A 94,024-nucleotide genomic window follows, 5' to 3' on the forward strand; every position below is an offset into this window, starting at 1 on the left:
GCGTCCCCTAGGGGACTCGAACCCCTGTTACCGCCGTGAAAGGGCGGTGTCCTAGGCCACTAGACGAAGGGGACACACGTACAACATTCACTCCCTACCGCGTTTCGCTGTGTGCTTTACGCTGTAAGTGGCGCGCATTCTATGGATGGATTGAAAGGTCGTCAACCCCCAAGGATAAATTTATTTAAATCAATGACTTCGCCCCCGTTTACCGGCCTGCTCAGGCATTCTGCCCGTCCGCCCCTTGACGCCTATATTCTGACGCCCTACAAGACGCTATAGTTCGCTCCAGCAAATGATGGCAATGTGCATCCATGCAGGGAGCGCTGACCTATATAGAAGAAACTACCTGGGCAACTGGTCGAAGAGTCCTATCCGTCGGTTGTTCCAGTCACTACACTCAACAGCAAACCCTATAAAGAGGTCACACCGGTGACACCACTCATGATCACCCTGCTGGTAATAGCCGGGATCGTAATACTGATCGCCATTGGCTACATGAACCACGTGGTGGAAAACAACAAACTGGAAAAGAAGCGCACCGAGATCGAACTCAATGATCGGCTGCGTCGCTGCGGTGAAATCACCGAGACTTTCCCTGGCCAGTTGATGACCCCGGCGCTCAAGTTGTTGCTGACCCGCCTGGAACTCAACGTCAACCAACGCCTGTTGCACCTCAATAGGACCAACGCCGCGGTCAAGGCACGGATCGCCGAGCTCAATGCCCTGGTGGCCCAGGGTGAGTCGATTCCAGTCAACAACCCGCCCGCCCCGATCCAGACCGAAACCAAGGCCAAGGACGTGCGTTTCCTGCTGGAAGCCCTGCACGGCCAGGTCACCCGCGCCGCCCAGGATGGTTTCCTGCCGACCAACGAGGCCAAGCACTGGATAAAGGAAATTCGGCATATCCTGGTGCTGCTGCATATCGAGTTCTTCAATAACCTCGGCCAGCATGCCTTGCAGCAAGGCCAGCCGGGCCAGGCACGCCTGGCCTTCGAACGTGGCGTACAGTACCTGCGCAAACAGCCCGAACCGGTGCTGTACAGTGCGCAGCTGCAATTGCTGGAGTCGCAGCTGGCTCGCGCCAACTCCACGGTGCTGACCAACAGCAAGCCTGCCGAAGACGAAGTCAACGAACTGACGGAAGGCCTGAAAGTCGTCGACGCCGACGCCGAGTGGAAGAAGAAAGTCATCTACGACTGATCCCCACCGCCATGTGGCGACCGCCGTCGCCACATGCCATCACTTTGTACCTATCCCCCCGCTCTCGACTAGCGTAAAAAAGTGCCCCTCACTCCGTGAAGTTAGAGGCCTGCTATGCCTGTCGCCGTGATTGATGGACAACCGCTGCACTATCTCGACCTGGGTACCGGCCCAGCGGTGCTCCTGGGTTCAAGCTACCTGTGGGATCGCGATATGTGGGCGCCGCAGATTGAAGCCCTGTCGCAACAGTACCGCGTGCTCGTCCCCGAACTGTGGGGGCACGGCGAGTCGGGCCCGCTGCCCGCGTCAACCCGCTCCCTCGACGACCTGGCGCGCCAGGCCCTGGCCCTGCTCGATCAGTTGGAAATTGCCCAGGTCAACCTGGTCGGCCTGTCGGTCGGCGGTATGTGGGGCGCACGCCTGGCGTTGCAGGCACCTGGGCGCGTCAACAGCCTGGTGCTGATGGACACCTACCTCGGCGCCGAGCCCGAAGCCACGCGCCAGTACTATTTCTCGCTGTTCAAGATGATCGAAGACACCGGCGCGATCCCCGAGCCCTTGCTGGATGTCATCGCGCCGATCTTCTTCCGCCCCGGCATCGACCGCGAATCCGCGCTGTACCAGGACTATCGCAGGGCCCTGCAGTCATTCTCCCGGGAACGCCTGCTGCACAGCATCGTGCCCCTGGGCCGGCTGATCTTCAGCCGCTCGGATGTGCTGGAGCAATTGCCACGCCTGGATGCCGACACCACCCTGGTGATGTGCGGCGAGCAGGACAAACCGCGCCCACCCGCCGAGTCCGACGCCATGGCCAAGTTGATTGGCTGCAGCCTGACCCTGATCCCAGACGCCGGGCATATCTCCAGCCGGGAGAATCCGGACTTCGTCAATGAAGCCCTGCTGACCTTCCTCGCCAACCACGCCTGATCGCCCTGCCTTTTGATCGCCGCCAGCACGCGGCGATCAAAGGCGGAAGTGCCCCACCATCCCCTTCAGCTCCGCCCCCAACTGCGCCAGCTGGATGCTCGACGCGGCGTTGCCTTGCATACTCAATGCCGATTGATCGGCACTCGCGCGGATGCTGGTGACGCTACGATTGATCTCTTCGGCCACCGAGCTCTGCTGCTCGGCGGCGGCGGCGATCTGTTGGTTCATCTGCTGGATCAATGACACCGCGACGGCAATGCTGCCCAAGGCGCTTTCGGTTTCCAGCGCATCGCTCACCGCCAGTTTCACCAGCTCGCCACTCTGCTGGATCTGCTGCACCGACGACTGCGCCGCAGCACGCAGGGTGCTGACCAGACGCTCGATTTCCTCGGTCGACTGCTGGGTGCGCTTGGCCAGCGCGCGCACTTCATCGGCCACCACCGCAAAACCACGGCCTTGCTCGCCGGCCCGGGCCGCTTCGATTGCCGCATTCAAGGCGAGCAAGTTGGTCTGTTCGGCCACGCTTTTGATCACGCTCAACACCGTGCCGATGTTCTGGATTTCCGTACTCAGGCTGTCGATGCTGGCACTGGCGTGGGCGCTGGAGGTGGCCAGCAACTCTATGCGCTGCAAACTCTGGCGTACCACCTGCTGGCCACTGTCGACCTTGTCATCCGCCGTCTGCGCCGCTTGTGCAGCCTCCTCGGCGTTGCGCGCCACATCGTGCACCGTGGCGGTCATCTGGTTCATCGCGGTCGCCACTTGCTCGGTTTCTTCCTTCTGGCTGCTGACCTCGACGTTGGTCTGCTCAGTCACGCTGGATAACGTATGCGCCGAACTGGCCAGTTGCTCAATACCCGCCTGCAACCCGCTGACCATATGGCTAAGGCCATTGCCCATCTGCTGCATGGCCTGCATCAGTTGGCCGATCTCATCGCGGCGATCAACCTCCATGCGCCCACTCAGGTCTCCGGCGGCAATCTGCTGGGCCACCGCAATCACACTGCGCAGCGGCGCCACGATCAACCGGGTGATCACCCAGGCAGCGATCAGCCCCACCAACAATGCCAAGGCTGACGAGCCAACGATCAACATCGCGCTTTCCTTCAGTTGCGCCTGCATCGATTGGTCTTCGGTGGCGTAGGCCTGGTTGACTCGGCTGACCACTTGATCGGCGCGGTCATGCAACTGCTTGTAGACCACCTTTTCCTGGGCCAGCAGGCCGGTGTATTCACCGAGCTTTTCACTGAACGAGGCAATATGCCCGGACACTTCGTTAAGCACCGTCTGGTAACCCGGGTCCTTGACCGAAGTTTTCAGTTGTTCGACCTGGGCCAGGGCCTGGTCGGCCTGCTCGATCTTGCCCTGCTGAGAGTCATCGGCGTCGGCCTTGCGGCTCTGGTCGAGGCGCACATGGGCTTCGTTCATGGCTTGCAACATCAGGCGCGAGACCTGGCTGACCTGCCCCGCCTGCTCGATAAACTCGGCACCTTCCTTGCCCTGGCTCTCCTTGAGACCATACGCGCCATCGTCCGCCAGGCCGGCCTGCAACACGTCGAGGTTATTGGCCACGCTGGACACCGACCAGGTGGCCATTTCCAGGGCCAGGTCCTTGGTTTGGGTCAGCTCGACAAACTCATCGAATGCCTTGCGATAAGCCGCCAGGGCCTGCTCCACATCGGTCATCACTGGCACATTGGCGGCGGACTCTGCCTTGAGCCTGGCCGCCAGCGCCGCCAACGCGTCGACGCTCTCATGCAGGGCATCGACAGCCTTGGGGTCGGCGTGCAGCGCGTAGTCCTGCTCGATCAAGCGCACCTTGAACAGGCCGTTGTTGAGCGAAGACATTGCCTTGAGGCCTTCGAAACGCTGGCCAACGGTTTGCAGGGACCACACACCGATGGCCGCCACCAAAGCTGTCAGCAGCAGGACAAGAAGGAAGCCCAAGCCCAGTTTTTTCGCCATACCGAGGTTGGCGAAACGTCGTTGCACGGCCGAAATCATTGCACTTGAATCCTCTTGCAATGGCAGATGCCATAAGCCCGGTTTACAAGAAGCGAGATTCGCAACCCCAAGGCATTGAGCACAAGCTGTTGGCGCCGGAATAATGGCAAAAAGCTACACGCTCGTCGTTTTCAGAATGGTCGAGGTCGATCTGGTAGGGCCCAAGGCGCGGAATAACGCAAGTGCCCGTTGATCATCAGCATAGGCCACATTGATGCGCAGCCACTCACTGGATTCACCCGTCGGGTTGAACAGCGCCCCCGGTGACAACAAGACGCCGAACTTGCGCGCATATGCCTGCAGCCGCGAACGATCCGCCACGGCAGGCCGCACCCACAGGAACATCCCGCCGGCCGGCACGGCAAACACCTGCCATTCCTCATCCTCCAGTACCTGCAAGGTGGCGGTCATCTGCGTGCCCAGGCGTTTGCGCAGGCGCTGCACCCACTTGCGGTAGGTACCATTGGCCAGCAACGTGGCCACCACCGCCTCGGCAAAGCGCGAAGTACCGATGCCGGTCAGGGTCTTGAGGTGAGCCAAGCGGGCAATGAGCGCGGTGCTGGCGCTGAGGTAGCCCACCCGCAAGGCGCTACTGAGGGTCTTGGAAAAACTCGAGACATAGATGACCCGGTCATCATGGGGCAGCGCCGACAGTCGCGTGCAGCTGGCGTGTTGCAGGTCGCCGTAGACATCCTCTTCGATGATCAGGAAATCCTCGCGGCGTGCCAGTTCGAGCAAACGCTCGGCGACCGCGCGGCACAGGCTGGTGCCGGTGGGGTTGTGATAGAGGCTGTTGATGAACAGGCACGTGGGGTGATGCCGTTGCAGCAGCGCCTCCAGCGCCGGGATGTCCGGGCCGCCACGGGTCCGAGGCACTTCCAGCAACGTGACGCCATGATGCGCCAATTGGCGATAGAGGTTGCCATAGCCTGGGGTCTCGACCACGACGGTGTCGCCCGCCTTGAGCAAGGTGCGTATCAACAGGTCCTGGGCATGGCTGGCGCCCTGGGTGGTGAGAATGCGATCGAGGCTGGTGGCCACGCGGATCTGGGTCAGGCGCTTGAGCAACTGCTCGCGCAACGCCGGCAACCCCAGCGGCGTACTGTAGTTGAACAAACCGCCGGTATCGGTGCGACAGATTTCGCGAATCGCATAGCTGATGTCATCACTTTCGCGCCAGGCGTCCGGCAACCAGCCACACCCCAGTTTCAGTTCACCCAATGGGCTATCGGTAAAGTCCCCCCATTCCCGTTCCGCGCCTTCATACCAGTGGTATTCGTGGACGGTGGGAGGACGCGCGACCACGAACCCCGCCCCCTGTTTCGAGGCCAGCACCCCTTGGGCCACCATGCGTTCGAATGCCTCGATGACACTGGACTGGCTGAGCAAGTTGTCGAGGGCCAACTGGCGGATGGACGGCAAGCGGGTACCGGGGCTGACCCCGCTCTTGCGAATCCATTCCGCCACCGCATTGACGATTTGCTGCACCACCGGTACAAGGGCTTGTCGATCGATCCCTAAATCCATGAGCCACTCACTTCAACTGTCTGTTATTCAACCTCAAACAGTTAAGCACAGAAGCCCAGCCAAACCGGCCGACAACTTTTATTAAAGTATTGATTTTATTAGCTTATTTACCTGGTGATACACATTCACACGCGGCGCTTTGCCAGCTCTGGAAACGCCCCACAGCGCCTCATGCCTTTTCGAATGGCGCGCTGCACGGAGTCCTAGATTGCCGTCGCGCCACCGTCCACCGCGAGCGCATGGCCAGTTGTGAAGGCAGCCCCATCACTGCACAGGTACAACACGGCGCTGGCGATTTCCTCGACCTTGCCGATGCGCCCTACCGGATGCATGGCCGCTGCAAATTCGGCTTTGCGCGGCTCGGCTTCATAGGCACGGCGGAACATATCGGTATCAATCACCGCCGGGCATACCGCGTTGACACGAATTTTCTTTTTCGCATATTCGATGGCCGCCGACTTCGTCAGGCCGATCACCGCATGCTTGGAGGCAGCGTAGATGCTCATCTTCGGCGCCGCGCCCAACCCCGCCACCGATGCGGTATTGACGATCGCACCGCCGCCCTGGGCCAGCAGCAACGGCAGTTGGTACTTCATGCACAGCCAAACCCCTTTCACGTTGACGCCCATGATGGCGTCGAACTCATCCAGGCTGCCGTCGGCCAGCTTGCCCTTCTCGATCTCGATGCCCGCATTGTTGAAGGCATAGTCCAGGCGGCCATACACGGCGACGGTCTGCGCCATCAGTTGCTGCACATCCGCTTCAAGCGTGACGTTGCAACGCACAAACAGCGCTTCACCACCGGCCTGCCGGATCAGCTCGACGGTGCCCTCGCCCCCTGCCACATCCAAGTCGGCTACCACGACCTTCAAGCCTTCACCTGCGAATGCCAGGGCGGTCGCGCGGCCGATACCGGCGGCGGCGCCAGTGACCAGGGCGACCTGGCCGGAAAACGTCATGCTCATGGAGGATGTCCTTTGGGAAAAGTTACCGTGGGACGAGTCTAGCCAACAGCCGGATAGGCGCGTCAGCACTATCAGAAGGCCGGTTGAGGCTGTATGCGTCGCAGTGATAAGGCGTCGCGGTGCACTATCATCACGGCCTATCGACGGGCATTCGCCCGCCTCGGACAACCTTGCTTCCAGGCCATCTTGGGTCTATCACTCAGGTTCATTTCTAAAGAGCCCTTGCCATGACCGCCCAGACCAACCGCCAGTTCCTGCTTGCCAAACGCCCGGTCGGCGCAGCCACGCGGGAAACCTTCACCTACCAGGAAGTGCCCGTGGGCACGCCCCAGGAGGGGCAGGTGCTGGTGCACAACGAATACCTGTCCCTCGACCCGGCCATGCGCGGCTGGATGAATGAGGGCAAATCCTACATTCCCCCCGTCGGTATCGGCGAAGTCATGCGTGCGCTGGGCGTGGGCAAGGTGATTGCCTCGAACAACCCGAACTTTGCAGTGGGGGACTACGTAAACGGTGCCCTGGGCGTGCAGGATTACTTTCTGGGCGAGCCGCGTGGTTTCTATAAGGTCGACCCGCAACTCGCGCCCCTGCCCCGCTACCTCTCGGCACTGGGCATGACCGGCATGACCGCCTACTTTGCCCTGCTGGACACCGGCGCGCCCAAGGCTGGCGAAACGGTGGTGATCTCCGGCGCGGCCGGTGCGGTCGGCAGCATTGCCGGGCAGATTGCCAAGATCAAAGGCTGTCGCGTGGTAGGCATTGCCGGCGGTGCCGACAAGTGCAAGTTCCTGGTGGATGAGCTGGGCTTCGACGCCGCCATCGACTACAAGAACGAAGACGTGCCCGCCGCTCTCAAGCGCGAGTGCCCCAAAGGCGTGGATGTGTATTTCGATAACGTCGGCGGCGATATTCTCGACGCCGTGCTCAGCCGCCTGGCACTCAAAGCCCGCGTGGTGATTTGCGGTGCCATCAGCCAGTACAACAATAAGGAGGCCGTGAAAGGCCCGGCCAATTATCTGTCATTGCTGGTCAATCGCGCGCGTATGGAAGGCTTCGTGGTGATGGACCATGCGGCGAACTTTGCGGCGGCCGGGCAGGAAATGGCCAGCTGGATGGCCCAGGGCAAGCTCAAGAGCAAGGAAGATATCGTGGAGGGGCTGGAGACATTCCCGGAGACGCTGATGAAGCTGTTCAACGGGGAAAACTTTGGCAAGTTGGTGCTCAAGGTCGACTGATCGACAACCGCTGTAAATATGGGAAGGGCTTGCCCCCTCCCATATTTTTGATCGGTGACTGATCAGGCGATCTCGGCCACTACCGCCGCCAACGCTTTGGCCGGATCGGCTGCCTGGCTGATCGGACGGCCGATCACCAGGTAATCAGAGCCTGCATCCAGTGCCTGACGCGGCGTCAGGATACGACGCTGGTCATCCTGGGCACTGCCCGCCGGGCGAATGCCCGGGGTCACCAGTTGCAGCGACGGGTGAGCGGTCTTCAGGGCCTGGGCTTCCAGCGCCGAGCAAACCAGGCCATCCAGGCCGGCTTTGTCGGCCAGGGCGGCCAGGCGCAGCACTTGTTCCTGAGGCTCGATGTCCAGGCCGATGCCGGCCAGGTCTTCACGCTCCATGCTGGTCAGCACGGTGACACCGATCAGCAACGGTTTGGGGCCGCTGCGCTGTTCCAGCACTTCGCGGCAGGCTGTCATCATGCGCAGGCCGCCGGAGCAGTGCACGTTGACCATCCACACGCCCATTTCAGCCGCAGCCTTGACCGCCATCGCAGTGGTGTTGGGGATGTCGTGGAATTTCAGGTCGAGGAACACTTCGAAGCCTTTGTCACGCAGGGTGCCGACAATTTCCGCGGCGCAACTGGTGAAGAGTTCCTTGCCGACTTTGACCCGGCAAAGCTTCGGGTCCAACTGATCAGCCAGCTTCAGTGCGGCGTCACGGGTGGGGTAATCCAGGGCGACGATGATAGGAGTCTGGCAGACGGACATTGGAATAGGCTCTCAGGCAAGTCGAAATCGGCGCGGATTGTAGCGCAAGCGGCGCCGTTGCGGGATCCGATGATCGGTAAATACTGACCAGGCGCCGTCGGACAGGCCTTTTCGGCGAATTATTTCAAAGCCGATACATTCACGACATGCCCTCAACACGCCCCAAGGCTAGGCTCGCCCGCACGACCCACCGTGCAGCACTTCCAGCCATGGGGCTGGGCGCCTATGCTGACCGCTACAACCAGGCAGATGATCGCACTATGCATACCCCTTCGGCTTCTGTGAACGACGAGCAAAAAAGCGCGGTGATCGCCGATGAAAAGCGCTGGAATACCCGAGCGCTGATCGTAGACGACGATGTGCCGATCCGAGAACTGCTGATCGACTATCTGGCGCGTTTCAATATTCTCGCCAGCGGCGTGACCGACGGCGCCGCGATGCGCGTGGCCATGCAAGCGGAAACGTTCGACGTGGTGGTGCTCGACCTGATGCTGCCGGGCGAAGACGGCCTGTCGCTGTGCCGCTGGCTGCGCGCCGAATCGGATATCCCGATCCTGATGCTCACCGCCCGCTGCGAACCCACTGACCGCATCATCGGCCTGGAGCTGGGCGCCGACGACTATATGTCCAAGCCGTTCGAACCCCGTGAGCTGGTCGCGCGTATCCAGACCATCCTGCGCCGGGTACGCGATGACCGCACTGAGCAGCGCGCCAACATCCGCTTCGACAGTTGGCGCCTGAACAGTGTGCTGCGCCAACTGGTGGCCGACGATGGCCTGGTGGTACCGCTGTCCAACGCCGAATTCCGCCTGCTGTGGGTATTTATCGAGCGGCCGCGTCGGGTGCTCAGCCGCGAACAATTGCTGGATGCCGCCCGTGGGCGCTCTATCGAGGCGTTTGATCGCAGCATCGACTTGCTGGTTTCACGCCTGCGCCAGAAGCTGGGCGATGACCCGAAGGCACCGCAATTGATCAAGACCGTGCGTGGTGAAGGCTACCTGTTCGACGCGCGGGATATCGGCTGATGCGCAACACCTTCAACACGCTGTTCGGCAGGCTGTTCGGCGTGTTGCTGATTGCGATTGTGCTGGCCCATGGCCTGGCGTTCTTTTGGTTTCACCACTACGGCCCGCCGCCGCCACCGCCTGCAGAAACCTTCGTGCAGCAGCCCGATGGCACGATGAAGCCCCTGCACAAGCATCGTCGCCCGTGGTTTGGTGGCCCGGTGGTACCGCTGACGTTTCAGTTCATCTCGTTGATCATCGCGGCCTGGTACGGCGCCAAACTGTTGAGCCGACCGATCCAGCGCCTGAGTGCGGCGGCCGAACGCTTGAGCCTCGACCTCGACAGCCCGCCCCTCGACGAATCCGGCCCCAGGGAAGCCCGACAGGCGGCATCGACCTTCAACCTGATGCAAAAGCGCATTCGCGAGCAGGTCAGCCAGCGTGCACGCATGCTCGGCGCGGTCTCCCATGACCTGCGCACCCCGCTGTCACGCCTCAAGCTGCGCCTGGAGCAGATCGAAGACACCAAGCTGCAAGGCCAGATGCGCCAGGACCTGGACGACATGATCGGCATGCTCGACGCTACCCTGAGCTACCTGCATGAACAGCGCACCAGCGAAACCCGACATTGGCTCGACGTCCAGGCACTGGTGGAGTCCCTCAGCGAGAACGCCCAGGACCAAGGTTCCGATGTGCAGTTTGCCGGCACCTGCGCGCCTTTGCAGGTGCAGCCCATGGCGCTGCGCTCCTGCCTGAACAACCTGATCGACAACGCCCTGCGCTACGCTGGCACGGCGCGTGTGGAACTGCAGGATAGCCGCGAGGCCCTGATTATCCGCGTGATCGACCACGGGCCGGGGATTGCGGCGGATAAACGCGAAGCGGTGTTCGAACCGTTCTATCGGCTGGAAGGCTCACGCAACCGCAACTCCGGCGGCGTCGGCCTGGGGATGACAATCGCCAAGGACGCGGTGGAGCGTCTCGGCGGCCGCCTGAGCCTGGAAGACACTCCGGGCGGCGGCCTCACCGCCGTCATGTGGCTCCCCCGCCGCTAGGGGGAGTTGAAGCCGTAGCGACTGCCTCTACAGCGTTTTGTCATCACGCCGCCCCTGGGCCTGGGTCGCGCTCCAATCCATCAAGAGGCTGTACGCCACCGCCAACAGGGTCGGGCCGATAAACAGGCCGATAAAGCCAAAAGCGATCAACCCGCCGAACACCCCAAGCAGCACGATAACCAGCGGCAGGTTGCCGCCACGGCTAATCAGGTACGGCTTGAGCACGTTGTCCACGCCGCTGATGATGAACGTGCCCCACACGCCGAGGAACACCGCATACGTGTAATCGCCCTTCCACGCCAGCCAGGCCGTGGCCGGAATCCACACCAGCGGTGGCCCCATGGGGATCAGGCTGAGCAGGAAGGTGACAATACCCAATACCAGTGCGCCCGGCACACCGGCGATCAGGAAGCCGATCAGCGCCAGCAACGCCTGGGCGGCGGCGGTACCGATTACGCCGTTGACCACGCGCTGCACGGTGCCAGCCACCAACTCGATGTAATAACCGGCACGGTCACCAATCAGGCGCTCCAGCAAGCGGTGCACGAACATCGCCAGGCGCGGCCCGTCACGATAGAAAAAGAACACGAACACCAGGCTCAGGGTCAGCTCCAGAATGCCGCCGCCGATCTGCGCACTGCGCGCCAGCAGCCAATTCCCGACCTGCCCCAGGTACGGCTTGAGGCTGACCATCAGCGCCGCGCCCTGCTGGTCAATGCTGTCCCACATCGCCACCAACCGCTCGCCGACAAACGGGATCGAACCCAGCCAGGTCGGCGCCGCGGGCAAACCGTCGACCTGAATATCCTTGATCAGCGCCACCGCATCACGCACATGGTCCGCCAGGTTGAACCCGAGCCACACCAATGGCACCGCCACCAGCAGCATCCAGCCCAGGGTCAGGATGCCGGCGGCCAGGGATTCACGACCGCCGAGCCAACGGGTGAGCAGACGCATCAGCGGCCAACTGGCAAACGCCAGCACCGCGCCCCAGAACAGCGCCGACCAGAACGGCGCCATCACCCAGAAGCTGGCACCGAACAGCACCAGCAGCAGGATTTGCACCAGCAGGCGATCGTTATTGAGCATGGGGTATCTCTAGCAAAAGGCTGTAGGAGGAGAGCTTAGGCGAACGGCACGGGTCCGTTCGCCCTGTTACGGTCAGCGTATCAGATGCAGGTGCAGACCCTTGGCTTGATCCGTGCCGGTCTCCAGCCGCGTAGCCCGCACACCGCTGTCAACCAGGGCCTGGCGCCACGCTTCGGCAGTAGGGCCGGTCAAACTGACACGCAAGGTGGTGTCGAGGTTCAACCCGCGGGATATCAAGGTCAACCAGGTGGCGTCAGGGTCTGTGCCCAAGGTCGGGAAGTCCAGTTCGCCGGTGCTTTTCAGCTCTCGCAACAGCGTGGCGGAGGTTGGCAGCAGCTCGCCGAGCGGTGCGCCAGCGTCTATTTGCTCGACATGCAGATAAGCCCGGCGATTGCCCCGGGTGATGCCGTACAGCGCCACGAGGGAGTTTTCCTGCGGGGCGGCCAGGCGCAAGAGCAGGTACTCCTGCTGGCCGTCGGCGCCGACCAGCTTGGCATTGCCGAACACTTCATTGGCCCACAGGCTGCTTTCGCCGCAATCGCGGGCCTGGCACCAGAACAGCAGTTGCGCGCCCTTGGCCTGCAAGGCTTCGCGCGTGGCAGTGAAAGCGGCGCTGGAGGTGTGTTCGGCGGGCAGTTCATAGGTGATCGCCGTGGTTCGCCCGCGGGCAGTGGCCTGGCCTTCGTAGCGCAGTTGGCCGCTGATCTTGCGGATCGCGCCCATGGGGTAGATGCGTTCCTTTTCTTCAGCGGGGCGGTAATCGACGATTTGCGCATCAACCTGGCGGGACACGGCAGGTAAATCCTGGCTTCCCGGCACATCGGCGGCGAACACCAAGGGGCTGAAACAGCACAGGCCGAGGGCACGGATACATCCTTTACGCAGGCTCATCGGATCGGCAAGCCCTGGCCATCGGAGGTCACAGCAGTTTCAAGATCGGTGTTGAGATCGTACATGGTTGACTCCCTTTCAATCCGCCCAGCCTCGGCAGTTGCCCGCGCCAAGTCAAGGCGCGTGGAAGAACCGATTGAAACAGTCTGCAACAAGGACCGCGCCCGGCTCATCATTCAGGTGTAAATGATGGCCTCCCGGCAGCGTTGTGACCGTAAAGGGTAGTTGAGAAAGCAATTCGGAATGTTTCGCCAGCATGCCGTCAGCCGCGACCACCAATTGCGTAGGGCAACTCACTCTGCGCACGAACGCCATCGCCTGCTCATCAGTCAGACGCATCGGCGACGCCAGGGTCAGGCGGCTGTCGGTACGCCACGTGTAACCGCCCGGCACCGGCATCAAACCGCGCTGGGCCAGCAGTTCCGCGGCTTCGCGGCTGACAGCCACCACCCCTTTCATGCGCGCCTCGACCGCACGCTCCAGGGTGCTGTAGACCGGTTTGCGCTTGTCCCGCAGGTTCAGTTGCGCCTGCAACGCCATGCCCAGGCGCTCAGCGGCATTCTCGCCACTGGCGGTCGGCGGGATCACGCCGTCGATCAACCCCAGGTGCGTCACGCGCTCCGGCAAGGCGCCGGCCAGTACCAACGAGACGATGGCGCCTAGAGAGTGGCCAAGTAATGCAAAACGTTTCCAGCCCAGTTGCTCGGCGACTTGCAGCACGTCAAAGACATAATCCCACAAGGCATAACCGGCTCCGACAGGGCGATGCGCCGAATGCCCGTGCCCGGCCATGTCCAGTGCGACGATGCGCAAGCCCTGCAGCTTCGGCGCCAACCGCGCAAAGCTGTTGGCATTATCCAGCCAGCCATGCAGGGCGATCACCGGCACGCCATCCTCGGGGCCGAACAGGTGCGCCGCCAATTCGATATGCGGCAAGCTCAGGCGAACCTCTTCGACCGGCGTACTCATGCGCAACTGCGCTCGCGGGTCTGCCAACGAGTGAACAGGTTCTTGATCAAGGTTGCAGTGTCCTGGGGGCGTTCAAGGGGAAACATGTGGCCGCCCGGCATGGTGAGCATTTCGCCCATGGGCAAGCGGTCGACGCCGCTGGCATGATGACGCATCACCACCCGGCTCTGGCGACCTCGCACCACTGCCAAGGGCACTTTCAACTGGCGCACCTGACCTGGGCTGGTGTGGGGCACGCCTCGGTAGATGCTGATTTCGGTAGCGGGGTCAAAGCGCAGGCGCAGGCGATCACCCACCTGGTGCAGGCCGTGTTGCAGATAGGCGTCGAAGCATTCCGGGTCGAAGCCGCGAAACAGGGTCTTGCCCGCGAAATAACTGCGCGCGGCCTCCAGGTCTGTGAACTCTTCGCGACGCCCCAGGGTACGCCCGGCCGGCGTGAGGCGATCGATAAAGCCAAAGCGCTTGGCGGCACGGATCACCCAACGGTCCGCGCGGGTCAGCACTGGCGAATCGAGCATCACCACGCCGCGATACAGCTGCGGGCAGCGCATGGCCGCATGCAAATGCAGTACACCGCCCAGGGAATGGCCTACCCCCCACACCGGTTCTGGCTGTTGCTCCAGATGGTGGATCAGTTCGTCCACCAGGTTCTGCCAGTTATCGTCCACTGGGAACCTGGGGTCGTGGCCGTGCTGCGGCAGATGGGCCACGGCATATTCCGGCGCCAGGGCGGCAAACAGCTTGCCGTAGGTAGCGGAAGGAAAGCCATTGGCGTGGGCAAAAAACACAGGCTGCGACATACCGGTTCCATCGACAAAAAACAGACACTGATTGTCCCACGCCTGGCTCGGACAGCAATGACCGTAACCGCCAGGAATGATGACACTCACGCCACGCCTATCGCGCCGGCGGGGTCTCGCCCAGGGGCACCACGGCCATGGTCAGGCGCGAGACACAACTGGTCTTGCCTTCATCGTTGGTCAGGCGGATGTCCCACACCTGCGTGGTGCGGCCGATATGAATCGCCTTGGCCACCGCCGTCACCCGCCCGCTGCGCACCCCGCGCAGGTGGTTGGCGTTGACCTCCAGGCCCACGCAATAGAACTTGCTGGCATCGATGCACAGGTAGGCGGCCATGGAGCCGACACTTTCGGCCAGCACCACCGACGCCCCGCCGTGCAGCAGGCCGTAGGGCTGGTGGGTGCGATGGTCAACCACCATGCTGGCGGTCAGGGACTCGTCGTCGAAACTTTCGAAACGAATATCCAGCAACTCACCAATGGTGTTTTTCTGGCTCGCGTTGAGTTGCTCGATATTGGGTTGGGTGCGCCACAGGCTCATACCGTTGTCCTTGTTGGTTTTATGATGGCCCTAATCCTGCCACAGAATCACTTCGGTGCGCTCGCTCCACACCTGAAACTGTGGACCGTAAGTCGATTCAATCACGTTGCGCTTGATCTTCAGGGTCGGCGTCAGAAAGCCGTTTTCTACCGCCCAGGTGTCTTTTACCACCACCAGTTGCCGCAAACGCTCATGTTTGTCCAAGGCCGCGTTGACCTGTTCCAGCCAACGCTCGAGGCTGTCCTGCAAGGCATGGCGCGCCTCGGGCTGGCCCACCGTTGACAGCACGCACAGGCCCATGGGCGCGGTAAGGCCGTCACCGACCACACATACCTGTTCGATGCGCGCATGTTCGGCCAGGCGGTTTTCAATCGGTGCCGGGGCCACGTATTTGCCTTTGCTGGTCTTGAAGATTTCCTTGAGCCGTCCGGTCAGGCGCAGGCGGCCGTCGGCGTCCTGCTCCCCCTTGTCGCCAGTGCGCAGGAAGCCATCTTCGGTCAGCACTTCAGCCGTTCTTTGCGCGTCCTTGAAGTAGCCCAGCATGGTCGCGCCACTACGCACCTGCACTTCACCGGCCTGGTCAATGCGCACTTCAACGCCGGGGCACGGCAGGCCGATCCAGCCGATCTTCTGCTGGCCAGGGCGGCACACATGGGAGTAGCCACAGTTCTCGGTCATGCCATACACCTCCAGCACATCCAGACCCAGGCGCTGATACCAGCGCAGCAAGGCCTCAGGCACCGGCGCCGCGCCGGAGAGTGCAATGCGCAGCGCGTCGAGCCCCAGGCCGGCGAGGACTTTATGGCCCACGCGCTTACCGATAAATGGCAGGCGCAACAACCTGTCCAGGCGCTTTCCCGGGATCCTGGCATAGACGCCCATCTGGAATTTGGTCCAGATACGCGGTACGCCAAACAACGCCGTGGGCCGCGCCCGACGCAGATCCGTCAGAAAAGTATCGAGGCTTTCAGCGAAATAAACGGTTTGCCCGGTATAGATAGAAGCCATTTCCACAAACATCCGCTCCGCCACATGGCACAGCGGCAGGTAGGACAACAGCCGGTCGCCCTCCCCCAGGCCAAACAACTCAGTGCCGTGCGTAGCGGCAAAGCCCAGGGCGCCAAAGCTGTGCATCACGCCTTTGGGCAGGCCGGTGGTGCCGGAGGTATAAATGATGGTGGCGAGGGCCGAGGCCGGCGGTAGCGGATCATCCTGGATCGGTGAACAGGCTTGCAGGTCGGCCCAGCGGTAATCAAAGTCGCCGGCCGGGCAAAGCGGCAGGCTGATGGTGGGCACGCCGGCAGGCACGCCGGGGGCCATGGTCGGCCAGTCATCGAGCTTGCCGATGAATGCCAGAACGGCCTCGGAATGCTGCAGCACATGGGTAACGGAATCGGCGGTGAGGTTGGGATAGAGCGGCACCGAGACATGCCCGGCCATCCATATCGCGAGGTCAGCGATGATCCAGTGCGCGCAGTTTTTCGAGATCAGAGCGATATGCGAGCCCTGGGGCAGCTCCCTGGCGCGCAGCCAATGCGCAGCGCAGCGTGCCTGGTGGCCGACATCACCCCAGGTGAGGGTCTGTACCGCGCCACCCCCGATGGGCTGGACAAGAAAAGGTTGGCGCGGGTGCCGCGCTTCACGTTCGTAGAAGACCTGCAACGGCAAACGAAAAGCGACAGGCATGGGACGCGCTCCTTTGTGATCCGGCGATAGCCAACCAAGCACTTGCTTGGTTGGCTATATAGCACACACAAAGCCGCGAGAAAGCCTACGGATTCTTCACACTGACCAGGCTCATCAGCCCCGCCAACGGGAAGTCGCCCTCTAGCTCCGCCAGGCTGGCGGTGTGCATGGGCTGCGGCTGACGCTGATGACCATGCTGCAGAAAGCTGATCAAGCTGCCGACCAGGGGCTGATGGCTGACCAGCAGCACATTGTCATCGCTGTCGAGCTTGTTCAGAACCTCCAGCGGATTGCCCTCCGGCGTGAGCCAAGGCACCGTGCGGATGTCCGCTTCAAAACCCAACGCCTGCCGCACCAACTGTGCAGTTTGCTGCGCCCGCACGTACGGGCTGGCAATGATCGCGTCCACAGGCTGGCCGATCAGGTGCGCCGCACTGCGCAACACCTCGGCACGGCCATGCTCGGTGAGTTCGCGCTCGGCATCGGTACGGGCATGGCCCTCGGCCTCACCGTGACGCAACACCCACAACTTCATAGCTTCGGCTCCTCGTCGCGCACCGGGTGCGGTGCCGGCGGCACGCTGTGGGCGGCTTCACCTTCCGGCGCGCGCGGGGTTGGCCAATCGGCGAACGGCCATGGCTTTTGTTCGGTGTGGAAACTGCCAAAGCGGCCGATCTGCGCGAGAAACTGGCTGAGGCTATCGCCAAAGTTCATCAGGCCCAGGTTCGGTGCGCCGTAGACCAGGCGGTAAACCAACTGCACCACCACCAGCGCGCCGAGCAGGAACTGCGCCACTTGCCACACCAGGGCAAACACCAGCATCCACAGGATGCGCAAGGCAATGGATTCGTACTTGGGAGCTGCTTTCGGATCGTTCATGACGCGTTCCTCAGTTGAAACCACTGGTGGAAATAAAGTCGACATCGGTTTTCGGCTCGGCGCGCATCAGCAACTCGATGACCTGGTTCAAGGTGCGCCCTTCAAACAGGATCGCATGCAAGCCGGCCACCAGCGGCATATACACCCCGACTTCCTGGGCCTTGGCCTTCAGCACCTTGAGGGTATTGACCCCTTCGGCCACTTCACCCAGGCGTGTGACGGCGTCTTCCAGGCTCAAACCCTGGCCGAGCGCAAAGCCAACCTGGTAGTTACGGCTCTTGGGCGACGAACAGGTGACGATCAAGTCGCCCACGCCCGCCAGGCCCAGGAAGGTCATCGGATTGGCCCCCTGGTTCACCGCAAAACGGGTCATTTCCGCCAAGGCGCGAGTGATCAGCATGCTCTTGGTGTTCTCCCCCATGCCCAGGGCCACCGCCATCCCGGCGATGATGGCGTAGACGTTTTTCAGCGCACCGCCCAGTTCGACACCGAAGCGGTCGCCACTGGCATAGACCCGGAAGGTCCGGCCATGCAGTACCGCCTGGACACGCTCGCAGAGCGCTTCGTCTTCACTGGCGATCACGGTGGCGGTCAGCGCGTGCTCCGCCACTTCCCGCGCCAGGTTCGGCCCGGACAACACGCCAATGCGCGCCTGCGGAGCGATCTCCTCGAGAATTTCGCTCATCAGCTTGAAGGTGTGCGCTTCGATGCCCTTGGTCAGGCTGACCAGCAACTTGCCCGCCAGGCGCTCGGCATGCGGCGCCAGCACCGAACGCAAGGCGCTGGAAGGCAGCGCGACGAAGCACAGCTCGCACGCCTCCAGCGTGGCCTGCAAGTCGGTAACCGGCTCGACCGCCGGATGAATCTTGATGCCTTTGAGGTAACGGGGGTTTTCCCGATGCACGCGAATGGCCTCGGCCTGCTCGGGATCACGCATCCACTGACGCACCGGGTGACCGTTCTCAGCCAGCAGGTTAGCCACGGCGGTACCAAAACTTCCGCCTCCCAGGACCGCAATAGGGCGCTGTTCAGTCATATGCAATCCGTTAATCCATACCAGTGGCGATGGCGGCATTATACGGGCCGACCCGCTTGCGGCCAGCCCCCGTGTCAATTCGCACGCCTGTCGGAAAATGCCATGCCTGTGTGAAGTAATTGCAAGGGTGGCGACTGGCAAATGGCCCCGCCTCAGTTAACATGGGCGGCTATCCGTAATTATCAAGGCCGTGCCGTGTATTTGGGCCCTCCTCCCCGTTCATCCCTGTGGTGGTTGCTGCTGTTCAGCGGCGCTGTGTGTGCCGACGACCTGTTCCTCGACAGCCAGCCGCTGCCCCAGGTCCTCACCGCCACGCGCCTCAAGCAATCGGCCGCCGCCGTGCCCGGCAGCATGACCGTGATCGACAGCGAGCTGATCAAAGCCAGTGGTGCGCGAGACATCGCCGAGCTGCTGCGGCTGGTGCCGGGGATGATGGTGGGCTACACCACCGGTAACCAGGCGGCAGTGAACTACCACGGCACCAGCGCCAGCGATGCGCGACGCATGCAAGTGCTGATCGACGGACGCTCGGTGTACCGCGCAGGCCTGGCAACCGTGGACTGGAGCGATATCCCGGTGGCCATGGAGGATATCGAGCGCATCGAAGTGTTCCGTGGGCCCAATACGGTCAGTTACGGCGCCAACGCGTTGATGGCCGTGGTCAATATCCTCACGCGCGCGCCGGCCAATAGCCATGGCACGCGGGTGAAAGTGGTTCGTGGCGAACGGGGGATCAACGATTTCTATGCCAGCCAGGGCGTGGGCTGGGAAACCGGTGACTTGCGCCTGTCCATGTCCGGGCAGCAGGACGATGGCTTCGACAGCGATGCCGTGGGCGCCGACCGCCGTGACGGTCGGCGTCTTAACCGCTTCAGCCTGGCGGTCAGCCAGACATTGAACGCGCAACAAAGTATCGACTGGCAACTGAACGCCAAGGAAGGGACCAACCAGCGTCCCTATACCTACACACCTGTATTTGCCGGGATTACCGAAGGCGGTGACAACTCCGACGTCACTGCCAAGGACTATGCCGGCTCGCTGCGCTGGAACTTCGATTTCAACCCCGAGCACAGCCTGTACATCCAGGGCTCAGCGCAACAATGGGACCGCCGGCAGGTCTGGAAAGCCTGTGACGCCAAGGTGTCGTTCAGCCCGGAGCTGACCCGCCTGTGGCAACTGAACCCCAACTACGCCGAACAGTTGGCCCGGCACATGGACACCTACAGCCAGGGCACCGCCCCGCCCGGTGGCGCCGCCGAGCAAGCCTTGGCCAACGAAGTGCTGGACCAGTGGCGCAACGGCGCTAACCAGAGCGTATGCGGCAATATCGACCAGAGCACTCGCGAAAGCCGCTACGACCTGGAGGTCCAGGACACCCTGAGCCTCTCCGACAGCCTGCGCCTGGTCAGCGGCATGAACTATCGCTACGACCGCGCCGACTCCGACACCTATTTCAATGGCACCCTGGACGACACCACCTGGCGCCTGTTCGGCCAACTGGAATGGCGCGTCAGCGAACACTGGTTGCTGCAAGGCGGTGCCATGTATGAAGACACCCACCTGAGCGGCAACTCGCTGACGCCGCGGGTGGCGGTCAACTACCTGATCAACCCGCGCCACGGCCTGCGCGCGGTGTACTCCGAAGCCATCCGTTCCCCGGACATGTTCGAGAACAACGTCAACTGGAGCTACCGCGTCACCAACCTCAGCTCCCCGACCTACGGGCAGAATTCCGGGCAATACTTTGTAGTGACACGCGGCCCCGGAAACCTCGATAAAGAGCTGATGAAATCACGGGAACTGGGCTATAACGGCTTTTTTGCCGACCTCGGACTGAACATGGACGTGAAACTGTTCTACGACGAAATCACCGACATGATCAGCTCGCCGTTGCGCAATAACCAATACATTGCCAGCAACGCCAACAGTTCGCGGTTTACCGGCGCCGAATCACAGTTCGACTGGCGCATGAGCAACGCCGACCGCCTGCGGCTCACCTATGCTTATGTCGACGCCACCACCAGCAACCCGCGGGACAAGGCACAGACCGCGCGCAACAGCGGCTCGGCCGGCTGGCTGCGCGAATGGGGGCAAGGCTGGTCCAGCGCGCTGTTCTACTATGGCGACGACGCACTCAACCAATATCGCTTCGAACGGGTCGACCTGCGGGTGGCCAAGCGCCTTGCCCTGGGCAAAGCCAACGTGGAGCTGGCCGGCATGTTGCAAACACGCCTCGACAACCAGCCCACCACCTGGGCTGATAACAATTATGACCATCGCCACGTACTCTACTTCAGCGCGGAGTTAGAGTTCTGACATGGGCGATCAGTCAAGGATGACCCTCTTTTTTATCTCAAGGTTTTGCCAGCGCTGTGTGCTGCTGGCATGCCTGCTGCTGACCGGGTCGGCCTGGGGTGCCGACATCCTGCTGACCGCCGCCGAAGACGGCACGGGCGTCCAGGCCTTCGCCCAGGCACTGGCCCGCCAGCGTCCCGAAGACCACGTGACCTTTACTCCCCTCAAGGACCTGCCGGCGCCAAACCGTTTGCCCGCCGGCACCCGCCTGATCCTGCTGGACCTGCCCGGCCTCGACTGGCGCCTGCAGGACACCCAGGGCCCGCCGACCCTGGTCTTGCGTATCAGCCGCCTGCAAGCCCGGCAACGCCTGGGCAGCAACCTGCCCGCCAGGATCAGCCTGCTCTGGAGCGACCCGCCCCTGGATCGTCAGTTACGCCTGATCACCGGCATCCTGCCCCAGGCGCGGCGCATCGGCGTGCTCTACGGCACCGACAGCGAATTCCTGCTCCCTGAGCTGACCCAGTACGCAGCGCCCCTGGGCCTGGAGATCGTGCCGCAGCGGTGGGACAACATTAATGACAGCCGACCGTTGTTGAACCTGTTCAAGAACAGTGACGTGCTGCTCGGCCTCGACGACCCGCAGCTGTATAACCCGAAAACCGCGAAGAACCTGCTGCTGAGCAGCTACGCCCGGCAATTGCCGCTGGTGGGCCCCAACGCCGGGTTCGTCAAGGCTGGCAGCCTGGCCAGCACCTACAGTGACCAGGCCGACTGGCTCGCCGTGCTCGACCGCCTGCTTGACCATTCGCCGGCCAATTGGCCGCGCGCGCTGTACCCGGAACACTTCAAAGTGGTGGGCAACCCGCAAGTCGCACGCTCACTGGGCATCGAACAGGTCGACGAAGCCAACGTCGCCGCCCGCCTGGCCGAAGGAGAAAAACGCCCATGACTCTGCGTCGTCGTTGGGACATCAACACCCGCACCCAGCTCATCACCCTGGGCCCGGCGCTGTTGCTGACATTGCTGCTGATCAGTTTCTTCACCTTCGTGCGTATCCAGGACCTGCGCCAGGAACTGGACCACACCGGCCAATTGATCGCCAACCAACTGGCCCCCGCCACCGAATACGGGGTGATCTCCGGCAACAACGACGTACTCGACAGCCTGCTGCGCGCGACGCTGGCCACCCCCCATGTGCGCTTCCTGGAGATCCAGGACAGCGCTGAGAACATCCTGGTGTACGTCGAACAACCCTCGGAAAAACACGACCGCTCGCTGTCGGTAAAAGTGTTCCAGGCACCGATTCGCCTGCAACATATCCAGCTGGGCAATGACTTTTTCCAGGACAACCTCAACGAACCCAAGGCTCCCCGCGCCGACTACCTGGGTCGGGTGATCGTCGGCATGTCCAATGACGCCTTCAGCCAGCGCCAGCAGGAGATCCTGTTCAAGGCCGGCATCCTGGCCCTCTTCGCCCTGCTGTTTACCTTCCTGCTCGCCAGGCGCCTGGCGGCGAGCCTGTCGCAACCGATCAGCGCGATGGGCAACGCGGTAAAAGCCATCCAGCAAGGCGACTACAAGACGCCGCTGCCGATTGTGGATGATTCGGAGCTGGGCGACCTGTCGCGGCATATCAACAACCTGGCCGCAGGCCTCAACCAGGCCAGTCGCGAACAGCAGCAGGCCATGGCCCAGTTGATCCAGACCCGGGAGGAAGCTGAACGGGCAAACAACGCCAAGTCGGAATTCCTGGCAATGATGAGCCATGAGCTGCGCACGCCCATGAACGGGGTGCTGGGCATGCTGCAACTGCTGGAAACCACCGAAATGACCGAGGAGCAGACCGAATACGCGGCGCTGGCGTCCGAGTCCACCGAGCATTTGCTCAAGGTCATCAATGACATCCTCGACTTCTCGCGCATCGAACGCGCCGCCCTGGAGCTGGAACATATTCCATTCAACCTGGCGGACCTGATCAATAGCTGTGCCCAGGCCTTCCAGCACAGCGCCCAACAGCGCGGGCTGGCCCTGACCCTGCCGATTCCGCCTGGCATGGGGGCGTTGCGGGTGCTGGGCGACCCCACGCGTATCCGCCAGATCCTGGTGAACCTGATCGGCAATGCCCTGAAGTTCACCGAGCACGGCACGGTCAGCGTCGAACCCCAATGGCAAACCCTCGACCATGAACTGCTGTGGTTTACCTGCACCGTGCGCGACAGCGGCATCGGCATTTCTGCCGAGCGCCTGGAGTTGATGTTCGACGCGTTCCAGCAGGCTGACAGTTCCATTTCAAGACGTTACGGCGGCACCGGCCTGGGCCTGCCTATCGCCCGGACCCTGGCCGAACGCATGGGGGGCACCCTGCGGGCCCAGAGCGAAGAAGGCCGTGGCTCGGTGTTTACCCTGGAAATCCCCCTGGCCATCGACCAGCACAGCCTGCCGGCCATTGCCCAGGATGCCGAAGGCAAAGCCGGCGCCGGCGAAGGCCGGCACGTGCTGCTGGTAGAGGACAACCCGGTCAACCGCACGGTGGTCGAAGCTATGCTGCGCAGCCTCGGATTTGAGGTGAGCCTGGCCACCGACGGCGCCGAAGCGATCCGCAGCGCCGAGAGCCTCATATTCACCGCGATCCTGATGGATTGCCGACTGCCGCTGATCGACGGCTACGAGGCCACCCGGCAGATTCGCCAACTGCCGGGCTGCGCCGATCTGCCGATAATCGCCCTCACCGCCAATGCCTTGCAGGGCGACCGTGAAGCCTGCCTCGCTGCCGGAATGAACGATTACCTGGCCAAGCCGTTCAAACGCACGGATTTGCAGCAAATCCTGCAGCGCTGGGTGCAATAGCCCAGCGCCATCAGCCAAGTCCGACTGGCGTGAAACACGAAAGTGCGGCAGTCTTAGGCACCCGAACGGGCCTATAAACGGGTCCGGTTTAAAATTTCAGTGAACAAGTGTACATTCAGTGCCTTGACGCTGTGACTTTCACTACAACGCAATAGTCTATGTGTAGGCTGCCGAGATGAGGCATGAACGCTTCAGTCGGTTCGGGAAGATTTGCCCTACCCTGCCGCATGGGATTATTGAGGAGCTCGCATGACCAAACAAAACGCCTTTACTCGGGAAGACCTGCTGCGCTGCAGTCGCGGTGAGCTGTTCGGCCCAGGTAACGCGCAACTGCCCGCCCCGAACATGCTGATGGTGGATCGCATCACCCATATCAGCGAAGAGGGTGGCAAGTACGGCAAAGGTGAATTGGTCGCCGAGCTGGATATCACCCCGGACCTGTGGTTCTTCGCCTGCCATTTCGAAGGCGATCCTGTCATGCCGGGCTGCCTGGGCCTTGACGCCATGTGGCAGCTGGTCGGTTTCTTCCTCGGCTGGCAAGGTCTGCCGGGCCGCGGTCGCGCCCTGGGTTCGGGCGAAGTGAAGTTCTTTGGCCAGGTCCTGCCGACCGCCAAGAAAGTCACCTACAACATTCAGATCAAGCGCGTCCTCAGGGGCAAGCTGAACCTGGCCATCGCCGATGGTTCGGTGAGCGTCGACGGTCGCGAGATCTATACTGCCGAAGGCCTTCGGGTCGGCGTATTCACTTCCACTGACAACTTTTAAGGGTTATCCGCATGCGCCGCGTCGTTATCACTGGTCTGGGCATCGTTTCTTGCCTGGGCAATGACAAAGAGACCGTCACCGCTAACCTGCGTGCAAGTCGCCCTGGCATCCGATTCAACCCGGAATATGCCGAAATGGGTCTGCGTAGCCAGGTTTCCGGCTCCATCGACCTGCCCCTCGAAGAATTGATTGATCGCAAGATCTACCGCTTCGTCGGCCACGCTGCCGCCTACGCCTACCTGGCCATGAAAGATGCGATCGCCGACTCCGGCCTGAGCCCTGACCAGGTCTCGAACGTGCGCACCGGCCTGATCGCCGGCTCCGGCGGCGCGTCCACCCTGAATCAGATGGAAGCGCTGGACATCCTGCGCGAAAAAGGCGTGAAGCGCGTTGGCCCGTACCGCGTTACGCGGACCATGGGCAGCACCGTTTCCGCCTGCCTGGCCACGCCGTTCCAGATCAAGGGCGTGAACTATTCGATCTCCTCCGCATGCGCGACCAGTGCTCACTGCATCGGTACTGCCGTTGAGCAGATCCAACTGGGCAAGCAGGACATCGTGTTCGCCGGTGGCGGTGAAGAAGAACATTGGAGCCAGTCGTTCCTGTTCGACGCCATGGGCGCCCTGTCCACCCAGTACAACGACACCCCGGAAAAAGCCTCCCGCGCCTACGACGCCAAGCGTGACGGTTTCGTCATCGCCGGCGGCGGCGGCATGGTCGTAGTCGAGGAGCTGGAACACGCCCTGGCCCGTGGTGCGAAGATCTACGCGGAAATCGTCGGCTACGGCGCCACTTCCGATGGTTACGACATGGTTGCGCCAAGCGGCGAAGGCGCCATCCGCTGCATGCAGATGGCAATGGCAACCGTGGATACCCCGATCGACTACCTGAACACCCACGGCACCTCGACTCCGGTCGGCGATGCCAAGGAAATGGAAGGCGTACGTGCGGTATTCGGTGACAAGGCCCCGGCCATCAGCTCGACCAAGAGCCTGTCCGGTCACTCCCTGGGTGCCGCCGGCGTTCACGAAGCGATCTACTGCCTGCTGATGATGGAAGGCAACTTCATGGCCGGTTCGGCCAATATCGAAGAGATCGACCCGGTCGTGGCCGATATGCCGATCCTGACCAAGACCGTGGAAAACGTAAAAGTCGACACCGTGATGAGCAACAGCTTCGGCTTCGGTGGCACTAACGCCACTCTGGTGCTGAAACGCTGGCAGGGCAAGTAAGCCCCGCAGGTTGATCACATGAAAAAGCCCCGACTGGTTCGGGGCTTTTTTTTGGCTGATGAAATCTCAGACGGTGTCGACTGCATCGCGAGCACGCCCGCCTCAATCTAACCGCCGCGACGGGGCTTGGGCAGGATGGCCAGAAAGTTATCCCGCGCCACCTTGTGCGCAACCTCCTCAGGCAACGCATTCAGGAAGGGATCAAAGCCCCGCATTTCCTTACCCAGCTTGTTGAAACGCCCTACCACATCCGACCCCAGCATAAAGCGCTCCGGGAAGCGCTCTACCAGCGCAACCCATTCCGGCCGGGGCTTACCCGCCTCATCGAGCAAATACGGCGTGAGCATGCTCCAGGACAGGTCGATATACAGATTGGGGTACGCCTCCAGCAGGCGGCTCAGCGTGGGCAGCAAAAAATCCATCTGCACCTGATGGCGATGGATTTCCTTGCTGGTGCCGGCATGGGCCCAGATAAACCGAGTGTGCGGATGATTACGCAGCGGTTGTTCGACTTCAGCGAGGTACAGCGGGTTGCGCTCGCGCTTGGAGGTGATGTTGGAATGCAACATCACCGGCAGGTCATTTTCGGCGGCCAGGTGATAGATGCGCGTCATGGCTTCGTTATTGGCCCGCGGTGTATCACCGGAAGTCAGCGCGGTCAGGTCATCATGCCGGGTAAACACTTCGCCAATGCCTTGCCACAGCCCCGGGTTGAGGTCGAGCATGCGCTGGATATGGGCGGCGGAATTCTTGTCGTTGGGGTTGAAGCCGGAAAGAAACGGATGAAAGCGCGAGCGTTGCTCCGGCGTCAGTGCATTGATCGCTGCCGCGACGATGACATCGGTGGCGCTGTACCAGTAGGCATCCGCGTCATCGCCGGCGTAGTAGCGCGGGCGCTTGGGTTCGTCTTCGTGCCATTTCTTCGCCACAGGGATGCCGGAAATCATCACATGCTCAATGCGATTATCCGCCATCGCCTTGAGCAGCTTGTCCATGCCCGCCGTTTCCTGGAAGAAGTCCACGTAATGCAGGTGCGCATCGCTGTAGGCATAATCGCGAGCCTGTACGGCAAGGCTGCTGGCAGCGAGCAACAGGGCTAGACTCAGGCGGGTCCAGGGCACGGTAACACCTCGATAGGGGCTGATACGGGTAGACCTTGGGTGATACATCCGGGTTCATCATGAAAAACACGGAACACCTAAGTGCCAGCATGCTCTATAACTGCAAGACCTTCATCCTGCCCCCTTAGTGAGGTTTGCCATGCCTGTTACCGTCAACACGCTGAACCACGATAACTTTCGTCACAGCGTCAATATCAATAACCATGAGCTGTTCACCGACCTGCCCAAAAGCCTTGGGGGCGACGATTCAGCGCCCTCTCCCCACGATTATTTCGATGCCGCACTGGCGTCCTGCAAGGCCTTGACCGTCAAGCTCTATGCACAGAAAAAGGACATCCCGCTGACGGGCGTCACCGTGGAAGTCACCCACGATGCGACCGAGGAGCAAAAGGGCAAGTACAAGCTCAACGTCAAGCTGACCCTCAAGGGCGTGCTCACCGACGAGCAGCGCAACGAATTGCACCGTGTTGCCGACCGTTGCCCGGTACACAAGCTGATGACTACCGCCGAAGTCACCATTGAGACTCAATTGTCCGAAGGCGCCTTCAGCCAATAGCAGCAACCTCCCGTCGAGCGGGTTATGCTCTGCATCATCTAACCCGCTCAGACTGGGACGCACCATGACCACCCTCACCGTGATCCGCCCTCGCGCCGAAGATGTCGAAGGCCAACCCATCCTGCGCCCGCTGCCGTCGCGCGAATGCCGCAGTGTCGGGCCCTTTGTGTTCTTCGACCATATGCTGCCCACCCACTATGCACCGGGCAGCGGCATGAATGTCCGCCAGCACCCGCATATCGGGCTGTCCACCCTCACCTACCTGTTCGACGGCGCATTGCAGCATAAGGACAGCCTAGGGTCGGACCAGGTGGTGCAAGCTGGCGATGTCAGCTGGATGACCGCCGGCAGCGCGATTGCCCACATCGAACGCACGCCGGAGCCGCTCAAGACCAAGGGATCCAACCTGCACGGCCTGCAAGTGTGGCTGGCCTCGCCCAAGGATCATGAGAGCGGACCTGGCCATTACAGCCATCACCCCGCGGCAAGCCTGCCAGTGAGTGACAATCTGGGCGTACAGATCCGCTTGATCGCCGGCAGTGGCTTCTGCCTCACATCGCCGGTACCGGTGCTATCGCCCACGTTGTATGCCGAGGTGCAGATGCAGCCGGCCACTACCTTGCTGATCCCGGATGAACACGAGGAACGCGCGGTGTACGTACTGGAGGGTGAAGCTCAGTTGGACGGTGAGCCACTTGAGGTGCACAGCCTGGTGGTATTGCCAGCCGGCCAGGAAATGACGCTGTCTGTCGAAAGCGACTGCCACTTGGTGGTGTTTGGCGGTGCGCCGCTGGATGGGCCGCGAAGGATCAACTGGAATTTTGTCGCGAGTGACCCGGCCAGGATTGAGCAGGCCAGGCAGCGCTGGGCCGCAGGGGATTGGCCGACGGTGCCGGGGGAGTCAGAAAGAATTGAGTTGCCTGTGAGATAGCTATCGGGGGCAAGTCGAATCGTCGCACCGCCCCTCCCACATTTTGACCGTGTGAATCCAATCAAGTGTGGGAAGGCGCGTGCCCCCGATCAGGCCGGAACAGACGCTGAAGATTTAGCCCTTGAACACTTCATCCAGCAAGTTGTGCATCGACTGGAAAGCCCGCGCAGCGGTCTTCGCGTCGTACATCATCATGCCCGGCACATTGGCGTGCGGATCGGTGAACGAATGCACCGCGCCGCCATAGCTCAGCAGTTGCCAATCCACACCGGCCGCGTTCATTTCATCTTCGAAGGCCGGCAACTGCTCCTTGGGCACCAACGGGTCGCTAGCGCCATGCAACACCAGCACCGAGCCCTTGATGTTCTTGGCATCCGCCGGGTTCGGCGTATCGAGGGTGCCGTGGAACGACACGGCAGCCTTCAACGGCGCACCGGTACGCGCCAGTTCCAACGAGCAGCAACCACCAAAGCAGAAACCGAAGGTCGCCAGCTTCGAGGTATCCACGGCGGCTTCGGCCTGGCCCTGCAACTGCTCCAAGGCTGCCTGCATACGCTTATTCAGCAACGGGCGGTCGTTTTTCAATGGCATCATCGCCGCGCCGGCTTCATCACCATTCGATGGGCGAACCTTTTGCCCATACAGGTCGGCGATCAGCACCACGTAGCCCTTGGCGGCAACGCGCTTGGCGATCTCCTCGGCACCCGCACTCACACCCATCCAGTTCGGCGCCATCAGCAGGCCTGGCAACGGACCTTTGTGGCTGGCATCAAACGCCAGGCGGCTTTCATAAGACTGGCCATCAATCTGATAGACCACGGAACGCACGGTGACTTGGCTCATCATTTTCTCCAGTTGAAGATCACTAGAACGGAAATGGGCTGTAGGAACGAGCTTGCTCGCGCCTCCAAACGAAAAAACCCGCCGAAGCGGGTTTTTCTACAACGGTGTTAAACCGACAGTTCAACCAACAGCTTGTTCAGTCGGCGCACATAGGCGGCCGGGTCTTTCAGGCTGTCGCCAGCGGCCAGGGCCGCCTGGTCGAAGAGGATGTGCGACAGGTCGCCAAACCGCTCTTCGCTCTGCTCGCCGTCGAGTTTCTCGATCAGCGGGTGAGCCGGGTTGAATTCGAAGATCGGCTTGGAATCCGACACCTTCTGGCCGCTGGCCTCGAGGATCTGGCGCATCTGCATGCCCAGGTCCTGCTCACCAATAGCCAGGATCGCCGGGGAGTCGGTCAGACGGTGGGAGACCCGCACTTCACTGACCGCATCCCCCAAGGACGCCTTGATCCGCTCAACCAGGCCTTCTTTGGCCTTGGCGACTTCTTCGGCTTCTTTCTTCTCTTCTTCAGAGTCCAGGTTACCCAGGTCCAGGTCGCCACGCGCCACATCGACGAAAGATTTGCCGTCGAATTCGTTGAGGTAGCTCATCAGCCACTCATCGATGCGGTCGGTCAGCAGCAGCACTTCGATGCCTTTCTTGCGGAAGACTTCCAGGTGCGGGCTGTTCTTGACCTGAGCGTAGGTTTCGCCGGTCAGGTAGTAGATCTTGTCCTGGCCTTCCTTGGCGCGCGCCAGGTACTCGGCCAGGGACACCACTTGCTCGCCGTCGTCACCCTGGGTGGATGCGAAGCGCAGCAGGCCGGCGATTTTTTCCTTGTTAGCGAAGTCTTCTGCCGGGCCTTCTTTCATGACCTGGCCGAAGTTTTTCCAGAAGCCCTTGTATTGCTCAGGCTCGTTCTTCGCCAGTTTTTCCAGCATGTCGAGCACGCGCTTGGTCAGCGCCGACTTCATGGAGTCGATAATCGGATCTTTCTGCAGGATTTCCCGCGACACGTTCAACGACAGGTCATTGGAGTCGACCACGCCCTTGATAAAGCGCAGGTACAGCGGCAGGAACGACTCTGCCTGGTCCATCACGAACACCCGCTGCACGTAGAGCTTCAGGCCCTTCGGCGCTTCACGCTGGTACAGGTCGAACGGCGCACGGGCCGGCACGTACAGCAGCGAGCTGTATTCCAGCTTGCCTTCAACCTTGTTGTGGCTCCAGCTCAGCGGGTTTTCGTAGTCGTGACCGATGTGCTTGTAGAACTCCTGGTATTCCTCGTCCTTGATCTCGGTACGCGGACGGGTCCACAGCGCGCTGGCGCGGTTGACGGTTTCCCACTCAACCGCTGGCGCTTCTTCGCCTTCGGCAGCAGCCTGCTCTTTCGGCAATTCGATCGGCAGAGCGATGTGGTCGGAGTACTTCTTGATAATGTTGCGCAGGCGCCAGCCATCGGCGAACTCGTCTTCACCGGGCTTGAGGTGCAGCACGATGCGGGTACCGCGGTCAGCCTTGTCGATCGTGGCGATTTCAAACTCGCCCTCGCCTTTCGAAGCCCAATGCACGCCTTCGCTGGCGTCAAGGCCGGCGCGACGGCTGAACACTTCGACCTTGTCGGCGACGATGAAGGCGGAGTAGAAGCCCACGCCGAACTGGCCGATCAGGTGCGAATCTTTCTTCTGGTCGCCCGAGAGGTTTTTCATGAAGTCAGCGGTACCGGATTTGGCGATGGTCCCCAGGTGGGTAATCGCTTCTTCGCGGCTCATGCCGATACCGTTGTCTTCGAGGGTGACGGTCTTGGCGTCCTTGTCGAAGCTCACACGGATTTTCAGTTCCGCGCCGCCTTCCAGCAACTCAGGCTTGGACAGGGCTTCGAAACGTAATTTGTCGACAGCGTCAGAGGCGTTCGAGATCAATTCGCGAAGGAAGATTTCCTTGTTGGAATACAGCGAATGGATCATGAGGTGCAGCAGTTGCTTCACCTCGGTCTGGAAGCCCAGGGTTTCCTTTTGAGTTTCCACACTCATGGTCATCAAACTCCAATTGGATGGCAGTGGCCGCGCCCTAGAGGGTTGGCGGCGGGTTGTCATCAAAGTTGGGGGCTAAGACCAGGATTTCAAGGGCGGGCCACTTCCTCAATCTTGAAATGCGCACGCGCAGTGGCAATCGGTTCCGCTGGGGTGCTTTGCCAGGCGGTGATCGCCACATTGGCCACGCGACGGCCCTGGCGCCATACCTGGCATTTGGCATAGGTGTCGCGAAACTGCCCGGCGCGCAGGTAATCCAGGGAGAAATCGATAATCTTCGGCAGCCCCGGCGCACCGGTAAACACCAGCAGGTGCAACGCCGCCGACAGTTCCATAAAGCCGGCAATCACGCCACCGTGCAGTGCCGGCAATATGGGGTTACCAATGTTGTCCTGGTTGGCCGGCATGCGGAACAACAATTCATCGCCCAGGCGGGTGCACTCGATGCCGATCAGCCTGGCGTAGGGGATCAGGTCGAGCAGCACCGCGTAGTTACCGCGCTGATGGGCTTGTTCGAGTCGGGTTTTGAACCGGTGCGTCATGCTTTCTCTCCCTGGACAGTGCTGCCCAATCCCTGCGTGCCCTTGAGGCGTTTACCCATGCGCATGAACGTGCCCACCACATGGGCAATGGGCTGCTGGGGGTCGTCCTGATAGGCGAAGCCCCGAGTAAAGATCACGTCGCTGGTCACCCGGTAGCACTGGGCGAAGCCGTACACCGGCTTGTGCGGTTCGGCCGGATGCATGTAGTCCACACGCAGATCCAGGGTCGGACACACCTCGAATTCCGGCAAGACACACAGGGTGGCCATGCCGCAGGCAGTGTCCATCAACGAGGTCAAGGCGCCGCCATGGATCACCCCGCTCAGGGGGTCTCCGACTATGTGCGGCCCGTAGGGCAGGACCAGCGTCATACCCTCTCCATCTGCGTGATGAACGGTAATACCCAGGACCTGACAATGGCGCAACGCCGATACAAAGCGTGTGGCACGCGCTAACAGTGGATTTTCGGTCATTCGTTCCAGACTCTTATTAGTGTTGATCCGCGGAGTGGGCGCCACGGGCGAAAGTTCCTTGGCGCGCGAGGTTTATATATCTACGCAATAAAAGGAACTAATGCTGGCCCCCCACGTTCGAAAGGCCAGTAGATATCTTCAATAAGGAGAAACACCCCATGCGCAAGACTTTAGCTATTTCCATGATGTTGGCCGCTGCCCTCGGTCTCGCTGCCTGCGATAAAAAATCCGAAGACAAAGCCCAAGATGCCGCCGCGCATTCTGAGCAAGCTCAGAAAGATATGGCCAAAGCTCAGGATAAAGTGAACGACGCTGCGAAAGAAAACGCCGATGCTGCCAAAGCTCAGGCTGAATCGAACGCCGCCGCTGCGAAAGAAGCTGCACCCGCTACCCCTGCCACCGGTTCTTGAGACCGCGGCTTGAATTAGCTTCGCTGCAAAAAGAAAGCCCGCTTAAATAGCGGGCTTTACTTTGTCTGCTGTTCTTTACTCTCCGTATTAATACGCTGATCCAGCCTAAGCCACTTCTTTGAGCGCTTCCGGAGGTGGCGTATCCGTCTGGGTATACACCATCACTTGCAGTACGTCGGAATGAAACTCTCGGCGATACAGCACCAGCACCACCCCGCCGCTCATCAACATGAATAACCACGGGCTGACAAACCACGCCAGCATGGTCATGCCGAAGTAATAAGAACGCAGGCCGAAGTTGAACTGATTGGCTGCCATCGAGATAACCCGTGCCGCTCGCAAGGCAAATGCCTTTCGCTCCTGCTCGGACACATGCCGCTCGCCGATCATCGGCGCCGAACCTACCAGCACCGCTGCAAAGTTGTACTGGCGCATGCACCAACTGAAGGTGAAGAAGGCATAGACGAAGACCAGCGCCAGGCAGAGCAGCTTGATCTCCGACATACCCTGGGAGGCCTGCTGCACCATGGGGATGTCCGCCAGCAATGACACCGCCCGCTCGGAAGCACCCAGCACCGTGAGAATGCCGGCGAGGATGATCAAGGTGCTGGAGGCGAAAAATGAGGCATTACGCTCCAGATTGCCGATCACGCTGGCGTCGGCGATCCGGTTGTCACGCAGCAGCATGCGGCGCATCCAGTCCTCGCGATACAAATGCAGCACGCTGGCCAGGCACGCGGTGTCTCGGGCTTTCCAGGTGGCATAACGGGTGTAGCCACCCCAACACAGGATGAACCAGAGGGCAGCAAGCAGGTGGATCTGATTGGCTTCGACGAACGACATGCGGGTCCTATTACAGGGTGAATGATGGCGGAATGCGGTTCAAAGGTGGGATGGACTTGCCCCCTCCCACACTGATCCAGTTCCAACTTTAGAAGGTGTAGTTTCATAAAGCATAAAAAATGCCCCGTATCGATTGATACGGGGCATTTCTGTATTGCATGAAACCCGCGTGTTACGCGATGGCTTCGCTGCGCTTACCCAGCATGCGATCAATGACGACCGCCACACCCAGCGTCATCACCGACGGCACCAGCCAGGCCAGGCCTTGCTCGCTCAGCGGCAGGTTCGCCAGCTGCGAAGGCATCCAGCCCGCCAGGCCGGCGCCCTTGAGCGCGTCGATGCAGCCAAAGATAAACGACACCAGCATCACCGGCCCGACGATACGGCCCTGCTCCTGCCAGAAGTCTTTGCAGAAGCTCAAGGCCACCAGCACGATGCACGGCGGGTAGATCGCGGTGAGTACCGGGATCGAGAACGCAATCAGCTTGGTCAACCCCAGGTTCGACACGAACAGCGAGAACAGCGCCAGGATCACTACCAGGGTCTTGTAGGACAGGGGCAGGATTTTGCTGAAGTACTCGGCGCAAGCGCACGTCAGGCCGACGGCGGTGACCAGGCACGCGAGCGAAATCAACACCGCCAGGAAACCACTGCCCAGGGAGCCGAAGGTGTGTTGCACATAGGCGTGCAATACAGCCGCACCATTGGCTGCGCCAGCAGCGACTTCATGGCTGCCCGCCCCGAGGCGGAACAAACTGATGTACACCAGCGCCAAACCTACGCCCGCAATCAACCCGGCAATGATCGCGTAGCGGGTGATCAACTTGGGCGATTCAACACCACGGGAACGGATCGCATTGACGATCACAATGCCAAACACCAGCGCCCCCAGGGTATCCATGGTCAGGTAACCATTGATAAAGCCTTGAGAGAACGGTGCAGCAACGTATTCCGGGGTGGCGACACCCACCTCACCGGCCGGCAGGGCAAACGCGGCAATGCCGAGGATGGCCAGCGCGATGATCTTCAGCGGCGCCAGGAAGCGACCCACGGTGTCCAGGAGCCGGCCTGGGTACAGGGAGACAAAGAACACCACCAGGAAATACACCGAGCTGTAGAGGAACAACGCCAGCGGGCTCTCGCCGGTCAGCGGCGCCAGGCCCACTTCAAAGGACACGGTCGCGGTACGCGGAGTGGCGAACAGCGGCCCTACCGCCAGGTACGCCGCTGCCGCGAGCAGGCCACCGGCGATCTTGCCGATCGGGCTGCTCAATGCGTCCATGCCGCCACCGACCTTGGCCAGGGCAATCACGGTGACCACCGGCAAGCCGACCGCAGTGATCAGGAAGCCCAACGCCGCCATCCAGACATGAGGCCCGGACTGCAAACCAACGATAGGCGGGAAAATGATGTTGCCAGCGCCCACGAACAGGGCAAAAGTCATGAAGCCCAACGCCAGGATATCCTGGCTTTTCAACACTTTCATTTGAGGAAATACCACACTACTGAATCGGAATTTAGAGAGGGATTCCCTATGGATGAGGGAAATACGGCCGGCCCTTATGGGGACCGACGGGTCTAGCGCGCGGCTTCCTTTTGGGATGTCGGCGCATAAAGAGGCGGCTAGGGTACAGAATTAGCCTGACGAACGCACTGTTGCGGGGCGGACTGTCCGATAAGCGACACTTTCATGTCGCGTTTTCATACCTAATTTGGCAATACAGGCAAATGAACAAACTCAGAACGCACAAAGGCCACCCGAAGGTGGCCTTTGCCTGGTAAAGCGTCAGTTAAGCGCGAGGCTTACTTGACAGCCCAACCGGTCAGCTCGGCCAGGGCCTTGCCGATGTCTGCCAGCGAACGCACGGTTTTAACGCCTGCGTCTTGCAGTGCAGCGAATTTCTCGTCTGCAGTGCCTTTGCCGCCAGAGATGATTGCGCCAGCATGGCCCATGCGCTTGCCAGCAGGGGCAGTCACACCAGCGATGTAGGAAACAACCGGCTTGGTCACGTGTGCCTTGATGTAGGCAGCCGCTTCTTCTTCAGCCGAACCGCCGATCTCACCGATCATCACGATCGCTTCGGTCTTCGGGTCTTCCTGGAACAATTTCAGGATGTCGATGAAGTTCGAACCTGGAATCGGGTCACCGCCGATGCCGACGCAAGTCGACTGACCGAAACCGGCGTCAGTGGTCTGCTTCACAGCTTCGTAGGTCAGGGTGCCGGAACGGGAAACGATACCGACTTTACCTGGCAAGTGAATGTGACCTGGCATGATGCCGATCTTGCATTCGCCTGGAGTGATCACGCCTGGGCAGTTAGGGCCGATCAGGACTACGCCCAGCTCGTCGCACTTAACTTTAGCGTCCAGCATGTCCAGGGTAGGAATGCCTTCGGTGATGCACACGATCAGCTTGATGCCGCCGAATGCCGCTTCCAGGATCGAGTCCTTGCAGAAAGGAGCTGGAACGTAGATCACGCTGGCGGTGGCGCCAGTGGCAGCTACAGCGTCTTTCACGGTGTTGAACACGGGCAGGCCCAGGTGCTCGGTGCCGCCTTTGCCCGGCGTTACGCCGCCAACCATCTTGGTGCCGTATTCGATGGCTTGCTGGGTGTGGAAACTACCTTGCGAACCGGTAATACCCTGGCAGATAACTTTGGTGTCTTTATTGATCAGGACGCTCATTATTTGCCCTCCGCAGCTTTGACAACTTGTTGAGCAGCGTCGGTCAGGCTGGTAGCCGCGATGATGTTCAAACCGCTTTCTGCCAGTACTTTAGCGCCCAGTTCAGCGTTGTTGCCTTCAAGGCGAACAACAACCGGGATTTTAACGCCGACTTCTTTCACTGCACCGATGATGCCTTCGGCAATCATGTCGCAACGAACGATGCCGCCGAAGATGTTGACCAGTACTGCAGCGACGTTGGAGTCGGACAGGATGATCTTGAAGGCTTCGGTTACGCGTTCTTTGGTAGCACCACCGCCTACGTCGAGGAAGTTGGCTGGTTTGCCGCCATGCAGGTTGACGATGTCCATGGTACCCATGGCCAGGCCGGCACCGTTGACCATGCAACCGATGTTACCTTCCAGGGCTACGTAGTTCAGTTCGAACTTGGCAGCGTGCGCTTCGCGCGGATCGTCCTGCGACGGATCGTGGAAAGTCTTCAGCTTAGGCTGACGGTACATGGCGTTGGCGTCGATGTTGATCTTGGCGTCGAGGCAGTGCAGATCGCCGTCAGCCTTGATCACCAGCGGGTTCACTTCCAGCAGGGCCAGATCGTGATCCTGGAACAGTTTGGCCAGACCTACGAAGATCTTGGCGAACTGGGCAACTTGCTTGCCTTCCAGGCCCAGCTGGAAAGCCAGCTCGCGACCCTGGAATGGCTGAGCGCCAACCAGTGGATCGATCGTGGCTTTCAGAATTTTTTCTGGGGTTTCGTGAGCGATCTTCTCGATGTCCACGCCACCTTCGGTGGAAGCCATGAACACGATGCGACGGCTCGAACGGTCAACGACAGCGCCCAGGTACAGCTCTTTAGCGATATCAGTGCACGATTCAACCAGGATCTTGGTGACTGGCTGGCCATTGGCATCAGTCTGGTAAGTCACCAGACGCTTGCCCAGCCACTGCTGTGCGAAGGCCTTGGCGTCTTCTTTGCTGCGAACCAGCTTAACGCCGCCCGCTTTACCGCGACCACCAGCGTGGACCTGGGCTTTGACAACCCATTCAGTGCCGCCGATTTTGTCGCAAGCTTCTGCTGCTGCTTCCGGGGTGTCTACTGCGTAGCCCTTGGAAACTGGCAGGCCGTATTCAGCGAACAGCTGCTTACCCTGATACTCGTGAAGATTCATGCTTTTTACCGTCTTCGTTAGGTACTGCGCATTCGGCGCTGCGCTCATTATGAGTGCCGCGCCACCTGTGACTGCTGCTTACGCAACTTGCCGGACTTGGGCCCGGTCAAGCTGCGCAAGACTGCGTCCAGCGGATATTCCGCGGTGAGTCTTGCGCGCAAGGCTCACGACGGGCAACCGCCGTGGTTTCTTATTATCTCGTTCAGCGCTTCTTCTTGTTGGCGATGTGGATGGCATGGCCATTCACTGCCAGCGCGGCTTCGTGCAACGCTTCGGACAGGGTCGGATGGGAGAAGACCATCATGCCGATGTCCTCGGCACTGGTGCCGAATTCCATACCGATTGCGCCCTGCTGAACCAGCTCTGCTGCGCCTGGGCCAATCACGTGGACGCCCAATACGCGGTCAGTCTTGGCATCAGCGATGACTTTGACAAAACCACCGGTGTCGTTGGCTGCCATGGCACGGCCAGAAGCGGCAAACGGGAAGGTGCCGACGTTAACTTCAACGCCTTCAGCTTTCAACTGCTGTTCGTTCTTGCCGACCCATGCAATTTCCGGGTGGGTGTAGATAACCGATGGGATCAGGTCGTAGTTCATCTGGGTTTTATGGCCCTTGATGCGCTCGACAACCATGATGCCTTCTTCGGAAGCCTTGTGCGCGAGCATCATGCCGCGAACCACGTCGCCAATGGCGTAGACGCCAGGAACGGTGGTAGCGCAGTGATCGTCAACGTGGATGAAGCCACGCTCGTCGATGTTCACGCCGCTGTCGGAAGCCAGCAGGTCGGTGGTCACTGGACGGCGACCCACGGCGACGATCAGCTTGTCGAACGTGATGGTCTGTTCGCCATCCTTGTCGGTGTAGGTCACAACGACTTCTTCGCCGTTAACCTTCGAGCCGGTCACGCGAGCGCCCAGCTTGATGTCCAGACCTTGCTTGGTCAGGGTTTTCAGCGCTTCCTTGGACACCGCGGTGTCGGCGGCCAGCAGGAACGTGTCCAGGGCTTCGAGCACGGTGACCTGGGAACCCAGGCGGGACCAGACGGAACCCAGCTCCAGGCCGATCACGCCAGCGCCGATCACGCCCAGGCGCTTAGGCACGGCTTGGAATTCCAGGGCGCCAGTCGAATCAACGATGACTTTCTGGTCAACAGGTGCCGGTGGAATGTCGATTGGACGCGAACCTGGCGCCAGGATCACGTTCTCGGCTTCGATGATTTCTACCGAACCATCTGGCTTGGTGATTTCAACTTTCTTGCCGGCCAGCAGTTTGCCGTGGCCTTGCAGGGAAGTGACGCCGTTGGCCTTGAACAGGGTCGCAACGCCAGAGGTCAGGCCTTTGACGATGTTGGCTTTACGGCCGACCATCGCGGGTACGTCCATGGTCACGCCAGCGTGGTTGATGCCGTGGATGGCAAAACCGCTTTGCGCTTCGTGGAATTTCCAGGAGCTGTCCAGCAGCGCCTTGGAAGGAATGCAACCAACGTTCAGGCAGGTACCGCCCAATGCCAGTTTGCCTTCCTTGTCGGTGTATTTTTCGATGCAAGCAGTCGAGAGGCCCAATTGTGCGGCCTTGATGGCGGCAACATAGCCGCCAGGGCCTGCACCAATCACTACAACGTCAAATTTCTGCGACATGAAAATAGTTCCTCTATTTAGCAGCAAGCTTTCAAGCCGCAAGCCCCAAGCCCGGCTGCCTTCTCCGGCAGCCTGTCACTCGAGGCCTGCAGCTGCTTCTATCAGATATCCAGCAGCAGACGAGCCGGGTCTTCCAGCAGGTTCTTGATGGTCACCAGGAAAGTCACGGCTTCTTTACCATCGATCAGGCGGTGATCGTACGACAGCGCCAGGTACATCATTGGGCGGATCACGACTTGGCCGTTGATGGCCATCGGACGCTGGATGATGTTGTGCATGCCCAGGATTGCGGCTTGTGGCGGGTTGACGATCGGTGTCGACATCATCGAACCGAAGGTACCACCGTTGGTGATGGTGAAGGTACCACCGGTCATCTCGTCGATGGTCAGCTTGCCGTCACGGGCCTTCTTGCCGAAGCCGGCGATGCCGCCTTCGATTTCAGCCAGGCTCATCAGCTCGGCGTTACGCAGAACCGGAACCACCAGGCCACGGTCGCTGGACACGGCAACGCCGATGTCTGCATAGCCGTGGTAGACGATGTCGCTGCCGTCGATGGAAGCGTTGACTGCCGGGAAGCGCTTCAGCGCTTCGGTGGCCGCTTTCACGAAGAACGACATGAAGCCCAGGCGCACGCCGTTGTGGGACTTCTCGAACAGGTCCTTGTACTTCGAACGCAGGGCCATGACTTCGGTCATGTCGACTTCGTTGAACGTGGTCAGCATCGCCATGTTCGACTGGGCTTCAACCAGGCGCTTGGCCACGGTGGCACGCACGCGGGTCATCGGTACGCGCTTCTCGGTGCGGTCGCCGGCAGCGAACACAGGCGCAGCGGCGGCTGGGGCAGCAGCCTTGGCAGGCGCGGCAGCCGGAGCGTTTTTCTTGGCTTCAACTGCAGCAACCACGTCTTCCTTGGTCACACGGCCGTCTTTGCCAGTGCCTTTGATGGAAGCCAGGTTGATGCCGTTTTCTTCCGCCAGCTGACGCGCAGCCGGGGCAGCGATTGGGTCTTCACCACCAGCAGCCGGTGCGGCAGCTGGAGCCGAAGCAGCGACAGCCGGTGCAGCGGCGGCTGGAGCGGCGGCGGCACTGCCCTCTTCGATCGAGCCCAGGACCTGGTTGGACAGGACGGTGTCGCCCTCGTTGGCAACGATTGCGCCCAGGACGCCGTCGGCTTCGGCCAACACTTCCAGTACGACTTTGTCAGTCTCGATGTCGACGATCAGGTCGTCACGCTTGACGGCCTCGCCCGGTTTCTTGTGCCAGGTGGCAACGGTGCCATCGGCAACCGATTCCGGGAATGACGGGGCTTTGATTTCGATAGCCATTATCTGTGGGTCCTTAAAATTCGGTTTCAGTCAGCGCGAAGGCGTTAAACAGTGAAAGCATCTTGCAGCAGTTTTTCCTGCTGCTCGGCGTGCATCGACGCATAACCACAAGCAGGTGCAGCAGAAGCATCACGACCGGCATACTCCAGGCCCAGGGCCTTGTTGTGGTTACCGATGCTGCGACGCAGGTGATGCTGGCTGCTGTACCACGCGCCCTGGTTCATCGGTTCTTCCTGACACCACACGACATTCGTGAGGTTGGTGTAAGGCGCGATGATCTCCATCAGGTCATCTTCCGGGAACGGGTAAAGCTGCTCGATACGCACGATGGCGATGTCTTCGCGGCCTTCGGCACGGCGTTTTTCCAGCAGATCGTAGTAGACCTTGCCACTGCACAGGATCAGGCGAGTGACCTTGGCGGCGTCCAGCGTATCGATTTCTGGAATCACGGTCTGGAACGAACCATCCGCCAGATCTTCCAGGGTCGAGATGGCCAATTTGTGACGCAGCAGCGATTTCGGGGTCAGCACTACCAGCGGCTTGCGCAGCGGGCGGATCACCTGGCGACGCAGCAAGTGGTAGATCTGCGCCGGGGTGGTCGGCACGCACACCTGGATGTTGTGCTCGGCGCACAGCTGCAGGTAACGCTCCAGACGGGCCGAGGAGTGCTCCGGGCCCTGACCTTCATAACCGTGTGGCAGCAGCATGGTCAGACCGCACAGACGGCCCCACTTGTGCTCACCGCTGGTGATGAACTGGTCGATCACCACCTGTGCGCCGTTGGCGAAGTCGCCGAACTGGGCTTCCCAGATCACCAGCGCGTTAGGCGTAGTGGTCGAGTAACCGTATTCGAACGCCAGTACGGCTTCTTCGGACAGGAACGAATCGTACAGGTCGAAACGTGGCTGGCCTTCGTACAGGTTCTGCAACGGGATGTAGGTGCCCGCGTCTTTCTGGTTGTGCAATACCGCGTGACGGTGCGAGAACGTACCACGGCCGATGTCCTGGCCGGTCATGCGGATCGGGTGACCTTCGAACGCCAGGGTCGCGTACGCCATGGTTTCGGCATAACCCCAGTTGATCGGCAGGCCGCCGGCTTGCATCTTCTGACGGTCTTCGTAGATCTTCGCAACCTGGCGCTGTACCACGAAGCCATCCGGGATTTCCAGCAGCTTGGCGGACAGTTCCTGCAGGGTCTTCAGATCGAACGAGGTGTCGTGACGCGCCGTCCAGGTGTGACCCAGGTACGGACGCCAATCAACGAACAACTCTTTGTTCGGCTCTTTGACCAGGCTTTTTACTACATGCAGACCATTGTCCAGCGCGTTGCGGTATTCATCGATCTTCGCCTGAACACGCGCATCATCAACGATACCGGCCTTGATCAGGCTTTCGGCATACAGCTCACGGGTGGTGCGCTGCTTGGTGATCTGCTGGTACATCAACGGCTGGGTGCCGCTTGGTTCATCGGCTTCGTTGTGACCGCGACGGCGGTAGCAAACCAGGTCGATCACCACGTCACGCTTGAACTGCATGCGGTAGTCGACAGCCAGTTGGGTCACGAACAGCACGGCTTCCGGATCATCACCATTCACATGGAGGATCGGCGCCTGGATCATCTTGGCAACGTCGGTGGCGTACTCGGTGGAACGCGCGTCCAACGGGTTGCTGATGGTGAAGCCCACCTGGTTGTTGATGACGATGTGAACGGTGCCGCCGGTCTTGAAGCCGCGAGTCTGCGACATCTGGAAGGTTTCCAGGACCACGCCTTGACCGGCGAATGCCGCGTCACCGTGGATGGAAATCGGCAGGACCTTTTCACCGGTGGAATCGTTACGACGATCCTGGCGAGCACGGACCGAACCCTCGACCACTGGAGAAACGATTTCCAGGTGGGATGGGTTGAAGGCCATGGCCAGGTGAACTTCACCACCGGTGGTCATCACGTTGGACGAGAAGCCCTGGTGGTATTTAACGTCACCGGAACCCAGCTCGACCTTCTTCTTGCCTTCGAACTCGTCGAACAGCTCGCGCGGGTTCTTGCCAAAGGTGTTGACCAGCACGTTCAAGCGGCCACGGTGGGCCATGCCGATCACGATTTCCTTGGTGCCGTAGGAACCGGAACGCTGGATCAGCTCATCGAGCATCGGAATCAGGCTCTCGCCGCCTTCCAGGCCGAAACGCTTGGTGCCCGGGTATTTGGTGCCCAGGTATTTCTCGAGACCTTCGGCTGCGGTCACACGCTCAAGCAAGTGGCTGCGCACATCGGCGGACAACACCGGACGGCCACGCACGCCTTCGAGACGGTGCTGGAACCAGTGGCGCTGTTCGGAATCGGTGATGTGCGTAAACTCAGCGCCGATGGTGCGGCAATATGTCTGCTGCAACGCTTCGTGAATTTCGCGTAGGCTCGCTTCCTCTTTGCCGATGAACAGGTCGCCGGCACGGAAGGTCGTATCAAGATCGGCATTGGTCAAGCCGTAATGATTGATCGACAGGTCTGCAGGTGCAGGACGCTTCCAGAGCCCCAGCGGGTCGAGCTGGGCCGCCTGGTGGCCACGCATACGGTAGGCCTGGATCAGTCGCAGTACTTCAACTTGCTTCTTCTCGTGCTCACTGCTCACGCTTGCGGCGGAAACCGGCTGGGCGCGGCGCTGGTTCTTTGCCAGCAGCACGAACTGATCGCGAATTGTTGCGTGCGATACATCGGTGGCAGCGTTGCCGTCTGAAGACAACGTCTGAAATTTGGTGCGCCATTCTTCTGGCACAGCGTTAGGGTCGTGCAGGTAGAGCTCATAAAGCTCTTCCACATAGGCAGCGTTACCACCTGAAAGATAGCCGCTGTTCCACATGCGCTGCATCACGCTTTCTTGCATGCTTGGTCACCCTCGATTTGGGGACACCACCGGCGAAAACACCGAGTTTGCTTGCAAAAGGCCAAGTGCAGCGACCAAAACAAGCCACTTAGGATCACGCTGATAGTTCGGGTACCAACCCGAATGCCCCTGCTTGTCTCATTTCTTCAAAATAAGAGCCGCGGCTTTGTAAGTCGCTGCTCAAGTTAAAACTACGGCGCCGGTTGAAGCCTGCGCCGCAGCATTTACGGGCACAACGGTCCTGCTTTGCTACAACGTCAGTTACACGCCGCTTTGCAGCAACATGTTACGGATGTGACCAATGGCTTTAGTCGGGTTCAAGCCTTTGGGACATACGTTGACGCAGTTCATGATCCCGCGGCAGCGGAATACGCTGAACGGGTCATCCAGTGAAGCCAGACGCTCGGCAGTCTTGGTGTCACGGCTGTCTGCCAGGAAGCGGTACGCTTGCAGCAGAGCGGCTGGGCCCAGGAACTTGTCCGGGTTCCACCAGAAGGATGGGCACGACGTCGAGCAGCAAGCGCACAGGATGCACTCGTACAGGCCATCGAGCTTTTCACGCTCTTCCGGGGACTGCAGACGTTCGATGGCCGGAGCCGGCGTGTCGTTCTGCAGGAATGGCTTAACTTTCTCGTATTGCTTGTAGAAGATGCTCATATCGACGACCAGGTCACGGATAACCGGCAAACCTGGCAGTGGACGAACGATCAGCTTGTTGCCTTTAACAACGGCGGACAGCGGCGTGATGCACGCCAGGCCGTTCTTGCCGTTGATGTTCATGCCGTCGGACCCGCACACACCTTCACGGCAAGAGCGACGATAGGAGAAACCTTCGTCCTGCTCTTTGATCAGGGCCAATACATCCAGCACCATCAGGTCTTTACCACCGGTATCGACCTGGAACTCCTGCATGAACGGCGCAGCGTCCTGATCAGGGTTGTAGCGATAAACACTGACTTTCAACATGGCAGCCACCCTTAGTAAGTCCGAATCTTCGGTTCAAACGTCGGAACCGTCTTCGGCGAGAAGTTCACGGCACGCTTGGCAACGCGCTTTTCACCCGGGAAGTACAGGGTGTGGCACAGCCAGTTCTCGTCGTCGCGATCTTCATAGTCTTCACGAGCGTGAGCACCACGGGATTCCTTACGAACCTCAGCGGCAATCGCAGTCGCTTCGGCCACTTCCAGCAGGTTTTGCAGCTCAAGGGCTTCGATACGAGCGGTGTTGAACGCCTGGCTCTTATCGTTGATCTTGACGTTGGCGATACGCTTGCGCAGGTCAGCCAGCTGGGCAATACCCTTCTGCATGTATTCGCCAGTACGGAATACACCGAAGTAGTTCTGCATGCAGCTTTGCAGCTCGCGACGCAGGGTAGCCACGTCCTCGCCATCAGTACGCTCGTTCAGAGCGGTCAGACGTGCCAGGGCCGCTTCGATGTTGGCGTCGGTAGCGTCATCGTATTCGATGCCGTCGGTCAGCGCCTTTTCCAGGTGCAGGCCAGCAGCACGACCGAATACCACCAGGTCAAGCAGCGAGTTGCCGCCCAGGCGGTTGGCGCCGTGAACCGATACGCAAGCCACTTCGCCCACGGCGAACAGACCATGGATGATCTCGTCCACACCGTCTGCGTTCTGGGTGATCGCCTGGCCATGAATGTTGGTCGGAACACCGCCCATCATATAGTGGCAAGTCGGAACGACCGGAACCGGGGCAACGACCGGGTCAACGTGCGCGAAGGTCTTGGACAGCTCGCAAATACCGGGCAGGCGGCTGTGCAGCACTTCTTCGCCAAGGTGATCGAGCTTGAGCAGCACGTGGTCGCCATTCGGGCCACAGCCGTTACCGGCAATGATTTCCTTGACCATCGAACGGGCTACAACGTCACGACCGGCAAGGTCTTTCGCGTTCGGAGCATAGCGCTCCATGAAACGCTCGCCGTTCTTGTTGATCAGGTAGCCACCTTCACCACGGCAACCTTCGGTAACCAGTACACCAGCGCCGGCAATACCGGTCGGGTGGAACTGCCACATTTCGATGTCCTGTACCGGCACGCCGGCACGCAGTGCCATGCCGACGCCGTCACCGGTGTTGATCAGGGCATTGGTAGTCGAAGCGTAGATACGACCTGCACCACCGGTCGCCAGAACAGTCGCCTTGGCGCGGATATAGGTGGTTTCACCGGTTTCGATGCAGATGGCGATCACGCCGACGAATGCGCCGTCCTGGTTTTTCACCAGGTCAACCGCGTAGTACTCGTTCAGGAACGTGGTGCCGGCTTTCAGGTTGCCCTGATAAAGGGTGTGCAGCAACGCGTGACCGGTACGGTCGGAGGCGGCGCATGTACGGGCAGCCTGGCCGCCTTTACCGTAATCCTTCGACTGGCCGCCGAATGGACGCTGGTAGATACGGCCCTGCTCGGTACGGGAGAACGGCAGGCCCATGTGGTCCAGCTCGAACACCGCGGCCGGGCCTTCCTGACACATGTATTCGATAGCGTCCTGGTCACCGATGTAGTCGGAACCCTTGACGGTATCGTACATGTGCCAGCGCCAGTCATCGTTCGGGTCGGCAGACGCGATGGCGCAGGTGATGCCACCCTGGGCCGATACGGTATGGGAACGCGTCGGGAACACCTTGGTGATCACGGCAGTCTTGTGACCACCCTGAGCCAGCTGCAGCGCTGCGCGCATGCCAGCACCGCCACCACCAATAATGATGGCGTCGAAGGAAATAGTTGGAATGTTAGCCATGGATCAGATACCCCAAAGAATCTGCACACCCCAGACGAAGTAAGCGAACATCGCGACGCCGCATACTGCCTGGAAGAGAAACCGTACTGCGGTCGCGGGCTTGCCCAGCGCCATCGGCGTCAGGTAGTCGGTCGCGATGGTCCACATGCCGACCCAGGCGTGAGCGCCCAGGGCTACAAGGGCCAGCAGACTGAAGATTCGCATCGCATTGTGGGAAAACAACCCGTGCCATTGCTCATAGCCAATGCCCGGGTTTGCGACGAGGTATCCGATCAGGAAAATGAAATAAGCCGCGAGAACGACCGCAGACACACGCTGTGCCATCCAGTCATAGAGGCCCGAACGCGACAGATTCGTTACGCTGGTTACCATATCCAAACTCCTGCCAGAACGATCAGCACCACGGAAATGGCGATGACGATTTTCGAGCCGCGGCGGCCGCCTTCCAGCGTCTCACCGATGCCCATATCCATAATCAAGTGGCGCACGCCGGCTACCAGGTGATAAAGCAGAGCGGACAGGAGGCCCCATGCTACGAACTTGGCCAGCGGGCTGGTCAAGCATGCCTTCACCTCGGCATAACCTTCCTCGGAACCCAGGGATTTGCTCAATGCATAAAGCATGATGCCCAGGCCCAGGAACAGGATGATGCCGGAAACACGGTGCAGGAACGACGTAACGCCGGTGATGGGGAGTTTGATGGTCCTTAGGTCAAGGTTTACAGGTCGTTGGCTATTCTTCACGGCTTTTTTTTCACACTGAAGAGCCCCTAACAATCAGGGCAAAGTTGTAGGGGAGTGCACTGGTCAGGTAAGCACCACCCAGGGAGTGCGACCCCCAATGAAAGCAAGCCCAAAAGCCCTTGGCGGTCGGTGGCCGAGTATAGACAGTTAGGTTACTAATGACAACGCGCGCACCTCACCCTAATAGCGGATTGCGCTGGAGGGATAAAAGGCGTAAATGGCAGTCAATTTCGAGGAAAAAGTACGGTTAAAGCCTTCTGGAGCAAGACTTTAGGCAAATTGACATCTGAATTTATCTCACTATAGTGGTGCGGGCCCTGCGTGGGGGGTCTGTCTGATGATTTGAAGCATAAATAGGAGGCCACATGGCTGACAAAAAAGCGCAGTTGATCATCGAGGGCGCAGCCCCCGTCGAGCTGCCCATTTTAACCGGCACCGTTGGTCCCGATGTTATCGACGTACGGGGCCTGACGGCCACGGGCCGTTTCACTTTCGACCCAGGCTTCATGTCGACCGCCTCTTGCGAGTCGAAGATCACCTATATCGATGGCGATAATGGCATTTTGCTGCACCGGGGCTACCCGATCGAGCAACTGGCTGAAAAATCGGACTACCTGGAAACCTGCTACCTGCTGCTAAATGGCGAACTGCCAACAGCCGAGCAAAAAGCCCAGTTCGTCAGCACCGTCAAGAACCACACCATGGTTCACGAGCAGTTGAAGACCTTCTTCAACGGCTTCCGCCGCGACGCCCACCCGATGGCCGTCATGTGCGGTGTGGTTGGCGCCCTGTCTGCCTTCTATCACGACTCCCTCGACATCAATAACCCGCAGCATCGCGAAATTTCCGCGATCCGCCTGGTTGCCAAGATGCCGACCCTGGCCGCAATGGTTTACAAGTACTCCATGGGGCAACCCATGATGTACCCGCGCAACGACCTGACGTACGCGGAAAACTTCCTGCACATGATGTTCAACACCCCGTGCGAGATCAAACCGATCAGCCCGGTACTCGCCAAGGCAATGGACCGGATCTTCATCCTCCACGCCGACCACGAGCAGAACGCCTCCACCTCTACCGTGCGCCTGGCAGGCTCTTCGGGTGCCAACCCGTTCGCCTGTATTGCCGCCGGTATCGCCGCACTGTGGGGCCCTGCCCACGGCGGTGCAAACGAAGCCGTACTGACCATGCTCGATGAAATCGGCGATGTCTCGAACATCGACAAGTTCATCGCCAAGGCCAAGGACAAGAACGATCCGTTCAAGTTGATGGGCTTCGGTCACCGGGTCTACAAGAACCGCGACCCACGCGCCACCGTCATGAAGCAGACCTGCGACGAAGTGCTGAAGGAACTGGGCATCAACAACGATCCGCAACTCGAACTGGCCATGCGCCTGGAAGAGATCGCCCTGACCGACCCGTACTTCATCGAACGCTCGCTGTACCCGAACGTCGACTTCTACTCGGGGATCATCCTCAAGGCGATCGGCATTCCAACCAGCATGTTCACCGTGATCTTCGCCCTGGCGCGGACCGTGGGCTGGATCTCCCACTGGAAAGAAATGCTCTCCAGCCCGTACAAGATTGGCCGCCCGCGCCAGCTGTACACCGGCTACGAGTCGCGTGACATCACCAAGCTGGAAGATCGCAAGTAAGCATCGCTTAGTTGCACCGAAAACGGCCTCCCTCAGTGGAGGCCGTTTTTGTTTGTGTCGCCTGGTCTACCGCCATAGGGGGCTTGCCCTAATGCCATTCAGTTAAGGCTTTTTTGTAGGAGCGAGCTTGCTCGCGAAGAACTTACAGGCGCCGCGTTCATTCAGGAAACACGCGTTATCGTTGACGTTTTTCGCGAGCAAGCTCGCTCCTACAGAAGGCGATGTACGCTTAACTGAATGGCATTAGGGCTTGCCCCCGATGACATTGGTACAGACAACCCGGAACCCCAGACAAAAAAATGCCCCGGCCTTTCGACCGGGGCATTTCCTTATCCAGCTACTACCTTAGTGAGAAACCGCCCCACTCGCCCCCAGGCCAGTCTGCGAACGCACAAACTGCGGGAAGTACAGCGCACGTTCCTTGACTGCCGCCGCCGACTTGTCGGTGATGGAGAAGAACCAGATACCGATGAACGCAATGATCATCGAGAACAACGCCGGATATTCGTACGGGAAGATCGCTTTCTCATGGTGCAGGATCGAGACCCAAATGGTTGGCCCCAGGATCATCAGGCCCACCGCGCTGACCAGACCCAACCAGCCGCCGATCATCGCGCCACGGGTGGTGAGATTCTTCCAGTACATGGAAAGCAGCAACACCGGGAAGTTACAGCTGGCGGCGATGGAGAACGCCAGGCCGACCATGAACGCAATGTTCTGGCTTTCGAACAGGATACCCAGGCCGATAGCCAGCACCGCCAGGGCGATGGTGGTGATCTTCGAGACACGGATCTCGTCCTTCTCGTTGACCCTGCCCTTCCTGATCACGCTGGCGTACAGGTCATGGGACACCGCCGAGGCACCCGCGAGGGTCAAGCCGGCTACCACTGCCAGGATGGTGGCAAACGCCACGGCCGAGATGAAGCCCAGGAAGATACTGCCGCCCACCGCATTGGCCAGGTGCACCGCCGCCATGTTGTTACCGCCCAGCAAGGCACCTGCCGCATCCTTGAACGCCGGGTTGGTACTGACCAGCAGGATCGCGCCGAAGCCGATGATGAAGGTCAGGATGTAGAAGTAGCCGATAAAGCCAGTGGCATACAGCACGCTCTTACGCGCTTCCTTGGCATCGCTCACCGTGAAGAAGCGCATCAGGATGTGCGGCAGGCCGGCGGTACCGAACATCAGCGCCAGGCCCAGGGACAATGCCGAGATCGGGTCTTTCACCAAACCGCCGGGGCTCATGATCGCCTCACCTTTAGGGTGAACCTTGATCGCCTCGGAAAACAGCATGTTGAAGTCGAAGTTGACGTGCTTCATCACCATCAGCGCCATGAACGAGGCACCGGACAACAGCAGCACGGCCTTGATGATCTGCACCCAGGTGGTTGCCAGCATGCCGCCGAACAGCACGTACATGCACATCAGGATACCCACCAGGATCACCGCCACATGGTAATCCAGGCCGAACAGCAGTTGGATCAGCTTGCCCGCGCCAACCATCTGCGCAATCAGGTAGAACGCAACCACCACCAGCGAGCCACACGCCGACAGGCTGCGGATCTGGGTTTGCCCGAGGCGGTAGGACGCCACGTCGGCAAACGTGTATTTGCCCAGGTTACGCAGGCGCTCGGCGATCAGGAACAAAATGATCGGCCAGCCCACCAGGAAGCCGATCGAGTAGATCAGGCCATCGTAGCCAGAGGTATAGACCAGTGCGGAAATCCCCAGGAAGGACGCGGCCGACATATAGTCGCCGGCAATCGCCAGGCCGTTCTGGAAACCGGTGATCTTGCCGCCGGCCGCGTAGTAGTCGGCCGCCGACTTGTTGCGCTTGGATGCCCAATAGGTAATGCACAATGTCGCGCCGACAAAGGCCACGAACATCAGGATCGCTGGAATATTCAGCGGTTGTTTGTGCACTTCACCGGTCAATGCATCCGCCGCCCAGACAGCGGGCGCGAAGACCGAAGCGCCGAATACAGCCAATAGACGACGGATCATTGCGCAGCCTCCTTGAGAATCGCATTGTTCAGGTCGTCGAATTCGCCGTTGGCGCGTCGCACGTAGATGCCGGTGAGCACAAAGGCCGAGACAATCAGCCCGACACCGATGGGGATTCCCCAGGTGATGGATGAACCGGGGCTGAGTTTAGCGCCCAGTATTTGCGGCCCGTAGGCGATCAACAGGATGAATCCGGAGTAAAGCCCTAGCATGATCGCCGAGAGAATCCAGGCGAACCTTTCCCTTTTTCTCACCAGCTCCTTGAAGCGCGGGCTGTTTTGAATCGAGAGGTAAATGCTGTCGTTCATTGTTTTTATCCTCGCAGCACAGCTTTTTTATTATTGGAACGTATCCACTGTATGCGGCTGCCGTAGAGGTTCCAGACGACCTTAGTCTTAGATCGAGTGTAGCGAGGGATCGGGAGAATGCAGGAGGATTTGCAAGGGATGAAATTAATGTGGGAGGGGGCTTGCCCCCGATGACAGTGTGTCAGCCAGCACATCGATAGCTGACAGATTGCCATCGGGGGCAAGCCCCCTCCCACAAAGGTATATCAGGGTCTGTTACTTACCGATCCACTCGGCTACACGCTCAGGGTGCTTTGCAACCCAATCCTTGGCCGCTGCATCAGGCTTGGCGCCCTCTTGAATGGCCAGCATGACTTCGCCGATTTCGTCCTTGGAGGCCCACTGGAATTTCTTCAGGAAGGCCGCGACTTCCGGCGCTTTCTTCTCCAGGCCCTTGCTGCCGATGCTGTTGACGGTTTCAGCAGCACCATAAATCCCTTTTGGATCGTCCAGGAAACGCAGTTTCCACTTGGCGAACATCCAGTGTGGCACCCAACCGGTGACCGCGATGGATTCCTGCTTGTCTTCGGCACGGGTCAGTTCGGCGATCATTGCGGCGCCGGAGCTGGCTTGCAGCTTGTAGTCCAGGCCATAAGCCTTGATGGCTTCGTCGGTCTTGAGCATCACGCCTGAACCGGCGTCAATCCCAACGATCTTGTTCTTGAAGGTGGTATCGGTCTTGAGGTCTTCGATGGACTTGGCCTTGACGTACTCCGGCACGATCAGGCCGATCTTCGCATCCTTGAAGTTGGGGCCGTAGTCGACCACTTTGTCCTTGTTCTTGGCCCAGTACTCACCGTGCGTCACGGGCAGCCAGGCGGAGAGCATGGCGTCGAGCTTGCCGGTGGCCACACCCTGCCACATGATCCCGGTGGCGACCGCTTGCAGTTTCACGTCATAACCGAGCTTTTCCTTGATCACCTCTGCCGCCACATGGGTGGTGGCAACGCTGTCGGACCAGCCGTCCACGTAGCCGATGCTCAGGGTCTTGCTGTCGGCGCTGGCCAGTGTGGAGCCCATCGCAACTACCAGAGTGGCAGCTGCGCCCAAGAGTCGTCGCATCTTCATAGTACTTCCCCGAAAGTGCTGCGCCCGACGGATGCCGAGCGACGTCAACCTGTTGTTATGTGGTGCACCGCGCCCCCTTCACGCGCATCGATTCGGCTGTTGCGACATCAGTGGAGTGCTGACACTTCGATCATCAACCTGCGCCAATCTTCGACCTGCTCTGTCCGCGACCTCAGGTAAGCAAGAAACGACATCACATCGCCAGCAAGTCATTTTGTAGGACATAGCGCCACAATCCCGCCCGAACTTTGCATGTCAAAATTATGCTGCTGCACTGGGACGGGCTAAATCCGGGTAAGATGCGCGCCTTTGCCCCCCCAGATAAGCCGACCATGCCCGCCAATGCCCGCTTCCCTGCCCTGCCCTATTGCTTCGCCCTGATCCTTGCCGTGCTTGCCCTTGTCGGCTACTGGTATGGCCTCGGCCGGCCGGTGGTCCTGCCGGACGTCGCCAGCGCCAGCCACAAGCTGCAATGTGCGTCCTACACGCCATTCGACAAGGACCAATCGCCGTTCGACCAGCCGTTCACGCTGCGCCCCGAGCGCATGGACGCCGACCTGGCCCTGCTCGCCACCCGCTTCGAATGCATCCGCACCTATTCCATGACCGGCCTGGAAGCCTTGCCGGACCTGGCGCGCAAGCATGGGTTGAAGTTGATGATCGGCGCCTGGGTCAACAGTAACCCCGTCGACACCGAGAAAGAAGTCGACGCCCTGATCGCCTCGGCCAATGCCAACGCCGACGTGGTGACCTCGGTGATCGTCGGCAACGAAACCCTGCTGCGCAAGGAAGTCACCGCCGCGCAGTTGGTGAAGCTGATCCATAAAGTCAAAAGCCAGATCAAGCAGCCGGTCACCTACGCCGATGTCTGGGAGTTCTGGCTGCAACACCCGGAAATCGCCCCGGCGGTGGATTTCCTGACCATTCACCTGCTGCCGTACTGGGAAGATGACCCGTCGGGCATCGACCAGGCGCTCAAGCATGTAGGGGATGTGCGCCAGACCTTCGGCAATAAGTTCGCCCCCAAGGACGTGATGATCGGCGAGACCGGCTGGCCGAGCGAAGGCCGCCAGCGCGAAACCGCCGTGCCGAGCCGAGTCAATGAAGCCAAGTTCATGCGTGGTTTTGTCGCCATGGCTGAGGCCAACGGCTGGCGCTACAACCTGATCGAAGCCTTCGACCAACCGTGGAAGCGCGCCAGCGAAGGCGCCGTAGGCGGTTACTGGGGCCTGTTCGATGCGGATCGCCAGGACAAGGGCATCCTTGCTGGCCCGGTGACCAATGTGCCGTACTGGCCACTATGGCTGGGCATGGGCGGGCTTATCCTGCTGGGTACCCTGGTGCTCGGTGGCCGCGTCCGCAGCACCCGCGCTGCCTGGTTGTTGCCGCTGCTGGGGGGCGTCGCGGCCTGCTCTATCGGCACCTGGGCCGAACTCACCCGCGTGACCGCACGCTTTAATGATGAGTGGGTATGGGCCGGCTTGCTGGTGGCGCTGAACCTGCTGGTGCTGGCCCATGCCGCCCTGGCCCTGAGCACTCGCCATGGTTGGCGCGCGCGTGCCTTCGACTGGCTGGAGCACCGCGCCGGTTGGCTGGTGGCGACGGCCGGGTTCGCGGGCGCGGTGATGATGCTGGCACTGGTGTTCGACCCACGTTATCGCAGCTTCCCAAGTGCCGCGCTGGTACTGCCCGCCTTGGTCTATCTGGTTCGCCCAGTGACCGGGCCGCGCCGGGAAATTGCCCTGCTGACCTTTATCATCGGTGCCGGCATTGCGCCGCAGCTGTACCGCGAAGGGCTGTTCAACCAGCAGGCATGGGGCTGGGCGCTGGTCAGCGTGTTGATGGTTGTGGCCTTGTGGCGGTGCTTGCGGATGCGCAAGGCTTAAGACCGCCATCGGCTGTCGCCCTCTCCTTACAAATGTGGGAGGGGGCTACGCTTCGGATCAGCCCTATCAGGCGCCCCGCGGCTGCCTGACCAACCGCAACCCCGCAATCACTACCGCAAACACCGCAAACGTGGTGTTGTACAACGCCAGGGCCGGGAACCCGAACACCAGGCCCAACACGGCCAAGCCCCACCCCGCACGACCCGGCACGAAAAACGCCAGCACCGAGGTCACCAACGCAGCCCAGCCCATCACTTTGAAGTGAATCATCAAGCCCAGGTTCGACCGCACCTGGCATTCCCAGCGGCTGGCCTCATCGGCACAGATGCCAACCCACTGGCCATCCTCCATGAAGCCGTAACGTGCGGCATAACTGGCAGCCAGCCATAACGGCAGGGCGATAAGCAGCAGGATCAACGGCAAGCGGCGGGACATGGGGCACTCCGAAAGGCAAAAACGGCGCTCAGCTTAATGCGCCAGCGGCCGTTAGCAAGATACATACACACAATTAGTGTTCACCAATACGTGGCAAAGTGTATCGTCTGCCGACTATTACCCCGATTCCGACGTTTTTTTCCGACTTTTCGTGCCGAAGGCTGGCACTTCGGTGGCAACGCGGTGGTCATAGCCTGCGAACTTCATTCAGCACGTTTCCTCTTAGGGATTAAGTCATGCTCCGTTCCTTGCGCTGTGCTGCCTTGCTGGGCAGCCTATTTTTGAGTGCGTCAGCACTGGCCGTCGACATTGACCAAGCCAGCTATGGCTTCCCTTTGACGAACCCGTTCGAAGCGACCATCGCCACCACCCCGCCTGACCTTCGGCCCAAACTGCCGACCGACGACGAGATCAACCAGTCCGACTACACCCTGAACATGCGCCCCGAGCGCGAATTCAGCCTGCCCGACAATTTCTGGGCGGTGAAGAAACTGACCTACCGAATCGCCAAGCAGGATCGCGCCGCGCCGCTGATCTTCCTGATCGCCGGCACCGGCGCGCGCTTTGACAGCAGCATCAACGAGTACCTGAAAAAGCTGTATTACCAGGCCGGCTACCACGTGGTGCAGTTGTCTTCGCCGACCAGCTTCGACTTCATCGCCTCGGCTTCGCGCTTCGCCACCCCCGGCATCAGCCAGGAAGATGCCGAAGATATGTACCGCGTGATGCAGGCCGTGCGCGCACAGAACGCCTCGCTGCCGGTGACCGACTTCTACCTTACCGGCTACAGCCTTGGCGCCCTGGACGCGGCGTTTGTCAGCAAGCTCGACGAGACCCGTCGCAGCTTCAACTTCAAGAAAGTGCTGCTGCTTAACCCACCGGTCAACCTGTATACCTCCGTCACCAACCTCGACAAGCTGGTACAGACCGAGGTCAAGGGCATCAACAACACCACCACTTTCTATGAGCTGGTGCTGAATAAACTGACCCGCTACTTCCAGCAAAAGGGCTACATCGACCTCAACGATGCCCTACTCTACGACTTCCAGAACTCCAAGCAGCACCTGACCAACGAACAGATGGCCATGCTGATCGGCACCTCGTTTCGCTTCTCGGCGGCCGACATCGCCTTCACCTCGGACCTGATCAACCGCCGCGGCCTGATCATCCCGCCGAAGTACCCGATCACCGAAGGCACCAGCCTCACGCCGTTCCTCAAGCGTGCGCTGCAATGCGACTTCGACTGCTACCTCACTGAGCAGGTAATCCCGATGTGGCGCGCCCGTTCCGATGGCGGCAGTCTGTTGCAACTGGTTGACCAGGTCAGCCTGTACGCCCTCAAGGACTACCTGCACGACAGCCCGAAAATCGCCGTCATGCACAATGCCGACGACGTGATCCTGGGCCCCGGCGACCTCGGTTTCCTACGTAAAACCTTCGGCGATCGCTTGACCGTCTACCCACTGGGCGGCCACTGCGGCAACCTCAATTACCGCGTCAACGCCGACGCCATGCTGGAGTTCTTCCGTGGCTAAATATCTTCTTCTGCTCGCCGCTTTAATGTGCGCAGGCGTGGCCAATGCCGACAACAGCAAGGCCCACACACCCACCGTAGTAGACTCCGACGGTTTCAAGGAACCGCTGACCAAACTCAAGTTCAACCCGGGCCTGGACCAACGCGAGTTCGAGCGTTCGTCGCTCACCGCACTCAACGTGTATGACCCGCTGGAGTCGTGGAACCGCCGCGTTTACCACTTCAACTACCGCTTCGACCAATGGGTGTTCCTGCCGGTGGTCGACGGTTACCGCTACGTCACGCCAAGCTTCCTGCGGACCGGCGTGAGCAACTTCTTCAACAACCTGGGCGACGTCCCCAATCTGTTGAACAGCCTGTTGCAGCTCAAGGGCCATCGCTCCCTGGAAACCACCGGGCGCCTGTTGCTCAACACCACCATCGGCATCGCCGGCCTGTGGGACCCGGCTACCGCCATGGGCCTACCGCGCCAGAGCGAAGACTTCGGCCAGACCCTGGGCTTCTACGGCGTACCCGGCGGCGCCTACCTGGTGCTGCCGATCTTCGGCCCGTCGAACCTGCGCGACACCACCGGCCTGATCGTCGACTACGGTGCCGAAACCGAGATCAACTTCCTGAACGTCTCCGAAGTCAGCTCCAACCACCCGGAAATCTGGGCCCTGCGTGCCGTCGACAAGCGCTACCAGACCAGCTTCCGCTACGGTCAGATGAACTCGCCGTTCGAGTACGAGAAGGTGCGCTACATCTATACCGAATCACGCAAGTTGCAGATTGCCGAGTAAATAACGCCGACAAAAAAGGCCATTCGATTGAATGGCCTTTTTTTTTGTGTCGGCGATTTATGCCTTGAGCGCTTTCCAGGTCTTGCCCACCACGCTGACCAGCGCCAATACGAGCGCACCCGCAATAACCCCCGCCACCGCATTCAGTAACGTCGGCATCAACCACGCCAATCCACCGGTGCTCTGGCTCACGCCCTCGATCCAGTGATGCACCACCGGCACGCCATGGGTCAGGATGCCGCCGCCGACCAGGAACATCGCCGCCGTCCCTATCACCGACAAGCTCTTCATCATGTACGGCGCCGCCCGCAGGATCCCGCCGCCGATACTGCGCGCCATCTGGCCGGGCTTCTGGGTGAGCCACAGGCCCAAGTCATCCAGCTTGACGATACCGGCCACCAGTCCGTAGACGCCGATGGTCATGACAATGGCAATGCCCGACAGCACGATCACCTGTTGCATCAAGGGCGCATCGGCCACGGTGCCGAGGGTGATGGCGATGATTTCCGCCGAGAGGATAAAGTCGGTGCGGATCGCCCCTTTGATCTTGTCCTTTTCAAAGGCCACCAGATCGGTTGCCGGGTCGGCCACGGCTTCGACCAATTGCGTGTGTTCGGCCTGGTCTTCAGCTTTGCTGTGCAGGAATTTATGCGCGAGTTTCTCGAAGCCTTCGAAACACAGGTAGGCGCCGCCGAGCATCAACAACGGAGTCACTGCCCAGGGCGCGAAAGCACTGATCAACAGCGCAGTGGGCACCAGGATCAACTTGTTGATAAACGAGCCCTTGGCCACCGCCCACACCACCGGAATTTCCCGTTCGGCGCGCACACCGGAAACTTGCTGGGCGTTGAGCGCCAAGTCATCGCCGAGCACGCCGGCGGTCTTCTTGGCGGCCATCTTGGTCATCAGGGCGACATCGTCGAGGACGGCGGCGATGTCGTCGATCAGTACCAGTAAGCTGCTTCCTGCCATGTTCCGCTCCTCGGAAAAGTTTTGCCGAGGATAGGAGGCTCGGGGGGTTATGGATAGTGGTAAGGCGTCAGCGCGGTGCGATCGATGTTTCGATCCAGCCGTTGCAAGGCACTGGCTAATGGACACAGTACGCCCGCGTTTGTGTCGACACAGCCCTCAGCACCGGCCATATCGGCGTGTAACGGCGGCTGAGACATCGACAACGGCGTCAACTGACGAATCTGCTCCAGGGACTGCGCCTCGAACGCCACCCGCAGGAAATAGCGCCCGCTCGCGACCTGCTTGTAGCGCTCGAATTGCAGGCTGCCCACCGGCGGGATATTGCCCTCCAGGTAGTCCCCCAGGGTCCAGCGAAACCCCAGCAGCGTGCGCAGGTAGGAAATATTGGTGTCATGGGCCACCAGCAGGGTGAAACGCGCGTCGGGCGGCATGCCCAGGGGGTCTGGCGCGGCCTGTGGCGTGCCTTGTTTGAGCGCCAGGGAAATCTGGTTCATCAGTTGCGAACCACCGCGGCTGGCGATGTACAGGCTGTCGTTGATGAAGTCGTACTTGGCCTTGGTCAACGCAGTCAGTTGAGACACCTGCTGCGCACTGCGCCCATGGCCAAAGGCGACTTGATCCAGCGGCAAGCCTTCGCTGTACTCCAGGCGAAAGGTCTCGCCGAGGTTGGCTTGGGTGTTCAACCCCTTGATCGCCAGGCGACCGTCTTCATCCTGGGTCAATTGCCAAGGCTCAGCCGCGTAGGCACACGCGCCGGACGTACCGCAGATCACCTTGCGCAATTGCTGTTCAGCCTCGTGGTAACGGGCTTGAGCACCGGCCACGCTACCGCCCATGCGGGCCAGCACGCTGTCTTCAGCGCGCTGCGGGTCCAGGCGAGCGAAAGGCATTTTGTCGGCCTGGAACAGCGCATCCTTATCGCCCTGCACCACGCTCGGTTGCAACCCGCAGCCAGGAAACAGGCCATCGAGCAACGCCGACGCCGTGGCCTGGGTGCGTTGCAGGGGGCTGGCGCGCACAAACACTTCACCGGGCGCCGGGCAGCCATTGGGCAGCAGGCCGGCGGCGCGCAAGACCTGGCCACGATAGCGGCCCATCTCCACGGCCGCTGCGTAACCGTGGCCGGTCAAATGCCCATCCGGCACCGACCAATTGGGCAACGCGCGACCGGTGACCTTGGCCAGTTTCGCACTGTCGGTGGGCGGGCGTACGCCGTGGCGGCTGACCTGCACCACCTTGTCCAGCACAAAACCGTCGGCGGGTGCGGCCTGGGTCTGGAGTGAAACCAGACCGGCCAGTAACAAGGGGGTCAATCGTACGAAGCAAGCGAACATAACGGTGTCCTGTGTCGGGTCTACGGAGGGCCATTCCCACGCTGGACGAACGGGAATGGCCATGCCGGATCAGGGATAGCGGTAAGCGGTCAGCGCCGTGCGGTCGATGGCGCGACCCGTGCGCTCGACAAACTGCGCCATCGGGCACAGGGTACCAACAGCGGTGTGCTGGCAGCCTGGCTGATCGAAGTCGGCTTGCAACGGTGGATGCTCAGGCCCCAGACGTTGCAGGGCGCGTATCTGATCCATGCCCTGGGTGATAAACCGCGTGCGGATGAAGCGCTCACCGGTCTGGGTGTCGCGGTAGCGCTCGAACGCCAAGGTGCCGGTGGGCGGGATATTGCCCGGCTGATACTCGCCAAGTTGCCAGGTAAACCCGAGCATCGTGCGCAGGTGCGAGATATTGGTGTCGTGGGCCACCAGCATCAACAGGCGCGCCGGCGGCGGGTTGCCCAGCGGATCATTTTTCTCCAAGGGGGTGCCCTGTTCCAGGGCCAGCACAATCTGGTTCATCAACTGCGAGCCGCCACGGCTGGCAATGTGCGGCGTGTCGTTGATGAAGTCGTATTTGGCCCGGTGCAGACGCCCCAGGGCCGAGACTTGCGCAGCATCGCGAGCATGGCCGAAGGCGACATCGGTCAGGGGCATGCCCTCGCTGTACTGCAGGCGAATGGTCTCGGCCATCGACGACGCCTTATCCAACCCCTTGATCTTGAACAGCCCGCCATCCCCTTCTTTCAAGGCCCATGGCGTGTCGAAGAACGGGCACGCCTTGCCCACTTCGCATACCGCGTTTTTCAGGCGCTCCAGGTCCGGGCGCAGGCGCTCCTCGGCGGCTTGCAGGTTACCGCCCAGGGCTTGCAGGATCTGGGCCTTGGCGATGGCCGAGTCGATCTTGGCGAAAGGCATTTCATCTGTCTGGAACAACGGGTCTGGCTTGTTGCGTGCAAGGGCTTTTTCGCCGCAGCCGGGGAACATGCCATCGAGCAGCGCGGCGGCGGTGGAACGCGTGCGCTGCTTGGGACTGGCCACGGCGACCAGGCTCCCAGCTTGCGGACAGCCACTGGCCAACAGGCCGGCATCGCGGTAATACGCCGCTTGCCAGGCGCCCATGTAACTGGCGGCCAGGTAGCCATGGCCGGTCAGTTCGCCATCCTGCACCAGCCATGGGGTCCAGGCACGGCCGGTAGCTTTGACCAGCTTGTCGGTATCGGTGGGTGAGCGCACGCCATGGCGGCTGACCTGCACGGCTTTTTCCAGCACGTAATGGCTGGCTTCGGCAGCCTGGAGGCCGGTGCATAGCATCAGCGCAGCCGCAGCCAGGCCCATACGATTGAATAGGGTCATGCTCAGGTTCCTTTCATCAGAATTCGTAGGAGAAGCCCACGCGGTAGCGGGCCTGGCGCTGGTCAGTGTTCTTGTCGACATACACGTCGGCCACTTCCAGGTATGGGGTCAAGTAGTTGGTGAGTTTGTATTCGAACAGCAGCTTATTGCTGTAATTCTGGCGTGTACCGTCGAAGACAATCTGATTGCTGTATATCTGCTTGCGCCCGACACCGACCGACAACAGGCCAAACTTGTACTTGGCGCCCAACTCCAGCGCATCGTCGTGTTTATCCGCCTTGCCCTCTTCGTCATACCGCGTGAGTTTGTGGTAATACCCCGGGGTAATGGAGAACTTATCAGTGATGGCATAGGACACTTTCAACGACGGCTTATAGGATTTCTTATCCTTGCCGTCGGCATAGGTGAACTTGGGCTTGACCTTCCACTTGGCCCCCAACTTGTGGCTGTACTTGACCTTGGCCTTGAGTTCGTCCTTGGTCAGCCGCGAAAACGCCTTGCCCGGCTGGCCGTCGCTGTCGGGCGCGGTGGCCATCACCGCTTCGAAGGAGAACGCCAGGCCATTGTCCAGGGCCTGGGTCAGCATCACCTTGTCCTTATGCTCACGCTCCACTTCCGAATACTGGTGCTGGTAGTCCAGTTCCAGCGCCTGGGTGGTGCTAGAGGCAATGACCAGACCAATAAACGAATATCGCCTTAATGCTTTCTTATGATGTCCAGCGCTCAATTTCTTCATGTTTTTACCTGTTATTTTTATTGTGGATGACACGACAACTTTGCTGTTTTACGCGCACAGCGGTACGGCTTCCGATGACTCGGAACGGGTGAAACCAAGAGGTGGTCAGTTAGTTAACGGGGTATCGATCAAAAGCTGTTGTTTTCGTTTACGGCGGTGAACTTGCCCGGAAAACAGCGCGGTCATCAATACCGAAATCAGCGAAGCGCCCAGCCAGAACAGCGACAGGGTATGGAAGTCGTACAGCTTGCTGCCGTCCTGGGCCAGGGTGGTGCCGTGTTCGATCAACACCCCGGTGAGAATCTCGCCCGCCGCTGCCCCGGCGTAGCTGGCAATGCCGATCATGCCCAGCGCTGCACCGGCTGCGCTTTTGGCGGCAATGTCCACGGCCATCAAGCCGCCGAGAAAACACAGCAACGCGCCCATGGAAAGGCCGAACAACATCATGGCCAGCGCATCCAGCCAGTAGTGGCCCCCAGGCAGGAACAGAAACATCCCCAGCGACGCACTGTTCATCAAGCCGAACAGGATCGCCAGGCCATGACGCCGGCCATCGAAGAAGCGATCGGACACCAGCCCACTGAGGCCCGTGCCGACAATGCCGAATACACCGGTGATGGAGATCAGCGCCGAAGCCGACAATGTGTTGTAGCCCTTGGCGTTTTCAAGGAAGAACACGCCCCAGGAAATCACCGCATAGCGGCCGATATACATCAGGCAGGAGGCCAGGGCCAGCAGCCACAGCGCCGGATTTTTCAGGAGTGCCAATTGCGCGCCCCACTTGCCGACGGTCTTCAACAGCACTTCTTCGCGGCCACCGTCCACTTCTGCAAAGCCTGCGCTCTGCGGCGAGTCGGCCATGAACAGGTAGATCAGCAACATACCGAGCACGCCCATGGCAGTCGCCAGGAAATAGCCGTACTGCCAGCCCCAGGTGACGATCACGGCGGCGACTGCGATGTAGGTCAACGCCTCGCCCAGGCTGTGGGCAATCGACCAGAAGCCATAGAACGTGCCGCGCTCCTTGTCGGCGTACCAGCGCGACAACGACACCACGCACGGCCCCACGCCCATGGACTGGGCCCAACCGTTCAGACCCCAGGCCAGGGTGAGAATGATCGCGTTGGTGGTCAGGCCCATGCAGGCGTTGACCACCGCGCTGATCAACAACCCGAGCATCATGAAGCGCCGCACATTGGCATGGTCGGCCAGGAAGCCGTTGACCAGCTTACCCACGGCATAGGTGAAGAACAGCGCGGAACCGATCATGCCCAGTTGCGTTGGGCTGAGCAGGTTCTGCCCCACCAGCGCCGGCTTGGCCACATTGAAGGACAGCCGGCACACGTAGAACAGCGCATAGCTCAGGGACATGGATAAAAAGGTCAGCCAACGCACCCGGCGAAAACGTCGCCCATCGGGGTCGGCCACCAGAGGTCGCGCAGGCGCGGCATGGAACAAGGACAGCAGGGAATTCATGGCGGACAGTCTCCTATTGTTATTATTCGCTGTACGTTCAAACGCAGATCGTAAAAAGGGCTCAAGCCTCCAGTGACGGGCCGATCAACTCGGCCAGTTGCGGGTACACCTGGGCGCTGGCCACCAGCAACGGGTTGCCGCCGAGCAGACCATCACCGCGCAGGAAATCGCTGCAACGGCCACCGGCTTCACTGACCAGCACCAACCCCGCCGCACAATCCCAACTGTTGATATGGGTTTCGTAGTAGCCCACCAGGCGCCCAGCCGCGACGTAGGCGATCATCAGCGCGCCGGAACCATTGCGAATAAACATGCCGCCGCCCTCCAGCAAGCCAGTGAGAAACGGGATGAAGTGCTCCTTGCCACGCCGGTGGGAGGTGCCGACGCCGGTCACACCGTATCGAATATCGGCGGCCGGGCTGACCCGGATCGGCGTGTCATTCACATAGGCGCCCAGGCCGCGGCAGGCGTGGAACAGCTCGTTGTGGTTGGCGTCGGCCACGGCACCGAGCCAGGGTTGACCGTCCACCAGCAGGCCGATGGACACGCACCAGGTGTGCAGGCCATTGACGAAGCAACTGGTACCGTCAATGGGGTCGACCACCCACACACAACGCGCTTGCAAGCCGGCCGCGCCGCCCTCCTCGCCCACGAAGCCATCCTCGGGAAACTGCTCGGCCAGGCGCGCCTTGATAAACACCTCCAACTCGCGGTCGGCGATGCTGACCACGTCCTGGGGGACAGCCCCTTTATGTTCAACATGCAATTGCTCGCGCTGCTGGTAATACGTCATGCCACGCCGCGCGGCTTCCATCGCGACCTGACGCACCAGCGCGTAACGCGCGGCCAGATGATCGAGGCGCGGTAATGTCTCTGCTTGTGTCATAAGCCTTACCTTCAGCGTCGATTGCACACGTGTGCAATCGTTCGGGAAAAAAAAGTGAAGGCACGCCTTTTTGGGGAGGCCGGCCATTCACCGATTACTGCCCATACAACACGAAATAAATTTTCTCTTCAAGCTATTATTGAAATTTTATTTCTGAATTTTCGTCGTGCCGCGTTCGATCAAGGTCACAGGCACCGGCTCGAATTCAGCGACCCGCATGAAGTTCTCCCCCCGCGCGACGATAGCACCGACGGCGCGTTGCGCCAGTTGCACACTGTCCTGGCGCACGGTGGTCAGGTCGTAGGCCAATTGCGCAGCCTGGGCGATATCGTCAAAGCCGATCACCTGCACCTGTTGCGGCACCTGGAGGTGCAACGTAAAGCGCAATGCGTCCATCACCCCGAGTGCCAGCATATCGGTTGCACAGAAGATCGCGTCCGGTCCCTCCCCCTGGCTGAACAACGCCAGCAACGCCTGCATGCCGCCCTGATAACCCGGGGTTTCATTAAACACCGTCTGCGCCTCGACCCCCACCTCGGCCAGGCGCTGGGAAAACCCCAGCCAGCGCTCGCGGCTGCTGAAGTTATGCGCGCCCTGGCCCACAAACGCCAGGCGCCGCGCGCCGCCCTTGAGCAAGGCATCGGCAGCCATACGCCCACCGGCGCGGTTATCACTGCCCACCACTTCAGCCCCGGCCAGTTCATGGCCACGGTTGATCATCGCCACCGGAATCTGCCGATCCAGGTAATGCTGGACCACCGACAACGGCGGCGAGGCCGAGGTCAGGATCACCCCGGCAATCTGGTAGCTGAGCAACGCATGCAACGACTGCTCAAGCTGCGCCGGGTCATCGGCATTCATCAACAAGGGCATCAAGCCACGACGGCTCAGGCTATGGGCGATGGGGCTCAAGAGGCTGGCGCGAAACGCACTGTCGAAACCGGCAGTGACCACACCGACAAAGTTGCTGCTGCCCTTGTTCATGGTGCGGGCAATCATATTGACCTGATAACCCAGGGCCTTGGCCGAGGCCAGCACCTTTTCGCGGGTGGCGGGGGCCACGCTGGCACCCGGGGTGAACGTGCGCGACACCGCCGAGCGCGAAACACCGGCATGCCGGGCCACATCCAGGGACGTAATCACGTTTTTTTCAGAGGTGTCCATCGGCAATCGACCACTGCAAAAGAGCCGATACGGTAATGGCAAACGCAGCCCAGGGAAAGCGCGGCAATGGCGCATTCTTGAGGCTCGCGCGAAGCCGGTGCTACCATGCCCGACCGCCTGTCCTGGCAAGGAAACATCCCGTGCTCAGTTTCATAGATACGTTTCTCTTTTGGCGAGTGGCTGTTGTCGTCAGGCAAGGAGCCGCGACGACTCATAGCTCGCTAGGGGGAGGAGCGGCGACGCAGAATGGCGGCAACAGACGCCGTCAAAAAAAAACAGTATCTGTGAGACTGAGCACTTTATGAGCACCATTCGCGAGCGCAACAAAGAAAAGATCCTGCGGGCGGCCAGCGAGGAGTTTGCCGACAAGGGCTTCGCCGCGACCAAGACCAGCGACATCGCCGCCAAGGCCGGGTTGCCCAAGCCCAACGTCTATTACTACTTCAAGTCCAAGGACAACCTCTACCGCGAGGTGCTCGAGAGCATTATCGAGCCGATCCTGGCGGCTTCCACGCCGTTCAACCCCGAGGGTGAGCCTTCGGTGGTGCTCAGCAACTACATCCGCTCGAAAATCCGTATCTCCCGCGACCTGCCGTTCGCCTCCAAGGTGTTCGCCAGCGAAATCATGCATGGCGCCCCGCACCTGAGCACCGAGCAGGTTGAACAGCTCAACGCCCAGGCCAAGCACAATATCGACTGCATCCAGAGCTGGGTGGATCGCGGGTTGATTGCACCGATCGATCCAAATCACCTGATGTTCAGCATCTGGGCGGCGACGCAGACATATGCGGATTTTGACTGGCAGATCTCGGCGGTGACCGGCAAAGCCAAGCTGGATGAGGCCGATTATGAAGCCGCGGCGCAGACGATTATTCGGTTGGTGCTCAAGGGGTGTGAGCCGGACTGATACACCGGGGGGCCTGGGCCAATCGGGGGCAAGCCCCCTCCCACAATTTTGACCATGTTCGCAGTTCAAAATGTGGGAGGGGCTTGCCCCCGATGAGGCCCTGACAGTCACCCAATCCTCAAGCTGACACCCCCGCATCCGCCATCAACCCCACCCCCTCGATCGCCGTGATCGCACACTGCTCGTCAATATCCGACGTATCCCCACTGATCCCGATCGCCCCCAACACCAACCCCGCCTGATCGCGAATCAACACCCCGCCCGGTGCCGGCACCACGCTGCCCTGCCCCAGGCTGTTCAACGCCGCGATAAACGCCGGGCGCTGCTGCGCATCCAGCGCCAGCAGGCGTGAGCCTTTGCCCAAGGCGATCGCCCCCCAGGCCTTGCCGATGGCGATTTGCGGGCGCAGCAGGCTGGCACCGTCTTCCCGTTGCAGGGTGATCAAGTGACCGCCGCTGTCCAGTACCGCGATGGTCAGCGGCGCGGCTGAAATCGTACGGCCAGCGGTAAGGGCCTGGCTGGCCAGTTGGGTGGCAATTTTCAAGGTTAAAGCGCTCATGGTGCCGTCCTTATCTTGTTATGGGTAACGCCGTGGAGGTCTGTTTGATCAGATGCTCGATCAAACAAATAGAACACAATTATTTTATTTATTGTATACAATATTTCTTAACAAACCCTCCATCCGTCGAAAAACTGCCTTCCGACGAACGCAAAGGACCGCACATAAAATGCATTGACCTATGTCGCTCGCCGTGAATACACTTTGGACAAACACCACTTGTATACAATTACAAAACGCAAGAGGCACCAAAACAATGAGCAAAATGAGAGCAATCGAAGCCGCCGTTTTAGTGATGCGCCGTGAAGGCGTGGACACCGCCTTCGGTATCCCAGGCGCCGCGATCAACCCACTGTATTCGGCCTTGCAGAAAGTGGGTGGCATCGATCACGTCCTTGCTCGCCACGTTGAAGGCGCCTCGCACATGGCCGAGGGCTACACCCGCACCAAGGCCGGCAATATCGGCGTGTGCATCGGCACTTCGGGCCCGGCGGGCACCGATATGGTCACCGGCCTCTACAGCGCCTCGGCCGACTCGATCCCGATCCTGTGCATCACCGGCCAGGCGCCGCGGGCACGCATGCACAAGGAAGACTTCCAGGCCGTGGACATCACCAGCATCGTCAAGCCGGTGACCAAATGGGCAACCACCGTCCTGGAACCCGGCCAGGTGCCCTACGCGTTCCAGAAAGCCTTCTACGAAATGCGCTCCGGCCGCCCCGGTCCGGTGCTGATCGACCTGCCGTTCGACGTGCAGATGGCCGAGATCGAATTCGATATCGACGCCTACCAGCCACTGCCCCTGGCCAAACCCCTGGCCACACGCATCCAGGTGGAGAAAGCCCTGGCACTGCTGGACCAGGCCGAACGCCCGCTGCTGGTAAGCGGTGGCGGCGTGATCAACGCCGACGCCAGCGAGCTGCTGGTGGAGTTCGCCGAGCTGACCGGCATTCCAGTGATCCCGACCCTGATGGGCTGGGGCACCATCCCGGACGATCACCCGCTGATGGTGGGCATGGTCGGCCTGCAAACCTCCCACCGTTACGGCAACGCCACGCTGCTCAAGTCAGATGTGGTGCTGGGCATCGGCAACCGCTGGGCCAACCGCCACACGGGCTCGGTGGAGGTGTACACCCAGGGGCGTAAATTCATTCACGTCGACATTGAGCCGACGCAGATCGGCCGCGTCTTCACCCCCGACCTGGGTATTGTTTCCGACGCGGGCGCCGCCCTGACGATGTTTATCGAAGTGGCCCGCGAGTGGAAAGCCGCAGGCTTACTCAAGGACCGCAGCGCCTGGCTGCATGATTGCCAGCAGCGCAAAGCCACCCTGCACCGCAAGACCCACTTCGACAACGTGCCGGTCAAGCCGCAACGGGTGTACGAAGAGATGAACCAGGTGTTCGGCAAAGACACCTGCTACGTCAGCACCATCGGCCTGTCGCAGATTGCCGGCGCGCAATTCCTGCACGTCTACAAGCCACGCCATTGGATCAACTGCGGCCAGGCTGGCCCATTGGGCTGGACCATCCCGGCAGCGCTGGGCGTGGTCAAGGCCGACCCGAGCCGCAAAGTGGTGGCGCTGTCCGGCGACTATGACTTCCAGTTCATGATCGAAGAGCTGGCCGTGGGTGCGCAGTTCAAGCTGCCGTACATCCACGTGGTGGTGAACAATTCCTACCTGGGGCTGATCCGCCAGGCCCAGCGTGGCTTTGAAATGGACTACTGCGTGCAGCTGTCCTTCGACAACCTCAACGCCCCGGAACTCAACGGCTATGGCGTGGACCACGTCGCGGTTGCCGAAGGCCTGGGGTGCAAGGCCCTGCGCGTGTTCGAGCCGAGCCAGATTGCGCCGGCGTTGCGCAAGGCCGAGACGATGATCGAAGAATTCAAGGTCCCGGTGATCGTTGAGATTATTCTGGAGCGCGTGACCAATATTTCCATGGGCACCGAGATCAACGCCGTCAATGAATTCGAAGACCTGGCCCTGGTCGGCAATGATGCGCCGACCGCCATTTCCCTGCTCGATTAAGGAGAACCCTATGCCGCGCTTCGCCGCCAACCTGTCCATGCTGTTTACCGAACAGGACTTTCTTGCTCGCTTCAAAGCCGCTGCCGAGGCAGGCTTCAGTGGGGTGGAATACCTGTTCCCCTACGAGTTCAGCTCAGCCGACATCAAGGCACAGTTGGATGCCCATGGCCTGACCCAAGTGCTGTTCAACCTGCCGGCCGGTGACTGGGCCAAGGGCGAACGCGGCCTGGCCTGCCACCCGGATCGGGTCGAGGAATTCCGCGCGGGGGTCAACTTGGCCATCGCCTATGCCCAGGTGCTGGGTAATACGCAGGTCAACTGCCTGGCGGGTATCCGGCCCCAGGGCGTTGATGATGCAACCCTGGAAAAAACCTTTGTCGCCAACCTCAAGTACGCCGCCGACAAACTGCAAGCAGTGGGCATCAAGCTGGTGATGGAGGCGATCAATACCCGTGATATTCCAGGCTTCTACCTGAATAACACCGCCCAGGCCCTGTCGATCCGCGAGCAGGTGGGCAGCGCCAACCTGTTCCTGCAATACGACATCTATCACATGCAAATCATGGAAGGTGATCTGGCCCGCACCATGGCCGCGCACCTGAGTGAGATCAACCATATCCAGCTGGCGGATAACCCGGGGCGTAATGAGCCGGGGACTGGGGAGATCAACTATCGCTTCCTGTTCGAACATCTGGATCGGATTGGGTACCAGGGTTGGGTGGGCTGTGAGTACAAGCCGTTGACCACCACCGAAGCGGGTTTGGGTTGGCTCAAAACCCATAACGCCATCTGACAGGCACCACCCAAAACCAAAATGTGGGCGGGGGCTTGCCCCCGATGGCGGCGAGTCAGTCAACACCATTTCGTCTAACACACCGCTATCGGGAGCAAGCCCCCTCCCACCTTGAATCTGCGGTGTCTGGCGGACCGCGCTAATAAAAAGAGGATTTCATCATGGCTAAAATCGGATTTATCGGCACCGGCATCATGGGCCAACCTATGGCTGCCAACCTGCAAAAAGCCGGTCACCAACTGTTCCTGTCCGAGCATCACGGCAAGGCGCCAGAAGCACTGATCGCAGCCGGTGCCGTGGCCCTGGCCAACCCGCAGCAAGTTGCCCAGGAAGCCGAGTTCATCATCGTCATGGTGCCCGACACTCCGCAGGTCGATGACGTGCTGTTCCGCGCCGACGGCGTGGCTGCCGGGTTGTCGTCGAACAAGGTGGTGATCGACATGAGCTCGATCTCGCCCACTGCGACCAAAGCGTTCGCCGCCAAGATCAACGAGACCGGCGCACAGTACCTGGATGCCCCGGTGTCCGGCGGTGAAGTCGGCGCCAAGGCCGGCACCTTGAGCATCATGGTCGGCGGCGAACCGCAGACCTTTGAGCGTGCCCTGCCGCTGTTCCAGGCCATGGGCAAGAACATCACCCTGGTCGGTGGCAATGGCGATGGCCAGACCGCCAAGGTGGCCAACCAGATCATCGTCGCGCTGAATATCCAGGCGGTGGCCGAAGCGCTGCTGTTCGCGGCCAAAAACGGCGCCGACCCGGCCAAGGTACGTGAAGCGCTGATGGGTGGCTTTGCCTCGTCGAAGATCCTCGAAGTGCACGGCGAACGCATGATCAAGGGCACCTTCGATCCGGGCTTTCGCATCAACCTGCATCAGAAGGACCTGAACCTGGCGCTGGCCGGGGCCAAGGAACTGGGGATCAACCTGCCGAACACCGCCGGCACCCAACAGGTATTCAGCACCTGCACGGCGATTGGCGGCGGTAACTGGGATCATTCGGCGTTGATCAAGGGGTTGGAGCATATGGCGAATTTCTCGATTCGCGATAAATAACCCCTCTACACAGTCCCCTGTAGGAGCGAGCGCGCTCGCGAAAAACCCGAGAGCGCCACTGGGTATCAGGTTACCCGCGTTATCGTTAACGACCTTCGCGAGCAAGCTCGCTCCTACAGGTTGCACCACCTTTCCAATAATAAAAATTCCCCGGAGCCCGCTTATGTCGGTCGATCCGCAACACCTGCTTCGCGAGCTGTTTGCCACAGCCATCGACGCTGCCCACCCCCGGCAAGTCCTTGAACCCTACCTGCCCGCCGACCGCAGCGGTCGGGTGATCGTGATCGGCGCCGGCAAAGCCGCGGCCGCCATGGCGCTGGTGGTGGAAAATTGCTGGCAAGGTGAAGTCAGCGGCCTGGTGGTCACCCGCTATGGCCACGGCGCGCCGTGCCAGAAAATCGAAGTGGTCGAAGCCGCGCATCCGGTCCCGGATGCGGCCGGACTGGCCGTGGCCAAGCGAGTGCTCGAACTGATCAGCCACCTTGGCGAAGACGACCGCGTGATCTTCCTGCTCTCTGGCGGCGGCTCTGCCCTGCTGGCCCTGCCCGCCGAAGGCATCAGCCTGGCCGACAAACAGGCCGTCAACAAGGCCCTGCTCAAGTCCGGCGCGACCATCGGCGAGATGAACTGCGTACGCAAGCATCTCTCGGCGATCAAGGGCGGACGGCTGGCCAAGGCGGCCTGGCCGGCGACGGTCTATACCTATGCAATTTCCGATGTGCCGGGTGACCAGGCCACGGTCATCGCTTCCGGCCCGACCGTCGGCGACCCAAGTACGTCACAACAGGCCCTGGCGATCCTCAACCGCTACGGCATCGACACCCCGGCATCCGTGCGCAGCTGGCTGCAGAACCCGGCGTCAGAAACCATCAAGCCCGGCGACCCGATACTGACCCGCAGCCACTTCCAACTGATCGCCCGCCCCCAGCAATCCCTGGAAGCCGTCGCGGTTAAAGTGCGCCAGGCCGGTTTCAGCCCGCTGATCCTCGGCGACCTCGAAGGCGAAGCGCGGGAGGTGGCCAAGGTGCACGCCGGTATCGCGCGGCAGATCGTGCAGCACGGCCAACCGCTGGCGGCGCCGTGCGTGATCCTCTCGGGGGGCGAAACCACCGTCACCGTACGTGGCGATGGCCGTGGCGGGCGCAATGCGGAATTCCTGCTGAGCCTCACCGATAGCCTCAAGGGCTTGCCCGGCGTGTACGCCCTGGCCGGCGACACTGACGGCATCGACGGCTCGGAAGACAACGCCGGCGCCATCATGACCCCGTGCAGTTACGCGCGTGCCGAAGCGCTGGGCCTTTCAGCCAGCGATGAGTTGGATGACAACAACGGCTACGGCTACTTCGCCGCCCTCGACGGCTTGATCATCACCGAACCGACCCGCACCAACGTCAACGATTTTCGCGCCATTCTGATTCTTGAGACTGCCCAACATGACGCCTGACAAGAAAGTCAAAATCCTCGCCACCCTGGGCCCGGCCACCGACGGTATCGATCACATCCGCGAACTGGTGGAAGCCGGGGTGAATATCTTCCGCCTCAACTTCAGCCACGGCGAGCATGCCGATCACGCCCAGCGCTACCAATGGATTCGCCAGGTGGAGCGCCAGCTCAATTACCCGTTGGGCATCCTCATGGACCTGCAAGGGCCGAAGCTGCGGGTCGGGCGTTTTGCCGAGGGCAAAGTGCAACTGGTGCGTGGCCAGGCGTTGCGCCTGGACCTGGACCCGACGCCGGGCGACCAGTGCCGGGTCAACCTGCCCCACCCGGAAATCATCAAGGCCCTGGAACCGGGCATGGACCTGCTGCTGGACGACGGCAAACTGCGCCTGCGGGTGATCACCAGGCACACCGATGCCATCGACACTACCGTACTCAATGGCGGCGAACTGTCTGACCGCAAAGGCGTGAACGTCCCACAGGCGCTGCTGGAACTCAGCCCGCTGACCGCCAAGGATCGTCGTGACCTGAGTTTCGGCCTGGAGCTGGGCGTTGACTGGGTGGCACTGTCATTCGTACAGCGCCCGGAAGACATCCGCGAAGCCCGCGAGCTGATTGGCGACAAAGCCTTCCTGATGGCCAAGATCGAGAAGCCTTCGGCCGTGCAGCGCCTGCACGAAATTGCCGAACTGAGCGATGCGATCATGGTGGCCAGAGGCGACCTGGGCGTGGAGGTACCGGCCGAAAGCGTGCCGCAAATCCAGAAGGACATCATCAGCACCTGCCGCCAGTTGGGCAAACCGGTGGTGGTGGCCACGCAGATGCTTGAATCCATGCGCTTCTCCCCGGCGCCGACCCGCGCCGAAGTCACCGATGTTGCCAATGCGGTAGCCGAAGGCGCAGATGCGGTGATGCTGTCGGCGGAGACGGCGTCGGGCGAGTACCCACTGGAAGCCGTGCAGATGATGAGCAAGATCATCCGCCAGGTGGAAAACGGCCCGGACTACCAGGCCCAACTCGACGTCAGCCGGCCCAAGGCGGATGCCACGGTGTCGGATGCCATCAGCTGCGCGATCCGGCGCATCAGCAGCATCCTGCCGGTGGCGGTGCTGGTGAACTACAGCGAGTCGGGCAGCTCCAGCTTGCGCGCGGCGCGGGAACGGCCGGTGGCGCCGATCCTCAACCTCACGCCGAACCTCTCGACCGCGCGACGTTTGAGCGTGGCGTGGGGCGTGCACTCGGTGGTCAATGACCGGCTGCGCCAGGTGGATGAAGTGTGCTCGACGGCGCTGGAGATCGCCCAGGCCCAGGGCATGGCGCAACGCGGGGATACCTTGGTGATTACCGCCGGGGTGCCATTTGGGCAGCCGGGGTCGACCAACTCGCTGCGCATCGAGACGCTGATCTAGCGCCTGTCAGGGCCCCATCGGGGGCAACTCGGTCCCACTGAATACCCACCATGCCCAACCCAACCTGCCCCGACTGGGCCGAAGCCCTGCTCAACGGCTTCAGCCAGATTGTCCTGCAACGCCATCCGCTGTGCGGCCTGCTGTGCCTGCTGGCGATCCTGGTCGGCGCCCCGGCTTTGCTCGGTGGCGCGCTGCTGGGTGGCGTGGCGGGCTTGCTCACGGCCCAGCGTCGCGGTTATCCCAAGGCTGAGCGCCAGGCCGGGCTTTATAGCTACAACGGCGTGTTAGTGGGCGTGTTGATCAGTCAGCAGTTCGCCTGGACGGCCGTGCTGCCACCGTTGATCCTGGCGTGCGGCGGCTTGAGTGCGATCCTGATGCGGCAATGGTTGAAACGCGCCAGCCAGCCCGATGACTTGCCGGCCTATACCGCGCCTTTTGTCGGCCTGGGTTGGTTGCTGCTGGGAACAGTCCCCGCGAGCACGCTTACCCCGGCCCAACCCGACATCGTTTCCCTCAGCGCCGCGCCGTTGACCGGGCTCGCGCAAATCATGCTGTTGGATCAGCCCCAGGCCGGCGCCCTGATTGCCCTCGGCCTGTGGCTGGCGAATCGACGCTCCGCGATATGGGCCTTGACCGGCACCAGTGCCGGCGTGCTGCTTGCGCTGTGGCTGAAGGAGCCCACCAGCGCCCTGCTCGGCCTGCACAGCTACAACCCCGCGCTGGCGGCGTTGGCGCTCAGCCAGGTACGTTGCCAAGCGTGGCTGCCGCTGCTTGGCATCCTGCTGGCCATCATCCTCACGCCCGGCTTTGCCGCCCTGCACCTGCCAGCGCTGACCGCGCCGTTCATCCTCGCCTGCTGGCTGGTGCGCGCCAGCCTTCGCGTGCTTCGGAAACCGCGCATGGACAGCCCCTTTGAATCCCCCTAGGCTTGCTCGATATTCGATTCAGGCGGGCTTTATGGACAGCAACAACGACTGGCGCCAGCGACTCTACGTCATGGTTTTTCAGAGCGACACCGTCGCCGGACGGCGCTTCGACGGCATCCTGCTGTTGATCATCCTCGCCAGCCTGGTGATCGTGATGCTCGACAGCATCGACCAGATCCACCAGAACTACGCCGATGTGCTGGCCTACATTGAATGGGGCTTTACGCTGATCTTCCTGATCGAGTATGGGTTGCGCCTGTACTGCTCGCCCAAGCCGTTGCGCTACGCCTTCAGCTTTTACGGGCTGGTGGATTTGCTCGCCATCGTGCCCGGCATCCTTGCGCTGTATTACAGCGACGCGCAGTACCTGCTGATCATCCGCATCATCCGCATGCTGCGGATTTTCCGCGTGCTCAAGCTCAGCCCCTACCTCAAGCAGGCCAACTACCTGATGGCGGCGCTGCGCGGCAGCAAGCAGAAGATTGTGGTGTTCCTGGTGAGCGTGTGCACCCTGGTGACGGTGTTCGGCACCTTGATGTACGTGATCGAAGGCCCGGAACACGGCTTTACCAGTATCCCCAAAGGCATCTATTGGGCGATCGTGACCCTGACCACCGTGGGCTTCGGCGATATCGTGCCAAAGACACCGCTGGGCCAGGTGATTTCCTCGCTGGTGATGATCACCGGTTACTCAATCATTGCCGTGCCCACGGGTATTTTTACCGCGGAGCTGGCCAGTGCCATGCGCGGCGAGCAACTGCACACCGACTGCCCGGTGTGCAAGAAGGACAGCCACGAGCCCAACGCAGCATTTTGCTCGCGCTGCGGCAGCAATCTTTTTAAGAAAGTGGAATAAGCAAAGTTCTTTTTAATCTTTAAACGACTATGCCGCCCCAGCTATAGTCGCTGGCAATGTGCCTCCCCCTCTTCTCGAACAACAAGGAATGAGCAGTGAAAAAATTCGTTAGCGCCTCTCTCCTGGCCGCCGGCCTTGCCCTGGTGGGCGCCGTCCAGGCTGCACCGGTCACCCTGCTCAACGTCTCCTATGACGTGATGCGCGACTTCTACAAGGACTACAACGCCGCCTTCCAGAAGCACTGGGAAGCCGAGCACCCGAACGACAAGCTGACGTTGCAGATGTCCTTCGGCGGTTCCAGCAAACAAGCGCGCTCGGTGATCGACGGCCTGCCGGCTGACGTGATCACCATGAATATGGCCACTGACATCAACGCCCTGGTCGACAACGGCAAGCTGGTACCGGACAACTGGGTAACGCGCCTGCCGAACAACAGCGCGCCGTTCACCTCCGCCACCGTGTTTATCGTGCGCAAGGGCAACCCCAAAGCCCTGAAAGACTGGCCTGACCTGCTCAAGGAGGGCGTGCAAGTGATCGTGCCCAACCCGAAAACCTCGGGTAACGGCCGCTACACCTACCTGTCGGCCTGGAGTTATGTGCTCAAGAACGGCGGTGATGAAGAGAAGGCCAAGGCGTTTGTCGGCAAGCTGTTCAAGCAAGCGCCAGTGCTGGATACCGGCGGCCGTGCAGCCACCACCACGTTCATGACCAACCAGATCGGCGACGTGCTGGTGACCTTTGAAAACGAAGCGGAAATGATCGCCCGTGAATTCGGCCGTGATCAATTCGAAGTGATCTACCCAAGCGTCTCCGCCGAGGCCGAGCCGCCGGTGTCCGTGGTCGACAAAGTGGTCGAGAAAAAAGGCACCCGCGTGGCCGCTGAAGATTACCTGAAGTACCTGTGGTCGCCAGAAGGCCAGGAAATCGCGGCCAACAACTACCTGCGCCCACGTGACCCGAAGGTGCTGGCCAAGTACACCGACCGCTTCCCGAAAGTCGACTTCCTGTCGGTGGAGAAGACTTTTGGTGACTGGCGTACCGTGCAGAAGACCCACTTCAATGATGGTGGGGTGTTCGACCAGATCTATTCCGGTCAATAACTGAAGAAACGCGGTAAACATGTGGGAGGGGGCTTGCCCCCGATGGCAGTGCATCAGTGAGACATCTGTCGACTGACACTCCGCCATCGGGGGCAAGCCCCCTCCCACATTTAGTTTTGTGGTTGGTGTTACATCGGCGGTGTCACGCCATCCTTGCCGGCGGAAATCGCCTGGGCCGTGATCGTTCCGTCCTTGCCCTGTGCCGCGAACAACACCACCTTGACCCCCGGTTTAAGCAAGCTACGGTCTCCTGGCTCCAGGTTGACGATCGGCACATCCTCCGGCACCACAATCTTCTGCTCGCCGCCCTTGTACTTCACCGTCAATGTGCGCCCGTTACTGACGACCAGGTCGCCGACGGTGCCGTTGGTCATGCTGCTGCCTTCCTTCAGGTCGAACGCCCGATGCCCGTCACCCGTGCCGGCCATCGCCGGTGGGAACACGTGGACTTCCAGGGCGGTCAGGGTGCCGTCGGCGTTGGGCATGGCGGCCGAGCCGATGTAGCTGCCCGGTTTGATCTCATCGATCTTGGCCAGGGTCACGGCGCGGACCTGGGTGGCCTGGGTCAGGTGCACAGTCACCTCTTCACCACTGTTGACCTTGACGTGCATGGCGTCGCCGTCCATCGCGGTGATGGCGCCGCGCACGCCTACCCGCGGCGCCTCCGCGGCGTGGGCGAGGCCGACGGCCATCGCGGCGGCCAGGCTTGACGCCAGGAGCATCTTGTTCAGCGTGATCTTCATGGCACTGGATTTCCTGTTTCGGCAGTTATGACTGAATGTATCATTGCCCTTCGACCCGAAAATTAACGTTTCAGTCATTAATGCCCGGCATGAGTGTTATCACCACAAACGGCCTACTGCCCGCCGGGCCTTGTCTTTATTCTCGCTCGCCATCTTCCTTCGCTTTTATGAGAACACCATGAACGCTACCTCACACGCTGCAAGCACCATGACCCGCGGGATGGTGATGCTGTTTGCGTTTTGCTGCGGCGCCATCGTCGCCAATATCTACTATGCACAACCGATCATCGAACTCATCGCACCGGACATCGGCCTGACGCCGGCGATGGCCAGCCTGATCGTATCGCTGACGCAAATCGGCTACGCCCTGGGCCTGTTTTTCCTGGTCCCCCTGGGTGACTTGCTGGAGAACCGCAAGCTGATGATCGCCACCACCGTGGTAGCCATTGCCAGCCTGTTGGGCGCGGCGTTCACCCAGCAGCCGAACTTGTTCCTGCTGGTGTCGCTGCTGATCGGCTTCAGTTCGGTGTCGGTGCAGATCCTGATCCCATTGGCCGCGCACCTGGCGCCGGCCGAGTCGCGGGGACGGGTGGTGGGCAGCATCATGGGCGGCCTGCTGCTGGGCATCCTGCTGGCACGGCCGGTGTCCAGCGTGGTGGCGGATCATTTTGGCTGGCGGGCGATGTTCATGGCGGCGGCAGCGTTGATGGCGTTTATCAGCGTGGTGCTGATGCTGACCATCCCCAAGCGTCAACCGGATCACTCCGCCAGTTACGGCCAACTGCTGCGCTCCCTCGGCACCTTGCTGCGTGATCAACCGCTGCTGCGCCAACGCGCCTTTTATCAAGGCTGCATGTTCGCCACCTTCAGCCTGTTCTGGACCGCCGCGCCGCTGGAGTTGGTGCGCAACCACGGCCTGAGCCAGACCCAGATTGCGATCTTCGCCCTGGTCGGCGCCATCGGTGCCATCGCCGCCCCCATCGCCGGGCGCCTGGCCGATGCCGGCCACACCCACCGCGCTTCGCTGCTGGCCATGATCTTTGCGGTGTTGAGCTTCCTGCCGGCCTTCGTCCACCCGCTGTACAGCGTGATCGGCCTGGCGGTGACCGGCGTGGTCCTGGACTTCTGCGTACAGATGAACATGGTCCTCGGCCAACGCGCCATCTACGCCCTTGACGCCAACAGCCGCAGCCGCCTGAACGCGCTGTACATGACCAGCATTTTCATCGGCGGCGCCTTCGGTTCGGCGATTGCCAGCAGCGTGTACGAACACGGTGGCTGGCTGGGCGTGATGCTGGTGGGCAGCGCGTTTCCGTTGCTGGCGTTACTGCGCTTCCTCAGTGCATCGCGGCAGGCGGCGGTCGCCACCGCCTAAGAGCGCACCAACTTCTCCAAAGCCGCGTCCGCCAGAAATGACGAGCGGCTTTTGACCTTGTGCTCGCGCACATACCGGTCGATGCGCTGGATGACATAGCCGGGCAAGGTCACATTGACCTTCTCGGTCTTGCCCAGATAGGGCGAGATGTCCAACTCCAGCATCCCCCAGCCCATCCCCGCATAGTCTGCGTGGGCGTAATGATCGGCCACCGACGTGGGCATCGGAATCACCCCACCCTCTGCGGCGATCTCCTGCAGCCGGATGTGCGCGACCTCCACAGCAGCGTTGTACGCCTCTTCAAAACTGTCCCCGGCAGTGACGGCGCCTGGAATATCGGGGATCTGGATACCGGTAGCGGTGAAGTCATCGCCCCATTCGATACAGATTGGGTATTGCATGAATGCTCTCCTTAAAACTGAAACAGCCCGGCGCGTTTCCTGATGCTTCTGACGGTGCCCAGCGGCAGATCCTTCTTGGGATGCGCACGGGATCTATGGGCGGTGTTCCCCACAGGCAGGATGACGAGCGCCAAGGCGCGGGCGTTTGTGGAATATGTGGAAGGGTTATTGGCTTGGCACTGCACGCTTGAACCGTGGGATAGGTCCATTCAACCACTATCAGGATGTGCCAGCACTGCCTCGACGCTCCTGGTGCGGCTGGCGATCCACATCCGGAGGTCGGTGTCGAATAGCAGCTCGTCGACGCGGCGCAAACGTGCGTAATAGTCGTAAGGGTCGGCATGGGGCACACCCTGAAAACCCCCGGTACGCGCCGGCGCACTCGACCGGGATTTGCCGCGCGTTACCGGCCCAGCAGGGTCAAGCACACGCCGAGTGCCCTTGGTCGAGGCAGCACAGCAGACGCTCGACGGTGTGCTCCAATGGGCCGGAGTTATCCAGCACAAACAGTCCTGCCTCATTGCCGGCGATCAGTTGCGCGGTGAACCGCGCATTGCGCGCCAGGCGTTCTTCAATATCTGGCAAAGACTCACGCCCACGCGCAATCAGGCGCTGGCGCAACACGACCTGGTCAACCGTCAGCAACAACACCAGCAACGTCGGGTAGCGCTCACGGGTTTGCGCCAGGTGCGCACGGGAGCCATTGACCAACACGTCCTCCCCCGCCGCCAGCCACTCGTCAATTTGCCTGGGAATCCCGTAGGACAGCCCATTGGCCTGCCAGCTCAGGGCAAACGCGCCCTCGGCCTCCATCGCGGCAAACTGTTCGGGGCTTACCCCTTGCGCGGCCTCGCCCACGGCTTCCGCCGAACGGGTAATCACGCGGCGCACCAAGCGGCAGCCGCGCTCGGCCAAGCGGGGTCGTGCCGCATCCAGCAGGCTGTCCTTGCCCGAACCCGATGGCCCGATGAGATAGATCAACCTGCCTGCCATGAAAACACCCTCTTTGCTTGTCGCCATATGTGTTGCACTACAGGACGCCTTTACAGCTCTGGGCTTGCCGTCGGCTGCTCGCGTCGTCATCACTGGAAAGTCTATCCAGCAACCGTTGGGTCGCCAGGCCGGAGGTGGCCACACTACCCGAGTACGCCCCGCCGCGCATCACGTTCGACGCGGCCATCATTGGACGAAAGCGCTCGATTCCATACCGACCCAGCAGCGAGGGAATGCCGGCACATCCGCCGATATAGCCTGGGCCGGGGCAAAACAAGACTTTTCCTACGGCTCGCCCTGGATCGGGCACGCATGATGTCGAGCGAGCTGTACGCAGGAGGGCATGCCCCTGCCGGGTTTCCATCCCCCGGCGCCCAATCTGCGTACGGCTCGTTCTTTCCTATGCCGCCTCATCGTTAGGACCGGCCCTACACAGATTTCGGGTGGCGTTCGATCACCTCACCGCGCCGTGGCTTGATAGCGCGCAGATCTAAACCCTGATGCCAGTCAGTCAAGAGATAGAACGAACAAAGAGTAACCTGTGGCGAGCGGGCTTGTTGTGGCGAGCGGGCTTGCCCCGCGTTGGGCTGCGAAGCGGCCCCAATAAGGCCACCGCGTTTCTCCAGGCATATTAAATCGCCAGGTTTTGGGGCTGCTTCGCAGCCCAACGCGGGCAAGCCCGCTCGCCACAACAAGCACGCTCAGCACAGCCAGCACGCTCGGCACAGTTACAGGGTAATGACTGGCATTACCCGAAGGTCGCCTTTTGTCATTGGGCGTACTGCCTGCTCAACCCCGGCGGCACGCCGTGCACGTCGGTGTCTTCCCAAGGCCCGTTCGGGCTGATGGAGCGGCTCCAGCCGTTGCTCCAGCGGTAGTAGGTGCGCTGGCGGTAGAAGGTGTCAGGCTGGTCGTCCAGTACGTATACCTGCATCTTGCCGTCCCAGTGGCTGGCGGCGCCGGGGGGCGGGGCGAAGGTGGGTGACGAGGTTGGCACAGGTTTCGGTGCCGGGGTCACCGGGCCGGAGGGCCTGGTGCTCGGCTGGGTCGATGGGCCCGGGGGGATGGTCGGGCCGGTGGGCGCGGGAGGTCGGTGGACCGCACAAGCGCTCAGCCCCAGTACCAGGCTGAGCAAGGTGATACGTGCAAATGCGGTCATAGGCGTTTCCTCGAATTACTGGTCCGGACTGTCGATGGTCAGCTGCTGCAGCGCAGTGGTGCTGCTGGCCAGGGGTTGGCTGCGGCCGATCCATTCGCCTGTGGTCGGTTGACCGGCCCGGGATATGCGCGCAACCAGTTGGACTTCGGGGAAGTTGGACAGTTTCAACTGCGGCATCATCGCGTCGGCATCGCCCAGTTCGACGGTGACGGGCAAGTCGGCGACGGTCACGCGCTTGGCCGCCAAAGGCGCCGGCGGGCCAGAGACCGCGCGGGCGAAGATGAAAACGCTGTCGCCCGGCAGGGATTTGGCCTTCACGTCGGCGGACAGATCCACGCGAACTTTCAGCGTCGCCTTAGGCGCTTGGGCGACGCTGCCACCGCTCTCTTTCAGCTTCTCTGCCGCACGGTCAATCCCGCCTTGCAGGGCGACACGGGAATTATCTTCCGGGGGCAGTTGGGCCAGCAGGCGGCTCCAGTAGTCGATCGCTTCCTGATAGCGCTGGCCTTCAAACGCGGCAATACCGAGCAGGCCGAGGCTGGTGACTTCCTTGGGGTCCAGCTTCAGGGCTTCGTCGGTCAGGGCCTGGATTTTGGGCGACCACTGTTTGTTGTCGGCGAAGTACTGGGCCTGGGCCCATTGCCCCAACAGCTCAGGCTGGCGCCCGGCCAGGGCCACGGTGCGCTCGAAGACTTTGGCGGCATCGGCCGAACGGTCTTGTGCCATGTAGGCACGCCCGAGGAAGTACAGGCCTTCGGCAGAGTCCGGTTGCGCGGCGGCAGCGCGTTCCAGGCGGCGGGTCATGTCTTGCATGGACACCGGCGGCTGGGAGAATTCGCGAGTCAGTTCGACCTTGTCGCTGGCGCCATAATGCAGGTAAAGCACAACGCCCAGCACCGGCACCAGGAACGCCGCCAACAATGGCAAGGGTTTGCCCAGGCGCGACTCGCGGGGTTTTTCCACGCCTTCGGTGTCGGCCAGCAGCTCGCGGGCAGCTTCGGCGCGGCCGGTGTCGAGTTGCGCGGCGTTGAGTACGCCTTCGTCCTGCTGCACTTGCAGCTCGGCCACGCGTTCTTGGTAGAGCGCCACGTTCAGCGCGGTGCGGTCCTCTTCACGCTGGGCACGGCGGCCGCGCAACACAGGGATCAACAGGAAACTCAGGGCAATCAGAAGCAGCAACCCGGCTGCGAGCCAGAAATCAATCATCAGTCTTGGTGTCCAGCAATTGGTCGAGGCGTTTACGCTCTTCGGGGGATAGCGCGTCGGAGCCATCGGTAGGCGCGGCGCGGCGACGGCGGACAATCACGGCCATGACGACCACCCCGGTCAGCAGCAGCCCGGCGGGGCCGAACCAGAGCAGCGCGGTCTTGCCGGTGAGGGCCGGTTTGTAGCGCACGAAATCACCGTAGCGGTCGACCATGAAGTCGATGATCTGCTGGTTGTCCTTGCCCTCCCCCAGCATGCGGAAGATCTCTTTGCGCAGGTCGGCGGCGATCGGCGCGTTGGAATCGGCAATGTCCTGGTTCTGGCACTTGGGGCAGCGCAGTTCCTTGGTCAATTCGCGGAAACGTTCGCGGTCAGCGTCCTTGGCAAATTCGTACGTGTCGATGGCGGCATGGGCCACACCGGCCAAGCCCAGCGCCAGTACGGCAGCGGCTAACAGACGCTTCATGGCTTGGCCTCGTCGACCAGTGCCTGGTACTTGGCGGCCAGTTGCTCACGCCACACCACCTCGTCGATCACGCCGACGTATTTGTCGCGAATCACACCCTTGGCGTCGATAAAGAAGGTTTCCGGGGCACCGTAGACCCCGAGGTTCAAACCGAGGTTGCCGTCTTCATCGCGGATATCCAACTGGTATGGGTTGTGGAACTCGGCCAGCCATTTCAAGGCCGCCGCGTTGTCGTCCTTGTAGTTGATGCCGTAGATCACCACCCCCTTCTCGGCGAGCTTGTTCAGCACCGGGTGTTCGACGCGGCAGGAGATGCACCAGGTGCCCCACACGTTGACCAGCGCCGGTTTGCCCAGCAGGTCGGCCTGGGTCAGGGTTTTATCGCCCTGTACCGTCGGCAGGTTGAAGGCAGGGAACGGCTTGCCGATCATGGCCGAGGGCAACTCGGCCGGGTTCAGGTACAACCCGCGATACAGGAACACCGCCATCAGCAGGAACACCGCCAGCGGCACGACCATCAACCAACGCTTCATACCGCCGCTCCTTGCAGACCGAGGGCTTCACGCACCCGGCTCTTGACCTTGACCCGATAGCGCCGGTCCAGCGCCGCGAGCAAACCACCGACCGCCGTGATCAACCCACCGAACCAGATCCAGCGCACGAACGGTTTGACATGCACGCGCACCGCCCAGGCGCCATCACCCAGTGGCTCACCCAGGGCGACATAGAGGTCACGGGTGAAACCGGCGTCGATCCCGGCTTCGGTCATCATCGAGCTCTGCACGGTATACAAGCGTTTTTCCGGGTGCAGCACGGCCACTTCCTTACCGTTGCGCACCACGCGGATGGTGCCTTTGTCGGAGGTGAAGTTCGGCCCTTCGAAGTGCTTGGCGCCTTCGAAGATGAAGTGATAACCGGCCAGGTCCATGGACTCGCCCGGTGCCAGGCGCAGGTCGCGCTCGGCGCTGTTCTGGCTGGAGAGCACGACGCCCAGGGCGCACACGGCGATGCCGATGTGGGCGATCTGCATGCCCCAGTAGCTGCGGGTCAGGGTCGGCAGGCCATTGATCAGGCCCTTGTGCCGGGTCTTGTCGACAATATCGCGCACACCGGCCAGCAACACCCAGGCGGCGAGCAGGAAGGTGGCCAATACCGCCCAGTTGAAATCGCCATAGGCGATTCCGGCGATCACCGCCAAGGCGACGCTGCCCAGCAGCACTGGCATCAGCATGCCCGCCAGCCATTTGACCGGGGTGTCTTTCCAGCGCACCAGCACGCCGACCGCCATCACCACCATCAACAGGCCCATCAACGGGATAAACAACGCGTTGAAGTACGGCGGGCCGACGGACAGCTTGGCGCCGCTCAGCGCATCCAGCACCAGCGGGTACAGGGTGCCGAGCAGGATCATCGAGGCGGCCACCACCAGCACCAGGTTATTGCCCAGCAACAGGGTTTCCCGCGACCACAGGTTAAAGCCCACCTGGCTCTTGACCACGGGCGCGCGCAGGGCGAACAGGGTCAGTGAGCCCCCCACCACACACAGCAGGAAGATCAGGATAAACACGCCGCGCGCAGGATCAGACGCGAACGCATGCACCGAAGTCAGTACGCCCGAACGCACAAGGAAGGTGCCGAGCAGGCTAAGGGAAAATGCCGCGATGGCCAGCAACACGGTCCAGCTCTTGAACACGCCACGCTTTTCGGTAACGGCCAGGGAGTGAATCAGCGCGGTGCCCACCAGCCACGGCATGAACGAGGCGTTTTCCACCGGGTCCCAGAACCACCAGCCGCCCCAGCCGAGCTCGTAGTAGGCCCACCAGGAGCCGAGGGTGATGCCAATGCCGAGGAAGGCCCAGGCCACGATGGTCCAGGGCCGCGACCAGCGCGCCCAGGCCGCATCCAGGCGCCCGCCGAGCAAGGCGGCAATGGCGAAGGCAAAAGCCACCGAGAAACCCACGTACCCCATGTAGAGCATCGGGGGATGCACGATCAGGCCGATGTCCTGCAACAACGGGTTGAGGTCATGCCCGTCCGCCGGGATCTGCGGCAGGATGCGGGTAAACGGGTTGGAGGTCATGATCAGGAACAGCAGGAAGCCGATGCTGATCATGCCCATCACCGCCAGCACCCGCGCCAGCATCACTTGTGGCAATTGCCGCGAGAAGATCGACACGGCGAACGTCCAGCCGCCGAGAATCAAGGCCCACAGCAGCAACGACCCTTCGTGGGCGCCCCACACGGCGCTGAATTTGTAGTACCAGGGCAAGGCGCTGTTGGAGTTATTGGCCACGTAGGCGACAGAAAAGTCGTCGGTCATAAAGGCGTAGGTCAGGCAGCCGAACGCGAAGACCAGGAATGCACATTGGCCCCAGGCGGCCGGCTGCGCCAGGCTCATCCACAGGCGATCGCCGCGCCAGGCGCCGAGCAACGGCACCACGGCCTGCACGATGGCAAAGCACAGGGCGAGAATCATCGCCAACTGGCCCAACTCTGGAATAAACAGTGCGGACGTCATCACTTAGCCCTCCTTGACGGGTGCTGGAGCGGGTTGGCCGCTGTCTTTCAACGCCTTGGTGACCTCGGGCGGCATGTACTTCTCGTCGTGCTTGGCCAGCACTTCATCGGCCACCACCACGCCGTCGGCGTTGAGCTTGCCCAGGGCGACAATGCCCTGGCCTTCGCGGAACAGGTCCGGGAGGATGCCGCGATAGGTGATGGTCACGGCCTTGTTGAAGTCGGTGACCACGAAGGTGACGTCAAGGGAATCACCGGAGCGTTTGAGCGAGCCCTTCTCCACCATGCCGCCGGCGCGGATGCGCGTGTCCTGCGGGGCTTCGCCATTGGCGATCTGGGTCGGGGTGTAGAACAGGTTGATGTTCTGTTGCAGGGCACTCAAGGCCAGGCCGACGGCAATGCCGACGCCCACCAGGATGGCAAGGATGATCAACAGACGCTTTCTACGCAGCGGATTCACTTTTCGGTCTCCCGGCGCAGACGACGCGCCTCTTGTTGCAGGTAACGCTTGCGAGCCAGGATCGGCGCGGCGACGTTGAGGGCCAGCACCGCCAGGCAGATGCCATAGGCCGTCCAGACATACAGGCCATGGTGGCCCATGGCGAGAAAATCACTGAAAGAAGCAAAACTCATCCACGCGCTCCCAGGCTGGCTTGCACTTCGGCCTTGACCCACGTGGTGCGGGCTTCACGCTTGAGCACTTCGAGGCGCATGCGCATCAGCAGCACGGCGCCGAAGAAGCAGTAGAACCCCAGCACCATCAGCAGCAGCGGTGCCCACATTTCCACGGGCATGGCCGGTTTTTCGGTGAGGGTGAAGGTGGCGCCCTGGTGCAGGGTGTTCCACCACTCCACCGAGTATTTGATGATCGGGATATTGATCACGCCGACAATCGCCAGCACCGCGCAGGCCTTGGCGGCGCTGTCACGATTGCTGATCGCGTTGCCCAGGGCAATCAGACCGAAGTACAGGAACAGCAGGATCAACATGGACGTTAGTCGTGCATCCCACACCCACCACGACCCCCAGGTGGGTTTGCCCCAGATCGCGCCCGTGACCAGCGCCACGGCGGTCATCCACGCGCCGATGGGTGCGGCGCATTGCAGGGCGACGTCCGCCAGCTTCATCTTCCACACCAGGCCGACGATGCCGCACACCGCCAGCATCACGTAGCAGGATTGGGCCAGCATCGCGGTGGGCACATGGATATAGATGATGCGAAAGCTGTTGCCTTGCTGGTAGTCCGGCGGCGCGAAGGCCAGGCCCCAGACCAGGCCGATGCCGATCAGCAAAATGGCGGCGACGCTCAACCACGGCAGCAGCTTGCCGCTGATGCCGTAAAACCACTTAGGCGAGCCGAGCTTGTGAAACCAGGTCCAGTTCATTGCTGTTTCCATCACGGTTGCTGCCCGTCGTCACGGGAAGCTCAGGGTCTTTACTGGCTAAGGTTTAGAACGCTTGGCCAGACCTCATTATTCGCCGACGCTGATCTTCAGGCCGGCCGCTATAGCAAAGGGTGTCAGGGTTACCGCCAGGACGGTCAGGCTACCCAGCCACAGCAGGTAACCGGTCGCCGGCATGCCCATGAGCGCGGCTTGCAAAGCGCCGCTGCCCAGGATCAACACCGGGATATACAACGGCAGAATCAACAGCGCCAGCAACAGGCCTCCGCGCTTCAAACCTACCGTCAGCGCCGCGCCTACCGCCCCCAACAGGCTGAGGGTCGGCGTGCCGAGCAACAAGGAAAGCAGCAACACCGGCAGGCACTCAGTGGGCAACCCTAGCATCATCGCCAGCAACGGCGAGAGCAGCACCAGCGCCAGGCCGGAAAAAGCCCAGTGTGCCAGTACCTTGGCCAGTACCAGAAGTGGCAGGGGGTGCGACGAAAGGACCCACTGTTCGAGGGAACCGTCTTCGAAATCACTGCGAAACAGCCCATCCAGCGAGAGCAGGACGGATAAAAGCGCCGCCACCCACACCAGCCCCGGCGACAAGGTTTGCAACAGTTTAGTCTCGGGGCCGACGGCCAACGGGAACAATGCGATCACAATCGCGAAGAACACCAGCGGGTTGGCCAGTTCCGCCGGGCGGCGGCACAACAACCGCGCTTCGCGTGCGACCAGCAGGGCGAACACACTCATAGCGACCACCGGCCCAGGTCAAGGTCACGGTAGCCGGCGGGCATACGCACCAGCGTGTGGTGGGTGGTCAGCACCACCATGCCGCCCTGCTCGCAGTGACGGGCCAGATGCTCTTCGAGCTGGGCGACGCCTTGTTTATCGAGGGCGGTGAACGGTTCGTCGAGAATCCACAACGGCGGGCCCGGCAGGTACAAGCGCGCCAGGGCCACGCGACGCTGTTGGCCAGCGGACAGGGTGTGACAGGGAACGTCTTCAAAGCCCTTGAGGCCGACTGCGGCCAGGGCCTGCCAGATGGCATCGCGGGAGGCAGGGTGATGCAGGGCGCTGAGCCAGCTGAGGTTTTCTTCGGCGCTGAGCACGTCCTTGATACCGGCGGCGTGGCCGATCCAGACCAGGTTGCGGGCCAGCTCGGTGCGCTGTTCGTTCAACGGCTTGCCATTGAGCCGGACTTCACCGGCCGTCGGCTGCATCAGCCCGGCCAGCAGGCGTAACAGGCTGGTCTTGCCGCTGCCATTGGGGCCGCTGATCTGCACCATGTCACCGCCCGCCAGACGCAATTCGAGGTGTTCGAACAGCAGGCGCAGGTCGCGTTCACAGGCAAGCGCTACGGCTTCAAGAAGAGGGCTGGTCAAGAGATCGCGGGCCTTTACGGTTCAAGTCGGCGGTGCAGCGGCAGTTATAGAAAGAAGCACAATAACGGCTTTGGCGACCGATTTTAGAGAGCTGGATCAAATAGTTGTGAGGTTTTTACCGCTCTCTTTGCAGACGGGCGGCATTATACATGCGATGCCCTACGCTAAAGAGGGCAATTTCCCAGAGACGACGCGCGCGATGACCGGTGAGATCAACCTTCCTACGCTTCCTCCCGCCCCAGTGGCCGGGCAAAGCCCCGCGCCTGCCCCAGGTGCCTTGCTCAAACTGCTGGAGCCGCAAATCGGGCTGATCGATCCGGGTAAAACCGTGAACGCCGAGGTTCTCGCCCTGAAACAAGGGGGCGAGGCGTTTCAGCTGTTGCTCAAATTGACCCTGGACGGTGGCCGCCAGACCCTGGTGCAGGCCAGCAGCCCGCAGCCCTTGCCGCTGGGCACTAACGTATCGGTCAGCCAGACCCCGGCCGGCAACCTGGCCATCAGCCTGCAACAAGCCTTGAGCGCCAATGTCGCCGCACTGACCCGTATCGATACGTCCAAGCTGCCGGAAGGCACCCTGCTGCAGGCCAAGGTGCTGACCACCCAGGCCCTGCCCCAGGGCACCACGCAGCCGGCGATCTATCGATCGCTGGTGACCGTGCTCAATAACGCCTTGGCTGGCGCGACGCTGACCGTGGAAAGCCCGCAACCCCTGCGCGTGGGCAGTTTGCTCAGCGCCGTGGTGCAGAACGCGCAAACCCTGAACTTCGTGCCGTTGAGCGGGCTCAAGGATCAATTGGCGGTCACCCAGCAACTCGCCACCCAGCAAAGTCGCCAGGGCTCGCTGGATGTGGTGTTCACCGCGCTGCAAAACCTGCCGAAAAGTGACAGCACCTCGGCCGACCTGCGCGCGGCCGCCGAGCGTTTGCTGGCCGCGTTGCCCGACCTGGCGCAGGTCAGCAACCCCAAGGTGCTGGCGCAGGTGATCCAGAACAGCGGGGCCTTTCTCGAAGCCAAATTACTCGCGGGGCAAAACCCGCAGGCACCGCCGCTGGATATGAAGGGCGCGCTGCTGCGCCTGGTCGCCGACCTGGTACCGGCCCTGCCGGCCAGCACCAACTTGAGTGCCATCCTCGCTGCCAACACCCTGGCCCAGGTCTTACCGAACTTTGTGCGTAGCCCGCTGAACACCCTGGGCCAGGTCAGCGCCCGACAAATACCCGCCAGTTTCCCGCTGCCCGAACGGCTCATGGCAAAGCTGGAGGGTGAAGGCGACTTGGAAAACCTGCTGCGCCTGGCCGCCGGGGCGATCTCGCGCCTGCAGAGCCACCAGCTGTCGAGTCTGGAGCAAACTGGTACCACTGCCGATGGCCGGCTGCAAACCACCTGGCAACTGGAAATCCCCATGCGCACGTTGCAAGACATCGTGCCGTTGCAGGTCAAGTTCCAGCGTGAAGAGCCGACGCCGGACAAGGAACAGCCTGAACGTAAAGACAAAAAGGACCCCAAGCAGATGCTCTGGCGCGTCGAATTGGCCTTCGATATGGAGCCGCTGGGGCCGTTGCAGGTCCAGGCGCAACTGACCCAAGGCAAGCTGTCCAGCCAGTTGTGGGCCTCGCGCCCCTTCACCGCCAGCCTGATCGAGAGCCACCTGGGCAGCCTGCGCGAGCGCCTGGTGTCATCGGGGCTCAACGTCGGCGATCTGGATTGCCACCTGGGCACGCCACCCCGCGGGCCAAAAACCGGGTTGGAACAACGCTGGGTGGATGAAACCGCATGAAAAACTCCAACCCGCCGCGCCAGGCAATTGCGCTCAAATACGACGGCCAGCAAGCGCCGACCCTGACCGCCAAGGGCGACGATGCCCTGGCCGAAGCGATACTCAAGTTGGCGCGGGAAAATGAAGTGCCGATCTATGAAAACGCAGAGCTGGTCAAGCTGCTCGCGCGCATGGAACTGGGGGACAGTATCCCGGAGGAGTTGTACCGCACGATCGCCGAGATCATTGCGTTTGCCTGGACGTTGAAGGGCAAGTTTCCGGTGGGGTACGACCCGGATGCCGGGCCCGTGGAGCGGGATGTGACCGAGCGTGGCGACGATTACTGAATGTACGCATCTTTGTGGCCAGCGGACTTGTTGTGGCCAGTGGACTTGTTGTGACGAGCGGGCTTGCTGTGGTGAACGGGTTTGTTGTGGCGAGCGGGCTTGCCCCGCGTTGGGGCGCGAAGCGGCCCCATTACAGGCGATGTGCTTTTAACTGACACACCGCGGTGCCTGGTTTTAGGGCTGCTGCGCAGCCCAACGCGGGGCAAGCCCGCTCGCCACAGCAAGCCCGTTCACCACAGGGGGTCCATGTTTACTGCGCGACAGCGCTAAGTCGACATTCAGCTTGAGGTCAATTCAGGACTTCGCTCAGGGGGATGAAATTGACGCGATCACCCATCTCCAGCGTCGTGCCCTCCAACACCTCCACCAACCCTTGCGCCCACGCCGCGCTGCGCAGCACGCCGGAGCTCTGGTTGCGATAGATGATCGCCCGGCCCTGCTCGATGCGCCCGCGCAGGTATTCGCGGCGGTTGCCCGGCTTGGGCCAGGTGAAGCCCGCAGGCACTTCGAAACGCAGCGGCTCAACTTCTGCCACACCTTGGCAGCGCAACAGGTAAGGCCGTGCCAACAGGGCAAAGGTCACCAGGGTCGATGCCGGGTTGCCCGGCAGGCCGATCACCGGTACGCCGCGGAAGTGACCAAAGGTCAGCGGCTTGCCCGGCTTGATCGCCAGCTTCCACAAGGCCAGTTCACCCTCTTCACGCAAGGCGATGCCAAGGAAGTCCGCCTCGCCCACCGACACTCCGCCGGTCGACAGAATCAGGTCGACATGGCCCAGGCCCGCCAGGCGGGTACGCGTCTGCTCCAGGTCATCGGGAAGAATACCGGCATCGATCACATCGCAGCCCAGGCGTTCGAGCCAGCTGCATAGCACGCGGCGGTTGCTGTTGTAGATCTGGCCTGGGCCCAACGGCAAACCCGGCTCGATCAATTCGTCGCCGGTGGACAGCACCCCGACGCGCACACGGCGCACGATGCTCAAGCAGTCGTGGCCCAGCGACGCCGCCAGGCCCAGTTCGATCGGGCCCAGGCGTGTGCCAGCGGACAGTACCCGTTCGCCCACCGTGGTTTCCTGGCCCTGGGGGCGAATGTTCTGGCCGACGTGCAGCGGCTGAGTAAAGCTGACGCGCTCATCGGCATGGACCTCGGCGTTTTCCTGCATCTCAACGCAGTCCGCGCCTTCGGGCACTGGCGCTCCCGTGAAGATGCGCGCACAGGTCCCCAGGGCCAAGGGCTGCGGCGCGGCCCCTGCGAAAATGCGCTGGCTCACCACCAGCGGATCTCCCGTCCAGTCCGCCAGGCGCACGGCGTAACCGTCCATGGCGCTGTTGGGCCAGGGCGGCAGGTCGAGGGTCGAGACCATGTCTTGCGCCAATACCCGACCGTCGCACTCGGCCAGGGGCAATACTTCCTGCTCGCGGATCGGTGCCGCTTCAGCCATGTCCAGTAATTGCCGCAGTGCGTCTTCCACCGGCATCAGGGCACCGGTCTTGCCCGGCTTATCCACGGGATTCACAGGGTTCGGCCTGCTTGAGGTGCGGCACGAAGTTGCAGGGGCGGTGACGGTTGTCCAACTGCTCGGCGAGGATACCGTCCCACCCGGTGCGCACGGCGTTGGTAGAGCCGGGCAGGCAGCACACCAGGGTGCCATTGGCCAGGCCGGCCAGGGCGCGGGATTGCACGGTGGAGGTGCCGATATCGGCCACGGAGATCTGCCGGAACAGTTCACCGAAGCCGTCGACCTGTTTGTCGAGCAGGCAGCTCACGGCTTCCGGGGTGCTGTCGCGACCGGTGAAGCCAGTGCCACCGGTGATCAACACCACTTGCACCACGTCTTCGGCGATCCAGTGGGCGACCTGGGCACGGATCTTGTAGAGGTCGTCCTTGAGCAGCACGCGTTCGGCAAGGTGGTGGCCGGCGGCGATCAGGCGGTCGACGAACACCTGGCCCGACGTGTCGGTGTCCAGGGTGCGGGTGTCGCTGACGGTCAGTACAGCGATATTCAGGGGTACGAAGGGCGCATCTGCCTTGGCTTTCATGGCACGGTCCGGTTGTCGAAGGAACAGCCCGATGTTATATCACAGGCCCCCATTTACCTGCCGCTGCGGAACCCACATGCCCGATGATTCTTCGCCCCTGCCCTGTTCGATTCTGCTGCTGGCCGGTGGCCGCGGCCAACGCATGGGCGGCCAGGACAAAGGTCTGCTCCAATGGCACGGCGCGCCGTTGATCGCGCACTTGCAGCGTCTGGTCCGGCCGCTGACCGACGACCTGATCATCTCGTGCAATCGCAACCAGGACCGGTATGCGCCCTACGCCGACCAACTGGTGAATGACGACAGCCCGGACTTTCCCGGGCCGCTGGCGGGCGTCCGCGCGGGATTAGCCGCCGCACGCCATGAACATTTGCTGGTTTTGCCGTGCGATGTCCCGCACCTCGATGCCCAACTGCTCGCCGACCTGCGTAGGATTGCACAACAGCATCCACAGCTGCCGGTGATGGTGCGTCACGGTGAGTTCTGGGAACCCTTGATCTGCATCATCCCGACCAGCCTGCAAACCGAGGTAGAACGGGGTTGGCAAGCCGGTGAGCGCAGTCCGCGCAAGCTCTTCCTGCAACTGGGTGGCGTGGGGCTGGACTGCCCGCCCGATGACCCGCGCCTGGCCAACCTGAACACACCCGCGCTGTTACACACGCAGCCTGGCGTGTCAGAATGAACCTCGCACAAGGAACTTTGTCGACGCCTTACACGTCACAGAGTCAGCACTCAAAAAGAATTCTCTCGGAGACACACTCATGACTCAACGGACCATCGCCGCTCTCATGCTTGCACTGGGCCTCGCTACCCTTGCCGGTTGCGCCTCGCCAACAGTGATCACCCTGAATGACGGTCGCGAAATCCAGGCCGTCGACACCCCGAAATACAATGAAGATACGGGTTTCTACGAATTCGAGCAGCTTGACGGCAAGCGCACCCGCATCAACAAAGACCAGGTTCGCACCGTTAAAGACCTGTAAGCCCAGCGCTTGCACCCAAGGCCCGCCGCGTGCGGGCCTTGTCGTTTCCGGGGGTTACCAGTGGAGGGTGATCTGGCTGCGGAAACTGCGCGCCTCACCGCTGACCGGGTCGATAAAACGCACCCCCTGGGCCAGCAGTTTCAAGGGGTTGGCGTAGTCGTCCACGGCATCCTTGATCACCTCTGGGTAGAACGGGTCGTTGCAGATACTCGCCCCCAGCGCTGTCATGTGCACGCGCAGCTGATGCTTCTTACCGGTCACAGGGAACAGGCCGTAACGCCATAAGTCGCCGTGTTTTTCACGCACTTCAACCGCCGTTTCGGTGTTGCTGGCACCCTCGCCTTCCTGCATGCGGAAGAACGGTTCGCCATCGACCAGGCGGCTTTTATGCACGAGGGGGAAGGTCAGGTTCGGCAAGGCCGGGGCGATGGCTTCGTAGAATTTATCGATCCGGCGCGTGGGGAACAGTTGCTGGTAGGCCGAACGGCTGTGGGGATTGGCCGAGAACAGCACCAGCCCCGCCGTATGCCGGTCGATGCGATGCAGGGGCACCAACGACGGGTTATCCAGACGGCGAATCAGGCGACGCAACAGGGTTTGCTCGACATATTCACCGGCCGGGGTCACGGGCAGGAAATGCGGCTTGTCGGCCACCACCAAGTGCTCGTCGGCATACAGGATGGTTTCCTGCACCGGGATCACTTTTTCGTTGGGCACTTCACGGAAGTAATAGATGCACAGGCCTTCCTTGTAGGCCAGGTCCAGCGGAATCGGGCGGCCGTTGATATCCAGCACCCGACCCCGCGCAATGCGGTCCAGCCAATGTTCACGACTGATCGCCGGGAAATGCCCGCACAGGCACTCCAGGACCGTCGCCCAAGAGCCGGGAGGCAAATACAAAGTGCTGGCTTGGTGCTGGGACGCGGAAAAACCGGAAGTGGACATGCCGATGCTCGAAACCTGGAAAAACAGGCCGGCATTATCCCGCATGGAGCGGGATCAAGCCTAGGGCGGATCTCAGGCCTTGGCCAATTCCGCGCGCAGGATCGGCGAGGCACTGGCCGCCTCGGTGAACTCCTTGAGCCAGCGCAGCACGTCCACCGCCTCCCAGCGGCCGGGGTCGTACAACGCGTAGAGCAAGCCCTGGTAACCCACCACATCCAGCTGCTTGTGGTAACCGGCGCGCTGGAACAACGCCTCGATCTCCGCAAAGCAGGTATTGAAATGCACTTTGTTAAACGGCGTCTTGCCTTCCGTGACCAGGCCGTCGAGGCGCAGCTCGTTCACCGCGTCGCGCACGACATCGGCGGACATGCGATTGACGCTGCTTTTCAGTTGTTCAACATTCACCACGGGCGTTCCCTCTATTCAATCGCTGTACAAACATACAGTAACGTAATATTCGGAAACTCGCCATCGCATAAACGTCAGCGCAGGAAGGCGACAACCTGCTCAGTGTCGAAAGGCCAATCCAGTTCAGCTCCGGTATCTACCCGTCGAAGCACCGGAATCCTTAGGCCGTAGGCGTCGGTCAGGTCTTCGGGGTCGGTGATATCAACCAACTCGACCAGCAACCCGTGTTCGACGAGCGGAATGATTTCGGCCTCGGCAATTTCACAAAGATGGCAACCCAGGGTGCCGAACAGCTGGCATTCAGGAAGCATGGCGAATGGACCTGATCAGTAAGTAGACGAGCATTCTAAGCCTGACGAAAACCTGTGGCGAGGCAGCCCGTTGTGGCAGGCTTACTGCGTTGAGCAAACTGCCTGTGGCGAGCGGGCTTGCCCCGCGTTGGGCTGCGCAGCAGCCCCAAAACCAAACACCGTATTTCTGCCTGAGGGAACGTGGGGGTTCTATTGGGGCGGGACTGTCAGATATTTTGTGTGCGGGCCGGTAACGGCCTGCCGTCAGGCAGGCCGTGCTTTTACCAGGTCGGCCTG

Annotated in this window: 91 protein-coding genes, 1 tRNA gene and 3 pseudogenes; 32 read left to right on the forward strand and 63 right to left on the reverse strand. The window is 61.1% G+C overall.

The genetic code is table 11. The features are described 5' to 3' along the window. Position 1: 1 nt before the first annotated feature. Positions 2-74, reverse strand: a tRNA-Glu gene (locus tag AC1Q6I_RS20640). A 358-nt stretch (positions 75-432) separates the two neighbouring features. On the opposite strand from AC1Q6I_RS20640, the gene AC1Q6I_RS20645 reads away from it, so the two are divergent. Next, positions 433-1,203 carry a hypothetical protein gene (locus AC1Q6I_RS20645; protein WP_024074338.1) on the forward strand — a complete coding sequence of 257 codons (771 nt, stop codon included), beginning with the start codon at positions 433-435 and terminating at the stop codon, positions 1,201-1,203. 114 nt (positions 1,204-1,317) lie between these two features. Then, positions 1,318-2,130, forward strand: a complete 813-nt coding sequence (locus AC1Q6I_RS20650) for an alpha/beta fold hydrolase (RefSeq protein ID WP_102624110.1) — start codon at positions 1,318-1,320, stop codon at positions 2,128-2,130. 36 nt (positions 2,131-2,166) lie between these two features. Here AC1Q6I_RS20650 and AC1Q6I_RS20655 read toward each other — a convergent pair whose 3' ends face one another. From AC1Q6I_RS20655 to AC1Q6I_RS20670, 4 genes and pseudogenes are all read right to left on the reverse strand, one after another. Further along, on the reverse strand, positions 2,167-3,048 hold the full coding sequence (locus tag AC1Q6I_RS20655) for a methyl-accepting chemotaxis protein (protein ID WP_370531106.1): 882 nt from the start codon (positions 3,046-3,048) through the stop codon (positions 2,167-2,169). Continuing rightward, a pseudogene (locus tag AC1Q6I_RS20660) lies at positions 3,028-4,134 on the reverse strand (HAMP domain-containing protein); the annotation flags it as partial. The pseudogene AC1Q6I_RS20660 and the gene AC1Q6I_RS20655, both read right to left, overlap by 21 nt. 114 nt (positions 4,135-4,248) lie before the next feature. Further along, positions 4,249-5,661, reverse strand: coding sequence for an aminotransferase-like domain-containing protein (locus tag AC1Q6I_RS20665; protein WP_102624109.1), 1,413 nt, complete (start codon positions 5,659-5,661; stop codon positions 4,249-4,251). 203 nt (positions 5,662-5,864) lie between these two features. Continuing rightward, positions 5,865-6,626: an SDR family oxidoreductase gene (locus tag AC1Q6I_RS20670; protein WP_102624108.1), complete on the reverse strand. Its 762-nt coding sequence runs from the start codon at positions 6,624-6,626 to the stop codon at positions 5,865-5,867. Positions 6,627-6,853: 227 nt separating this feature from the next. Between AC1Q6I_RS20670 and AC1Q6I_RS20675 the strand changes: the two genes are divergently transcribed. Next, positions 6,854-7,861, forward strand: a complete 1,008-nt coding sequence (locus tag AC1Q6I_RS20675) for an NADP-dependent oxidoreductase (RefSeq protein ID WP_024074332.1) — start codon at positions 6,854-6,856, stop codon at positions 7,859-7,861. Between the two features lie 62 nt (positions 7,862-7,923). On the opposite strand, the gene pyrF is transcribed toward AC1Q6I_RS20675, so the two are convergent. Continuing rightward, positions 7,924-8,622: an orotidine-5'-phosphate decarboxylase gene (gene pyrF, locus AC1Q6I_RS20680; RefSeq protein ID WP_069075589.1), complete on the reverse strand. Its 699-nt coding sequence runs from the start codon at positions 8,620-8,622 to the stop codon at positions 7,924-7,926. A 260-nt stretch (positions 8,623-8,882) separates the two neighbouring features. On the opposite strand from pyrF, the gene AC1Q6I_RS20685 reads away from it, so the two are divergent. Then, on the forward strand, positions 8,883-9,647 hold the full coding sequence (locus tag AC1Q6I_RS20685) for a response regulator (RefSeq protein WP_041161131.1): 765 nt from the start codon (positions 8,883-8,885) through the stop codon (positions 9,645-9,647). After that, entirely contained in the window at positions 9,647-10,681 is a 1,035-nt protein-coding gene (locus AC1Q6I_RS20690; RefSeq protein WP_069075588.1) for a sensor histidine kinase, read from the forward strand. Before AC1Q6I_RS20685 ends, AC1Q6I_RS20690 begins: the two co-directional genes overlap by 1 nt. Before the next feature lie 27 nt (positions 10,682-10,708). Here AC1Q6I_RS20690 and AC1Q6I_RS20695 read toward each other — a convergent pair whose 3' ends face one another. The 9 genes from AC1Q6I_RS20695 to AC1Q6I_RS20735 form a co-directional block, all read right to left on the reverse strand. After that, positions 10,709-11,770, reverse strand: coding sequence for an AI-2E family transporter (locus AC1Q6I_RS20695; RefSeq protein ID WP_024074328.1), 1,062 nt, complete (start codon positions 11,768-11,770; stop codon positions 10,709-10,711). Positions 11,771-11,842: 72 nt separating this feature from the next. Beyond that, positions 11,843-12,661: a DUF4892 domain-containing protein gene (locus tag AC1Q6I_RS20700; protein WP_024074327.1), complete on the reverse strand. Its 819-nt coding sequence runs from the start codon at positions 12,659-12,661 to the stop codon at positions 11,843-11,845. A gap of 114 nt (positions 12,662-12,775) precedes the next feature. Continuing rightward, positions 12,776-13,630: an alpha/beta hydrolase gene (locus AC1Q6I_RS20705; protein ID WP_102624107.1), complete on the reverse strand. Its 855-nt coding sequence runs from the start codon at positions 13,628-13,630 to the stop codon at positions 12,776-12,778. Beyond that, entirely contained in the window at positions 13,627-14,430 is an 804-nt protein-coding gene (locus AC1Q6I_RS20710; RefSeq protein WP_024074325.1) for an alpha/beta fold hydrolase, read from the reverse strand. The genes AC1Q6I_RS20705 and AC1Q6I_RS20710 overlap by 4 nt, the downstream gene beginning before the upstream one ends. Before the next feature lie 97 nt (positions 14,431-14,527). Further along, a complete protein-coding gene (locus tag AC1Q6I_RS20715) occupies positions 14,528-14,971 on the reverse strand; it encodes a hotdog fold thioesterase (RefSeq protein ID WP_024074324.1) in 444 nt (147 codons plus the stop codon). Positions 14,972-15,001: 30 nt separating this feature from the next. Then, a complete protein-coding gene (locus tag AC1Q6I_RS20720) occupies positions 15,002-16,657 on the reverse strand; it encodes an AMP-binding protein (RefSeq protein WP_102624106.1) in 1,656 nt (551 codons plus the stop codon). An 85-nt stretch (positions 16,658-16,742) separates the two neighbouring features. Continuing rightward, positions 16,743-17,192 (reverse strand): phosphohistidine phosphatase SixA, encoded by a 450-nt coding sequence (gene sixA / locus AC1Q6I_RS20725; protein ID WP_024074322.1) that lies wholly within the window; start codon positions 17,190-17,192, stop codon positions 16,743-16,745. Continuing rightward, on the reverse strand, positions 17,189-17,536 hold the full coding sequence (locus AC1Q6I_RS20730; RefSeq protein WP_024074321.1) for a DUF4389 domain-containing protein: 348 nt from the start codon (positions 17,534-17,536) through the stop codon (positions 17,189-17,191). Before AC1Q6I_RS20730 ends, sixA begins: the two co-directional genes overlap by 4 nt. 10 nt (positions 17,537-17,546) lie before the next feature. Beyond that, the gene (locus tag AC1Q6I_RS20735; protein ID WP_024074320.1) at positions 17,547-18,572 is read right to left on the reverse strand and encodes an NAD(P)H-dependent glycerol-3-phosphate dehydrogenase; all 1,026 of its coding nucleotides are present in this window, start codon (positions 18,570-18,572) and stop codon (positions 17,547-17,549) included. 195 nt (positions 18,573-18,767) lie between these two features. On the opposite strand from AC1Q6I_RS20735, the gene AC1Q6I_RS20740 reads away from it, so the two are divergent. From AC1Q6I_RS20740 to fabB, 5 genes are all read left to right on the forward strand, one after another. Then, complete coding sequence (locus tag AC1Q6I_RS20740; RefSeq protein ID WP_102624105.1) at positions 18,768-20,888, forward strand: TonB-dependent receptor plug domain-containing protein; 2,121 nt, start codon at positions 18,768-18,770, stop codon at positions 20,886-20,888. Position 20,889: 1 nt separating this feature from the next. Further along, positions 20,890-21,819 carry an ABC transporter substrate-binding protein gene (locus tag AC1Q6I_RS20745; protein ID WP_024074318.1) on the forward strand — a complete coding sequence of 310 codons (930 nt, stop codon included), beginning with the start codon at positions 20,890-20,892 and terminating at the stop codon, positions 21,817-21,819. Continuing rightward, positions 21,816-23,717, forward strand: coding sequence for an ATP-binding protein (locus AC1Q6I_RS20750; RefSeq protein ID WP_024074317.1), 1,902 nt, complete (start codon positions 21,816-21,818; stop codon positions 23,715-23,717). The genes AC1Q6I_RS20745 and AC1Q6I_RS20750 overlap by 4 nt, the downstream gene beginning before the upstream one ends. Positions 23,718-23,966: 249 nt before the next feature. Continuing rightward, complete coding sequence (gene fabA / locus AC1Q6I_RS20755; RefSeq protein WP_024074316.1) at positions 23,967-24,482, forward strand: 3-hydroxyacyl-[acyl-carrier-protein] dehydratase FabA; 516 nt, start codon at positions 23,967-23,969, stop codon at positions 24,480-24,482. An 11-nt stretch (positions 24,483-24,493) separates the two neighbouring features. Next, a complete protein-coding gene (gene fabB, locus AC1Q6I_RS20760) occupies positions 24,494-25,714 on the forward strand; it encodes a beta-ketoacyl-ACP synthase I (RefSeq protein WP_102624104.1) in 1,221 nt (406 codons plus the stop codon). A 107-nt stretch (positions 25,715-25,821) separates the two neighbouring features. Here the strand turns inward: fabB and AC1Q6I_RS20765 are convergent, their stop codons facing one another. Then, positions 25,822-26,835 (reverse strand): amidohydrolase family protein, encoded by a 1,014-nt coding sequence (locus AC1Q6I_RS20765; protein WP_024074314.1) that lies wholly within the window; start codon positions 26,833-26,835, stop codon positions 25,822-25,824. Positions 26,836-26,974: 139 nt separating this feature from the next. Here AC1Q6I_RS20765 and AC1Q6I_RS20770 point away from each other — a divergent pair, with 139 nt between their 5' ends. Then, complete coding sequence (locus tag AC1Q6I_RS20770; protein WP_024074313.1) at positions 26,975-27,391, forward strand: OsmC family protein; 417 nt, start codon at positions 26,975-26,977, stop codon at positions 27,389-27,391. Between the two features lie 64 nt (positions 27,392-27,455). Beyond that, entirely contained in the window at positions 27,456-28,322 is an 867-nt protein-coding gene (locus AC1Q6I_RS20775) for a pirin family protein (protein ID WP_024074312.1), read from the forward strand. Between the two features lie 114 nt (positions 28,323-28,436). Here AC1Q6I_RS20775 and AC1Q6I_RS20780 read toward each other — a convergent pair whose 3' ends face one another. The 4 genes from AC1Q6I_RS20780 to AC1Q6I_RS20795 form a co-directional block, all read right to left on the reverse strand. Continuing rightward, positions 28,437-29,165 carry a dienelactone hydrolase family protein gene (locus AC1Q6I_RS20780; protein ID WP_024074311.1) on the reverse strand — a complete coding sequence of 243 codons (729 nt, stop codon included), beginning with the start codon at positions 29,163-29,165 and terminating at the stop codon, positions 28,437-28,439. A 107-nt stretch (positions 29,166-29,272) separates the two neighbouring features. Next, the gene (htpG, locus tag AC1Q6I_RS20785) at positions 29,273-31,177 is read right to left on the reverse strand and encodes a molecular chaperone HtpG (RefSeq protein WP_102624115.1); all 1,905 of its coding nucleotides are present in this window, start codon (positions 31,175-31,177) and stop codon (positions 29,273-29,275) included. An 89-nt stretch (positions 31,178-31,266) separates the two neighbouring features. Further along, entirely contained in the window at positions 31,267-31,719 is a 453-nt protein-coding gene (locus tag AC1Q6I_RS20790) for a PaaI family thioesterase (protein WP_024074309.1), read from the reverse strand. Next, a complete protein-coding gene (locus tag AC1Q6I_RS20795) occupies positions 31,716-32,192 on the reverse strand; it encodes a PaaI family thioesterase (protein WP_024074308.1) in 477 nt (158 codons plus the stop codon). The genes AC1Q6I_RS20790 and AC1Q6I_RS20795 overlap by 4 nt, the downstream gene beginning before the upstream one ends. A gap of 158 nt (positions 32,193-32,350) precedes the next feature. Here AC1Q6I_RS20795 and AC1Q6I_RS20800 point away from each other — a divergent pair, with 158 nt between their 5' ends. After that, positions 32,351-32,602 carry a hypothetical protein gene (locus AC1Q6I_RS20800; RefSeq protein WP_012723095.1) on the forward strand — a complete coding sequence of 84 codons (252 nt, stop codon included), beginning with the start codon at positions 32,351-32,353 and terminating at the stop codon, positions 32,600-32,602. A gap of 105 nt (positions 32,603-32,707) precedes the next feature. Here the strand turns inward: AC1Q6I_RS20800 and AC1Q6I_RS20805 are convergent, their stop codons facing one another. From AC1Q6I_RS20805 to sdhC, 11 genes are all read right to left on the reverse strand, one after another. After that, positions 32,708-33,445, reverse strand: coding sequence for a DUF599 domain-containing protein (locus AC1Q6I_RS20805; RefSeq protein ID WP_024074307.1), 738 nt, complete (start codon positions 33,443-33,445; stop codon positions 32,708-32,710). Positions 33,446-33,617: 172 nt separating this feature from the next. Continuing rightward, positions 33,618-34,931 (reverse strand): branched-chain amino acid transport system II carrier protein, encoded by a 1,314-nt coding sequence (brnQ, locus tag AC1Q6I_RS20810; protein WP_024074306.1) that lies wholly within the window; start codon positions 34,929-34,931, stop codon positions 33,618-33,620. A gap of 317 nt (positions 34,932-35,248) precedes the next feature. Next, positions 35,249-36,130, reverse strand: coding sequence for a succinate--CoA ligase subunit alpha (sucD, locus tag AC1Q6I_RS20815; protein ID WP_003172813.1), 882 nt, complete (start codon positions 36,128-36,130; stop codon positions 35,249-35,251). Further along, the gene (sucC, locus tag AC1Q6I_RS20820) at positions 36,130-37,296 is read right to left on the reverse strand and encodes an ADP-forming succinate--CoA ligase subunit beta (RefSeq protein WP_003233235.1); all 1,167 of its coding nucleotides are present in this window, start codon (positions 37,294-37,296) and stop codon (positions 36,130-36,132) included. Before sucC ends, sucD begins: the two co-directional genes overlap by 1 nt. A 202-nt stretch (positions 37,297-37,498) precedes the next feature. Beyond that, the gene (gene lpdA / locus AC1Q6I_RS20825; protein ID WP_024074305.1) at positions 37,499-38,935 is read right to left on the reverse strand and encodes a dihydrolipoyl dehydrogenase; all 1,437 of its coding nucleotides are present in this window, start codon (positions 38,933-38,935) and stop codon (positions 37,499-37,501) included. A 101-nt stretch (positions 38,936-39,036) separates the two neighbouring features. Continuing rightward, positions 39,037-40,260 carry a 2-oxoglutarate dehydrogenase complex dihydrolipoyllysine-residue succinyltransferase gene (gene odhB, locus AC1Q6I_RS20830; RefSeq protein ID WP_024074304.1) on the reverse strand — a complete coding sequence of 408 codons (1,224 nt, stop codon included), beginning with the start codon at positions 40,258-40,260 and terminating at the stop codon, positions 39,037-39,039. 44 nt (positions 40,261-40,304) lie between these two features. Then, complete coding sequence (locus tag AC1Q6I_RS20835) at positions 40,305-43,136, reverse strand: 2-oxoglutarate dehydrogenase E1 component (protein WP_024074303.1); 2,832 nt, start codon at positions 43,134-43,136, stop codon at positions 40,305-40,307. Between the two features lie 261 nt (positions 43,137-43,397). Next, a complete protein-coding gene (locus tag AC1Q6I_RS20840; protein WP_024074302.1) occupies positions 43,398-44,102 on the reverse strand; it encodes a succinate dehydrogenase iron-sulfur subunit in 705 nt (234 codons plus the stop codon). An 11-nt stretch (positions 44,103-44,113) separates the two neighbouring features. Then, positions 44,114-45,886 (reverse strand): succinate dehydrogenase flavoprotein subunit, encoded by a 1,773-nt coding sequence (sdhA, locus tag AC1Q6I_RS20845; protein ID WP_024074301.1) that lies wholly within the window; start codon positions 45,884-45,886, stop codon positions 44,114-44,116. Positions 45,887-45,889: 3 nt separating this feature from the next. Then, complete coding sequence (sdhD, locus tag AC1Q6I_RS20850; protein ID WP_024074300.1) at positions 45,890-46,258, reverse strand: succinate dehydrogenase, hydrophobic membrane anchor protein; 369 nt, start codon at positions 46,256-46,258, stop codon at positions 45,890-45,892. Next, complete coding sequence (sdhC, locus tag AC1Q6I_RS20855) at positions 46,252-46,662, reverse strand: succinate dehydrogenase, cytochrome b556 subunit (RefSeq protein ID WP_172831341.1); 411 nt, start codon at positions 46,660-46,662, stop codon at positions 46,252-46,254. The genes sdhD and sdhC overlap by 7 nt, the downstream gene beginning before the upstream one ends. Before the next feature lie 332 nt (positions 46,663-46,994). Between sdhC and gltA the strand changes: the two genes are divergently transcribed. Then, positions 46,995-48,284, forward strand: coding sequence for a citrate synthase (gene gltA / locus AC1Q6I_RS20860; RefSeq protein WP_003222994.1), 1,290 nt, complete (start codon positions 46,995-46,997; stop codon positions 48,282-48,284). Positions 48,285-48,629: 345 nt separating this feature from the next. Here the strand turns inward: gltA and AC1Q6I_RS20865 are convergent, their stop codons facing one another. The 3 genes from AC1Q6I_RS20865 to AC1Q6I_RS20875 form a co-directional block, all read right to left on the reverse strand. Further along, on the reverse strand, positions 48,630-50,288 hold the full coding sequence (locus AC1Q6I_RS20865) for a cation acetate symporter (RefSeq protein ID WP_024074298.1): 1,659 nt from the start codon (positions 50,286-50,288) through the stop codon (positions 48,630-48,632). Beyond that, the gene (locus AC1Q6I_RS20870; protein ID WP_024074297.1) at positions 50,285-50,596 is read right to left on the reverse strand and encodes a DUF485 domain-containing protein; all 312 of its coding nucleotides are present in this window, start codon (positions 50,594-50,596) and stop codon (positions 50,285-50,287) included. Before AC1Q6I_RS20870 ends, AC1Q6I_RS20865 begins: the two co-directional genes overlap by 4 nt. A gap of 255 nt (positions 50,597-50,851) precedes the next feature. After that, positions 50,852-51,703 carry a glycine betaine ABC transporter substrate-binding protein gene (locus AC1Q6I_RS20875; RefSeq protein ID WP_024074296.1) on the reverse strand — a complete coding sequence of 284 codons (852 nt, stop codon included), beginning with the start codon at positions 51,701-51,703 and terminating at the stop codon, positions 50,852-50,854. 332 nt (positions 51,704-52,035) lie between these two features. Between AC1Q6I_RS20875 and AC1Q6I_RS20880 the strand changes: the two genes are divergently transcribed. Next, the gene (locus tag AC1Q6I_RS20880; protein WP_024074295.1) at positions 52,036-53,589 is read left to right on the forward strand and encodes a glycoside hydrolase family 17 protein; all 1,554 of its coding nucleotides are present in this window, start codon (positions 52,036-52,038) and stop codon (positions 53,587-53,589) included. Positions 53,590-53,655: 66 nt separating this feature from the next. Here AC1Q6I_RS20880 and AC1Q6I_RS20885 read toward each other — a convergent pair whose 3' ends face one another. Then, entirely contained in the window at positions 53,656-54,024 is a 369-nt protein-coding gene (locus AC1Q6I_RS20885; protein ID WP_024074294.1) for a hypothetical protein, read from the reverse strand. Between the two features lie 236 nt (positions 54,025-54,260). On the opposite strand from AC1Q6I_RS20885, the gene AC1Q6I_RS20890 reads away from it, so the two are divergent. Then, the gene (locus tag AC1Q6I_RS20890; RefSeq protein ID WP_024074293.1) at positions 54,261-55,559 is read left to right on the forward strand and encodes a serine protein kinase PrkA; all 1,299 of its coding nucleotides are present in this window, start codon (positions 54,261-54,263) and stop codon (positions 55,557-55,559) included. Next, the gene (locus tag AC1Q6I_RS20895; RefSeq protein WP_024074292.1) at positions 55,552-56,340 is read left to right on the forward strand and encodes an MlaA family lipoprotein; all 789 of its coding nucleotides are present in this window, start codon (positions 55,552-55,554) and stop codon (positions 56,338-56,340) included. Before AC1Q6I_RS20890 ends, AC1Q6I_RS20895 begins: the two co-directional genes overlap by 8 nt. Before the next feature lie 57 nt (positions 56,341-56,397). Here the strand turns inward: AC1Q6I_RS20895 and AC1Q6I_RS20900 are convergent, their stop codons facing one another. The 7 genes from AC1Q6I_RS20900 to AC1Q6I_RS20930 all read right to left on the reverse strand — a co-directional run bounded on the left by AC1Q6I_RS20900 (position 56,398) and on the right by AC1Q6I_RS20930 (position 64,255). Further along, on the reverse strand, positions 56,398-57,312 hold the full coding sequence (locus tag AC1Q6I_RS20900; protein ID WP_102624103.1) for a DUF808 domain-containing protein: 915 nt from the start codon (positions 57,310-57,312) through the stop codon (positions 56,398-56,400). A gap of 47 nt (positions 57,313-57,359) precedes the next feature. Continuing rightward, positions 57,360-58,646 carry a histidine-type phosphatase gene (locus AC1Q6I_RS20905; RefSeq protein ID WP_102624102.1) on the reverse strand — a complete coding sequence of 429 codons (1,287 nt, stop codon included), beginning with the start codon at positions 58,644-58,646 and terminating at the stop codon, positions 57,360-57,362. Between the two features lie 69 nt (positions 58,647-58,715). Then, positions 58,716-59,993: a histidine-type phosphatase gene (locus AC1Q6I_RS20910; protein ID WP_102624101.1), complete on the reverse strand. Its 1,278-nt coding sequence runs from the start codon at positions 59,991-59,993 to the stop codon at positions 58,716-58,718. Positions 59,994-60,009: 16 nt separating this feature from the next. Beyond that, entirely contained in the window at positions 60,010-60,729 is a 720-nt protein-coding gene (locus AC1Q6I_RS20915) for an oligogalacturonate-specific porin KdgM family protein (protein ID WP_024074288.1), read from the reverse strand. Positions 60,730-60,834: 105 nt separating this feature from the next. Beyond that, complete coding sequence (locus AC1Q6I_RS20920) at positions 60,835-62,205, reverse strand: MFS transporter (RefSeq protein ID WP_024074287.1); 1,371 nt, start codon at positions 62,203-62,205, stop codon at positions 60,835-60,837. Positions 62,206-62,266: 61 nt separating this feature from the next. Further along, positions 62,267-63,091, reverse strand: coding sequence for an inositol monophosphatase family protein (locus AC1Q6I_RS20925; RefSeq protein ID WP_024074286.1), 825 nt, complete (start codon positions 63,089-63,091; stop codon positions 62,267-62,269). A 147-nt stretch (positions 63,092-63,238) separates the two neighbouring features. Beyond that, positions 63,239-64,255 (reverse strand): LacI family DNA-binding transcriptional regulator, encoded by a 1,017-nt coding sequence (locus AC1Q6I_RS20930; RefSeq protein WP_024074285.1) that lies wholly within the window; start codon positions 64,253-64,255, stop codon positions 63,239-63,241. A 301-nt stretch (positions 64,256-64,556) separates the two neighbouring features. Between AC1Q6I_RS20930 and AC1Q6I_RS20935 the strand changes: the two genes are divergently transcribed. Further along, the gene (locus tag AC1Q6I_RS20935; protein ID WP_024074284.1) at positions 64,557-65,162 is read left to right on the forward strand and encodes a TetR/AcrR family transcriptional regulator; all 606 of its coding nucleotides are present in this window, start codon (positions 64,557-64,559) and stop codon (positions 65,160-65,162) included. 118 nt (positions 65,163-65,280) lie between these two features. Here AC1Q6I_RS20935 and AC1Q6I_RS20940 read toward each other — a convergent pair whose 3' ends face one another. Then, the gene (locus AC1Q6I_RS20940; protein WP_024074283.1) at positions 65,281-65,721 is read right to left on the reverse strand and encodes a GlcG/HbpS family heme-binding protein; all 441 of its coding nucleotides are present in this window, start codon (positions 65,719-65,721) and stop codon (positions 65,281-65,283) included. Between the two features lie 256 nt (positions 65,722-65,977). Between AC1Q6I_RS20940 and gcl the strand changes: the two genes are divergently transcribed. The 8 genes from gcl (at position 65,978) to AC1Q6I_RS20980 (ending at position 75,329) form a co-directional block, all read left to right on the forward strand. After that, positions 65,978-67,753 (forward strand): glyoxylate carboligase, encoded by a 1,776-nt coding sequence (gcl, locus tag AC1Q6I_RS20945; RefSeq protein ID WP_069075578.1) that lies wholly within the window; start codon positions 65,978-65,980, stop codon positions 67,751-67,753. Between the two features lie 10 nt (positions 67,754-67,763). Beyond that, complete coding sequence (gene hyi / locus AC1Q6I_RS20950; RefSeq protein WP_069075577.1) at positions 67,764-68,546, forward strand: hydroxypyruvate isomerase; 783 nt, start codon at positions 67,764-67,766, stop codon at positions 68,544-68,546. Positions 68,547-68,707: 161 nt separating this feature from the next. Then, positions 68,708-69,598 (forward strand): 2-hydroxy-3-oxopropionate reductase, encoded by an 891-nt coding sequence (locus tag AC1Q6I_RS20955; protein WP_102624100.1) that lies wholly within the window; start codon positions 68,708-68,710, stop codon positions 69,596-69,598. 163 nt (positions 69,599-69,761) lie between these two features. Then, entirely contained in the window at positions 69,762-71,042 is a 1,281-nt protein-coding gene (locus AC1Q6I_RS20960) for a glycerate kinase type-2 family protein (protein WP_069075576.1), read from the forward strand. After that, positions 71,032-72,447 (forward strand): pyruvate kinase, encoded by a 1,416-nt coding sequence (gene pyk / locus AC1Q6I_RS20965; protein ID WP_024074278.1) that lies wholly within the window; start codon positions 71,032-71,034, stop codon positions 72,445-72,447. The genes AC1Q6I_RS20960 and pyk overlap by 11 nt, the downstream gene beginning before the upstream one ends. 50 nt (positions 72,448-72,497) lie before the next feature. Further along, positions 72,498-73,373: an urea transporter gene (locus AC1Q6I_RS20970; RefSeq protein ID WP_102624099.1), complete on the forward strand. Its 876-nt coding sequence runs from the start codon at positions 72,498-72,500 to the stop codon at positions 73,371-73,373. Between the two features lie 31 nt (positions 73,374-73,404). Continuing rightward, the gene (locus AC1Q6I_RS20975; protein ID WP_024074276.1) at positions 73,405-74,229 is read left to right on the forward strand and encodes an ion transporter; all 825 of its coding nucleotides are present in this window, start codon (positions 73,405-73,407) and stop codon (positions 74,227-74,229) included. Positions 74,230-74,324: 95 nt separating this feature from the next. Beyond that, complete coding sequence (locus AC1Q6I_RS20980; RefSeq protein WP_102624098.1) at positions 74,325-75,329, forward strand: sulfate ABC transporter substrate-binding protein; 1,005 nt, start codon at positions 74,325-74,327, stop codon at positions 75,327-75,329. Positions 75,330-75,457: 128 nt separating this feature from the next. Here AC1Q6I_RS20980 and AC1Q6I_RS20985 read toward each other — a convergent pair whose 3' ends face one another. After that, positions 75,458-76,072, reverse strand: a complete 615-nt coding sequence (locus AC1Q6I_RS20985; RefSeq protein WP_024074274.1) for a DUF5666 domain-containing protein — start codon at positions 76,070-76,072, stop codon at positions 75,458-75,460. Between the two features lie 178 nt (positions 76,073-76,250). Between AC1Q6I_RS20985 and AC1Q6I_RS20990 the strand changes: the two genes are divergently transcribed. Then, on the forward strand, positions 76,251-77,447 hold the full coding sequence (locus AC1Q6I_RS20990; RefSeq protein ID WP_102624097.1) for an MFS transporter: 1,197 nt from the start codon (positions 76,251-76,253) through the stop codon (positions 77,445-77,447). On the opposite strand, the gene AC1Q6I_RS20995 is transcribed toward AC1Q6I_RS20990, so the two are convergent. Continuing rightward, positions 77,444-77,848 (reverse strand): type II toxin-antitoxin system HicB family antitoxin, encoded by a 405-nt coding sequence (locus AC1Q6I_RS20995; protein ID WP_069075574.1) that lies wholly within the window; start codon positions 77,846-77,848, stop codon positions 77,444-77,446. The two genes, AC1Q6I_RS20990 and AC1Q6I_RS20995, sit on opposite strands and share 4 nt — an antisense overlap. Before the next feature lie 11 nt (positions 77,849-77,859). Then, positions 77,860-77,931: pseudogene (locus AC1Q6I_RS21000) on the reverse strand (type II toxin-antitoxin system HicA family toxin); the annotation flags it as partial. A 4-nt stretch (positions 77,932-77,935) separates the two neighbouring features. Here AC1Q6I_RS21000 and AC1Q6I_RS21005 point away from each other — a divergent pair. Continuing rightward, positions 77,936-78,172, forward strand: a pseudogene (locus AC1Q6I_RS21005) (hypothetical protein); the annotation flags it as partial. Between the two features lie 96 nt (positions 78,173-78,268). On the opposite strand, the gene phnN reads toward AC1Q6I_RS21005, so the two are convergent. From phnN to ccmA, 12 genes are all read right to left on the reverse strand, one after another. Further along, positions 78,269-78,841 carry a phosphonate metabolism protein/1,5-bisphosphokinase (PRPP-forming) PhnN gene (gene phnN, locus AC1Q6I_RS21010; protein ID WP_024074272.1) on the reverse strand — a complete coding sequence of 191 codons (573 nt, stop codon included), beginning with the start codon at positions 78,839-78,841 and terminating at the stop codon, positions 78,269-78,271. A 37-nt stretch (positions 78,842-78,878) separates the two neighbouring features. Then, positions 78,879-79,118, reverse strand: a complete 240-nt coding sequence (locus AC1Q6I_RS21015; protein WP_146015752.1) for a hypothetical protein — start codon at positions 79,116-79,118, stop codon at positions 78,879-78,881. Between the two features lie 492 nt (positions 79,119-79,610). Further along, on the reverse strand, positions 79,611-80,000 hold the full coding sequence (locus AC1Q6I_RS21020; RefSeq protein ID WP_024074270.1) for a hypothetical protein: 390 nt from the start codon (positions 79,998-80,000) through the stop codon (positions 79,611-79,613). 15 nt (positions 80,001-80,015) lie between these two features. Next, complete coding sequence (gene ccmI / locus AC1Q6I_RS21025) at positions 80,016-81,206, reverse strand: c-type cytochrome biogenesis protein CcmI (RefSeq protein ID WP_102625557.1); 1,191 nt, start codon at positions 81,204-81,206, stop codon at positions 80,016-80,018. Then, positions 81,199-81,672, reverse strand: a complete 474-nt coding sequence (locus tag AC1Q6I_RS21030; protein ID WP_024074268.1) for a cytochrome c-type biogenesis protein — start codon at positions 81,670-81,672, stop codon at positions 81,199-81,201. The genes ccmI and AC1Q6I_RS21030 overlap by 8 nt, the downstream gene beginning before the upstream one ends. Beyond that, entirely contained in the window at positions 81,669-82,205 is a 537-nt protein-coding gene (locus AC1Q6I_RS21035) for a DsbE family thiol:disulfide interchange protein (RefSeq protein WP_102625558.1), read from the reverse strand. The genes AC1Q6I_RS21030 and AC1Q6I_RS21035 overlap by 4 nt, the downstream gene beginning before the upstream one ends. Further along, positions 82,202-84,190, reverse strand: coding sequence for a heme lyase CcmF/NrfE family subunit (locus AC1Q6I_RS21040; RefSeq protein WP_024074266.1), 1,989 nt, complete (start codon positions 84,188-84,190; stop codon positions 82,202-82,204). The genes AC1Q6I_RS21035 and AC1Q6I_RS21040 overlap by 4 nt, the downstream gene beginning before the upstream one ends. Positions 84,191-84,193: 3 nt before the next feature. Then, entirely contained in the window at positions 84,194-84,649 is a 456-nt protein-coding gene (ccmE, locus tag AC1Q6I_RS21045; protein WP_024074265.1) for a cytochrome c maturation protein CcmE, read from the reverse strand. Then, the gene (ccmD, locus tag AC1Q6I_RS21050; RefSeq protein ID WP_003172771.1) at positions 84,646-84,822 is read right to left on the reverse strand and encodes a heme exporter protein CcmD; all 177 of its coding nucleotides are present in this window, start codon (positions 84,820-84,822) and stop codon (positions 84,646-84,648) included. The genes ccmE and ccmD overlap by 4 nt, the downstream gene beginning before the upstream one ends. After that, the gene (locus AC1Q6I_RS21055; protein ID WP_024074264.1) at positions 84,819-85,574 is read right to left on the reverse strand and encodes a heme ABC transporter permease; all 756 of its coding nucleotides are present in this window, start codon (positions 85,572-85,574) and stop codon (positions 84,819-84,821) included. Before AC1Q6I_RS21055 ends, ccmD begins: the two co-directional genes overlap by 4 nt. An 87-nt stretch (positions 85,575-85,661) precedes the next feature. Continuing rightward, positions 85,662-86,330 carry a heme exporter protein CcmB gene (gene ccmB, locus AC1Q6I_RS21060; protein WP_102625559.1) on the reverse strand — a complete coding sequence of 223 codons (669 nt, stop codon included), beginning with the start codon at positions 86,328-86,330 and terminating at the stop codon, positions 85,662-85,664. Further along, entirely contained in the window at positions 86,327-86,962 is a 636-nt protein-coding gene (gene ccmA, locus AC1Q6I_RS21065) for a cytochrome c biogenesis heme-transporting ATPase CcmA (RefSeq protein WP_024074262.1), read from the reverse strand. Before ccmA ends, ccmB begins: the two co-directional genes overlap by 4 nt. Before the next feature lie 199 nt (positions 86,963-87,161). On the opposite strand from ccmA, the gene fliK reads away from it, so the two are divergent. Together fliK and AC1Q6I_RS21075 are read left to right on the forward strand one after the other, a co-directional pair. Next, positions 87,162-88,739 (forward strand): flagellar hook-length control protein FliK, encoded by a 1,578-nt coding sequence (gene fliK, locus AC1Q6I_RS21070; RefSeq protein ID WP_102625560.1) that lies wholly within the window; start codon positions 87,162-87,164, stop codon positions 88,737-88,739. After that, positions 88,736-89,065: an EscU/YscU/HrcU family type III secretion system export apparatus switch protein gene (locus AC1Q6I_RS21075; protein ID WP_024074260.1), complete on the forward strand. Its 330-nt coding sequence runs from the start codon at positions 88,736-88,738 to the stop codon at positions 89,063-89,065. Before fliK ends, AC1Q6I_RS21075 begins: the two co-directional genes overlap by 4 nt. 289 nt (positions 89,066-89,354) lie before the next feature. On the opposite strand, the gene AC1Q6I_RS21080 is transcribed toward AC1Q6I_RS21075, so the two are convergent. Both AC1Q6I_RS21080 and moaB read right to left on the reverse strand, forming a co-directional pair. Next, complete coding sequence (locus AC1Q6I_RS21080) at positions 89,355-90,581, reverse strand: molybdopterin molybdotransferase MoeA (protein ID WP_102625561.1); 1,227 nt, start codon at positions 90,579-90,581, stop codon at positions 89,355-89,357. After that, positions 90,565-91,104, reverse strand: a complete 540-nt coding sequence (moaB, locus tag AC1Q6I_RS21085) for a molybdenum cofactor biosynthesis protein B (RefSeq protein ID WP_024074258.1) — start codon at positions 91,102-91,104, stop codon at positions 90,565-90,567. The genes AC1Q6I_RS21080 and moaB overlap by 17 nt, the downstream gene beginning before the upstream one ends. A gap of 76 nt (positions 91,105-91,180) precedes the next feature. Between moaB and mobA the strand changes: the two genes are divergently transcribed. Then, positions 91,181-91,783, forward strand: a complete 603-nt coding sequence (gene mobA, locus AC1Q6I_RS21090; protein WP_024074257.1) for a molybdenum cofactor guanylyltransferase MobA — start codon at positions 91,181-91,183, stop codon at positions 91,781-91,783. 79 nt (positions 91,784-91,862) lie between these two features. After that, a complete protein-coding gene (locus AC1Q6I_RS21095) occupies positions 91,863-92,084 on the forward strand; it encodes a YgdI/YgdR family lipoprotein (RefSeq protein WP_024074256.1) in 222 nt (73 codons plus the stop codon). A gap of 54 nt (positions 92,085-92,138) precedes the next feature. Here the strand turns inward: AC1Q6I_RS21095 and AC1Q6I_RS21100 are convergent, their stop codons facing one another. The 3 genes from AC1Q6I_RS21100 to AC1Q6I_RS21110 form a co-directional block, all read right to left on the reverse strand. Continuing rightward, the gene (locus tag AC1Q6I_RS21100; RefSeq protein WP_069077378.1) at positions 92,139-93,029 is read right to left on the reverse strand and encodes a pseudouridine synthase; all 891 of its coding nucleotides are present in this window, start codon (positions 93,027-93,029) and stop codon (positions 92,139-92,141) included. A gap of 72 nt (positions 93,030-93,101) precedes the next feature. Continuing rightward, on the reverse strand, positions 93,102-93,437 hold the full coding sequence (locus AC1Q6I_RS21105; protein WP_010565034.1) for a hypothetical protein: 336 nt from the start codon (positions 93,435-93,437) through the stop codon (positions 93,102-93,104). Positions 93,438-93,511: 74 nt separating this feature from the next. Then, on the reverse strand, positions 93,512-93,748 hold the full coding sequence (locus AC1Q6I_RS21110) for a glutaredoxin family protein (RefSeq protein ID WP_024074254.1): 237 nt from the start codon (positions 93,746-93,748) through the stop codon (positions 93,512-93,514). Positions 93,749-94,024 lie beyond the last annotated feature (276 nt).

The sequence above is a fragment of the Pseudomonas sp. MPR-R2A5 genome (assembly GCF_058793055.1).

What these genes read in the sequence shown, in the direction of transcription:
- AC1Q6I_RS20910 (WP_102624101.1), bottom strand. Translation starts at nt 59,993, where the DNA reads ATGACCCTATTCAATCGTATGGGCCTGGCTGCGGCTGCGCTGATGCTA.
- AC1Q6I_RS21040 (WP_024074266.1), bottom strand. Translation starts at nt 84,190, where the DNA reads ATGACGTCCGCACTGTTTATTCCAGAGTTGGGCCAGTTGGCGATGATT.
- AC1Q6I_RS20925 (WP_024074286.1), bottom strand. Translation starts at nt 63,091, where the DNA reads ATGACACAAGCAGAGACATTACCGCGCCTCGATCATCTGGCCGCGCGT.
- AC1Q6I_RS20720 (WP_102624106.1), bottom strand. Translation starts at nt 16,657, where the DNA reads ATGCCTGTCGCTTTTCGTTTGCCGTTGCAGGTCTTCTACGAACGTGAA.
- AC1Q6I_RS20745 (WP_024074318.1), top strand. Translation starts at nt 20,890, where the DNA reads ATGGGCGATCAGTCAAGGATGACCCTCTTTTTTATCTCAAGGTTTTGC.
- AC1Q6I_RS20675 (WP_024074332.1), top strand. Translation starts at nt 6,854, where the DNA reads ATGACCGCCCAGACCAACCGCCAGTTCCTGCTTGCCAAACGCCCGGTC.
- AC1Q6I_RS20690 (WP_069075588.1), top strand. Translation starts at nt 9,647, where the DNA reads ATGCGCAACACCTTCAACACGCTGTTCGGCAGGCTGTTCGGCGTGTTG.
- AC1Q6I_RS20790 (WP_024074309.1), bottom strand. Translation starts at nt 31,719, where the DNA reads ATGACGCACCGGTTCAAAACCCGACTCGAACAAGCCCATCAGCGCGGT.
- gcl (WP_069075578.1), top strand. Translation starts at nt 65,978, where the DNA reads ATGAGCAAAATGAGAGCAATCGAAGCCGCCGTTTTAGTGATGCGCCGT.
- sucD (WP_003172813.1), bottom strand. Translation starts at nt 36,130, where the DNA reads ATGAGCGTCCTGATCAATAAAGACACCAAAGTTATCTGCCAGGGTATT.
- AC1Q6I_RS20960 (WP_069075576.1), top strand. Translation starts at nt 69,762, where the DNA reads ATGTCGGTCGATCCGCAACACCTGCTTCGCGAGCTGTTTGCCACAGCC.
- AC1Q6I_RS20905 (WP_102624102.1), bottom strand. Translation starts at nt 58,646, where the DNA reads ATGTTCGCTTGCTTCGTACGATTGACCCCCTTGTTACTGGCCGGTCTG.
- hyi (WP_069075577.1), top strand. Translation starts at nt 67,764, where the DNA reads ATGCCGCGCTTCGCCGCCAACCTGTCCATGCTGTTTACCGAACAGGAC.
- AC1Q6I_RS20705 (WP_102624107.1), bottom strand. Translation starts at nt 13,630, where the DNA reads ATGAGTACGCCGGTCGAAGAGGTTCGCCTGAGCTTGCCGCATATCGAA.
- AC1Q6I_RS20870 (WP_024074297.1), bottom strand. Translation starts at nt 50,596, where the DNA reads ATGAACGACAGCATTTACCTCTCGATTCAAAACAGCCCGCGCTTCAAG.
- AC1Q6I_RS20780 (WP_024074311.1), bottom strand. Translation starts at nt 29,165, where the DNA reads ATGAGCCAAGTCACCGTGCGTTCCGTGGTCTATCAGATTGATGGCCAG.
- AC1Q6I_RS21020 (WP_024074270.1), bottom strand. Translation starts at nt 80,000, where the DNA reads ATGACCGCATTTGCACGTATCACCTTGCTCAGCCTGGTACTGGGGCTG.
- fabB (WP_102624104.1), top strand. Translation starts at nt 24,494, where the DNA reads ATGCGCCGCGTCGTTATCACTGGTCTGGGCATCGTTTCTTGCCTGGGC.
- ccmD (WP_003172771.1), bottom strand. Translation starts at nt 84,822, where the DNA reads ATGAGTTTTGCTTCTTTCAGTGATTTTCTCGCCATGGGCCACCATGGC.
- sucC (WP_003233235.1), bottom strand. Translation starts at nt 37,296, where the DNA reads ATGAATCTTCACGAGTATCAGGGTAAGCAGCTGTTCGCTGAATACGGC.
- mobA (WP_024074257.1), top strand. Translation starts at nt 91,181, where the DNA reads ATGCCCGATGATTCTTCGCCCCTGCCCTGTTCGATTCTGCTGCTGGCC.
- AC1Q6I_RS20995 (WP_069075574.1), bottom strand. Translation starts at nt 77,848, where the DNA reads ATGCAATACCCAATCTGTATCGAATGGGGCGATGACTTCACCGCTACC.
- AC1Q6I_RS20775 (WP_024074312.1), top strand. Translation starts at nt 27,456, where the DNA reads ATGACCACCCTCACCGTGATCCGCCCTCGCGCCGAAGATGTCGAAGGC.
- AC1Q6I_RS20955 (WP_102624100.1), top strand. Translation starts at nt 68,708, where the DNA reads ATGGCTAAAATCGGATTTATCGGCACCGGCATCATGGGCCAACCTATG.
- AC1Q6I_RS20930 (WP_024074285.1), bottom strand. Translation starts at nt 64,255, where the DNA reads ATGGACACCTCTGAAAAAAACGTGATTACGTCCCTGGATGTGGCCCGG.
- AC1Q6I_RS20985 (WP_024074274.1), bottom strand. Translation starts at nt 76,072, where the DNA reads ATGAAGATCACGCTGAACAAGATGCTCCTGGCGTCAAGCCTGGCCGCC.
- AC1Q6I_RS21030 (WP_024074268.1), bottom strand. Translation starts at nt 81,672, where the DNA reads ATGAAGCGTCTGTTAGCCGCTGCCGTACTGGCGCTGGGCTTGGCCGGT.
- sdhD (WP_024074300.1), bottom strand. Translation starts at nt 46,258, where the DNA reads ATGGTAACCAGCGTAACGAATCTGTCGCGTTCGGGCCTCTATGACTGG.
- AC1Q6I_RS20940 (WP_024074283.1), bottom strand. Translation starts at nt 65,721, where the DNA reads ATGAGCGCTTTAACCTTGAAAATTGCCACCCAACTGGCCAGCCAGGCC.
- AC1Q6I_RS20700 (WP_024074327.1), bottom strand. Translation starts at nt 12,661, where the DNA reads ATGAGCCTGCGTAAAGGATGTATCCGTGCCCTCGGCCTGTGCTGTTTC.
- AC1Q6I_RS20915 (WP_024074288.1), bottom strand. Translation starts at nt 60,729, where the DNA reads ATGAAGAAATTGAGCGCTGGACATCATAAGAAAGCATTAAGGCGATAT.
- sdhA (WP_024074301.1), bottom strand. Translation starts at nt 45,886, where the DNA reads ATGGCTAACATTCCAACTATTTCCTTCGACGCCATCATTATTGGTGGT.
- AC1Q6I_RS20900 (WP_102624103.1), bottom strand. Translation starts at nt 57,312, where the DNA reads ATGGCAGGAAGCAGCTTACTGGTACTGATCGACGACATCGCCGCCGTC.
- AC1Q6I_RS20865 (WP_024074298.1), bottom strand. Translation starts at nt 50,288, where the DNA reads ATGATCCGTCGTCTATTGGCTGTATTCGGCGCTTCGGTCTTCGCGCCC.
- fliK (WP_102625560.1), top strand. Translation starts at nt 87,162, where the DNA reads ATGACCGGTGAGATCAACCTTCCTACGCTTCCTCCCGCCCCAGTGGCC.
- AC1Q6I_RS20735 (WP_024074320.1), bottom strand. Translation starts at nt 18,572, where the DNA reads ATGACTGAACAGCGCCCTATTGCGGTCCTGGGAGGCGGAAGTTTTGGT.
- AC1Q6I_RS20805 (WP_024074307.1), bottom strand. Translation starts at nt 33,445, where the DNA reads ATGTCGTTCGTCGAAGCCAATCAGATCCACCTGCTTGCTGCCCTCTGG.
- lpdA (WP_024074305.1), bottom strand. Translation starts at nt 38,935, where the DNA reads ATGTCGCAGAAATTTGACGTTGTAGTGATTGGTGCAGGCCCTGGCGGC.
- AC1Q6I_RS20970 (WP_102624099.1), top strand. Translation starts at nt 72,498, where the DNA reads ATGCCCAACCCAACCTGCCCCGACTGGGCCGAAGCCCTGCTCAACGGC.
- AC1Q6I_RS20885 (WP_024074294.1), bottom strand. Translation starts at nt 54,024, where the DNA reads ATGTCCCGCCGCTTGCCGTTGATCCTGCTGCTTATCGCCCTGCCGTTA.
- AC1Q6I_RS21075 (WP_024074260.1), top strand. Translation starts at nt 88,736, where the DNA reads ATGAAAAACTCCAACCCGCCGCGCCAGGCAATTGCGCTCAAATACGAC.
- pyrF (WP_069075589.1), bottom strand. Translation starts at nt 8,622, where the DNA reads ATGTCCGTCTGCCAGACTCCTATCATCGTCGCCCTGGATTACCCCACC.
- AC1Q6I_RS20880 (WP_024074295.1), top strand. Translation starts at nt 52,036, where the DNA reads ATGCCCGCCAATGCCCGCTTCCCTGCCCTGCCCTATTGCTTCGCCCTG.
- AC1Q6I_RS21095 (WP_024074256.1), top strand. Translation starts at nt 91,863, where the DNA reads ATGACTCAACGGACCATCGCCGCTCTCATGCTTGCACTGGGCCTCGCT.
- AC1Q6I_RS20685 (WP_041161131.1), top strand. Translation starts at nt 8,883, where the DNA reads ATGCATACCCCTTCGGCTTCTGTGAACGACGAGCAAAAAAGCGCGGTG.
- AC1Q6I_RS20710 (WP_024074325.1), bottom strand. Translation starts at nt 14,430, where the DNA reads ATGTCGCAGCCTGTGTTTTTTGCCCACGCCAATGGCTTTCCTTCCGCT.
- AC1Q6I_RS20835 (WP_024074303.1), bottom strand. Translation starts at nt 43,136, where the DNA reads ATGCAAGAAAGCGTGATGCAGCGCATGTGGAACAGCGGCTATCTTTCA.
- odhB (WP_024074304.1), bottom strand. Translation starts at nt 40,260, where the DNA reads ATGGCTATCGAAATCAAAGCCCCGTCATTCCCGGAATCGGTTGCCGAT.
- AC1Q6I_RS21055 (WP_024074264.1), bottom strand. Translation starts at nt 85,574, where the DNA reads ATGAACTGGACCTGGTTTCACAAGCTCGGCTCGCCTAAGTGGTTTTAC.
- AC1Q6I_RS20670 (WP_102624108.1), bottom strand. Translation starts at nt 6,626, where the DNA reads ATGAGCATGACGTTTTCCGGCCAGGTCGCCCTGGTCACTGGCGCCGCC.
- AC1Q6I_RS20650 (WP_102624110.1), top strand. Translation starts at nt 1,318, where the DNA reads ATGCCTGTCGCCGTGATTGATGGACAACCGCTGCACTATCTCGACCTG.
- brnQ (WP_024074306.1), bottom strand. Translation starts at nt 34,931, where the DNA reads ATGAAAGTGTTGAAAAGCCAGGATATCCTGGCGTTGGGCTTCATGACT.
- ccmB (WP_102625559.1), bottom strand. Translation starts at nt 86,330, where the DNA reads ATGAGTGTGTTCGCCCTGCTGGTCGCACGCGAAGCGCGGTTGTTGTGC.
- AC1Q6I_RS21100 (WP_069077378.1), bottom strand. Translation starts at nt 93,029, where the DNA reads ATGTCCACTTCCGGTTTTTCCGCGTCCCAGCACCAAGCCAGCACTTTG.
- ccmI (WP_102625557.1), bottom strand. Translation starts at nt 81,206, where the DNA reads ATGATTGATTTCTGGCTCGCAGCCGGGTTGCTGCTTCTGATTGCCCTG.
- AC1Q6I_RS20975 (WP_024074276.1), top strand. Translation starts at nt 73,405, where the DNA reads ATGGACAGCAACAACGACTGGCGCCAGCGACTCTACGTCATGGTTTTT.
- AC1Q6I_RS20665 (WP_102624109.1), bottom strand. Translation starts at nt 5,661, where the DNA reads ATGGATTTAGGGATCGATCGACAAGCCCTTGTACCGGTGGTGCAGCAA.
- AC1Q6I_RS20770 (WP_024074313.1), top strand. Translation starts at nt 26,975, where the DNA reads ATGCCTGTTACCGTCAACACGCTGAACCACGATAACTTTCGTCACAGC.
- AC1Q6I_RS20875 (WP_024074296.1), bottom strand. Translation starts at nt 51,703, where the DNA reads ATGAAGATGCGACGACTCTTGGGCGCAGCTGCCACTCTGGTAGTTGCG.
- AC1Q6I_RS20730 (WP_024074321.1), bottom strand. Translation starts at nt 17,536, where the DNA reads ATGAACGATCCGAAAGCAGCTCCCAAGTACGAATCCATTGCCTTGCGC.
- moaB (WP_024074258.1), bottom strand. Translation starts at nt 91,104, where the DNA reads ATGAAAGCCAAGGCAGATGCGCCCTTCGTACCCCTGAATATCGCTGTA.
- AC1Q6I_RS20935 (WP_024074284.1), top strand. Translation starts at nt 64,557, where the DNA reads ATGAGCACCATTCGCGAGCGCAACAAAGAAAAGATCCTGCGGGCGGCC.
- AC1Q6I_RS20800 (WP_012723095.1), top strand. Translation starts at nt 32,351, where the DNA reads ATGCGCAAGACTTTAGCTATTTCCATGATGTTGGCCGCTGCCCTCGGT.
- gltA (WP_003222994.1), top strand. Translation starts at nt 46,995, where the DNA reads ATGGCTGACAAAAAAGCGCAGTTGATCATCGAGGGCGCAGCCCCCGTC.
- phnN (WP_024074272.1), bottom strand. Translation starts at nt 78,841, where the DNA reads ATGGCAGGCAGGTTGATCTATCTCATCGGGCCATCGGGTTCGGGCAAG.
- pyk (WP_024074278.1), top strand. Translation starts at nt 71,032, where the DNA reads ATGACGCCTGACAAGAAAGTCAAAATCCTCGCCACCCTGGGCCCGGCC.
- AC1Q6I_RS20795 (WP_024074308.1), bottom strand. Translation starts at nt 32,192, where the DNA reads ATGACCGAAAATCCACTGTTAGCGCGTGCCACACGCTTTGTATCGGCG.
- AC1Q6I_RS21110 (WP_024074254.1), bottom strand. Translation starts at nt 93,748, where the DNA reads ATGCTTCCTGAATGCCAGCTGTTCGGCACCCTGGGTTGCCATCTTTGT.
- AC1Q6I_RS20840 (WP_024074302.1), bottom strand. Translation starts at nt 44,102, where the DNA reads ATGTTGAAAGTCAGTGTTTATCGCTACAACCCTGATCAGGACGCTGCG.
- AC1Q6I_RS21035 (WP_102625558.1), bottom strand. Translation starts at nt 82,205, where the DNA reads ATGAAGCGTTGGTTGATGGTCGTGCCGCTGGCGGTGTTCCTGCTGATG.
- sixA (WP_024074322.1), bottom strand. Translation starts at nt 17,192, where the DNA reads ATGAAGTTGTGGGTGTTGCGTCACGGTGAGGCCGAGGGCCATGCCCGT.
- fabA (WP_024074316.1), top strand. Translation starts at nt 23,967, where the DNA reads ATGACCAAACAAAACGCCTTTACTCGGGAAGACCTGCTGCGCTGCAGT.
- htpG (WP_102624115.1), bottom strand. Translation starts at nt 31,177, where the DNA reads ATGAGTGTGGAAACTCAAAAGGAAACCCTGGGCTTCCAGACCGAGGTG.
- AC1Q6I_RS20750 (WP_024074317.1), top strand. Translation starts at nt 21,816, where the DNA reads ATGACTCTGCGTCGTCGTTGGGACATCAACACCCGCACCCAGCTCATC.
- AC1Q6I_RS20890 (WP_024074293.1), top strand. Translation starts at nt 54,261, where the DNA reads ATGCTCCGTTCCTTGCGCTGTGCTGCCTTGCTGGGCAGCCTATTTTTG.
- AC1Q6I_RS20920 (WP_024074287.1), bottom strand. Translation starts at nt 62,205, where the DNA reads ATGAATTCCCTGCTGTCCTTGTTCCATGCCGCGCCTGCGCGACCTCTG.
- AC1Q6I_RS20695 (WP_024074328.1), bottom strand. Translation starts at nt 11,770, where the DNA reads ATGCTCAATAACGATCGCCTGCTGGTGCAAATCCTGCTGCTGGTGCTG.
- AC1Q6I_RS20990 (WP_102624097.1), top strand. Translation starts at nt 76,251, where the DNA reads ATGAACGCTACCTCACACGCTGCAAGCACCATGACCCGCGGGATGGTG.
- AC1Q6I_RS20655 (WP_370531106.1), bottom strand. Translation starts at nt 3,048, where the DNA reads ATGCAGGCCATGCAGCAGATGGGCAATGGCCTTAGCCATATGGTCAGC.
- AC1Q6I_RS20715 (WP_024074324.1), bottom strand. Translation starts at nt 14,971, where the DNA reads ATGAGCCTGTGGCGCACCCAACCCAATATCGAGCAACTCAACGCGAGC.